The following is a 111,817-nucleotide window of genomic DNA, read 5'->3' on the forward strand; positions in this document are numbered from 1 at the left end:
ACGCTCGTGCCGGGGATCCCGTCGGGGCCCGAGCCGGTCGCCGTCCCGGACGAGGTCCGCCCGGAGCTCGTGCACACGTGGGAGGTCGCGGTCCAGGAGGGCCCGCAGCCGGCGCCGTCCTACTTCACGCCGGCCGACATGGAGATGTTCTACGCCGCGACCTGGCAGGTACAGACGCACGCCAACCGCACCGGGATCCGGCTGACCGGGCCCAAGCCGCAGTGGGCGCGCCCGGACGGGGGCGAGGCGGGGCTGCACCCGTCGAACCTGCACGACAACCCGTACTCCGTCGGTGCGCTCAACGTCTCCGGGGACACCCCGATCCTGCTCGGGCCGGACGGCCCGAGCCTCGGCGGGTTCGCCTGCCCGCTGACCGTGGTGGTGGGCCACCGCTGGAAGATGGGTCAGATCCGCCCCGGGGACACGGTCCGGCTGGTCCCCGTGCCGGAGGCGACCGCGGACGCGCTGCGCACCGACGACGTCCTGCGTGCCTCCGCGCACCTGGGGCCGGACGTGCTCACGGGCCCGGACGGCGACGACGGCGTGCTCGCCCGGGTGGTCGGCGGCACGGGCTCGCCCGACGTCGTCTACCTGCGCGGCGGCGACGACAACGTGCTCGTCGAGTACGGCCCGATGGTCCTGGACCTCGGCCTGCGCATGCGCGTGCACGCGCTGAGCGAGGCGCTCCGAGCCTCCGGCGCCCCCGGGGTCGTCGACATCACGCCCGGCGTCCGCAGCCTGCACGTGCATGTCGACCCGTCGCGGATCTCCGTGCGGGCGCTGGTCGAGGTGCTGGTCGGTCTGGAGGCGTCGCTGCCCGCGACGGAGGACCTGGTGGTACCCAGCCGGCGCATCCACCTGCCGCTGTCCTTCGACGACCCCGTGATCGCGGAGGCGGTCGCGCGGTACCAGGCCGGTGTCCGGCCGGAGGCGCCGTGGCTGCCGTCGAACATCGAGTTCATCCGCCGGATCAACGGCCTGCCGTCGGTCGACGACGTGTTCGACACGATGATGGCCGCCGAGTACCTGGTGCTCGGCCTGGGCGACGTCTACCTCGGTGCCCCGCTGGCCGTCCCGCTGGACCCCCGGCACCGCCTCATGACCACCAAGTACAACCCGGCCCGCACGTGGACCGCGTCCGACACGGTCGGCCTGGGCGGTCAGTACCTGTGCGTCTACGGGATGGACTCACCCGGCGGCTACCAGCTGGTGGGCCGCACGGTGCCGATCTGGTCCGGACACCGGCAGCGGGGGGTGTTCGAGCCCGGCAAGCCCTGGCTGCTGCGGTTCTTCGACCGCGTGGTGTGGCACCCGGTGAGCGCCGACGAGCTGCTCACCCAGCGTGAGGCGTTCGCCGCCGGGCGGCTGGACGTCGAGGTCGAGCACGGCACGTTCTCCTACCGCGAGCACCTGGCGCTGCTCGCCGAGCACGCCGACGACATCGCCGAGTTCCAGGCCCGGCAGGCCGCCGCGTTCGCCGAGGAGCGGACCGCGTGGGCCCTCGCGGGCGAGCTGGACGCGACGGAGGACCCCGAACCGCCCGCGCTCGAGGTCGCCGCCGGGCCGGGGCAGATCGAGCTGCTGGACGGGTGCGTGCTGGTGGAGGCGCCGATGGTGGGCAGCGTCTGGCGGGTCGAGGTCCGGGCCGGTGAGCAGGTCACGGAGGGGGACCTGCTGGTCGCCCTCGAAGCCATGAAGCTCGAGCTCGGGGTCGTCGCCCCCGCGGGCGGGACCGTGCTCGAGATCCTCGTCGAGCCGGGGCAGCACGTCGCACCCGGGACCCCCCTGGCGATCCTGGCGGTGGGTGCGTGACCGGCACCACGACCGACGGACGCACGAGCCCGACCAGCGCAACGGGCCCGACCAACGCGACGGCCACGATCCCCGCGACGGGCCCAGCCCCGGCCACCGGCGCGACAGGCCCGACGAGCCCGGCCGTCGGCGTTGCCGAGGCGCGCGTCCGCGCCGCCTACGCCCGCATCGAGGAGGTCGACCGCCCCGAGGTCTGGATCGCGCTCGTCCCCTCGGCGGTGGCGCTCGCGGACGCCCGCGCGGTCGACGCCCGGCTCGACGCCGGCGAGGTGCTCCCGCTGGCCGGCCGCACGGTGGCCGTCAAGGACAACATCGACGTCGCGGGCCTCCCGACGACGGCGGCGTGCCCGTCCTACGCGACCGCACCCGGGGGCCGCCCCGGACCGGCCGCGGCGAGCGCACCCGCGATCCAGGCACTGGTCGACGCCGGTGCCGTGGTGCTCGGCAAGACCAACCTCGACCAGTTCGCCACCGGGCTCGTCGGCGTGCGCAGCCCGTACGGGGCGGTGCGGCACGCCACGCTCCCGGACCGGGTCTCGGGCGGTTCCAGCTCCGGGTCCGCGGTCGCGGTGGCGCTCGGCATCGCCGACATCGGGATCGGGACGGACACCGCCGGCTCCGGCCGGGTGCCGGCCGCGTTCGGTGGACTGGTGGGCATCAAGACGACGCTCGGCCTGGTGCCGACCACGGGCGTGGTCCCCGCCTGCCGCACCTACGACGTGGTCACGACGTTCACCCGCGACCTCGCGCTCGGCGTGCGTGCCACCCGGACCATGACCGGCGCCGACCCGCTGGACCCCGGCCGACGTCCGTGGCCCGTCGACGTGCGCCTCGCCCTGCGGTCCGCGCCCGTGGTGGCGGTCCCGCGCGACGAGGACCTCGCGCCGCTGTCACCGGGGTGGCGTGCCGCGTTCACCGCCGCCGTCGCCGCCGTACGGGGGGTCGGTGCACAGGTCAGGACGGTCGACATCTCCGCGATGCTGGCGGCGGCGCGGCTGCTGTACGACGGTGCGATCGTCGCGGAGCGGTACGAGGCCGTCGGGGCGTTCCTGGCCGACGCGCCCGACGCGGACCCGACCGTGCGTGCGATCATCCTGGCCGGCCGGGACACCCCCGCGCACGCGTACATCGACGACCGTGCGCGCCTGGCGGTCGCCAAGCTCGAGGCCGCGGCGGTCCTGGACGGGTGCGACCTGCTGCTGCTGCCGACGACCACGGAGCACCCCACGATCGCCGCGGTGCGAGCCGATCCCGTGGGCATCAACCGGCGCCTCGGCACGTACACCAACTTCGTCAACCTGCTCGACCTGGCGGCCGTCGCGATCCCGGCGGGTGAGGCGGACGGTGGACCGTTCGGCGTCACGCTCGTCTCCCGGGCGTTCGAGGACCAGCTCGGCCTGGACCTGGCCGCGCGGCTGCTCGGTGCCGAGGCCCCGCCGGTGGTCGACGGTGGTGTCGACGTCCTCGTGGTCGGCGCCCACCTGCGCGGCCAGCCGCTGAGCTCCGAGCTCGAGGAGCTGGGCGCCCGGTTCGGTCGCACGGCCCGCACGTCCGACGCGTACCGCCTCGTCGCGCTCGACACGCAGCCGCGCAAGCCCGGGCTGCTGCGCGTGGGACCGGGTGGCGGTGCGCCGATCGTGGGCGAGGTCTGGCGGCTGTCGCCCGGGGCGCTGGGCACGCTGCTGGCCGGGCTGCCCGCGCCCATGATGCTCGGCCGGGTCGAGCTCGAGGACGGGTCCTGGGTGGTCGGCTTCGGGTGCACGGTCGAGTCGGGCGCCGCCGGGAGCGACATCACCGCGACGGGCGGCTGGGTCGAGGCGCTGCGCCGGGGGCTGTGACCGGGACGGCGAGCCCTCCGCTGACCCACGACCCCCGCTGACCGACGACCCCGCTGACCCACGACCCCCGCTGACCCACGACCCCCGCTGACCCACCACTCCGCAACGTCCGAGGATGTGGCTGCTCCGGCGACCACATCCGCGGACGTTGCTGTCGTCGGAGGCGTTGCTGCTTTGAGGGCCCGGGCGCCGGTCGGGCTAGCGGTCGCGTGCCGGTACCCGGAGGCCGGAGGCCCGCAGCCGGCGGATCAGCTCCTTGGCGCCGACCAGCTCCGCGCCGAGCGCGACCAGCTCCTCGATCCGGTGGTCCGGCACGTCGTAGTGGTCGTGGTCGAAGCCGCGCGCAGGGATGCCCGCCCGGGCGGCGAACGCGTGCAGCTCCTCCAGCGAGGTGTCGCTGACCAGATGGCCCCACAGCATGCCGTGGTTGGGCCACATCGGAGGATCCACCAGCACGGTCACCGCCCGAGCCTAGGCACGGCGCCCGCACGGTCACACGCTGAACAGCCGTGACGCCTGCGACTCGGCCTCGGCGTAGGTGCGGGCCGCCGCCTGCATCGCCGCGACGATCTGCTCGAGCGAGGCGTCGAGCCGGGCCTCGGTGGCCGACCAGTCCGCCAGCACCCCGGTGAACGCCGTGGCCGCGGCACCGCGCCACGACGCCTGCAGGTCGGCGAGCTGGCGGTGCATGGCCGCGACCTCGCTGCGGATCGTGCCGGCGCGCGCCTGCACGCTCGCCGCCGCCGTCGCGACCTGTGCGCTGTCGACCTCGTACCTGGTCATGTGACCTCCGTGGATCGGGGGCCGGGCGGTCCCGGCTCATGGCGCAGGACGCTAGGACGCCCGCCACGTCGGCGAGCGTCGGCACGGCTCCGACGGGGGAGAAGGAGTGCGCGGGCGCGGGCTGTGGGCGGCTCGACGCGGTCAGGTGCGGCTGGTGCTCGATCCCTCGGCGGTGCCACGGTCGGTCTTCGCCGCGGACGCCTCGGCGGCGGCGGTCGCCGCCGCGGCGTCGATTCCCCGTAGCTCCTTCTCCAGCCGCTGCAGCTCGCCGGAGAGGTTCTGCCGGGCAGCCTCCTCCCAGGCGGACCCGAGCGGGCTGACGAACAGCGACGGCCGGGCGAGGAGCTTGTGGATGATCCGCAGACGCGCGCGCACGTAGTCCTCGACGGGCAGGTGCGAGTACTCGGTCCGGATGTCCTGCACGTACGCCTTGTACTTCTGGGGCTCCGTCGCGAGCATCGCGAGGTCGGCGTCGCACAGGACCGCGCAGTCGAAGTCGGCGGGGTCGGGGGCGTGCCGGACCAGGGCGACGACCAGGTCGTGCACGCGCTGCGCGCGCGCCTCGGGGACGCCGAGCGTCAGCAGCTCGTCGTAGGCGAGCCGCGCGCTGGCGATCTCGTCCTCGCCGCCGCGGTTGGCGTACGCCTTGCGGTCGGCGGCGTCGAAGATGGCGCCGTGGTACCAGGCGGCGAGGCGCACGACGTCGGGCTGGTGGGTCTCCTCCACCAGCTCGTCGACGTGCACGAGCACGTCGACCAGGTGCTTCAGGTTGTGGAACGACCGTCCCGGCGAGCCCCACCGGTCCACCAGGGCCTGACCGGTGTCCCGGATCTGCTCGGTCGGGGCGGTGGCCCCGGCTGCGACGGCGCTCCGCACGAATGCGGACAACAACCACTGCGGTGCGTCATGGACGCCCATGGATCAGCCTTACTCCGACGGCAGGAACCCGCCATGGTAGCCCTCGGAACGGGCGTCGGCGGCCGGTCCGGGGAGGGTGACTCGGACCGTCGTCCCGCCTCCCGGGGTCTCGCTCAGCCGCACCGAACCGTGGTGCGCGTCGACGATCGCGGCGACGATCGCCATGCCCAGCCCTGCGCCGCCCGAGTCGCGTCCGCGGCTGGCATCCACGCGGTAGAAGCGCTCGAACACCCGCGCGGCGTGCTCGGGATCGATGCCGGGGCCGTGGTCGCGGACCTCGAAGGCGCCCTCGCCCGTCGGCAGGACACCGACGGCGATCTCCACGGGCGTCCCGGGCGGGGTGTGCTGGGCGGCATTGCCGACGAGGTTCGCCAGCACCTGCCGGAGCCGTGCCTCCTCCCCGACGACGACGCACGGGCTGACGTCCGCACCGTCCACGAGGGGCAGCAGCCGGCTCGTCCGGGTGGGGTCGAGGGCGTGCAGGTCGCTGACGGCGTCGGCGGCCAGCACGGTGAGGTCGACGGGACCGGTGTGCAGGGGGCGGCCCTCGTCGAGGCGGGCCAGCGCCAGCAGGTCCTCGACGAGCGTGCCCATCCGGGTTGCCGACTCCTCGATGCGCCGCATGGTGTCGTCGACCTGGTCCGTGGTGGTCAGGGCGCCCATCCGGTACAGCTCGCCGTACCCCCGGATCGTGGCCAGCGGGGTGCGCAGCTCGTGCGAGGCGTCGGCGACGAACCTGCGCATCCGTGCCTCGGACGCGGTGCGCGCGCCGAACGCCTGCTCGATCTGGGCGAGCATCCCGTTCAGGGCCGCGCCGAGGCGGCCGACCTCGGTGCGCTCGGACGCCGCGGGTACGCGCTGGGTCAGGTCACCTGCGGCGATCGAGGCGGCGGTGGTCTCGATCTCGCGCAGCGGCCGCAGCGACCGGCGGACCGCCCACGTGCCGGCCGCAGCCCCCAGCAGCACGATGCCGAGCCCGCTGAGCAGCAGCACCACGGCCATGTGCCGGACGGTCCGCGCGATGTCCCCCAGCGGGAGCGCGACGACTGCGGTCCCGCGGGCGCCGTCGTTCATGGTGAAGCTGTACGCCACGGCGCGCCAGTGCGAGCCCGGCTGGGTCGAGGCGACCGTGAACGGGTCCCCCCGCCGCGCGGTGGCCTCGGCGACGCTGATCGTCGGCACCCGGGGTGTGCCGTACTGCTCGCGCGTCGTCTCCGACAGGATCGGCAGCTCCTCGTCGCCGACCGAGTAGCGCAGGTAGTAGTCGCTGGGCGTGTAGAACGGGCTGCCGGACAGGTCGAGCTGGCTGAGCCGCTGCTGCGCGACCTGCGTGCCCTCCGTCCGCAGCTTCGTGTCGACCTGGCGCACCAGCGTGCCCTCGAGCAGGGTCGCGGCGGTCGCTCCCGCCAGGATGAGGCCGACCGCGAGCAGCACCGTGACGATGGCGACGAGGCGCGACGCGAGCGTGGTGCCGTCCCACCAGTCGCGCACGCGGACGAACGAGCGCCCGCCGTCCGGGTCCGCGGTCGCGCCAGGGGCGTCCTCGGCGCGGTCGGCGGCCGGGCGGTCGAGCCGGTCGTCGGGGCGCTCGTCGGTCCGGTCGTCGGGCGCGGCAGTCACGACGACGAGCGCAGCAGATAGCCCACGCCGCGCTTGGTGTGGATGAGCGGCGGCAACCGCCTGCCGTCGGCGTCGTCGAGGTGGTCGATCTTGCGCCGCAGGTAGGAGATGTAGGACTCGACGATGTTGGCGTCGCCGCCCCAGTCGTACTGCCAGACGTGGTCGAGGATCTGCGTCTTGGACAGCACCCGCCCGGCGTTGAGCATAAGGTAGCGCAGGAGCTTGAACTCGGTGGGGGACAGGTCGACCGGGTGGCCGGCACGCATGACCTCGTGGGTGTCCTCGTCGAGCTCGAGGTCGGCGTAGCGCAGGACGTTGCTGTCGTCGTCGCGGTCGGGTCGCGTCCGCCGCAGCACCGCGCGGATGCGGGCGACGACCTCCTCGAGGCTGAACGGCTTGGTGACGTAGTCGTCGCCACCGACCGTCAGGCCCTGGACCTTGTCGGCGGTGTCGTCGCGCGCCGTCAGGAACAGGACCGGGACGTGCTGGCCCTTCTCCCGCAGGCGCCGGGTCACGGTGAAGCCGTCCATGTCGGGGAGCATGACGTCCAGCACCACGAGGTCCGGCTCGACCTCGCGGGCGAGGCGGAGCGCGGAGCCGCCGTCGGCCGCCGCGTAGACCTCGAACCCCGCGAAGCGCAGCGAGGTCGCCAGCAGCTCGCGGATGTTCGGCTCGTCGTCGACGACGAGCAGACGCGCCTCGGGCGTCCCCGACGGCGGCGAGAGGGGTGTCGACATAACCCGATTCTGGACCCGATCCCTGGGAGCGCGCTGGACGTACCCGGGGAGGACGTGCGCGCCGATGCGCGCCGGCCGGACCGCGGTGAGTCGCCGACGAGCTCGGGAGGGGGGGCGAGGAGCGCTGGACGGCTGACCTGCGACGGGACAGATCCGGCTGTCGGGGGCTCCCGGATCCCGGGCGGACGGGGGTAACGTCTGCGCGTGACTTCCCCCCAGCACGGCGGCCCTCGCCCGGTCGTCACCGTCATCCAGAGCTCTCCCGACGTCCCCCTGGACCGCTTCGAACCCGCGCTCGGTGACGTCGAGCTGCGGATCGTCGCGGCCTTCGCAGGTGGGAGCGTGCCCACAGCCGACGAGGTCGGGGACGGCCTGATCGTCCTCGGTGGCCAGATGTCCGCCTACGACGACGCCACGGCCGGGTGGCTGCCCGAGCTGCGCGCGCTGCTCGCCGAGGCCAGCACCCGGGGCGTGCCCACGCTCGGCATCTGCCTCGGCGCCCAGCTCCTCGCCGTCGCGCGCGGCGGCCGGGTGCAGGTCGCGGCCCCTCCCGGTCGCGAGGCCGGGATCGTCGACGTGCACTGGCGGCCCGAGGCGGCCGGTGACCCGGTCGTCGGTGGCGTCGCGGCGCTCGCCGACGCCCGCAGCGACACCCCGCTGCCGAGCATGCACGCGGACGCGGTCGTCGACCTGCCGCGTGGCGCCGTGTGGCTCGCGTCGTCGCCCATGTACCCGTACCAGGCGTTCCGCATCGGGTCGGCGTGGGGCGTGCAGTTCCACCCGGAGGCGGGCGCGGACACCCTGGGCCACTGGGCCGACGGTCACGACGACGTCGACACCGGTGCGGTCCGGGCCGCTTACGACGCCCGCGGGGCCGGGATCGCGGCCGCCGGGCGCGCGCTCGCCGAGTCGTTCGTCGCGCACGTGCGGGCGACCGCCGAGACGCCCGAGGCAGTCACCGTCTGAGCATGCGACGAGCGCCCGACCCCTGCGCGGGGTCGGGCGCTCGTCGGCGTGTCAGGACTCGATCTCGGGGGTGACCCGGGTGCTGCCCAGCTGCGCCGGCGCGTTGCCCGCCTTGAGAGCCGCGAGGCGCGCCTCGACCTCGATCTGCTCCGCGGAGTACTCGAGCTCGGCGAACTGCGAGTCGAGGGAGGATGCCGCGACCTCCGCCTGACCGAGCGCCAGGGCCTCCTGGCGGCGCACCTTGTCCTCGAACCGCGCGATCTCGCTGGTCGGGTCGAGCACGTTGATGGAGCTGATGGCGGTCTGCACCGTCTGCTGCGCCTCGGCGGACTTCTGGCGGGCGACCAGCGTGTCCCGGCGCGACTTGAGCTGACCCAGCTTGTCCTTCATCAGGGCGAGGCCGGACTTGAGCTTCTCGACGGTGTCCCGCTGCGAGGCGATGATCGGCTCGGCCTCGCGCACCTCGCTCTCGGCCGTGAGCTGCTTGCCGAGCGCGATCTTGGCCAGGTTGTCGAACCGGTCGGCGTTGGCCGTGTCGCCGCCCTGGCGGTACTGGTCGGCGCGGCTGGAGGCGGCGAGCGCCTTGCTGCCCCACTCGCGCGCCGCGGCGACGTCCTCGTTGTAGTCCTGCTCGGCCAGGCGCAGGTTGCCGATCGTCTGGGCGATCGCCTTCTCGGCGTCGGCGATCGAGCTGGTGTAGTCGCGCACCAGCTGGTCCAGCATCTTCTGCGGGTCCTCGGCCTGGTCGATGAGCGCGTTGATGTTGGCGCGCGCCAGCTGGGTGATCCGCCCGAACACGCTCTGCTTCTCGGTCATCGCTCGTGCCTCTCGTCGTCCGTGTCGACCGGACCGTCCCGGTCGTCGTGCCTGTACATCTGCCTGTCGGGGCGCCGGCCTCAGAAGCCCCCGCCGAAGCCGCCGTCGCCGAACCCGCCGCCGTCACCGCCACCGCCGCCGCCCCAGCCGCCCCCGCCGCCGAACCCGCCGCCCCCGCGCAGGATGCTGTCCAGCAGGATGCCGCCGAGCACCATGCCGCCGACGTTGTTCAGCCCGCCGCCGCGACCGCCGACGGGCCCGCCGACGCCCATGGGGCCGCCCTGGAAGCCCTGCGCCCGCTCGACGTCCTCCTGCGCCAGCTCCGCCGCCTGGCGCGCCAGCAGCTCGGCGCGCTGCGCGGTCGCCAGCGCCGCCGTGGCGTCGACGGGGCGCTGGTCGAGGGCCACGAGGCGCAGTCGCTGGGCCTCCGCCAGGCGGGTCCGTGCCTCCGGGCCGACCGCGCCGCGTCGGGTGCTGAGGAAGTCGGCGGTCGCGCGCAGCGTGGACTCGAGCCGGCCGAGCAGGTCGTCGAGCTGGTGCTGCGCACGGCGGTCCCGCTCGGCCTTGTCCCGCATCGGGGCGAGCGCCGCGTCGAGGGCGGTCTCGGCGTCGGTGATCTGGCGCAGGGCCGCCAGCGGGTCACCGGTGCCGCCGCGCGCGGCGCGGGCCGTCTCGATGGCGTCGCGGGCGGCCTGCGCGGGGCCGGCCACTCGGGCGTCGCCGCGGGCGAGCCGGTCGACGTCGGCGAGGTCGGCGGAGATCGACGCGACCGCCGCGTCCAGCTTGCCGCCCGCCTCGGCCAGCTCGGCGCCGGCCCGGTCGACCGCGTCGAGCAGCGTGGTCACCTGGCTCAGCGCCTCCTCGGCGGCGCGCGCGTAGCCGACCGCGATGCCGCGTTCTCCGCGCTCGACGGCCTCCTGGCCGCGGGCCACGGTGGTGTCGACCTCGCCGAGGAGCAGCGCGGCCTGGTCGGGGTTGGGCGCGACCGAGGTGAGCGACGCCGGCGGGTAGGTCGCGGCGAGGGTGGCGACCATGGCGCGTGCGGGGTCGATCCTCCCGCGCAGCGTGGCCGCGGTGCGGGCGTGGGCCGCCAGGGCCTGGTCGACCCGGGACTCCAGGTCGCGCAGGTGGTCGAACCCGGCCTTCTGTGCGTCGAGCATCGCGGCGACCGCCCCGCAGGTGCGCAGGATGCGGGTGGCCGTCTCGCGGATCTGGGGCTCGGTGTCGGGGATCTCGTCGTCGAGCGTCTGGCGAAGCCGGAACGCTTCGGTGACCTGGGCCTTCGCATCGGCGAGCACGGCCTCGAACTCACCCGTGGCGTCGGCGCCGAACTGCGCCTGGGCGAAGCCGAGCTCCTCGTCGGACGCCTTGACCGCGTCGTCGATCGCCACCAGGGCGGAGGCCGACCGGCGGTCGAGCTCGGCGGTCGGCACCCCGGCCAGCTCGTCGGCCGGCGCGCCCGGCGCCGGGAGCGCGTTCGCGCGGCGGCGGCGGGACAGGAACCAGGAGAGGCCGAACACGCCGGCGATGACCAGGAGGCCGATCACGAGCACGGTGCCGAAGCCGCCACCGCCCGAGGACGCGCCGGCGCCGGTGGCCTCCTCGCGCAGGGTGTCGGCGGTCGCGATGGCGGCGCCGGCCCAGTCGTCGGCGCGCAGCCGGTCCTCGGCGGCCACGCTGGCGGCCTCGACCTGGTCACGGGACAGGCCCTCGATGCTCTCCGGGGCGAGCGCGAACCGGCGGGCGTCGGTGGCGACAGCCAGGACGAGGTCGTCCGGGCCGAGGCCCGACGCCGCGGCGGTCTGCTGCGCCCAGTCGACCGGCTGGGCGCCGGAGAAGTCAGGCACGTAGACCACGTACAGCTGGTACTGCGTCTCCTGCGCGAGCTGGTCGAGCGCCTGCTGGACCTCGGCCTCGTCCCCGTCGAGCGCGCCGACCTCGTCGGTGATCTCACCGGTCAGCGACTGCGGTCCCACCGCCGGCAGCGCAGCCGCGCCGAGCAGGAGCGGGACTCCGAGCAGCAGCGGGACGAGCGGGGACACGCGACGCAGCAGGGGCACTCGTCGATCCTTCCGGTGGGGTCTACCTGCCGCAACGGCTCGCGCCCGCCGGTCGTTCCCGTCAGTCGCGGCCGGCCTCCGTGGCGGCGTCCAGGTCCTCGGCGTCGACGATCGAGTACGCGTACCCCTGCTCGGCCAGGAATCGCTGCCGGTGGGCGGCGAAGTCCTGGTCGACGGTGTCGCGCGCGACGACCGTGTAGAAGTGCGCGGTCCGGCCGTCGCCCTTGGGGCGCATGATCCGGCCGAGCCGCTGCGCCTCCTCCTGGCGGGAGCCGAACGAGCCCGACACCTGGATGGCCACGGACGCCTCGGGCAGGTCGATCGAGAAGTTGGCGACCTTGCTCACGACGAGCTTGGTGATCTCCCCGGACCGGAAGGCGTCGAACAGGCGCTGCCGCTCGTGCACCGTGGTCTCTCCGGTGATGAGGTCGGCGTTCAGGTGCTCCGCGAGCTCGTGCAGCTGGTCGAGGTACTGGCCGATGACGAGGGTCGGGTCGCCCTCGTGCCGGGCGACGAGCTGCTCGACCACGCGATTCTTGCCGCGGGCCGTCGCCGCGAGGCGGTACCGCTCCTCGGGCTCCGCGATCGCGTAGGCCATGCGGTCGGCGTCGGCGAGCGTCAGGCGCACCTCGACGCAGTCGGCGGGGGCGATGTAGCCCTGGGCCTCGATGTCCTTCCAGGGGGCGTCGAACCGCTTGGGGCCGATGAGGCTGAACACCTCGTCCTCGCGGCCGTCCTCGCGCACCAGCGTGGCGGTCAGGCCCAGCCGGCGGCGCGCCTGCAGGTCTGCCGTCATGCGGAAGATCGGTGCGGGCAGCAGGTGGACCTCGTCGTAGACCACGAGGCCCCAGTCGCGCGCGTCGAGCAGCTCGAGGTGCGTGTAGACGCCCTTCCGCTTGGTGGTGAGCACCTGGTACGTCGCGATGGTGACCGGGCGGATCTCCTTGCGGGCGCCGGAGTACTCGCCGATCTCGTCCTCCGTCAGCGAGGTGCGCTTGACCAGCTCGTCGCGCCACTGCCGGGCGCTCACGGTGTTGGTCACCAGGATCAGCGTGGTGGTCTTCGACCGGGCCATGGCGCCCGCGCCGACCAGCGTCTTGCCGGCACCGCAGGGGAGCACGACCACGCCGGAGCCGCCGTGGAAGAAGCCGTCGACGGCCTGCTGCTGGTACGGCCGCAGCGACCACCCGTCCTCGCGGAGGTCGATCTGGTGCGCCTCGCCGTTGACGTACCCGGCCAGGTCCTCGGCCGGCCAGCCGAGCTTGAGCAGCACCTGCTTCAGGTGCCCGCGCTCGGAGGGGTGGACGATGACGTCGGTCGCGTCCAGGCGCTCGCCCAGGAGGCCCGCGGTCCGCTTGGACCGGACCACCTCGGCCAGCACGGCCGGGTCGAGGGAGTGCAGGACCAGGCCGTGCACCGGGTCCTGGACCAGCTGCAGGCGCCCGTAGCGGGACATCGTGTCCGCGACGTCGACCAGCAGGGCGTGCGGGACCGGGTAGCGCGAGTACTCGAGGAGGACGTCGACCACCTGCTCGGCGTCGTGCCCCGCGGCGCGGGCGTTCCACAGGCCCAGCGGGGTCAGCCGGTAGGTGTGCACGTGCTCCGGGGCGCGCTCCAGCTCCGCGAACGGGGCGATCGCCCGACGGCAGGCCTCGGCCTGGTCGTGGTCGACCTCGAGCAGCAGCGTCTTGTCGCTCTGCACGATGAGGGGGCCGTTGGTCACGAAGTCTCCTGATGCTGGTCCGACGAGGGTGCTGGCGCCGCGCGCGTGACGGTGGCGATGCGGTGCACCGCGACCGTGAGCTCGGACTCCCGGGCGGGGTCGATGGCGCGCAGCCGGCCGCCCTCGACCCGCAGGGGTCGCAGCAGCCGTCGTTGCGGGACGCCGTGCGAGCCGATCATCTCGACCCACACCTCGGCCTTCTCGGCCGCTGCCTCACGCAGGAGCACCAACGCGTCGACCGGGTCGGCTGTTCCCACGTCCGGCGTCGTGGCCGTCGGCACCGCCGCCGCCGGGGCCGGTGCGCGGCGCACGGGCGGCAGGACCGTGCCCGGCACGCGCTCGACCTCGTCGGCCGCGCGCTCCGCCTCGGCCCGGCGCAGCTGGGGCACGAGCGCGAGCAGGCGCTCGTCGCTGACGCTCTCTCGCGTCGAGGCCGGCGCGGCGTCGGAGGCCCGCCGTCGGGCACCGGCGGCGGCGCGCCGCCCGACGCGGCGGATGCTCGACGAGACGTGGACCACCTGGCCGTCGGGACCCTCGGCGACCGGGGCCAGACCGTGCGCGCGCAGGGCCTCGACCAGCTCCCGCAGCGGTGCGTGGGCCGCCAGGACGGTCGGCGCCAGCCGGACCAGGCCGAGCGAGGAGAGCCGCTGGTCCTCGACCAGCCCGGCGAGCAGCGCGGGGTCGTCCGTGCGGATGTAGGCGGAGGCCGACCCGACACGAAGCTGGCCGTGGCGCCGCGCGGCGTCCCGGACGAGGTACTGCAGCGGCTGCGGCACCCCGCCGCGGCTGTGGGCCTCCAGCTCGGCGAGGAGTGCGTCGGCGGTCGCGCCGGCGTCGAGGGCGCGCCGCACGGTCTCCGGAGTGAACCGCACCGTCAGGGCTCCGCCGCGGGACTCGATGTGGGCGGTCCGGTCCAGCAGGTCCTCGAGCGGCCCGCTCGGCCGGCCCGGCACGACGCCGGTGAGGTCCCCCTGGAGCAGGACCTCGTCGACCGCCGGGGGCAGCGCTGCCGCGAGCGCGGCGGCCGGGTCGGCCGGTGCGGCGGCCGGGTCCGTCTCCTGGAGGAGCGCGCGACCCGCCTCGGACAGGGCACCCGCCCCGAGGACGCCCAGCCGGCCGGCCTCGACCAGCACCGCCTGCACAGCCGAGGCCGGCGGCACCGACCGGGGGGAACGCCAGCGCAGGGCAGCCACCACGTGCGCGGCGTCCAGCACGGTGCCGGGCGGCGCCTCGGCGAGCACGTCGAGCACCGACCTGCGCAGGCGCGGGGCCCACGTGCGCTGCAGCTCGGGGTCGAGCGCGGCACGCACGCCGCCGCGCTCGTCGCGCCCGCCGACCAGCCACGGGGTGCGCTGCGTGGACCGCCACGCTCGCGCGAGCGTCACCCAGCGGTCGGGTACGTCGCGGGCGGCCCACTCGTCGACCGCCACGGTCGGTGCGAACGACGGGCTGTCCTCCCCGTCGTCGGCGATGAAGGCCGCGGCGTTCGCGAGCTCGATGACGAACGCCGCCTCGCGCTCGTCGACGTCCAGGGCGGCCGCAGCGCGCCGCAGCTCACGCACACCGAGGCCGCCGCCGCGCAGGACACCGGGCGGGCTCTGCTCCCAGAGCCGGACCAGGCGGGCGACGAGGAGCACGATCCGCTCGCCGGCGGCGGCCGACTCGGCCGCGACCAGCGAGGCGGGTCGGTGCGGGACGTCGTCGGGCAGCGACGGAGGGAACGCGGGGGCGGGGTGCGTGCGTCCGCCCCGCAGCGCCAGCGCGACGGCGCGGGGCAGCACGACGTGGCGCGACTCGCCGGCCAGGAGCAGGTGCCGGCGGATCAGCCAGTCGACGGCCGCCGCCGCGGCGGTGTGGTTGGACGGCGCGAGCCCGACGGGCGAGCCCCACAGGAGGGCGTCGAGCACGGGCCGGGCGCCGGTCGGTGCCGCCTCGAGCAGCGCGGGCAGGTCGTCGAGGTCGACCGGTGCCGGCGACGTCCCGCGGCGGTTCACCGCGTCGGCGGGCGCCAGTCCGGCCGGGTACGGGCCCAGGAGCTCGGCGAGCCCGGGCGACGCCACGAGCGGGGCGTCCGGGTCCGCGGACTCGGGGTAGACCAGGGCGGCGGCGATCGCGAGCCGCAGCGCCCGCTCGACGAGCGCCGCACCGGCCTCGTCGGTCGCGCCGACGGCCGCGGGCAGGTCGGCCGCGACCACGGGGCCGGGCACCGAGAGCGCCACGACCGCCTCGACCACCTGGAGCACGCTGGCGTCGACCGCGGCGAGCGCACGCTCCAGGCTCGACCGGCTGGTCGCGCGCACGGCCAGCGACGACAGGGTCGCGGGCGACGGCGACGCCAGGTCCGGTCGGCTGCGCAGCAGCGCGACGAGCTCGTCGTCGCTGCGCTCGCGCAGGTATCCGGTGAAGGTGGGCATCCGCACAACCCTACGTGGCGCGGTGCGCCGGCGGGCGGCTCGTTACGTATCGGTAACCACCGTCCCGCTGCGCGCGCCGGGCGGGTCTGTGGGTCGGCCGCGGGGGTGGTCTGCCAGTCTCGTCGGATCGCGCGCTCGCCGGGCTGCCGCGACCCGGACGGCGGGGCCCACCCGCACGCTAAGCAGTGGAGGTCGACGCATGACCGTCTCGGACACCCTCGCGAGCCTGCGGGCCGATGCAGCTGCCCAGCTGCCGTCGCTCGTCGAGCTGCGTCGCGCCCTGCACCGCACGCCGGAGATCGGCCTGGAGCTGCCGGCCACCCAGCGGCTCGTGCTCGACGCCCTCGCGCCGCTGGAGCTCGAGGTGCGCACGGGCACGGGGCTCAGCTCGGTCGTCGCGGTCCTGCGCGGGGGCCGGCCCGGTCCGGCCGTGCTGCTCCGCGGGGACATGGACGCCCTGCCGGTCACCGAGGACACCGGCGAGGCGTTCGCGTCGCAGCGCCCGGGGGTCATGCACGCGTGCGGGCACGACCTGCACGTCGCGGGCCTCGTGGGGGCCGCGCGGCTGCTGCACGCCCGCCGCGACCAGATGGCGGGTGACGTCGTCCTGATGTTCCAGCCGGGCGAGGAGGGCGATCACGGTGCGCGACTGATGATCGAGGAGGGGGTCCTCGACGCCGCCGGATCTCGGGTGGTCGCGGCGTACGCCCTGCACGTGGTGTCGTCCATGCTGCCCGCCGGCATCGTCTCGACGAAGGCGGGCACGATGCTCGCCGCGGCGGACTCCGTCGTCGTCACCGTGCACGGCCGTGGGGGTCACGGGTCGATGCCGCACCTCGCCGCCGATCCCGTGCCCGTCGCCGCGGAGATCGTGCTGGCGCTCCAGGCCATGGTCACGCGGCAGTTCGACGTGTTCGACCCCGTGGTCGTCACAGTCGGCCGGATTGCGGCGGGGACCACGAACAACGTCATCGCATCGACCGCCGTCCTCGAGGCGACGATCCGTACCTTCTCCGACGCCGCGCACGCGGTGGTCGCGGAGCGGATCGAGCGGGTCGTGCACGGCATCACGCAGGCGCACGGCCTGACCGCGACGGTGGACTACGAGCGCGGATACCCCGTCACCTCGAACACCGCGTCCGAGGTCGACCGGGCGGAAGGCCTGGTGCGCGGACTCTTCGGTGAGCAGGCGTTCGTGACCGCGGCTCAGCCGCTGTCCGGTGCGGAGGACTTCTCGTACGTCCTGCAGCAGGTGCCGGGCGCGTACCTCGGGCTGGGGGCGACGCCGGTCGGCGAGGACCCGGCGACCGCGGCGTACAACCACTCCGCGCAGGCCCGGTTCGCCGAGGAGTCGCTGGCGGTCGGTCCGGCGATCCTCGCCGCGCTGGTGCTCGACCGACTGGCGCAGGGCGCGTAACGCGTGATGCCCGGGACCGAGCCGACCGCGAGGATCAGCCGGTGCCCGCCGATGGTCGCCCTGGACGTTCTCGGTCTCGCGCCAGTTCGCCGGGTGACCGCTCCGCGTCCTCGGTGACCGCATACGTGCCGGCTCGGGCCCGGTTGCGTGCGGAACCCCCGCTCGGGGGCAGATCGGTGGCCGTCCTGCTGCGCCGTGCTGGTGATGCGCTGGGTGATGTGCCTCAGGTGCGTAGCGGGTGGCCGTGGCGGTCGGTGAAGGTCCAGTGGCCGTGGGGGTGGCGGGTGATCTCGATGCTGCGGTCGTGGACGGTGGTGTGGTGGTGCCAGCACAGCAGGATGCCGGTGTGGGTGTCGGTGGTGCCGTGGTCGCGGTGCCAGTGGTGGGTGTGGTGGATCTCGGACAGGGCGGGTGGGGCGTCGCAGGTCGGGTATTGGCAGTGCTGGTCGCGGGCGATGATCGCGGTGCGTTTGGGTCCGGTGTAGGTGCGTTCGGTGCGGCCGACGTTCAGGATCTGGGAGGCCGCTCCGAACACGACGCGGGTGATCGCCGAGTCGCAGGCCAGTCGGGCCAGGACGGTGTCGGGGATGGGTCCGGTGCCGACCAGGTCGGCGACCGCGAACCGGTCGGGCTGCACGACCGGTCCCGGGGCTCGGTCCCGGGTCGGCGCCGGCCGGGGCGTGGGCAGGGCTGCGCCGTTCGCCCCGCTGGCTGACTGGTCGTCCGCCGGATGAGGTAGCCCTGCATCCGCGGGGATCGCGTCCCCGACCGTCGCCTCTGGTGCCGTCGCGTCCCGGGCGGCCGTCCCTCCTTCCTCCGCCGGCGGGATCGGCGTTGCCGGGGCGCCGGGGGCGCGGTCCAGGGCGCGGTGCAAGGTGGGGTAGTCGACCACGGCGGTGAGGTGCGGGCGGTGGGTGCCGGTGGCGCCGGTCAGGTCCCGGTCCAGGACCAGGCGGGTCAGGTTCACCAACGCCCCGGCCCGGCGCCGCGACGCGGGTTGACCGGCCTGGTCCGCCGACCGGCCGCCCAGCGCGTGCAACGCCGCGGCCAGGGCGTGCCCGTGCTCGCTGGTCAAGAACCCGGCCAGGTGACACCCCTCGACAGTCTGGGACAGCTCCAGGAACTCCCGGTCCACCGCCTGGGCATACCCACGTTCGTCCGCGGCCGGGTCCGCCGCCGCGGCCCACCGACGCGCCAGCACCCGGAACTGGGCCACCGGCAGCGACCGGGCCTGCGCCACCAGGAACTCCTCCCCGCACTGCGGGGCCGATGCGCCCAACGCGGCCCGGCGCACCGGGGTGTTCGCGGCGGCCGCGATCGCGTGCGCGGCCTCCAGCGCCACCACCCCGGCGACCACGTCCCGCGCGGTCACCGGCAGATCATCACGAAACGCCCGCCCCAGCGCCACCACCCGACCCGCCTGCCCATGGCTCAAACGCCCCTGCGCCGCGACCCACGTCGTGATCGACCGGGCACCGTCCACCGCCCACCACCCATCAGCCTCCACCACCGGCACCACCCACGCCGCAATCGCGGACAACCGACCCGCCAACGCCAACGCCTCACCCACCACCCGCACCGCCACGCCACCCTCCAACCGGGCACCCGGCACGGTCGGATCCGACACGGCCGCCAGCGCATCGACCGCCGCCGTCAACGCCGCCAGTGCCGCCACCGCGGCGCCAGCCCCGGTCTTACTGCCCTGAACACCACCGTGACCACGGTCGCCGTGACCGAGGGCCGGCTCGTCACGCGTCGGGGTGCTCGGCACGGTGCCGCGGACGGGCTCGGTGCCGCAGGAGACCTCATCGATCGACACCGTTCACCTCCACCACTGGACCGGGCGCGGCGGCCAGATTGGGTCCGCAATGCGCGATACCGAGAAGTGTTCCAGCCACCACTGACATTCCCCGGGCCACATGCTCAAATGCTGAGACCGTCACCGATAAGCACATCAGTGCAGGTGGGGACGCTCATACACATTCACCGAGCCGCCCACAGCCCTATTAATTCTGCCTTTGTCCACAGGCGCCCTGCACGCGACTGAAAGGCGACCGTGCCCATTCATCGCGACGCACACGACGTGGTGGCTCGTCGACACGGGTGCCTCGCCCGGGAGGAGCAGGCAGGGTGCACGAACGCGGCTGCCGGACTTCGGCCGGTCGGACTGCGCATGGTCGGGCTCCGCCGCCGAGCTCCGCCCCGCCGGGCTCCGCCGCCGGGCTCCGCCCTGCCGACTGCGCGTGGTCGGACTGCGCCCAGCAGGAGGTCGCCCGCAGGGCTCAGACCGCGCAGGCCACGCAGGTGGTCGCGGTCGGCCGCACCTCGAGGCGGCCCGCGGGGATCGGGTCGCCGCACTGCGCGCAGATCCCGTACGTGCCGTCGTCGATCCGCGTCAGGGCGTCCTCGATCGACTCCAGGCGAGCCAGCGCGTCCCTGGCCAACGCGTCGACCTGCGCGCGCTCGAACGCGATCGTCGCGCCCTCCGGGTCGTGCTCGTCGTCGGCGTTGCTGTCGCGTGACGCCTCGACCACAGCGAGGTGCTCGCCGCGCAGGGCGGAGAGGCGTTGAGCCGTCGTCGCGCGCAGCTCCTCGAGCCGGGCGCGGGCGGTGGGGAGGGTGGTCATCCTCAGCGACAACGCGACACCGGCGGCAACCCTTCCCGGCACCGGGGACGTCGTCGCCCCGCCGTCGTCGATCGGCCGCACCGGGCGGTTCGCCCACGGCGCGATCCCCGTGGGCCCTCGCGGGGATAATCCTGGGCCGCGGCCGGTAGCCTGGGGGCCGGTACGTCTTCATCTCACGAACGGGGTTCACCGTGCCTACCGGCAAGGTCAAGTGGTTCGACACGGAGCGAGGCTTCGGATTCATCGCCGGCGACGACGGCGGCGAGGTCTTCCTGCACGCCTCGGCACTGCCCGAGGGCGTCACCGCGCCGAAGCCGGGTGCCAAGGTCGACTTCGGCGTCGCCGACGGCCGCCGCGGCCCCCAGGCCCTCTCGGTCAAGCTGCTGGACCCCGTGCCCTCTGTCGCGAAGGCGGCGCGCAAGCCCGCCGACGACATGGCCGTCATCATCGAGGACCTCATCAAGGTGCTCGACCGCGTCGGCAACGACCTGCGTCGTGGCCGCTACCCCGAGAAGGCCCGCGGGGCTCAGTACGCCGCCCTGCTGCGAGCCGTCGCGGACGACATCGAGGCCTGAGCATGCCTGCAGCAACCAAGGACGCCGTCCTCGGATCCGCGGTCGACCTGGCCCGTGAGGTCGCGATCGAGCTCGCCGAGGACCCCGCCGACGTCGGCGAGTACCTCGGTCTCGTGGTCGAGGGCGAGCGGCTCGTGTCGCACCGGTTCGCGTCGACCGCCCGCGGCTACCGCGGCTGGGAGTGGACGGTCACGGTGGCCCGGGTGCCCCGCGGCCGCACCGCCACGGTCTGCGAGGCGGAGCTCCTGCCCGGCCCCGACGCGATCCTCGGCCGGCCGTGGCTGCCGTGGTCGGAGCGCATCCGTCCCGGTGACATCGGGCCCGGGGACGTCGTGCCGTTCAGGGCCGACGACCCCCGCCTCGAGCCGGGCTGGACCCCGACCGGGGACCCCGAGCTCGACGACGTCGCGATCGACGAGCTCGCGCTCGCCCGCGCCCGGGTGCTCTCGCCGCAGGGTCGCGACGAGGCCGCCGAGCGCTGGTACCGCGGGCCGCACGGTCCGACGAGCGCCGGTTCGCTCGCCTCGGCCGCCGCGTGCCACAGCTGCGGGTTCCTGGTCCCGCTGCAGGGCTCGCTGGGCACCGTCTTCGGGGTCTGCGCCAACCAGTGGTCGCCCGACGACGGCACCGTCGTCAGCCTCGACCACGGCTGCGGAGCGCACTCCGAGACCGACGCCGAGGCGACGTCCACCGACTGGCCCGCGGCCGACCCGCTCATCGACGAGCTCAGCCTGGAGCTGGTGCAGCTGTCGACGCCCGCGCCGGGCAGGGCCACGGGCACGGTCACGGACGAGCGGGCATCCGCCGACGCAGCGACCGCCGAAGACCCGACGGCCGACGAGTCGACGGCCGACGCAGTGACCGACGCAGCGACCGCCGACGCCCCGACCGACGACGAGCCCACCGCCGACGCGGCAACCGACCGTGACGCGGCACCCAGCGCCGACGCCGCAACCAGCCCCGACGACGTCACGGCTGCCGACGACGTCACGCCCGGCGACGCCACCCCCGACGAGGCACCGACCTCCGCCGACGAGCAGCCCGCGCGCCCCGACCCGGAGCCGTGACCGCCGACGCCTTCGGGACGGCTGCCCTGCGCGCGGCCGTCCTGGGGGCGTGGCGGGCCTCGCCGGCCAGGCTCCGGGAGGACGCCAACACCGAGGAGGACCACGCTCGCGGCTACTACCGCGACCGGGTTTTGGTCGAGCTGGCCCAGAACGCCGCCGACGCCGCCACGCGGGCCGGGGTGCCCGGCCGGCTGCTGCTGCGGCTGGCGCACGCCGACGACGGCACGATCGCGCTGGTGGCGGCGAACACGGGCGCTCCGCTGGACGCGGACGGCGTGGCGTCGCTGTCGTCGATGCGGGCCTCCGCCAAGCGCGGCGGGGGGCGTGTGGTGGGGCGGTTCGGCGTCGGCTTCGCCGCCGTCCGGGCCGTGTCCGACGAGGTGTCGCTGCTGTCGACCACGGGAGGCGTGCGCTTCTCGCTGCGGGACACCGCGGAGCTGCTGAGCGAGGCGGCCGCGGACGTCCCGGCGCTGGCCGAGGAGGTGCGCCGGCGCGACGGGTCCCTGCCCGCGCTGCGCCTGCCGCTGCCCGCTGACGGACGCCCGCCCACGGGGTACGACACCGCGGTGGTCCTCCAGCTGCGCGACGAGGTGGCCGCCGACGAGGTCCGGTCCCTCCTGCGCGAGATCGGCGACCCGCTGCTGCTCGCCCTGCCCGGCCTGGTCGAGATCCTGGTGGAGGACCACACCTCCGACGACGCGCCGCGGCGCCTGGCCGACGTCGAGGAGCGCTGGGTCGTCGAGTCCGCCGAGGGTGAGCTGTCCGTCGGGGTCGTCGCCGACCGACCGGTGGAGGAGCGGGCCGCGCGGACGTGGCGGGTCACCTGGGCGATCCCGCGTGACCCCGGCGCGTCGTGGCCCCGGGTCGTGCACGCGCCGACGCCCACGGACGAGCCGTGCACCGTGCCCGCGCTGCTCGTCGCGACGCTCCCGCTCGACCCGACCCGCAGGCACGTCGCGGCGGGCCGGCTCGCGGACGTCGTGCTCGGGCACGCCGCCGACGCGTACGCCCGCCTCGGGCACGCGCGGGCGGTCGCGGTCGCGGACCCGCTGGCGCTGGTGCCGACCGGCCTGGCGGCGGGGGCCCTCGACGGCGCGCTGCGGGACCTGGTCGTGGAGCGGCTCGCCCGGACGCCCCTCCTGCGCCGGGCCGCGCCGCCCGACGACGGTGACCCGCTCGTCGCGCCGGACCGTGCCGTGATGCTGTCCGGGGCCGCGGGGACCCACCCGGGCGCGGTCGCGGCGCTCGGCCGGTGGATCGCGGGGCTGGCCCTCGTCCCCGTCGGCCGCGAGGCCCAGGCCAGGACCCTCGGCGTGGAGGTGCGCAGCCTCGCGGACGTGGTCGAGGAGCTGCCCGCGGTGGACGACGCCGACTGGTCGCACCTGTACGACGCGCTCGAGCCCCTGGCGGACGACGCGTCGGCACGCGAGGCGCTCGGCGCGCTGCCGGTGCCGCTCGCCGACGGACGGGTGGTGCGCGGCGCCCGCGGTCTGGTGGTGCTCGACCCGTCGGATGCCGCCGCCGTGGGGACGGACGCGCTGCGGGTGCTGGGCCGCTGGGGGCTGCGGGTGGTCGACCCGGCCGCCGCCCACCCGCTGCTGGCCCGGCTCGGTGCGGACGCGCCCGACGCGCGCGGCCTGCTGGCCCACCCCGCGCTGCGCGGAGCGGTGCTGGACCAGGCCGACGACGACGACCTCGCCCTGGCCGACGAGGTCACCGACGCGGTGCTCGCGGTGGTGCGCGCGGCGGTCGGTGGCGCGCGCGCCGGCGCTGGGCACCAGCCGTGGCTCGGCCTGCTGACGCTCCCCGCCGCCGACGGCGAGCCGACGCCCGCGCACGGGCTCGTCCTGCCCGGTGGGCCCGCCGCTGACCTCCTCGACCCGCGGGTGCTGGCGCCCGTCACGCTGGCGACGGTCGAGCGGTGGGGTGCCGACACGCTCGTCGCGGTGGGCGTGCGGGACGACCTCGCACTCGTGCGGGTGGCCGGCGTCGTCGCCGAGCCGGCGGCCCTCGACCCCGACGGCACGGACGACGCCAGCCTCGCGGCGCAGTCCCTGGACTCGTGGTCCGACTACGTCGCGCACCTGGCCGCCACCCTGGGCCCGGGGGAGTACGTGGGCGACCTCGACGCCGTGGCGGACCTCGACGCGGTCGACCCGCAGCGCTGGCCGGGCGTCCTCGCGCGGCTGGCGACCGTGCCCGAGCTGCGGCGCGCGCTGGTCGAGCCGGTCCGGGGCGAGCGGGGGTCGACGGCCGAGTCCTACACGGCCTGGTGGCTGCGCGAGCGTGGCCCCGAGCTCGGCGGCATCTTCGCGGTCGACGGCGACGGCGCCCTGGGCGTGCTGGTCGAGCCTGCGCTCCGTGACGTGCTGCCCGCGGCGCCGGCGCTCGTGCGCGGGCTCGACGCGGGGGTCCAGCGCGCGCTCGGCGGTGTGGCCTCGTTCGCGGAGCTGGGCGCCGAGGCGTGGGTGCAGGTCCTCGACTCGCTCGGTCCGGCGGGCAGCCCGGTCGACGCACGGACGGCCGTGGCGCTCTGGCGGGGGATCGCGGCCGTGGCCGCTCGGTCGGACGCGTCGGCGGCCCGGCCCGCCGCGCGGGTCCCCGCCCTCGTCGCACCCGCCCGGGCGGCGGTGGTGCACGCCGACGACGCCGCCGTGGCCGAGCAGCCGATGTGGTGGCAGCGCACCGACGTGGCGGCGATGGTGCCGGCCCCCGACGTGGTCGCCGACGCCGTCGCCACGCTGCTCGAGCTGCCGCTGGCGACCGAGCTGGCGGACGGGCGCGTCGACGAGGGCGGCGCCGTCCCGCACCCGGTGCCGGCCGAGGTGGCGAGCCTGGTCCCCGACGCACCTACCACCTGGTGGGAGCACGACGAGCTCACGGTCGACGACGCACCCGTCGACTGGTGGGTCACGGGCGTGGGTGCCCAGGCGGTGGTCCGGGCGGTGCACGCGGCGGGGCTGGCGGCCGGCCTGGCGCAGGCGGCCGGACGGTGGCCGGCGCGGCACGCGATCGAGACCGTGCTGGTGGCGCCGGACCGGGCCGCGGAGCTGGTGCTCGGCACGGTGCTCGACGAGCCCGCCGCCGACGCACCGCCCGCTCCTCCCCGCTAGACCTTCGGGGTCGGGGTCGGGGTCGAGGCCGGGGCCTGGGCCGCCGGGTCGGGGTGCTTCCGCGCCCAGCGCAGGCCCAGCAGGCCCAGCACGGCACCCGTCGCGCACACCCAGGCCGCATCCCAGGGGACCTCACCCATGGCGGCGAGCGCGGCGGTCACCACGAGCGCCAGCCCCCACACAGCGGTCCCCGCGACCAGGACGCGGGCCAGGTCGATGGCGACCGGGGGCGGCGCGGAACGCGTGGGCTTCCACAGGGACGAGAGCGAGGACGGCACGGCAGCCAGGGTAGTCGCGGGCGGCGCCCCGACGGCCGGCGTCCGTCAGCTGCGCGCGGCGACCGCGAGCTCGGAGGCGGTGGTGAACGCCTGGGGCACGGCCGCCAGGTACGCGTGCGCGACGTCCCACGGCTCCAGGCCGGTGGCGGCGACGGCCTCGTGGTCGTTCTCCTCGTGCGCCAGCACCGCGGCGAGCACCGGCCCGTACGGACCGGTCTGGTCGCGCAGGGCGGCGGCGATGTCGTCGGAGACCCCCGCCCGCTGCACCAGCGCCTCGACCGACACGTGCAGCTGGGCCGCGACGGCCGACAGCATGCCGACGGTGTAGCCGGCGCCGGTCCCCGAGAGCATCCCGCAGGTCAGGGCGCGGGCCAGGACCGACCAGAGCGTGCCGACGGTCGCCGGGCGGGCGTTGACCAGCGACGCCATGGCGAGTGCCGTGAGCTGGCGGGGGCCGAGCAGCACGACGGCCTGGCGCACGGAGTCGACGTGGCGCCGCACGCCCGACGCGCTCGCGTTGACCACGTGCAGCACGCGCATGCACAGCTCGGGGTCGGACTCGACCGTGTGGACGACCGCCTCGTGGTCCGGCGTCTCCTGCGACAGCAGCCGCACGAGGTTGAGGCACTGGAGCTCACCGGCGAGGAACTCGCGTCCCGTGCCGACGGGCCGGCGCTCGAACATCGGGCCCTGCAGCAGGTCGATCCCGAGGTCGAGCGCGACGGCGATCGACTCGGACGTCGCGACGCGCTCGCCCACCACCCGCACGCCCGCGCCGTGCGCCTGGGCGATCAGGCCGCTCAGCTTCTCCGGAGCCCGTCCCGTGTGGACCTTGACCAGGTCGACCAGGGGGAGCAGCACGTCCTGCGCGGGGGTCCCGCTGTAGTCGCCGAGCGCGAGCCCGTAGCCGAGGCTGCGCAGCTCGACCAGGCGCTGGGCGGTGTCCGGCAGCGAGGCGAGCCGCAGCGGGAGCTCCAGGGCGATGCCGGCGGCGGCGACCGGCGTGGGGACGAGGCCCAGCAGCAGGTCGGTGGTCGCGCGGACCATCAGGGGCCGGTCGCCCGCGATGGTCGCGGGGTCCAGCGTGGCGTACGCCTTGTCGAGGCGCTCCTCCACCATGTCCTCGGGCGCGAGCCCGCCGTGCGCGTCCCGGACCTCCGCGCGGACCGCGTACCCGAAGACCGAGCGGTCGGGGTGCACGATCGGCTGCCGGTGCAGGATCGCGCCTTGCGTGCGTGGGTCGTGGTGGCTGAGCACGGTCATGTCTTTCCCCCGGAGTCGATCGTCCCTCGACCCATCGGCAGACAGGGCGTCGACCTGAGGCATCGGGCCCAGACGGGGTTCAGCCGACGCGGGCCCGCAGGGGCCAGTCCCCGTCCAGGACGATCTGCGCGGCCCTTCCGCTGCGGGTGTCGATCACGAGCGGGGCCAGCAGGTTCACGGTCGGGCCGTCGTCCGCGCCGTGGCCGGGGTGCACCACGGCGAGCACGGCCGTGTGGTCGCCGTCCGCGTCCCACGGCAGCGCGTCGGCGTCGAGGGTGGGCGTGTAGTCGGGGTAGTGCGCCACCGGGCTGACGACGAACAGCCGGACCGGGGCGTCGGTCTCGTCCTGCGGGACGCTGCGCAGCGCGAACAGCACGCCGGTGTCGTCGAGGGGCTCGAGCGCGTAGTGCAGGTGCCCCGGCAGCCCGAGCAGCGGGGAGGTGAGCTCGAGCATCGCGGGGACGTCCATGGCATCGGCGCCCGCGCCCGCCACGCGCACGCCGGCCGATGCGGTCGCGGCGCTCATCGCAGGAAGTCCATCAGCGAAGGCTGCAGGACCTTGCTGGCGGCGCCGAGGGCACCGTTGTACGCGACCTCCTGCATCTGCAGCTCGAGGATGACCTCGGCCAGGTCGATGTCCTCGATGCCGGAGAGCTGCGACTTCACGGTGAGCTCCTGGCTCTTCAGGTCGCTCGTCGCGGCGATCACCTGGGCGTGGCGCGCGCCGACCGAGGACACCTCCGTGAGCATCGCCTCCATGCGCGAGTCGATCGCGGCGAGGTGCGCGGCGGGGTCACCGCCCGAGCGCAGCGTGGCCGCGACCTCGTCGAGGAGCGCGAACACCGACGCGTCGCCGGTGCCGAAGACCTTGGCGCCGTCGGAGTCGACGCGCACGGTGGTGCTCGCGCCGATCCGGCGCTCGACGGGCGACGGGGTCGTGCTGCCCGTGAACGCGTAGCCGGGCCCGAAGGCCTGCCCCGCGTTCGACGTGCCGGCGAAGACCGACCGGCCCACGTAGGTGGAGTTCGCCTGGTCCAGGAGCGTGTCCCGCACACCCTCGAGCTCGGTGGCGAGCGCGTCGCGGGACACGGTGCCGAGCGCGCCGTTGCCGCCCTGGACCGTGAGGTCCCGGGCCCGGCGCAGGGCCGCGAGCGACGAGGCGAGCGCGGAGTCGACGGTGGTGAGCCACGAGTCGCCGTCGGAGGCGTTGCGCGCCTGCTGCGTGATCGACCGCTGCTCGCTGCGCAGCCGGAGCATGTCCGAGGCCCCGGCCGGGTCGTCGGACGGCACGACGATCTTCTTGCCGCTGGACATCTGTGCCTGCAGGTCGCCCATGGCGGCGAGGTTGCCCTGAAGGTTGGCCAGCGTCTGGCGCTGAACCGTCTGATGGGTCACTCGAGCGATCACGGTGCCTACCTCCCCACGAGGCCGGTGCGGTTGATGAGGGTGTCGAGCATCTCGTCGATGGCGGTCAGCACGCGGGCCGCACCTTCGTACGCACGCTGGGACGCGAGCATGTTCACGGTCTCCTCGTCGGTGTCGACGCTGGCCTGGGCGAGCTGCTGGCCGACGGCGGTGGAGCGCGCCGACTCCGCCACCTTGGCGCGCGACGCGGCCGAGGCCGTGCGCACGCCGAGCTCGACGACGGTGGTGCTCCACGCGGCGTCCGGTCCGTCCGCGGCCGTGCCGAGCCGCGAGATGGCGTCGCCGATCGAGCCGTCCAGCGCGCCGCGGCCGGGCGCGCCGACCGCCACGCCGGACGGGTCCGTGACCGCGACCGTCAGGCCGAGCGCGGCGGGCCGTCCCGCCGTGAACGCGAAGAAGTCGCCGCCGGGTGCGCCGCTGACGGTCACGGCGCCCGAGTGCAGGGTGTTGACCTTCTCGGCGATGGTCGTGGCGAGCGCGTCGTACCGTGCCGCCGCCTCGGTGAGGATGCCGCCGGTGCCCTTCGCGTCGGTGGGAGCCAGGACCGAGAGCAGACCGGCCACGCGTCCGCCGTCGAGCCCCGCGGCACGCGTCGGGTGGTCGGCCCAGACCACGGTCACCGGCTGGCCGGGGGCGCCGGCGTCGCCGGTCGCCTGCGCGAAGCTGGCCGCACCGGTGACGGCGAGCGCGCTCGGCCGGTTGCCGGAGACCAGGTAGTTGCCGCCGACCAGCACGTCGACCTGGCCGTCGGGACGCACGGAGACGGAGGCGCCGACGAGTCCCGACATCGACGTGACCAGCAGGTCCCGCTGATCGGCGAGCTCGTGGGCGGTCCCGCCGCTGTTCGTGATCTGCTGGATGCGGCCGTTGAGGTCCGCGATGCTCGCTGCGGCCGTGTTCACCTGGTCCACCAGCGCGACCGTGGTGGTGCGCGCGTGCGTCCACTGGGTCTGCGCCGCCGTGTAGAGCGTCCCGATGCGGTCGACGACCGCCGCGGCTCCCTCCAGCAGCACGGCCTTGGCCGCACCCTTGTCGGCCGTCTTGGCGACGTCGTCCCACGCGCCCCAGAACGAGGAGAGCTGGTTGGCGAGGCCCGTGGTCGCCGGCTCGCCGACGTTCGTCTCCAGGGTGGTGTACGCCTCAGCCCGGGCCGCCAGGTACGACGCGCCCGAGGTCTGCGTCCGCACGCTCGCGTCCAGGAACGCGTCGGCGAGCCGGTCGATGCTGGACACCCGCGTGCCCTGGCCGGAGCCGTCGTAGGTGGAGAACATCGACGGCACGGTGGCCGAGGGCAGGGCGGCGAGCGTCGCACGCTGGCGCGTGTAGCCCACGGTGTTCGCGTTGGCGATGTTCTGGCCGGCGACGTCGAGCGCCTGCCGTTGCGCGATGAGCGAGCTCAGCGCGGTGCCGAGTCCGGAGAAGGTGCTCACAGGTCCCCCTACAACGATCGGTCGACGAGCTGGGCGGTGGGTGCGGCACTCGCCGCCTGGCCGGAGCCGTCGTAGGTGTGCACCTCCTGGAGGGACAGGAGCGTCTCCTGCGTGGCGCGGTGCGACATGGCGAGCAGCTCGCGGTTGCCGTCGGCCAGCTGGGCGATCTCCGTGGTGAGGGAGGCGAACGCGTCGCGGTGCGCCCGCAGCAGCTCGTCCCACGGTGCCGGGGCGTGCTCCGCGAGCTGGGCGAGGCTGGCGCCCGGCTGCAGACCCAGCATGGCGGCGACCGCGTCGGCCTCCGCGGACCGGCCGATCTCTGCTGAGCGGATCTCGTCCAGGACGCTCTCGACCTCGCGCGTGGCGTGCCCGAGCCAGCGGCTGCGGCCGCTCGTGAGGATCATCTGCTCCTCCTCGAGCTTGAACAGGAGCAGGTCCAGCAGCGTGCGCTCGCGCCAGAGCACGTCGGACAGCCGGGTCAGTGCCATCGGCTCGTCATCCTTCCGTCGTGCGTGTGGGGTCATGGTGCTTCTGCTGCCCCTATCGACCGGTGCCGCTCGGCTCGTAACTGTTCCACGGCACGATCTGAGTCATGGGGACGCGTCATCATGACGGTCACGCCCGGCAGATCGGGACAGAAGTGCGTGATCACCTGCGGAATCGTCCGAATGCGACGTATGACCCGACGCCGTCCCGGCGGTGACATGTGACGTGCATCACACTGCCGAAGGCTCTTTTGTGACCGTGCCGCCGACATCCGCGTGATCACGCGGCCCGCCGGGAAAACGATTCAGACGCGTGCATCGGCCGCGACGGAGCGGATGTGAGCGTTCGCTCAAGCGCGAGGCCCGGGCAACCGACCGATCAGAGGTGACCAGCACCGCGCCCTCCGTCGACGAACTCGTCCTGGCGAACCTCCCCCTCGTCGGGTACGCCGTCAGCGAGCTCCTGCACCGCGTGCCGCCGAGCGTCTCGCGCGACGAGCTCGCCTCGGCGGGGAGCCTCGCGCTCGTGCTGGCCGCCCGGGCGTACGACCCGACGACGGGGGTCCCGTTCGCCCGGTACGCGTCGCTGCGGATCCGCGGCGCGCTGGTCGACGAGCTGCGCTCCATGGACTGGGCCTCCCGCGGGGCCCGGCACCGCGTCCGCGAGCTCGCCGGCACGGCCGAGCGCCTCACGGCGACCCTCGGCCGCACCCCGACCCGGGTGGAACTGGCCGACGCGATGGGGACGGACGTCGCTGCGGTGGACCGCGCCGCGCAGGAGACCGCCCGCCGGGTGCTCAGCCTCGACGCCGTCGACGCGTCCGTGGGCGACCTGGTCCGCGACGACGCGCCGAACCCGGAGGAGGTCCTGCTCACCGCGGAGCGCCTGCACTGGCTGCGCGCCGCCGTGCACACGCTGCCCGACCGGCTGCGCGTCGTGGTCGAGGGCGTCTTCCTGCAGGACCGCTCGGTCGCCGAGCTGGCCGACGAGCTCGGAGTCACGCAGTCGCGGGTCAGCCAGCTGCGCACCGAGGCCCTGGCTCTCCTGCGCGACGGCCTGAACTCCCACCTCGAACCCGACCTCGTCGCGCCGGTGGAGCGCCCGGACGGCGTCGCCGAGCGCCGCCGCCAGACCTACTTCGCCGCCGTCGCCGCCCGGGCGGCGATGAACGCGACCGCGGGGATCGTGCCCACGCAGCGGGCCCAGACGGACTCCGCGCCGTCGGTCTCGGCCTGACGAAAACTCGTCCCACCGAATTCCTCAGGCCGGGGCCGAGCAGCCCGATCGGAGGGGTAAGCCCACGGATGGGCTGTCCGGACCCGATTCAAGGAGGATGTTCACGATGGGTCTCTCGATCAACCAGAACATTGCGGCCGTCAACTCGTACCGCAACCTGTCCAACACGCAGAACGACCTGAGCAAGTCGCTCGAGAAGCTCTCGTCCGGCTTCCGCATCAACCGCGCTGCGGACGACGCGGCCGGCCTGGCGATCTCCGAGGGTCTTCGCTCGCAGGTCGGTGGCCTCAAGGTCGCCGCTCGCAACGCCCAGGACGGCATCTCGGTCGTGCAGACCGCTGAGGGCGCCATGACCGAGGTCCACGCCATCCTGCAGCGCGTGCGTGACCTGGGTGTGCAGGCGGGTAACGACTCGAACAACGCCGACGCCCGCACGAACATCAAGACCGAGGTCGACAGCCTCGCCGACGAGCTCACCCGCATCGGTGCCTCGACGAACTTCAACGGCACCGACCTGCTCAAGGGCGACACGATGACCTTCCAGGTCGGCGCGGGCAGCGACGCGGGCACGAACCAGATCGCGGTCACGCTGGCCGACGTCGAGGGCCTCGGCGCCACGATCAAGGCGCTGAGCTTCGACGGCGCGGACACCGCCCTGACGTCGATCGCAGCGATCGACACGGAGATCAAGGCCGTCTCGACCGCTCGTGCCGAGCTCGGTGCGGTGCAGAACCGGTTCGAGCACACCATCAAGAACATCAACGTCGCGGTGGAGAACCTGTCCGCGTCGGAGAGCCGGATCCGCGACACCGACATGGCGTCCGAGATGGTCTCGTTCACGCGGGCCCAGATCCTCTCGCAGGCCGGCACGGCGATGCTCGCGCAGGCCAACCAGATCCCCCAGGGCGTCCTGTCGCTCCTGCGGTGATCCTGACCCGGGCCGCGGATGACCTCCGCGGCCCGGGGTTCGACCAACCGGTGGCGGGCCGGCGCACAGCCGCCCGCCACCGGTGCACCACCCGGAAACCCTCAGCTCTCGGACGGACTCCCCATGGCTTCGCTCGGCATCGACGGACTGGTCAGCGGGTTGGACACGACCGCGCTGATCAACAGCCTGATGGCCGCCGAGGCCGCGCCGCAGACGCTGCTCAAGTCCAAGCAGACCTCGACCACCACGCTGGCGACCGCGCTCCAGGCGCTGAACGCCAGGGTCGCCTCGCTCGCCGAGTCCGCGACGAAGGCCGCCAAGGTCGACTCCTGGAACGCCACGGCGGCCACGGCGTCGGCCACATCCGTCACGGCGACGACGACCACCGGTGCCCAGCCGACCGCGCTGACCTTCACGGTCGACGCCGTCGCGCAGAGCCAGGTGTCGCTGACCCAACCGTTCAAGGACCTGGTGGACCTCACGGGCGGAGCGTCCACCCTGACGATCCGGAAGCAGGACGGCACCCTCACCGAGATCGCCGTCGGGACGGACGCCGCCGCAACAGCGCGCGCGATCTCGTCGTCCAGCGCGGGTGTGTCCGCAGTCGCGGTGACCGTCAACGGTGAGACCCGGCTCCAGCTGACCGGTACGTCCACGGGGGCGAGCGGAGGGTTCACTGTCCTCGCCGGCACCAAGGCGCAGGTCGAGGCGGGGACCGCCACCCCGATCGGCCTGACGGGTACTCGCACCGCGCAGGACGCGAAGATCACGCTCTGGCCCGGCAGCGGTGCCGCGCAGCAGGTCTCCTCCGCCACAAATGCCTTCACCGACGTGCTGGCGGGCACGAGCATCACGGTCTCCAAGCTGGAGACCGACCCGGTCACCCTGACGGTCGCCACCGACACCGCGGCGCTCACCAAGCTTGCGTCGGACCTCGTCGGCTCGCTCGGCGTCGTGCTGTCCGAGATCTCGTCGCGCTCCGCCGCGACGACCACGACCACCGCGGACGGCAGAACGGCCGTCACCGGCGGGCTGTTCTCCGGCGACAGCGCCGTGCGGGGGATCCAGCAGCAGCTGGCCACCGCCGCGTCCTACGGCGTGGACGGCGTCTCCCCGTCGAGCGTCGGGATCACCGTCGACCGCTACGGGGCCTTCACGTTCGACGACAAGGTGTTCGCGGCAGCGCTCGCGGCCGACCCCGAGAAGGTCCAGAAGGTCGTCGCCGGCCTCGCGCAGCGCGTCGCGGACGTCGCCACGGGTACGAGCGACAAGATCGACGGGACGCTGACGCTCAAGATCAAGGGCCAGCAGGGCATGGTCACCGACCTCGGCAAGCAGATCGAGGAGTGGGACCGCCGGCTGGCGATGCGCCGCGAGGCGCTCGCGGCCACGTACTCCGCCCTGGAGGTCACCCTCTCGGGCCTGAACTCCCAGTCGTCCTGGCTCTCCAGCCAGCTCGCCTCCCTGTCCACCTCGAGCTGACCCGACCGACCGAAAGGCACGTCCCATGCACAGCGTCCGCTCCCGGTACGTGACCTCCGCCGTCGAGACCGTCGGCCCGGCCCGCCTGCTGACCATGCTCTACGACCGGATGCTGCTCGACGTGGACCGCGGGATCGAGGCGCTGCAGGCCGGCGACCGCGTTCAGGCGAGCAGTCACCTGCAGCACGCCCAGGAGATCGTCGCCGAGCTCATGGTGAGCCTGCAGCCGGACGGCTGGGACGGCGGCGAGAAGCTCATGGCGATCTACCGCTACCTGCTGACCGAGCTGATCGGCGCCGCGGTCCAGGGCGACGCGGGCCGCGCGCAGGTGTGCCGGGACCTCGTGCTCCCGCTGGCCGACGCGTGGCACACCGCCGCGGACGAGCTCACGCGGGCGGCCGCCGCACCGACGGTCCCCGCCGTGACGACCGACGCGGTGATGGGCGCCAGGCTCCTCGGCGTCGGCTGACATGCCCACCGCCGACCTCGACGTCGCCGACCCCTGGGTCGTCGCCTGGTCGCTCGCGCTCGACGAGCTCGAGCTGGACGTGCAGACCGCCGAGGCGCTCCTGCGCGACGCCCACCTCACGAGCGTCGAGGTCGTCGCGCGCACCGTCGCGTGGCAGCCCCGCCGCGACCTGGGCCCGCTGCCCGCACCGCTGCAGGTCCGCGCGCGCGCCATCCTCGACCGGCAGCTCGAGACGTCCCGCCGCACGGCCGAGGCCATCACGCGCAGCCGGCGCCAGATCGCCGCCACCCGCGCGCTGCAGGGCCGCCCGCCCGAGGCCGCCGCGGTGTACGTCGACGCCGAGGCCTGACGAGCCCGACCCTCTGACCGGGTCTGACCGGTTCTGACCGGCTGGCCCGCGGTGCATCCGAGTGAACGGGCACCGTCCGCCGGGAGAACCCCTACACACCCGGACCGGCGCGTCGATGGGTGGATCGAGCACGGATCGCTCGCACAGCAGGCCACGGATCGGCCGACCTCGTTCTTGTCGTCGGTGAGGTGGACCCGCCATGGGCATGCTCGACTCCGTGAGCGCCGTAGCGCTGAACAGCGCGCTCGACGGCCTCGCCCTCCGCCAGCGCGTCATCGCCGACAACATCGCGAACATCCAGACGCCCGGGTACCAGGCGCAGCGCGTCTCCTTCGAGGAGGAGCTGTCGCAGGCGGTCAGCAAGGGTGACGGCGCGGTGACCGCGAAGGTCGCCCGGTCGCTCGAGCCGACGCGCGAGGACGGCAACAACGTCAACCTCGACACCGAGACGCTGCTCAACGTCGACACCAACCTGCGCTACCAGCTGGCGACCCAGGCGATCTCCGGCCAGTTCTCGTCGGTGCGCGCCGCGATGCGGACCAGCTGATGACGATCTTCGGCGCGATCGGCATCGCGAGCACCGGCCTGACCGTGCACCGCAAGTGGCTCGACGCCGTGAGCGACAACCTGGCCAACATCAGCACCGTCCGCGCCACGAGCGAGGACGCGTTCCAGCAGAAGTACGTCGTCGCGCAGGCCATGCAGGACGGCGGCGTGCAGGTGGCCGGCGTCCTCGAGGGCTCCGCGGAGGGACGGCTCGTGCACGAGCCCACCAACCCGCTGGCGGACGAGCAGGGCTACGTGCGTTACCCCGACATCGACATGTCGAGCCAGATGACCCAGCTGATCATGGCCCAGCGCGGCTACCAGGCGAACGCCGCCGTGGTGGACCGCGCCAAGGAGACCTACGCAGCGGCCCTCCAGATCGGACGATGACATGAGCCTCCCCCTCACCGCGGTCTCCGCGGTCACCCCCACCGCCTTCCTGGCCCCGACGACCGCGCCCACGGCGAGCGACCCCACCGCCGGTGCGGGCTTCGCCTCGGTGCTCGGGTCGATCGACCAGCTGCAGAACCTCCAGTCGACGTCGAGCAGCCTGGCTGTGCAGGCGGTCACGGGTGACCTCGACGACGTGCACGACTACACGATCGCCGCGGCCGAGGCCTCGACCGCGATCGAGCTGACCGCCGCGATCCGCAACAAGGCCGTCGAGGCCTTCTCCGAGATCATGCGGATGCAGGCCTGATGCCCGCGCAGATGCAGTCGGCGATGAACCGCCTGACGGCGGCCGTCAAGGCCTTCTCGCTGGCCCAGCGGACGCTCGCGATCATCGGCGTGGCCGTGCTCGTCCTCGGTGCCGTGGCGCTGAGCACCTGGCTGTCGAAGCCCACCATGAGCCCCCTGTTCACCAGCCTCTCCGGCGCGGACGCCAGCGCGATCGTCGACGAGCTCGAGACGGCGGGCGTCTCCTACCAGCTGGCCGACGGCGGCTCGACGGTGCTCGTCCCCGCCGACCAGCTCTACGGCCAGCGGATCAAGCTCGCGGCGGCCGGCCTGCCGTCCAACGCGGACGGCGGCGGGTACTCGCTGCTGGACGAGATGCCGATGACGTCCTCGGAGTTCCAGCAGCAGAAGACCTACCAGCGGGCGCTCGAGGGCGAGCTGGCCAAGACCATCGGAGCGATCGACGGCGTCGACGTCGCCACCGTGCGCCTGGCGATGCCCGAGGACACCGTCTTCGTGTCCGAGAAGGCCGACCCGACCGCGTCGGTGTTCGTGCGCACCACCACCGGCGTCCACCTGGGTGCCGACCAGGTGCAGTCGATCGTGCACCTGGTGTCCGCCGGCATCGAGGGCATGCAGCCCACCGACGTCGCCGTCATCGACTCCACCGGCCAGGTGCTGTCCGCGGTGGGCTCGGGGACCACGGGCGGTGGGCTCGCCGGCCGCCAGACCAACGAGTACGAGGAGCGGGTCCGCGGCGCGGTCCAGGCGCTGCTCGACCAGGTGGTCGGCGTGGGTCACTCCGCGGTGACCGTGACGGCCGAGCTGGACTACGACGAGACCCAGCGCACGGTCGAGCAGTTCTCCGCCAGCGAGGGCACGCCCCCGCTCGCGTCGTCGAAGACCACCGAGGACTACACGGGCTCCGGTGGCGCGGCCACCGGCGTGCTCGGGCCGGACAACATCGCCGTCCCGGAGGACGGGTCGGGGTCCGGCACGTACACGTCGACCACCGAGGACGTCCAGAACGCCGTGAACAAGAGCACCGAGGTGACCAAGGCGGCGCCGGGTGCCGTCGAGCGCCAGTCCGTCGCCGTCGCGGTCGACACCAACGCCGCCGCCGGGATCGACATGGCCGGCCTCTCGACGATGGTCGCCGCCGCGGCGGGCATCGACCCCGAGCGCGGCGACACGATCGCCGTGGAGAGCATGGTGTTCGACACCTCCCAGGCCGAGGCGGCCCAGGAGGCCCTGGCGGCGGCGGACGCCGAGGCCGAGGCCGCCGCGGGCAAGTCCTTCATCCGGCAGGCCGCGATCGGCGGAGCGGCCCTGCTGCTGGCGATCATCGTGGTCATCGTGTTCGCCCGCCGCTCCGGAAAGTCGCGGCGCACCACGCTCGACCTGGGCGAGATCACGCTTGCCCCCGGACCGGGCGACCCGCTCGGGATCGAGGGCGTCGCGGACGCGCTGCCCGTCCTGCCGGCCGCACCGTTGCCCGCCGCGCCCGACCCCGTGGCCGTCAAGCGGGCCGAGATCAGCGCGCTGGCCGACGAGCAGCCCGAGGAGGTCGCGGACCTGCTGCGCGGCTGGCTCGTCGGCGCCGGCCCCGCCAAGGGGCGCGGACGATGAGCACGTTGACCGGGTCGCAGAAGGCCGCGATGCTCCTGCTGCAGCTGGGCCGCGACCGCGCCGCACGCGTCATGGCGCAGCTCGACGTCGCCGAGATCGAGGAGCTGACCGGGGAGATCCTGCGGCTCGAACGGGTCGACCAGGGCCAGGCGGACGAGGTGCTCGAGGAGTTCTACGCCGCCTCCGTCATCGGTCCCGGCGTCGGCGGGGGGCTGGGCCTGGCCCAGCACCTGCTCGAGGCATCGCTGGGGGCCGACCAGGCCGCGGGCGTCCTGGAGCGCCTGCAGACCAGCATGGCCGGCAAGCCGTTCGAGTTCCTGCAGCAGGCCGACGCCCGCCAGGTGGTGTCGCTGCTGTCCGGTGAGCACCCCCAGGCGATCGCGCTCGTGCTCGCGCACCTGCGCCCCGAGCACGCGTCGGCCATCCTCGCCGGGCTCGAGCCGGACCTGCAGGGCGAGGTCGCGCACCGCATCGCGGTCATGGAGCGCGCGTCGCCCGACGTCGTCACCGTCGTCGCCGAGTCGCTGCAGCGCAAGGCCTCCGCGGTGCTCCAGCCGCGCGAGCTGGCCCCGGTGGGCGGCGTGCAGCCGCTGGTGGAGATCATCAACCGCGCCGACCCGACCACCGAGAAGCTGATCCTCGAGGGCCTGTCCAGCCGCGACGAGGCGCTGGCCGAGGAGGTCCGCAGCCGGATGTTCGTCTTCGGCGACATCGTGCTGCTCGAGGACCGGGCCATGCAGCTGGTCCTGCGCCAGGTGGAGACGGCCGCGCTGTGCGTGGCGCTCAAGGGTGTGACGACCGAGGTGCGCGAGACCGTGCTGCGCAACCTGTCCGAGCGCGCCCGGGAGAACCTGGTCGAGGAGATCGAGCTGCTCGGGCCGGTGCGCCTGTCGCAGGTCGAGGACGCCCGTGCGGAGATCGTCCAGAGCATCCGCCGGCTCGAGGAGAGCGGGCAGATCGTCATCCGCCGCGACGGGGAGGACGAGTACGTTGCGTGAGCTGCGCGAGGGGTTCGTGCCGCTCACGGTCGCGAGCACGGGGTCCGGACCCGCGGCGTTCGCGCCCGCCGGCTTCGCCGCCGCCGGGTCCGCGTCGTCCGCGGGCCAGGCCGTCGCCTTCCGGCCGGCCGTGCTGGGCGTCCCGGAGGTCGACGTCGCGGTGCACGCCGCCGCTCGCGCCGCCGGGTTCGCCGCTGGCTTCGCCGCCGGGGCCCGCCAGGCCGCGGCCGCGGCCGAGCTCGAGGCCGAGCTGGTCGCCACCCGCCGCGCCGCCGACGACGAGGCCGCCGCCCGCGCGCTCGCGGCCGCCCTCGGCGTGCTGGCGTCCGCCGCGGCCGCCGCGCAGGCCCGCACGGCGCCCGTGCTCGCGCAGGCCGAGTCCCTCCTGCACGCGGGTGCCCTCGAGCTGGCCCGCGCGGTGCTCGGAGTCGAGCTGTGCGATGCCGAGCGGTCCGCGACCGCGGCGCTCGGTCGGGTCCTGCGTCAGCCGCGCGTCCCCGAGGTCGTGACCGTCCACCTGCACCCCCGGGACCTCGACGTGCTGCGCGCGGTCGGTGCCGACGCGGCGCCGGACGGCGTGGTGCTCGTGGCTGACGCGTCGCTGGCCCCCGGCGACGCGCTCGCCCGGCACGACGACGGCTACCTGGACGCCCGGATCGGTAGCGCGCTCGAGCGCGCCGCCGCGGCGCTGGTCGACGACGCACCGAGCGGTGACGTCCTGGGCGACGCCCGCCAGACGGGGGACCTGCGATGACCACGATGCTGCACAGCCGGTGGGACGACGCGCTCGACGCGGTCGCCCCCGAGGTCGTCGGGACCGTCCGTGGTGTGGTCGGCCTGTCGATCGACGTGGCCGGCACCGGTGCGGCGGTCGGTGAGCTGCTGCGGCTCGGGGAGGGGTCGTCCGCCGTCCTGGCCGAGGTCGTCGCCACGTCCGGCGGCACCGTGCGCTGCATGCCGCTGGGCGCGACGGGGGGCATGCGCGCCGGGATGCCCGCCCGACCGCTGGGCACCGCGCTGCGCGTGCCGGTCGGCGCCGGTCTGCTGGGCCGCGTGCTCGACGGGCTCGGCCGGCCCATCGACGGCTTGGGCCCCCTGCGGGCCGACGCGTGGGTGCCCGTCGAGGGTCACGCCCCGCACCCGCTGGATCGGGCACGCGTGGACACGCCCCTCGACCTGGGCGTCCGCGTGCTCGACACGCTCGTCACCGTCGGGCGCGGGCAGCGCCTGGGCCTGTTCGCCGGCTCCGGCGTGGGCAAGTCGAGCCTGCTGTCGATGATCGCGCGCGGCACGGACGCCGAGGTGTCCGTCATCGCGCTCGTCGGGGAGCGCGGCCGCGAGGTGCGCGAGTTCCTCGAGGACGACCTGGGGCCGGAAGGGCTGGCCCGCAGCGTCGTCGTCGTCGCCACGTCCGACGAGCCGCCGCTGGTGCGACTGCGCTCCGCGTTCGTCGCCACCCGGATCGCCGAGCACCTGCGCGACGGCGGGGCGCACGCGGTGCTGATGATGGACTCCCTCACGCGCGTCGCCATGGCGCAGCGCGAGATCGGGCTCTCCGTGGGGGAGCCGCCCGCCACGCGCGGGTACCCGCCGAGCACGTTCGCGCTGCTGGCCCAGCTGCTGGAGCGCGCGGGCACGGGTGCGACGGGCTCGGTCACCGGTCTGTACACGGTGCTGGTGGACGGTGACGACCACAACGAGCCGATCGCCGACGCCGCCCGCTCGATCCTCGACGGCCACGTCGTGCTGGACCGGCGGCTGGCCGTCGCGGGGCACTTCCCGAGCGTCGACGCGCTCGCCTCCATCAGCCGCGTCGCGTCGCGGGTCACGTCCCCGGACCGCCAGCTGCTCGCCCGCCGCCTGCGCGCCGTGATGGCGGCCCGCCGGCAGGCGCAGGACCTGCTGGACGTGGGCGCGTACGTCGCGGGCTCCAACCCGCTGGTCGACGCGGCCGTCACGCACGGTCGCGCGATCGACGCGTTCCTGCAGCAGCCGATGGACCAGGCGGCGCCGGCCGAGCAGTCGTGGACGCACCTCGCGGCGCTCGTCGGCGCGCTGGGGGACCCGTCGTGACGCGCATCTTCCCGCTCGCCGGACTCCTGCGCCTGCGTGCGCTCGCCGAGGACCAGGCCGCCGCCGAGCTCGCTCTCGCCCGCCGCGAGCAGGCCGCCGCCGAGCGGCGTGCCCGGGAGACCGCCGACCGCCTGGCGGGCTCCTCGATGCCCGTGGTCGGGGACCGCCTTGCCTGGCACGCCGCCGTCGCGGGGCGCGCGGCGCTCGGTGCGCTGCTGACGGAGCGCCGGGTCGAGGTGGGCGGTGCCGAGGCGCTGACCGTCGACCGATCCGTGGCGTGGACGGACGCCCGCCAGCAGGTGCGCGCGCTGGAACGCCTCGGGGAGCGGCACGACGAGGCGGAGCGCGCCGAGGAGGCGCGCGCGGAGCAGCGGGTGCTCGACGAGATCGCCGGCAGGCGCCCCCCGACGACGCCGGAGCAGGACGCATGAGCGCCGGGATCGCGGCCGTGCAGGCACGCATCGGTGAGCTGCGGGCGCTGGTCGAAGGTCCGTCGGCCACGGTGTCGACGGGTTCTGCGTCGACCGGGTCCGCGTCGGTGTCCACCGTGGCCAGCGCGTCGTTCGGCAGCGCCCTGGCCGCCGCCTCCGTGCCCGCCACGACCGCCGCACCCGCGTCCGCCACCGGGCAGGGGCTCGTCGCTGCGGCGACGAAGTACCTCGGCGTCCCGTACGTGTGGGGCGGGGAGTCGCTCGACGAGGGCGGGCTCGACTGCTCCGGGCTGGTGCAGCGCTCGCTCGCGGACATCGGCGTGACCCCGGTGCCCCGCACCGCCCGCGAGCAGATGACCCTCGGCACCGCGGTGCCGTCGCTCGACCAGGCGCTGCCCGGGGACCTCGTGGTCTTCGGCGGCGGAAACCACATCGGCATCTACGTAGGAGAAGGCCGGATGATCGACGCCCCGAAGCCTGGCAAGGCCGTGACCGTGCGCGAGGTCTACACGGAGCCGACGGCGATCCGCCGGATCCTTCCGCAGGCGGGCGCCGTGCCCGTCGCCATGTCCGTCGCGACGGACGCCGCCGTGCCCGTCGCGACGGACGCCGCCGTGCCCGTCGCGACGGACGCCGCCTCGGCGGTCGCCTCGGCGCAGCGAGCCGCGCTCCAGGCCCTCGTGGGTCTGGGCGCGTCCGGTTCGGGGGTGGCGGCATGACCGCCACCGTGACGGCGCTGCTGCCGGGCGGGCCGCGGAACGCGCGGCCGGGCGCCGGAGCGCCGCAGGGCGACTTCGCGCAGGTGCTCGAGCGGATGGCGGCATCCCAGGGTCGCGACGCCCCGGGCATCCGGCCGCGGGACCGCGTCGACGGCCCCGGGGTCCGCTCACGGGAGAGCGCGCCGACCACCGGCCCGTCGTCGGACCGGAGCCGGGAGGCATCGCCGGGGACGGCGTCGACCGACCCGGCGGACGGCACGGACGCGCCCGGGGGACCGGTCGGCACCGACGCTCCCGCGACCAGCGCGGCGTCCACCGACGCGGCCCCGGTCGCCGAGCAGTCCGCGGCGCTCGTCGCGATGCTCGCCGCCGCACCGGCCGCACCCGCACCGGGCGCGGTCCCCGTGACCGACGCTGCGCCGACCGACGCGTCGATGACGGACGCTGCGACGACCGACGCACCCGCCGTCGGGGCTGCACCTGTCGCCCCCGCTCCGCCCGCCGGTACGACCGGCGTCACGGGTGCGGCCACCACCGCCCCCGTCGGCCCGCAGGCCGCCTCGACCGCCACGGCCGCACCGGTTCCGTCGGCGTTTCGCGGGGTGACGCCCGCGGTGACGGAAGGACCCTCGCTCGTCGCCGCGGAGCCGACGACGGTCGCCGACGCGGATCCCTCGTCGAGCCCGTCCACCCTTGCCCCCGCGACGCCGACGGACCGTGCCGTCGTCGCACCCACGGCCCCTGCGGCGGCTCCCGCGGCCGGTGTCGGGACCGCACCCGCACCCGCGGCACCGGCGCCCGCACCCGCCCCGCCGACGCAGGCCGCGCCGACGCAGGCCCCGCCGCTCGCCGAGCAGCTCGGTGCGCGCCTGACCGCCCTGACCGGCCCCGGCGGGCTGAGCCATGGCCGGCACGTCCTGACCGTCCCGATCGACCCGGAGAACCTCGGACCGGTGCGGATCGTCGCCCACATCGGGCCCGAGTCGGTCCGCGTCGAGCTGGTGGGCGTGACCGACGCCTCGCGCGAGGCCCTGCGCGGGGTGCTGTCCGAGCTGCGGCGGGACCTCGCCGCGAGCGGGATGACCGTCGACGTCGGCCCGGGCGGCGACCGGTCCCAGGGCCACGAGCCCGACGGCCGCGACGCGGTGCCCTGGCAGCAGGCACGCGGACCCGCGGCGCCGGTCGCCGCCGTGCCCGTCGCCCCGGACCGACCACCGTCCCGAGGACTCGACCTCCTCGCCTGAGCACCCGCCCCCACGAACCCCGGAGACAGCATGTCCATCGACGTCTCGTACACCGCGGCCACCGCCGCCACCGGCACCACCCCCCAGACCACCGCCAGCAACGGCGACCTGGACAAGCAGGCGTTCCTCGACCTGCTGGTCGCGCAGCTGCGCAACCAGGACCCGAGCAGCCCCATGGACTCGTCGCAGCTCATGGCGCAGACCACCCAGCTCACCACCATGGAGAAGCTCGTCGAGCTCTCCGACACCTCGCGCGAGTCGTTCGCGCTGCAGATGCGCATGGCCGCTGCCGCCCTCGTGGGGCAGCAGGTCAACTGGACCGACGCCGACGGCGCCAGTCACAACGGCACGGTCTCCGGCGTCTCCTACGCCGGCTCCGTACCCACCGTGACGGTGGGGGACAAGACGATCGCGCTCGACGCCGTCGCAGCTGTCACCGCACCCACCACCCCCACCGCCTGACCTCCTCGAAGGGAACCGACATGCTCCGCTCGCTCTTCTCCGGCATCAGTGGCCTCCGCAGCCACCAGACCATGCTCGACGTCACCGGCAACAACATCGCCAACGTCAACACCACCGGCTTCAAGTCGTCGCAGACCCAGTTCCAGGACACGCTCAGCCAGGTCCTGCAGAACGCGGGCGGCGCCCAGGCGGGCACCGGTGGCACCAACCCGGCGCAGGTCGGCCTCGGCGTGCGCGTCGCGGGGATCACCACCAACTTCACGCAGGGTGCGTCGCAGATCACCGGGCGCAGCACCGACATGATGATCCAGGGCGACGGGTTCTTCATCGTGCGCAAGGGCGCCGAGTCGTACTACACGCGGGCGGGCTCGTTCGACTTCGACTCGACCGGCCAGATGGTCCTGCCGGGCGAGGGCGCCCTGGTCCAGGGCTGGACCGCGACCAACGGTGTCGTCGACACCAACGGTCCGCTCACGGACCTGCGGCTCCCTGCCGGCTCGGTCATGCCGGCGGTCGCCACGACGTCCGCCGTCTACGAGGGCAACCTCGACGCGACGGCCGCCGCCGGGACCGTCCTGGAGCGCACGGTGAAGGTGTTCGACTCGACCGGCGTCGAGCGCGAGCTGGCCCTCACGTTCACCAAGTCGGCCACCGGGTGGTCGGTGTCCGCCTCGGACGGCACCGGGCCCGCCTCGGAGGCGGACCTCGTGTTCGACGGCAACGGCACCCTGACCAGCCCGACCGGTCTGACCGTCGGCGCCGTGGCGGTCGACATCTCGGCGCTCAAGGGGTTCGCGGGGCTCGACACGGTCAAGGCCAAGTCCCAGGACGGGCAGGCCGCCGGGACGCTGCAGAGCTTCGCGCTCGGCGCCGACGGCACCATCACGGGCGCGTTCAGCAACGGGCTCAAGCAGACCGTCGGCCGCCTGGCCCTCGGCTCGTTCACCAACCCGTCGGGCCTGGAGAAGGCGGGCGGCTCGCTGTTCCGCACCTCGGTGAACTCCGGCGAGCCGCAGGTCGGCGCGGCCGGTACGGGCGGGCGCGGGTCGCTGGCGGGTGGCGCGCTCGAGATGTCGAACGTCGACCTGTCCAGCGAGTTCACGTCGCTGATCGTGGCGCAGCGCGGGTTCCAGGCGAACTCCCGCGTGATCACGACCTCGGACGAGGTGCTCCAGGAGCTGGTGAACCTCAAGCGCTGACAGCTGTGGAAGGGCCCGGCCGTCGTGCGGCCGGGCCCTTCTGCGTCGTCGAGACGGACCATCGCGGGCCTGTGCGCTGGCCGGTGGTCCCGCGCGTGGGCGTGGCGGTGGCACCCTGCGGGCTCGTCCCGCCGTCAGGACGTGGCCCAGTGCCCGGGCGGTCGGGCGAGCACGACCACGGATCGACAACCTCCCCGGGCTGTGGGCGGCTCGGTGAGGTGGCCTGTGTATATGTTTGTGCAGGTCAGGGCATTGATCCGGATGTCCGGTTCGAATAGAATCGCACGTATGTTCGATACGATGGTGCGGGTCGGTGACGTGGCGGCGCGGGTGCGCGACGCCGCCGCCGACCTGGCTGCCGTGTCCCGGGCCAGCTCGGGCTGGAGCGCTGCGGAGCGGGCCTCAGCGTTGGCCGCGGTCGCGTCGGGGCAGGCTGCGTTGGCCGAGGCGCGGGCGCACCTGCTGGTCGCCGACCGTGACGCCGGGGACACCGTGCGCCCCGGGGACCGCTCGTTCGAGGCCGCGCACGCCCGGGCCTCCCGGGCGGGGATCGGTGAGGCGACGCGCAGGTGCGTCAGGCCGACGCGTTGGTCTCGATGCCGGTGGTGGCTGCGGGGGTGCGGCAGGGGTCGGTGCCGTTGCCGCACCTGGACGCGTTGGCGAGGGTCGCCGCGACCGCGTCCCCCCAGGTGGCCTCGGTGTTGCGTACTCCGGACACCCAGCAGGCGGTGCTGGCGATGGCCCGGACGCGGTCGGCGCCGGACTTCGCTCGGGCGTTGGCCCGGTTCGTGGCCACCCAGGACCCGGCCGGGGTGCAGGGCGAGCACGACCGGCAGTACCGGGAACGGTTCTTGTCGTTGTCGGCCCAGCCTGACGGGGTGTTCCTCAAGGGCCGCCTGGACCGGGTCGCCGGGGAGAGCCTGCGGGTGGCGTTGGACGCGATGGGCCAGTTCGGCGACCAGACCCGCTCCCCAGGCCAGGCCAGCGCCGACGCGTTGACCATGCTCGCGGAGAAGGTCTGCGCCCGAACCGGCCCACGTGCGGGTGTGGGCGGCAGTGCCGAGGGTGATGCGACGGAGCCGGGGACGGGCGGTGCTGCTGGTGCGGTGGGGTCCGGGACGGTCAGTCGTGCGCATGTGTCGTTGCTGGTGGCGGCCGAGACGGTCGCGGAGCTGATCGCCCATGAGAGGGCCGGGGCGGATGTGGTGGCTCCGCCGGTCCGGCTGCCGTGGGGGACGGTGGCGCCGGCGACGTTGGAGGACGGCACCCCGGTGGCGATGTCCGAGCTGGCCCGGGTGCTGTGCCAGGCCGACCTCACCCGGATCGTCATGTCCGCCGAAGGCCTGCCCCTGGACGTGGGCCGCACCCGACGGTTGTTCAGCACCGCCCAACGCCGGGCGGTGGTCGTCCGGGACGGGCAGTGCGTGTGGAACGGGGGCGAACAGCACGCCTCCCGCTGCGAGGTCCACCACGTGCGCTGGTGGGGCCGCGATGCCGGCCCGACGTCGGTGGCCAACGCTGCACTGCTGTGCCGGTTCCACCACTCCGAGGTCCACCGCCTGCACCTGTCCATCGAACGACTCGCGAAACCACCGGGCTGGGTGCTGCGACAACAAGGCATAGCCGCCGCGGGCGGGGCGGGGCGAGGCGGCCTCGGTGACGTCCTCAACGGCGGCGTTGGTGGCGATGGTGGCGAGCCCGGCGGGCTGCAGCCCATGCGGTACGTCTTCCGCGACACCCGCGGCCTCACCGTCAACGCACCCGACGGATACCAACCTGGCCGGTGACGGGAGGGCGGCTGGATGGCTGGACGCTCCCGCTCCCGCGGGCACGCCGGCGAGGTCGACCCCGCCGATCCCTCCAGTTCGGAGTGCTCGTGCCGATTGCACGGGAGACGCCAGTGCGCGATGTCCGTTCGGACACCGCTGGTCCGCACGAAGCACGCTGGTCGATCGGGGGAGGGCGGCTCATGGAAGGCATCACGGCGATCGCGCAGCGCATGGCGCAGATCCAGTCGATCGTGGCGCCACGGCCGCCCGCCGCGAGCGCGGGGGCTGCCGGCACCGCGGTGAGCGCCTCAGGGACGGCCTTCTCCGACCTGCTGGCCCAGGAGGTCGCCCGCACCGCGGCAACCGCGTCGACCGCCGCCACGGCGGCCGCCGGGACCTCGACCGCCGGAACCCCGACCGCCGGGCAGTCGGCGGCCACGCGGCTGGGTGGCGACGGCGTGCCGACGGAGCTCGCGGCGTACGGCAACGGGAAGATCCCGCCGGCCGCGCTGCAGGAGGTGGGCACCACGGGCCACCGGCTCTGGGCGCCCGCCGCGCAGGCGCTGACGGGGCTGATCACCGCGGCGGCCGCAGACGGCGTCAAGGTCGGCATCACGGACTCGTACCGCTCCTACGCGGGCCAGGTCGACGTGGCGCAGCGCAAGGGTCTGTACAGCCAGGGCGGGCTCGCGGCCGCGCCGGGGACCAGCGACCACGGCTGGGGACTGGCGGTCGACCTGGACCTCGACGCGACGGCGCAGGCCTGGATGCGGGCGCACGGAGCGGAGCACGGCTTCGTCGAGGACACCCCCCGCGAGCCGTGGCACTGGGCCTACACGCCCTGATCGCCCGGTCGTCGTCGGGAACAACTCCTCAGATCCGCATGGTCGTCACCGATCGGAGAGGTATGCGGGCCCACGGATGGGCCCGGCAGCGGCGACAGCCGCAGCAGGACCAGGTGACCAGGGACGGGTATCGCCGTGATTGTCGTGACGCGACTTGCCGGGGGGCAGTTCGGGGTGAACCCCGACCTCATCCAGCGCATCGACAGTGCGCCCGACACCATCCTGACCCTCATCGACGGCACGAAGTACATCGTCGCCGAGTCGATGACGGAGGTCATCGGCCGCATCCACGAGCACCGCTCGCAGATCCTCGCCCGCGCGCAGGCCATCCAGGTCCAGCCGCGCATGGAGCTGGTGCCCGACCTGCCGGAGTCCGACGACCCCGTCGACCCTGACGCCCCCGACGGGTACGCCCACGGCGGCTCCGTGCCGCCTGCCGTCCCCCTGCGACCGAGGAGCGTGTGATGGATCCCGCTGGCCTGATCGGCATTGGCGTCGCGTTTGCCGCGATCTTCGGGGCGCTGCTCCTCGAGGGCGCCGACCCGATGTCGATCTTCCTTCCCGCACCCCTGCTGCTCGTCTGGGTGGGCACCATCGGCGTCGGCATCGCCGGCCACACCATCAAGGACGTGATCGCGTCGTTCAAGGCGGTCCCGCGCGCCCTGCGCAGCAAGGCCCCGGACCCCGCCGCGACCGTCGACATCGTCGTCGGGCTGGCCGACCGCGCCCGCCGCGAGGGCCTCCTCGCGCTCGAGGACGAGACGCGCACGATCGACGACCCGTTCCTGCGCGGCGGGCTGCAGGCCGCCATCGACGGCACGGACCCGGACGACCTGCGCACGATCCTCGAGGACAAGATCTCCACCAAGCGCACGCGGGACCGGGTGCACTCCAAGTACTTCGTGGACATGGGCGGCTACGCACCGACCATCGGCATCATCGGCACGGTCATCTCGCTGGTGCACGTGCTGGAGAACCTGTCGGAGCCCGCCGCGCTGGGCCACTCGATCGCGGCGGCGTTCGTCGCGACGCTCTGGGGCATCCTGTCCGCGAACGTCGTCTGGCTTCCGCTGGGCGCCCGCATCCGGCGCATCTCGGACCTGGAGTGCAACCAGATGGAGGTGACGCTCGAGGGCCTGCTCGCGGTCCAGGCGGGCGCCAACCCGCGCCTGGTCGGGGAACGCCTGCGCAGCCTGCTGCCCGAGGCGCCGCCCACGAAGACCGACAAGGCAGCCGCATGAGCACCGCCACCGCGCACCGTGGTCGCCGCCGGGGCGGTGACCACGAGGAGGAGCACGTCAACCACGAGCGCTGGCTGGTCAGCTACTCGGACATGATCACCGTGCTGATGGCGCTGTTCATCGTGCTGTTCGCCATCAGCCAGGTGGACCAGGAGAAGTACGTCGCGCTGCGCGACAGCCTCTCCGCGGGCTTCCAGGACGGCACCATGAAACCGTCGGTGCTGGACGGGAGCGCGGGCACGCTGGACGGTGCGAGCATCGTGCCGGAGACCACCCCGGCGACGGGGACCGCCGGCATGGTCAGCGCCGACAGCGGCCTGGGCATGCAGGGGGCACAGCCCGTGACCCAGACGGCGGAGCCGACGAGCGCGACCGCGGTGGACCCCGAGGTGCTCGCGGCAGCCGAGAAGGAGGCCGCGCGGCTCGAGCAGATGCGCGCCCAGATCGCGGCCAGCCTCGCGGCCAACGGCCTGGACGGCACCGTCCGCTTCCGGATCGACGAGCGCGGGCTGGTGCTCGGGCTGGTGGCCGACGACGTCTTCTTCGCCGCGGCGAGCGCCGAGATGACCCCGACCGCGCGCCGCGTGCTGGACGTCGCCGGCCCGACCCTGGTGGGCATCGGCGAGCAGATCTCGGTGGAGGGGCACGCCAACGTCATCCCCGTGGCAGGCCGGTACCCGACCAACTGGGAGCTCTCCACCGACCGTGCGACCCAGGTGCTGCGCCACCTGGTCGAGACCGACGGGATGCCGGGCGGCCGGATCATGGCCGTCGGCTTCGGCGACACCCGTCCGCTCGTGCCCGGCGACTCGGCCGACGCCCTCGTGCAGAACCGCCGCGTCGACCTCGTCATCCTCAGCGCCGCACCCGAGCAGGTGCGCGCCCTCGTCCCGGCCCTGACTGCGAAGGGATAGCACCGTGCCCATCGAGCAACGCGTCGTCGCCGGAGGCAAGATCGGCGGCGCCAACAAGATCGGCGGCAGCGCCTCGTCCACGGCCACGGCCGGGCAGGACGACGACGCCCCGAAGTCGAAGAAGAAGAAGCTGCTCCTGCTGGCCGTCGTGGCCGTGGTGCTGCTGGGGGGTGGAGCCGCGGCGTACCTGCTGCTCGGCAAGGGTCCCGCCGAGCCGGAGCCCGAGCCCGCACCCGTGGCCGGCGCCGTCGTCGAGGTCGAGCCCGTGAGCCTCAACCTCGCGGACGGCCACTACCTGCGCCTCGGCATGGCCCTGCAGCTCACGGAGGACGTGGGGGAGGAGGCCCCCGACACCGCGCGGGCCCTCGACCTGGCCATCGCCCTGTTCTCGGGCCGCACGATCGCCGAGGTCTCCGACCCGGCCAACCGTGAGGCCCTGACCGCGGAGCTGGCGCACCAGCTCCAGGAGACCTACGAGGGGGAGGTGATGGACGTCTACCTGACCAACTACGTCACGCAGTAGGCGCGGCCGCGGCAGGCCGCAGCCCACACAGTCGGGGCGCCACGGAGGGCGCCACACCGCTCCGCACGCAGGATCATCGACCCAGGACGGGTCGGCGCGGAGAAGAAGCGCACGCGCCAACCGCTCAGAACCCGCGCGCGCGCGCCGATGGGCAGCACGTGACGGTCCAGGACACGATGCCCACGCGCACGGCCACGCCCGTGGCGCGCCGCGGACGCACCGCTGAGCCCGAGCCCTACGACTTCCGGCGGCCGCTCACGCTCCCGCGCGACCACGCGCGCCACCTCGAGATGGCGTTCGAGCGGTTCGGTCGGCAGTTCGGCAACCAGCTCACCGCCCGGCTGCGGACCCTGACCCACCTCACGCTCGACGAGCTGTCCCTGAGCACGTACGACGAGTACGTCAACATGCTCCCCACACCGACCGCGATGGTGCTCTGCACCGTGACGCACACGCGTCAGACGGCGATGCTCCAGCTCCCCGTCGCGGCGACGCTCGTGTGGATCGACTACCTGTTCGGTGGCGACGGGCGTGGCGACGACCGCGAGGGCCGCGAGCTCACCGAGATCGAGCTCACCCTGGTGACCGACCTCCTGCAGCACTCGCTGAGCGACCTCGAGTACGCGTTCGCCGGCCTCGCGCCGCTCGCCGTGACCGTGCGCGGCGTGCAGTACAACCCCCAGTTCGTGCAGGCCGCAGGTGTCTCCGACGCCGTGCTCGTCGCGTCGTTCACCCTCCGGGTGGGCGAGCGTGAGGACGTCGTCACCCTGATGCTGCCCGCCGACACGATGCTCGCCACGCTGCGCGCCGCGGAGGGTCCGGTCGCGCGGTCCGACGACGAGCGCGCCGCCGCCGCGCTCGCCTACGCGGACCTGGAGCGCGCCGTGCAGGACGTGCCCGTCGAGGTCGCCGTCCGCTTCGCCCCCGTCGTCATCCACCCCCGCGACATCGTGCACCTCGCCGTCGGCGACGTGCTGCCGCTGTCCCACCCGTCGACCGAGCCGCTGGACGTGGTCGTCGACGGGGTCGTGCTCGCCCGTGCCGCCGCCGGCAGCCACGGGTCCCGGCTCGCCTGCCGCGTCGTCACCGTCGAGGAGAACCCCGCATGAACATCGCCGAAGTCCCGACGGCCCGCACCGCCGCCGACGTGGACGCCGCCGCCGGCGTGCGGGAGGTCGCCCTGGCCGCGGCCGCCGCCGCCGCCGAGCTGGTCCCGTCCGCGATGGCACTCACCGCCGTGCCGACCGATCACACGGACGTGCCGCGGGACGCGACGGCCCTGGTCGCCTCGTTCGTCGGCTCGCCCAGCGCCGAGATCGCCCTCGTGGCAGCCGACGTCGTCCAGGAGGCGCTGCTGTCCGCCGCGGCCGCCGGCACGCCCCTGGGGCTGGCCGACGCGCTGCGCCCCGCGCTCGAGGCCGCCGCGGCCGTCCTGGGCGCGGGCGTCCTGGAGCCGGGCCGCTCCGAGCCGGTGGCCGGCGTGCTCGGACCCGACACGCAGGTGGTCGCCCTCCAGCAGGGCGGTGTGACCACGGCGTGGTTCGCTCTCCGCCTGCGCGGGCCCCGGGTCACCGCGCCGGCCGCACCGGCGGCCCCGCGGGCCAGCCTGCGCATGCTCTACGACGTCGAGATGACGCTCACCGCGGAGATCGGCCGCACGCGGCTGCCGGTGCGTCAGGTCCTCGAGCTGGCCCCCGGGGCCGTGCTGGAGCTGGACCGCACCGCGGGCAGCCCCGCGGACGTCATGGTCAACGGGCGGCTCGTCGCGCGCGGCGAGGTCGTCGTCGTCGACGAGGCCTACGGCATCCGCGTCACGGAGATCGTGCCGGGCACGGAGCCAGGCCTCTGATGGACTCCGCGATGCTCGTGCTCCGGGTCCTGCTGGCCCTGACCTGCGTGGTCGGGCTCATCTGGTACCTGGGCCGTCGGCTCGGCGGCGGACGACCGCAGCGGTCGTCGCGCGAGCACACGGTCACGCTCGTCGGCCGGCAGGCCGTCGGGCGGCACACGGGCGTCGCCGTCGTCGCGGTGGGCAACCGTCGGCTGCTGCTCGGGTACGGCGACCAGCAGGTGACGCTGCTCACCGAGCTCGGCCCCGTCGTGGACCTGCCGGCCGACCCGAGCGTCGCGCAGCCCGGCCCGGCCCGGGACTGGGTGTCCTCGGCGCTCGCCAGGACCCGCGGCGTCCCCGCTCCGCACGCCGCTCCCGACGCCACGTTCGTCACGGACGCTGCGCCCGGCGAGCCCGTCGCGAACGACGACCTCGCCGCCGACGGCCGCTCGGCGCTGCAGGGCTCGATCCTCGCGCCGGACACGTGGCGCCAGGCCGTGCGCACCCTGCAGGACCGCACGGTGCGTCGATGACCTTCGCGTCGATGATCTTCGCCCCCGTGCCGCCGTCCCCGCCGACGTCGCCGGCTGCCCCCGCGCTGGGCGACACCGTCACGGTCGCCGTCAACGGCGTGAACGGCGCCCCGAGCAGCTCGATCGTCGTCCTGCTCGCCATCACCGTGCTGTCCGTCGCCCCCGCGCTGCTGCTGATGACGACGAGCTTCACCAAGATCTTCGTCGTCCTGTCCTTCACGCGGAACGCGCTGGGGCTCCAGGGCGTACCGCCCAACCAGGTGCTCGCCGGCCTCGCGCTGTTCCTCAGCCTCTTCATCATGGCGCCCGTGCTCGGGAACGTGAACGAGCTCGGGATCCAGCCCTACCTCGCGGGCGACGCGACCTTCGCGCAGGCGGTCGAGGCGGGCAAGGCCCCGCTGCAGACCTTCATGCTCGAGCACACCCGCGAGCAGGACCTCGCCCTGCTCACCCGCGCGGCGGACCTGCCCAACCCCGAGGACCCGTCGGCGGTGCCCTTCACCACGCTCGTCCCGGCGTTCCTGCTGTCGGAGCTGCGGTCGGCGTTCATCATGGGGTTCGTCATCTTCGTGCCGTTCCTGGTGATCGACCTCGTGGTCTCGGCGTCGCTGATGTCGATGGGCATGATGATGCTGCCCCCGGTGATGATCTCCCTGCCGTTCAAGCTGCTGCTCTTCGTGCTCGTCGACGGCTGGGGCCTGGTGGTGACCGCGCTGGTCGGCTCGTACACCGGGGCGGGGTAGCCGTGGACACCAACGCCGTCCTCGACATCGGCATCGACGCCCTCGTGCTCGCCGCGAAGCTGTCCGCACCGGTCCTGGTCACCTCGCTCGTCGTGGGGTTCGTCGTGTCGCTGGTGCAGTCCGTGACGCAGATCCAGGAGGTCACGCTCAGCTTCGTGCCCAAGGCGATCGCGGCCGCGATCGCGCTCGTGGTCTCCGGGCACTGGATGATCTCCGAGCTCGTGGCCTTCACGCACGACCTCTTCGGGCGCATCCCCTCGCTCGTCGGGGGCTGACGTGGAGCCGATGACCGTCGCGCTGCCGCTCGCCGCGGTGCAGACCACGATGCTCGCCGGGGTGCGCATCGCCGCGTTCCTCGTCATCGCGCCGCCGTTCTCGCACCGCGTGGTGCCGAGCATGGTCAAGATCATGCTGGCGCTCGGTCTGGCCCTGGCGGTCGCGCCCGGGCTCGAGCCCGTGGACGCGGACGGCACCGGCGCGTTCGTCGGGGCCGTCGTGCTGGAGGCGGTCGTCGGGGCGGCGTTCGGCTTCCTGGTGATGCTGCTCTTCTCGGCGGTGCAGTCTGCGGGCACGCTCATCGACCTGTTCGGCGGCTTCCAGATGGCGGCCGCGTTCGACCCGATGAGCATGACCAGCGGGGCGCAGTTCCAGCGGCTCTACCAGATGACCGCCGTCGTGCTCCTGTTCGTCAGCGACGGCTACCAGGTGGTCCTCGCGGGACTGGTGCGTACCTTCGACGCCCTCCCGCTCGGCGCGGTCATGGACCTGTCCACGCTCGCGGAGTCCGTCACCACCGGGCTGTCGCAGATGTTCGTCGGCGCCCTGCAGATCGCCGGCCCGCTGCTGGTGGTCCTGTTCCTCGCGGACGTCGGCCTGGGGCTGCTCACGCGGGTGGCCCCCGCGCTCAACGCGTTCGCGCTCGGCTTCCCCCTGAAGATCTTGCTGACCCTGACGTTCGGCGCGTACGCCTTCCTGGCCCTGCCCGCGGTCGTGGAGGGCCTCACGGGGCGTTCCGTCGAGGCGATGCTGGGGGTGGCCCAGTGAGCGAGAGCGGCGAGCGCAGCCAGAAGGCCACCGCCCAGCGGATGAAGGACGTGCACGGCAAGGGCAAGCTCGGCCGGTCCCAGGACCTGTCGGCCTGGCTCGGGCTCGGTGCCGCGGCGTTCAGCCTGCCGATGGTGATCGAGCGTGCCCAGGGTGCCGCGCTCGACCAGCTCGCCGGGGTCCGGGACGTTGCCCAGCACCCCACCACCGCGGGTGCGGTGCAGGTGCTCGACGACGCCCTGGGGTCGGTGCTGACCACGCTCGCGCCGCTGTTCATCGCCGTCGTGCTGGTCACGGTGGCCGTGGCGGTCGCCCAGGGCGGGATCCACCGGCGCAAGTTCAAGCTCCACGTGGAGCACTTCTCGCCCGTGAACGCGGCCAAGCGGCTGGCCGGTCCCCAGGCCTGGTGGCAGGGCGTGCAGACCCTGCTCAAGACGGCCGCCGTCGCGCTCGTGCTCGTCGTCGGCCTCCAGGCGCTGGTGCCCACCCTCGTGTCGTCGGGCCAGCTGCCGCTGTCGCACCTGCTGTCCGTGGCCGGCGACGGCACCACGTCGCTGCTGCGGGCCGGCATCGCCGCCGGCATCCTCCTGGCGGTCGCCGACGTGTTCGTCGTGATGCGGCGCAACCGCAAGCAGACGCGGATGACCCTCCAGGAGGTCAAGGAGGAGAACAAGCGCACCGAGGGCGACCCCATGCTCAAGGGCGCCATCCGTTCCAAGCAGCTGGCCATGAGCCGCAACCGCATGATGTCGGAGGTCGCCACCGCCGACGTGGTCCTGGTCAACCCGACGCACGTCGCGGTCGCGCTGCGCTACGAGCCCGGATCGGGTGCGCCGAAGGTCGTCGCCAAGGGGGCCGGCGCCGTCGCGGCCCGCATCCGGGCCGAGGCCACCGAGCGTCGCGTCCCGATGGTCGAGGACGTGCCGCTGGCCCGTGCGCTGCACGCCGCGTGCGAGCTCGGCCAGGAGGTCCCGGCCCACCTGTTCACGGCCGTCGCCCGCGTCCTCGCCTTCGTCATGGCCCTGCGCCGGCGGGGAGCGGGGACCGGGCAGCACCGCGTCCCCGGTGGCTCGACGCTGCCGGCCGACGACACCACCGACCACCGGTCCGCGGCACGTGCCGCACGCCGGCCGGCCCGGGCGCCCCGCCCGCCGGCCACGGCGACCGGCCTGTCCGACCCGTCCGCCTCGTCGTCCGAGAAGCAGGGATCCCGATGAAGAACCGTTCCGTCGCACAGATGGCCGTGCCCGTCGGCGTCGTCGGCATCGTGCTCATGCTCGTGGTCCCGCTGCCCGCAGCGCTGCTCGACGTGCTCATCGCCGTCAACATCACGGCGTCGCTCGTCATCCTGCTCACCAGCATGTACGTGAAGCGGCCGCTGGACTTCTCGGTGTTCCCGTCGCTGATCCTCGTGTTCACGCTGTTCCGGCTGGGGCTCAACGTGGCCTCGACGCGGCTGGTCCTGCGGGACGGGTACGCCGGTCAGGTGATCGACGCGTTCGGCCACATCGTCGTCGGCGGGTCCCTGGTCATCGGCCTGGTGATCTTCCTGATCCTCGTGGTGATCCAGTTCGTCGTCATCACCAACGGCGCCGGCCGCGTGGCAGAGGTCGGGGCGCGGTTCACCCTCGACGCGATGCCCGGCAAGCAGATGGCGATCGACGCGGACCTGAACTCCGGCCTGATCGACGAGGACACCGCGCGCCAGCGGCGGGCCGACGTCGCCGCCGAGGCCGACTTCTACGGCGCGATGGACGGCGGGTCCAAGTTCGTCAAGGGCGACGCGATCGCCGGCATCATCATCACCGTCATCAACCTGGTCGGCGGCTTCGCCATCGGGATGCTGCAGATGGGGATGGCGCCGGCCGAGGCGCTGCAGCGGTTCAGCCTGCTGACCATCGGCGACGGCCTGGTCACCCAGATCCCCGCGCTGCTGCTCTCGGTCTCCACCGGCATCGTCGTCACGCGGGCGACCGCCGAGGGCGACATGGGCACCGCGGCCGCCAAGCAGCTCGGCCAGTCGCGGACCGCCCTGGTCATCGCGGGGGTCGGCGCCATCGCGCTCGCGCTGCTGCCGGGCATGCCGAAGCCGCCGTTCCTCATCGTGGGTGCCGGGCTCCTGCTGCTCGCGCAGCGGTCCCGCGCGAGCGAGGCCAAGGAGACCGCCGCGCAGGAGGCAGGGGCGGCGACGGCGTCCGTGGCACCGAGCAGCGACACGCCCGAGCAGCTCATCGAGCAGATGCGCGTGCACACCCTGGAGATCCTGCTCGCACCGGACCTCGTCGACCTCGTCGGAACCGGGCCGGACCAGGACCTGCTCGCTCGCGTGCGCGGGCTGCGGCGCAAGACCGCCCTCGAGCTCGGGATCGTCGTGCCGCCGGTGCGCACCCGGGACAGCGTCGACCTGCCGCGGTCCACCTACGTGGTGCGCATCGCGGGCGTCGAGGTGGGCCGCGGGGAGGCGCCGAGCGGCCGGATGCTCGCCCTCGGCGACGACCTGGGCGGGCTGCCGGGCACCCTCGTGCACGAGCCCGTCTTCGGCCTGCCGGGCAAGTGGATCCCGTCCGAGCTGCGGCACGCCGCGGAGATGTCCGGCGCCACGGTGGTCGACCGGGTCTCCGTGCTCATCACGCACCTGGGCGCCCTGATCAGCCAGCACGCCGCCCGCCTGCTCGGTCGCGAGGACGTGCGGGTCCTCACCGAGGGCGTCAAGCGCGTCAACCCGTCGGTGGTCGAGGAGCTCGTGCCCGGCCTGCTCAGCCTCGGCGAGGTGCAGCGGGTGCTGCAGGGCCTGCTGGCCGAGGAGGTGCCGATCCGCGACCTGGGCCGGATCTACGAGGCACTGACCCTGCGCGCCCGCGTCAGCACCGAGGCCGAGGGGCTGGTCGAGGCCGCGCGCGGCGCGCTCGGTCCCGCGCTCGGGGCGCTGTACGTGCAGGACGGGACGCTGCGCGCGGTCACGCTCGACGCGCTGCTCGAGCAGCAGCTCGTCGAGTCGCTGCGGCCGTCCGAGCACGGCACCCACCTGCTGGTGGACCCGGCACGGCTCGAGTCGGTGCTGGCGCAGCTGCGCGACGTCGTGGCCACGGCCGAGCAGGACGGCCGGACCGTGGTGCTCGCCTGCGCACCCGCCATCCGGCCCGCCCTGCGGCGACTGGTCGCCATGGGCCTGCCGCGGCTGCCCGTGCTGTCCTACGCCGAGGTCACGGGTGCGGGGGTCGTCGTGGAGACGGTGGGGGCGGTGAGCGGTGGTCACGCGATTGCTGCTTGAGGGCTCCGACCTCGCCGAGCTGATGGCCCAGGTGCGTGAGGAGCTCGGGCCGGGTGCCCGGGTGGTCAGCGCCGAGCGCGTCCGCAGCGGGGGCCTGGCGGGGTTCTTCGCCCGGGAGAGGTTCGAGCTGACCGTCGACGTCCCCGAGCCGGCCCCGTCGCGGCCGCGGGGCCTGCGGGGTCCGGCGCCCGTGCGCCCCGCCGCCGGGATCGAGGCGCTCCTGGCGGCGGCCGACGCGTCCGACGCGCTGCCCGACGGCTCGCTGCCCGAGCCGTTCGAGCCCGCACCGCCCGGGCTGGGCCGCCCGTGGCCCACCGCCGTGTCCACGGGCGGGCCGTCGTTCGCCGCTGTCCTGGACCAGGTGCGGTCGATGGCCGGGGCGCCGGAGCCTGCCGACATCGAGGTGCCCGCACCGCCGCCCGAGGACCCCCTGCGGGTCGCGCTGCGTGGGCTGGGCGTTCCCGACGAGCTGCTCGGCGTCGGCACGCTGACCCTGCCCGCGGTGCTCGCCCGCATCCCGGCTCCGCCCCCGACCCCCCGCGGGCCCGGGCAGGTGATCGCGGTCGTCGGCGCCGAGCAGGACGTCGACGCCGTCGCGTGGCTGCTGGCCGAGCGGCTGCGGGTCGACCGGTCGGCCGTCATGGTCGCCGGTGCGCCCGGCGCCAGGACGGCCGCGCGCACGGACCTGTCACGCGCGACGCGCGCCGCCGAGGTCGCCGGCTGGCGCGACCACGCGGCCCGCGCGACGCACCCCGGCGTCCTGTCGCTGGCCGTCGGACCGGACCCCGCCGACCGTGCCGAGGCGGCGACGCTCCTGCGGGCCGCGCGCGCCGACCAGGCCTGGGCCGTCGTCGACGCGCGCACCAAGACGGCGGACGCCGCCACCTGGATCGCCCAGGTGGGCGACGGCGGCATCGGCGCGGTCGCCGTGCGGGGCCTGTTCGACACGGCCCAGCCCGGCACGGTCCTGGACCTCGGGGTCCCGGTGGTCTGGGTCGACGGTGTGCCCGCGACGACGGTGGCCTGGGCCGCGGCGCTCGGTCAGGCCCTCGGGCCGCGCCCGCGCTGGGACACCGACGCACCCGGCGCACCCGGCGAGGCCGGTCGCGGCGGACCCGGGATCGCGGGGTAGGGTCACCGCATGCTGGTGCTCAGCCGTCGCGTGGGGGAACGGCTCGTGATCGGTGACGACATCGTCGTCACCATCATCGAGGTCCGCAGCGACGGCGTGCGCATCGGCATCGACGCCCCGCGCGACGTGCGCGTGCACCGCGCCGAGGTGCTCGACGCGCTCATGGCGGCCAACGTCGAGGCGGTCGCCGCCGACGACCGGACGGCCGCACAGCTGCGCCGGCTGGTCTCGCCCGCCGCCGGCACCAGCCCCGACGAACCCTCAGGAACGCCCCCCACCGACCGATGAGGACGGACGCCGGCACGCGAGGTCCGCGGCGGGCGGGAGGGCACCGTGGAGGACGTCGACGAGATCGTCCGTGAGTTCTTGGTCGAGAGCTACGAGAACCTGGACCAGCTGGACCGCGACCTCGTGGCGCTCGAGGAGTCGCCCGGCTCCCGCCCCCTGCTGAGCAGCGTCTTCCGCACGATCCACACGATCAAGGGCACCAGCGGGTTCCTCGCGTTCGGGCGCCTGGAGCGCGTCACGCACGTGGGCGAGAACCTGCTGGTGGAGCTGCGCGACGGTCGCCGCTCGATGGACCAGCCGACCACCGACGTGCTCCTGCGGCTGACGGACGTCGTGCGCGAGATCCTCGCCGCGATCGAGGCGGACGGCACGGAGGGTGACGTCGAGATCGACGCCGTGATCGCCGCGGTGGACGCGGTCCGCGACGGACGCGTGCCCGCCGTCGAGCCCGCCCCGCCCGCGCCCACGCCCGGGCCGGCGACCGCGGAGCCCGCCGCGGTCGCACCCGTCGCCGTCGCGCCCGCCGCAGCCGTCCCGGCCCAGGCCGTTCCAGCCGTCCCGGCCCAGCCCGCCGCGCCCGCCGCCGAGCACCTCCCCGAGGAGGGCGGCACGCTGCGCAGCGCCGTCGACACCTCGATCCGCGTGGACGTCGACCTGCTCGACGCGCTGATGCGCCAGGTGGGCGAGCTGGTGCTCGCCCGCAACGCGATCAGCCGGCTCGCGTCCAGGACCGACGACGTCGACCTGGCGCGCTCGGCGCAGCGCCTCAACCTCATCGCCGGCGAGCTGCAGGAGGGCGTCATGAAGACGCGCATGCAGCCCATCGAGCACGTCTGGTCCAAGATGCCGCGCATCGTGCGGGACCTGGCCGCCGCGTGCGGGCGTGAGGTCCAGCTCGAGATGGTCGGTGGCGACACCGAGCTCGACCGCGGGCTGCTCGAGGCCGTCAAGGACCCGCTGACCCACCTCGTGCGCAACGCCGTCGACCACGGGCTCGAGCCGGCCGACGTGCGGCTCGCCGCGGGCAAGGCCGCCAAGGGCGTGCTGACGCTGCGGGCCTACCACTCGGGCGGCCAGGTGGTGGTCGAGGTCGCCGACGACGGCCGCGGCATCGACCCCGAGCAGATCGCGGCGAAGGCGGTCGAGAAGGGTCTGCGCACGCCCGACCAGCTGGCCGCCGTCAGTCACGCCGAGCTGCTTCAGCTGCTGTTCCTGCCCGGCTTCTCCACCGCGGAGGCCGTGACCAACGTGTCCGGCCGCGGGGTGGGCATGGACGTGGTGCGGACCAAGGTCGAGGCCATCGGCGGGACCGTCGACGTGGACTCCACCGTGGGATCGGGCACGGTCTGGCGCCTGCGCATCCCGCTGACGCTGGCGATCATGCCCGCGCTGACCGTGGAGTGCGCGGGCGACCTGTACGCCGTGCCCCAGGTCAACCTGCTCGAGCTCGTCGCGCTCGACGGGCAGCGGTCGGGATCGGGCATCGAGTACGTGCACGCCGTGCCGGTCTACCGGCTGCGCGGCGAGCTGCTGCCGCTGGTCTCGCTCGCTGCGGTGCTGGGCGTCCAGGACGGCCCGACGGCGGGATCGAGCGTCATCGCCGTGGTCCAGGCGGACCACCAGCGCTTCGGGCTGCTGGTCGACCGCGTGCTCAACACCGAGGAGATCGTGGTCAAGCCGCTGTCGAGCCGGCTGAAGTCCATCGGCGGGTACGCGGGGGCGACCGTCCTCGGCGACGGCCGGGTGGCGCTCATCCTCGACGTGCAGGCCATCGCGCGCCGCGCGCTGGTAGGCGCGCTGGAGCAGGTCAGCGAGGCCGCACGGCGCGCCGCCGAGGTAACCGTGGACGCCCCGCAGCTCGAGCCGGTGCTCGTCGTCGGCATCGGCGGCGGCCGTCGGGTCGCCATGCCGCTGGCGTCGGTCGCGCGGCTGGAGCACCTCCGGGCCGCCCAGGTCGAGCTGGTGGGCGGGCGCGAGGTCGTGCAGTACCGCGGCACCATCCTGCCGCTGACCCGCCTCGACCGGCTGCTGGGCGCGTACGGGGAGCCGGTCGACGAGCGCAGCGACGAGCTGCTCGTCGTCGTCTACTCCCGCGCGGGCCGCAGCGTCGGCCTCGTCGTGCAGGAGATCGTGGACATCGTCGACGACGACGTCGCGCAGCACTCCGACATCGACGACAGGGGCCTGGTCGGCTCGACGGTGGTGGGGGAGCGCGTCACCGAGCTGCTCGACGTGCGGAGCGCCGTCCTCGCCGCGGACAGCGCGTTCTACGACGAGCCCGTGCGCGCACCCGAACCGGACCCGCTCGCCGGGCACGCCGACCTGGTGGGAGCCGGCCGATGAGCCAGTACGTCACGTTCACGCTCGACGGCAGCCTCTACGGCATCGACGTGCTGCGGGTGCAGGAGGCGCTGCGCTCGCACGCCCGGACCCGGGTGCCGCTCGCCCCGCCGACCGTCGCCGGCCTGGTGAACCTCCGTGGGCAGGTGGTCCTCGCGATCGACCTGCGCACCCGCCTCGGGCTGCCGCGCCGCACGGATCTGGCCGAGCCGATGATGGTCGTGGTGCAGGTGGACGGCGAGGCGGTGAGCCTGCTCGTCGACGAGATCGGCGACGTGGTCGAGGTCGGCCCCGGCTCGTTCGAGACGCCGCCCGACACGCTCGACCCGGCGCTGCGTGCGCTGATCCTGGGCGCGCACAAGCTCGAGGGTGCGCTGCTCCTGGTGCTCGACGTGGACCAGGCCGCCGCCGCCTGACGCGTGCCCGACTCCGGGCGGGGCAACCACTCATCCCCGGTCGGTGGCGGCCGATCGAGGGAGCGGGCCCATCAGGGGTCTCGCAGAAGGGAGCCCCATGTCGACGACCCCGCACGTGGCCCGTGACCGCAGGGTGAACCGTGGCTCATGGTTCGCGGACCGTTCCGTGCGGACCAAGATCCTGGGGCTGACCGCGATCCTCGCGCTCACGGCAGCAGGGTCCGGTGTCTACGCCCTCGTCATGCTCCGGGTGGTGGCGGAGGAGACGCGCCAGCTGTCCTCGGTGATGACCACGATCATGGCGCCGCTGCGCACCGTCCACCAGGACCAGCTGGATGCACGGTTGATCGTCGCCCAGCTCGGTGCGACGAGCAGCCCGCGGGCCCAGCAGCACTGGCTCGAGGAGCTGGCCGCGAACGACCAGGAGACGGACCAGGCGATCGCGGACGTCGAGGCCGCCGGCGGTGGCCAGTTCGCCACCTGGCCCCGGTTCCGCACCGCGTTCGCCGAGTGGCGCACCGCGCGCGACGAGCAGCTGGTGCCGGCCGCGACGAGCGGGGACGGCGCCGAGTACGAGCGCGTGATGGACGAGGTCACCGAGCCTCTCAGGTCCACCTTCGTGGACGCCCTCGACGCGGCGGCCCGCGCGGGGGACGCGTACGGGCAGGACATCGCCGACCAGGCCGACGCCCAGGCGTCGCGCGTCTCGGCCATCCTGATCACGACCCTGGTGCTCGCGGTCATCGGCGTCACGGCGCTCGGCGCCGTCGTCGCCCGCTCCATCCGCAGGTCGGCGCTGCGTGTCCAGCGTGCGCTCGAGGCGATGTCGCACGGAGACCTGACCGTGCGCGCCGACGTGCGCGGCCGTGACGAGCTGGGCCGGATGGCCGCCGCGCTGGCCTCCGCCCAGGCTGCGCTGCGGCAGACCCTGGGTGGGGTGGTGGAGACGGCTGAGACGGTCACTGCGGCGGCGCACGAGCTGTCGGCGTCGTCGGGTCAGGTGGCGGCGGGGTCGGATGAGACCAGTGCGCAGGCGGGGGTGGTGGCGGCTGCGGCGGAGCAGGTGTCGCGCAACGTGCAGGCGGTGGCGGCGGGTGCTGAGCAGATGGGTGCCTCGATCCGGGAGATCGCGCAGAACGCGAACCAGGCGGCGAAGGTGGCGGGTCAGGCGACGGTGGTGGCGTCGTCGGCCAATGAGCAGGTGGCGCGGTTGGGGGAGTCGTCCCAGCAGATCGGCAACGTGGTCAAGACGATCACGAGCATCGCGGAGCAGACGAACCTGTTGGCGTTGAACGCCACGATCGAGGCGGCGCGTGCGGGGGAGGCGGGCAAGGGGTTTGCGGTGGTGGCCGGTGAGGTCAAGGAGCTGGCTTCGGAGACGGCGCGGGCTACCGAGGACATCGCGCGTCGGGTGGAGGCGATCCAGGCGGACACCTCCGGTGCGGTGGCGGCGATCGGGCAGATCGCGGCGATCATCGCCTCGATCAACGACTACCAGCTGACGATCGCCAGTGCGGTCGAGGAGCAGACGGCCACGACGAACGAGATGTCGCGGGGGGTGGCGGAGGCGGCGACCGGGTCGGGGGAGATCGCGGTCAACATCAGCGGTGTGGCGTCCTCGGCGGCGATGTCCTCGCAGGTGCTGGGGCAGATGGGTCAGGCCGTCGACGAGCTGGCGCGGTTGTCCACCGACCTGCGCACCCGCGCCTCCGCCTTCCAGTTCTGACCCGGCCCGAGTCGCGGCCGGACGAGTACGGGCGAACCGGGACGGACCGGCACCCCGCCGCACGCCGCGGCGGGGTGCCGGCCCGGGAGCGCTCATTTCCGCGGGTGCGCAGCCGATCGGTGGGCCGACGCGACCGCGCACTCCGAGGAGCTCCACATGAGCACGACCCGCCCGTCGAGCACTGCCCCCGACCAGCGGCGTGCGGGGTCGTGGCTGCGCAACCGCTCGGTGCGCACCAAGATCCTCGGCGTGATCCTGCTGCTCGCCACGATCACCGCCGGGTCAGGCGCCTACGCCGTGCTCTCGCTGCGTGGAGCAGCCGCGGACAGCCAGGAGCTGGCGATGATCACGTCGCAGATCGTCGGCACCCGGGTCGAGATCCAGGAGCGACAGGCCCAGGCGCGGCTGGTCGTCGCGCAGCTCGCTGCGCTGGACGACCCCGCCGACGAGGCGCCGTGGCTGGCCGAGCAGGCCACGAACGACGCGGCGATGGCCGCCGCGATGGAGGCGTACGACGCCTCGGAGGCGGCGGCGGACGAGAGCTGGCAGGGCTTCCGGGGGCACTACGAGGCATGGCTCCAGGCCCGCGACGAGCAGCTGGTCCCCGCCGCTACCGGCGACGACCCCGCCGCGTACGCCGCGGTGCTCAGCGACGTCAGCGAGCCGCTCGTGGCGGACTTCCTGGCGGACCTGGACGGCGTCGTCTCGGCGACGGTCGCGTACTCGGATGACCTCGCGGACACGTCCTCGGCCCAGGCCGAGCGCGCGGCCGTCACCCTCGCGGTGAGCCTGGCGGTCGCCCTCGTGGCGTCGCTGGTGCTCGGGTTCGCGCTCGCCAACCAGGTGGTCGGTGGGGTGGTGCGGGTCCGGCGCTCGCTCAACGCCATGGCCACCGGCGACTTCACCGTCCGTGTCCCGGTGACGTCGGACGACGAGCTCGGCCGGATGGCCCACGCGCTGAACAAGGCGCAGAACGCGGTGCGGTCCGCGCTGGGTGGGGTGGTGGAGACGGCTGAGACGGTCACTGCGGCGGCGCACGAGCTGTCGGCGTCGTCGGGTCAGGTGGCGGCGGGGTCGGATGAGACCAGTGCGCAGGCGGGGGTGGTGGCGGCTGCGGCGGAGCAGGTGTCGCGCAACGTGCAGGCGGTGGCGGCGGGTGCTGAGCAGATGGGTGCCTCGATCCGGGAGATCGCGCAGAACGCGAACCAGGCGGCGAAGGTGGCGGGTCAGGCGACGGTGGTGGCGTCGTCGGCCAATGAGCAGGTGGCGCGGTTGGGGGAGTCGTCCCAGCAGATCGGCAACGTGGTCAAGACGATCACGAGCATCGCGGAGCAGACGAACCTGTTGGCGTTGAACGCCACGATCGAGGCGGCGCGTGCGGGGGAGGCGGGCAAGGGGTTCGCGGTGGTGGCCGGTGAGGTCAAGGAGCTGGCTTCGGAGACGGCGCGGGCTACCGAGGACATCGCGCGTCGGGTGGAGGCGATCCAGGCGGACACCTCCGGTGCGGTGGCGGCGATCGGGCAGATCGCGGCGATCATCGCCTCGATCAACGACTACCAGCTGACGATCGCCAGTGCGGTCGAGGAGCAGACGGCCACGACGAACGAGATGTCGCGGGGGGTGGCGGAGGCGGCGACCGGGTCGGGGGAGATCGCGGTCAACATCAGCGGTGTGGCGTCCTCGGCGGCGATGTCCTCGCAGGTGCTGGGGCAGATGGGTCAGGCCGTCGACGAGCTGGCGCGGTTGTCCACCGACCTGCGCACCCGCGCCTCCGCCTTCCAGTTCTGACGGGCGCCCGATCGTGACGCCCGAGCACCGCCGCTCCCGCCGCGGCGGCCACCACGAGTCGGGCACCTCGCCCGATGGAGGATCGACATGAGCAGGACGCGCACCCCGGCCCGCTGGTTCTGGGACCGGACGATCGGGCTCAAGTTCGCCACGGCGCTGGTGGTGCTCGGGACGACCTTCGGGCTCGTCGGCGGCGCCGGCGCGGTCGCGCTCTACCGGGCCGGGCAGAACCTCGAGGAGATGTCCGTGCTGACCGGCCGGCTGCAGGCGGCGATGGCCGAGCTGCGGACGGGGCAGACCCGCAGCCACCTGCTGGTACACCAGGCGGCGGCGGACGCGGAGGACCGCGATCGGCTGCTGGCGGCCTCCGCGTCGGTCGACAAGGACATGGCCCGGCAGATCGCCGTCGTCGAGGAGTTCGCCCAGGCCCGAGGTCCGCAGTGGGCGGACTTCGTCGACCGGTGGGGCGCCTGGCAGTCCTACCGTGACGCGACCCTGCTGCCGTTCGTGCAGGCGGGTGACGTTCCTGGTCTCGCCGGGGCGACCCACGCGAACGACGCCGCCGACCCCGACGCGGCCAGCCGGCCCCTCGCGCTGGCTCAGGGCCAGGTGGACGAGCAGGTGGTGTCGATCCTCGCCGCCGGCCAGGCCGAGGTGGACCGGACGATCCTGGCCCTCGCCATCGCCTTCGTGGTCGGTGCCGTCGGGTCGGCGGCGCTCGCCATGGCGGTGACCCGCCGGATCACGCGAGCGGTCCGCGGCGTCAAGGGGTCGCTGGACGCCATGGCCGCCGGTGACCTCACGGTCGTGTCGCCGGTGGAGTCCCGGGACGAGACCGGTCGCATGGCCGAGTCGCTCAACCGGGCGCAGACGTCGTTGCGCGCGACGCTCGCGGGCGTGGTGGAGACCGCCGCGGGCGTGGCCGCGTCGGCGGAGCAGCTCTCGGAGTCCAACGGGCGCGTGGCGGGTGCCGCTCAGGAGACGAGCGGGCGGGCCGGCATCGCGGCGGCCGCCGCCGAGCAGGTGTCCCGCAACGTGCAGTCGGTGGCGGCGGGCGCCGAGCAGATGGGCGCCTCGATCCGGGAGATCGCGCAGAACGCGACGCAGGCCGCCAAGGTCGCGCACCAGGCCACCGGCGTCGCGCAGGCGACCAACCAGCAGGTGGCCCGGCTGGGGGAGTCCAGCCAGCAGATCGGCAACGTCGTCAAGACGATCACGAGCATCGCCGCCCAGACCAACCTGCTGGCCCTCAACGCCACCATCGAGGCCGCGCGCGCCGGACAGGCGGGCAAGGGCTTCGCCGTCGTTGCGGGTGAGGTCAAGGAGCTGGCGTCGGAGACGGCCCGTGCCACGGAGGACATCGCCCGACGGGTCGAGGCCATCCAGGTGGAGACGGCCGGCGCGATGTCGGCGATCGCCGAGATCAGCGCGATCGTGACGTCGATCAACGACTTCCAGCTCACGATCGCCTCGGCGGTCGAGGAGCAGACGGCGACCACGAACGAGATGTCGCGCGGAGTCGCCGAGGCGGCGGCGGGCTCGGGGGAGATCGCGGCGAACATCACGGGCGTGGCGGCCGCGGCGCGCAGCAGCACCGACGAGCTGGACGGTGTCGGCGTGCAGGTCGACGAGCTCACGGTCCTCTCGCACCGGCTGCGCGAGCGTGTGGCCGCGTTCACGTTCTGACCCGCTCACAAGGAACGCGCCCGCGCCGATAGGCACCATGACACCGGACTCCCGGTGGTTACCCCGGAGGAACCGTGTCGAGGATCCGCGTGCTGGTGGTGGACGACTCGGTCGTCATCCGCCGGCTGGTGTCCGACGCGCTGTCGGTGGACCCCGAGATCGAGGTCGTCGGCGTCGCGGCCAACGGACGCCTGGCGCTGGCCAGGATCGCCCAGCTGGTGCCGGACCTGGTCACCATGGACATCGAGATGCCGGAGATGGACGGCATCGAGGCGGTCCGCGAGCTGCGTCGCGCCGGCAACCGGGTACCGGTCGTCATGTTCTCGACCCTCACCGAGCGCGGCGCGTCGGCCACCCTGGACGCGCTGGCGGCCGGGGCGCAGGACTACGTGACCAAGCCGGCGAACGTCGGCAGCGTGCAGGAGTCCCTCGCGCAGGTCGCCGAGAACCTGATCCCCAAGATCAAGGCGCTCGTCGGACCGGCCCGCGGCCGCGTGCCGCTCGGCACGGCCCCGGGCCGTACCGTCCCCGTCGGCACCGGCGGCACCGCCCCCGTGGCTGACGCGCTGCTCCGTCCGCTCGCCCACCGCGCGGCCCGGCCCGCGGTCACGCTGCGCGCCGCACCGGCGCCGCACGCGGTCCGGGCGGTGGTGCTCGGCTCGTCGACCGGCGGCCCCGAGGCGCTGTCCCGGCTGCTCGGGGCGCTGACCGTCCCGCCGCCCGTCCCCGTGCTCGTGGTCCAGCACATGCCCCCGGTCTTCACGCGCCAGCTCGCCGCCCGCCTGGACCGGCTCGGCCCGGCGCGCGTCGTCGAGGCCGAGGACGGGACGGAGCTGCTGCCCGGCACGGTCCACGTCGCGCCGGGCGACCGGCACCTGGAGGTCCGGCGTCGGGGGACCGTGCTGCGGACGGCGCTCGTCGACGGGCCGCCCGTCAACTTCTGCCGGCCGTCGGTCGACGTGCTGTTCCGCTCCGCGGTCCACGCCTACGGCGGCGACCTGCTCGCCGTGGTGCTCACGGGCATGGGGGCCGACGGCCGCACCGGGTGCGAGGACGTCGTCACCGCCGGCGGCACGGTCGTGGTGCAGGACGAGCCGACCAGCGTGGTGTGGGGGATGCCGGGCGCCGTCGCGACCGCCGGTCTCGCGCACCGGATGGTGCCGCTGCTCGACGTCGCCCCGACCGTCGAGCGCCTGCTCGCGGACGCTCCGGACGGGGGCGCCCGGTGGGCCTGAGCCCGGAGTCGTTCTCGTTCGTCGCCGACATGGTCCGCCGCCGCAGTGCCATCCAGCTGCTCGCCGGCAAGGAGTACCTGGTCGAGAGCCGCCTGCTGCCGCTCGCCCGCGAGCAGGGGCTGGCCGACGTCGACGCCTACGTCGTCCGGGTCCGAGCGGGCGGCGGACGCGAGGCCGACCTGGTCCGCATCGTGGAGGCGCTCGCCACCAACGAGACCTCGTGGTTCCGGGACGCCTCGCCGTTCCTGGCGCTCGCCTCGACGGTGGCGCCGGCGATCGTCGCGGACCGGGGTGCCGCCACCCGCCTGCGAGTGTGGTCCGCCGCCTGCTCGACCGGCCAGGAGCCGTACTCGATCGCGATGACGCTCGCCGACTGCCTGCCGCCGACCGTCTCGTTCGAGATCCTGGCCACGGACCTGTCCGAGCAGGTGCTCACCCGCGCCCGGGCAGGCCGGTACACCCAGCTCGAGGTCAACCGCGGGATGCCGGCCCCCATGCTGGTGCGGCACCTCGTGCGCTCCGGTCCGGAGTGGGAGGTCGTGCCCGAGCTGCGCGCGCAGGTCACGTTCCAGCAGCACAACCTGCTGGACGCACCCCCGGCGGGCGGCCCGTTCGACGTCGTCTTCCTGCGCAACGTGCTCATCTACTTCGACCTCGCCACCAAGCGCGCGATCCTGCGCCGCGTGCGCCGGGTGCTGCGCCCGGGCGGCGCGCTCCTGCTCGGCGGCGCGGAGACCACGATCGGCGTCGACGACGACTGGGTCCGCACGCCCGTGGGCGCGGGCTCCGTCTACCACCCCGTGCGTGCGGCGCCCCGGGCGAGCCCTCCGCCGCTGGACACGGTGCCCCCCAGGCAGGCATCCGCCGCGCGGTCCGTCCCGCAACCGTTCGTCCCCCCGTCCGTGCTGACCCGAGGAGCCCCACGATGAGAGCGCTCGTGATCGACGACTCCCGCACGATGCGCCGCATCGTGTCCGGCTCCCTGCAACCGCTCGGCTTCGAGACCCACGAGGCCGAGCACGGCCGCGCGGCCCTCGACCTGCTCGAGGGCGGCCTGGACGTCGACCTGGCGTGCATCGACTGGAACATGCCCGTGATGGACGGGCTGACCTTCGTCACCGAGGTCCGCGCCCGCCCGGCGTGGCGGAACGTCACCCTGATGATGGTGACCACCGAGAGCGAGCACGGGCAGATCGTGCGGGCGCTCGCGGCGGGCGCCCACGAGTACCTCATCAAGCCCTTCACCCCGGACGCGGTCCGGGCCAAGCTCGACCTGCTCGGGCTCCTGCCGCTCGAGGAGCAGGGATGAGCACCGTCGTGGAGCGCGACCAGGTCCTCGCCATCGCGCAGGAGGTGTTCGCCGCGATGGTCGACGGCGACACCGGCCTGCTGCAGCCCTGGTCCGGCGACGAGCCGGCGCTGCACGGCGCGGTCGTCGCGTGGGTGGACCTGCACGGCCCGTGGACCGGTCGCGCGGAGCTGACCACCGAGCTGGCGACCGCGCAGGCCCTCGCCCGCGTGCTGCTGGAGATGCGCGACGACGAGGCCGTCTCGCAGGTCGACCTCGTCGACGCGTTCGGCGAGGTGGCCAACGTCGTCGGTGGCAACGTGAAGTCGCTCCTGCCGCTGCGGGGCAGTCTCGGCCTGCCGCAGGTCGCGCCCGCCGCGCCGGTCGTGCGGGGCGCCGTGCTCGTCCAGAACCTCTCGCTCTCGTGGCGCGGCCGACCCCTGGTCGTCTCCGTGTGGGCCTACGACCAGCCTGCTCTCCCGGAAGGAACCTCCCTCGCATGATCCGCGTCCTCGTGACCGACGACAGCCGCGTGATGCGCCAGATCGTCATTCGCACGCTCCGCCAGGCCGGCTACGACTGGGAGGTCCGCGAGGCCGCCGACGGCCTGGAGGCCCTCGAGGCGATCCGGGCCGACGAGCCGGACGTCGTGCTGTCGGACTGGAACATGCCGAACCTGGACGGGATCGACCTGCTGCGCCGCCTCCGCGCGGAGGGGTTCGCCACGCCGTTCGGCTTCGTCACCTCGGAGGGCTCACCCGAGATGCGGGCCCAGGCGGAGGCGGCCGGTGCGCTGTTCCTCATCGCCAAGCCCTTCACGCCGGAGGCGTTCCGCGAGGTCATCGACCCGGTGCTCGCATGAGCCCGCAGACGCCCCTGCCGTCCGCGAAGGCGGTCCGCGAGCTCGTCGAGGGACTCGTCGGCCGCGACGTGCAGGTGACGACCGGCGGCGCGATGCTCGATCCGGCCGAGGGCGACGGGACCCTGGTCGGCGCGTACGTCGACGACCGGCTCGCGCTGACGGCGATCGTCCTGCTCGACCTGCCGCTGGCGGCGTACGTGGGTGCGGCGCTCGGGCTCGTGCCCGCCCGCACCGCGGAGTCCGCCGTGGCGGAGGGCGTGCTCCCGAGCGGGCTGCAGGAGAACGCGGGCGAGGTGCTCAACGTCCTGGCGTCGCTGTTCAACGCCGAGGGTGCACCGCACGTCCGCCTCGACACGATCTACCCGCCGGGGGGCCCGCTGCCGGCGGACGTCGCCACCTGGGTGCCGGCGTTCGTGCGACGCACCGACCTCGACATGGAGGTCTCCGGGTACGGTCCGGGGCGGTTCTCGCTGCTGGTGCTCTGACGCGACCGTTCACCCGTCCGGCTGTCTGCGCGGTGCCTGAGGCGCTAGCGTCCCGGGGGTGCACCCGTTCACGCCCGTCCCACGCAGCCCGGTCCGCCGCCGCGACGTGCGGACCGGTCGGGGGGCCGGTCGGATGCGCTGGGTCCGGACCGCCGTGCTGTCGGCGGTGTGCACGCTCGTGCTCGTGGGTGCACCGGTCGCCCTCGCCCCCACCGGGCCCGCGGTGACGCCGTCCGGGGACACCGTCGCCGAGCGGTCCCCCCAGCGCGACGACCCGGCCGGCCGGTCGGGCCAGCGGGAGCCCACCGGCACCGCGCCCACGCAGGGCGCGCCCACTCAGACCGCCCCCACGGAGACCGCCCCCACGGACACGGCGCCCACGGACACCGGCCCGACCGAGCCCGCCCCGACCTCGGACCAGCCCGGCCCAGCGCCGGCGGTGCCGGTCCCGGCGGCTCCGGTCCCGTCAGCCCCCCAGCCCGCCGCCCTGCCGCCCTCGCTGACGGACCAGATCGTCACCCGTACCAACGCCGAGCGCGCCGCCGCCGGCCTGGCCGCGCTGACCGTGTCGCCGTGCGCGACGGAGCAGGCGGTGGCGCGGACGGCGCTGCTGGTGGCCGAGAACAGGTTCGAGCACGACCCGCTGGAGCCCATCCTCGCGGCGTGCGGTGCACGTGCGGTGGGGGAGAACCTCGCGCTCGGCTACCCGACGGCGCCCGCCGTGGTGGCCGGGTGGATGGGCTCCGAGGGACACCGCGCCAACATCCTGAACAGCAGGTACACGCAGATCGGCGTGGGCTGCACGGCGGGGCCCCGAGGGCAGCTGTGCGCGCAGGTATTCATGGGCTGAACCGCGCAACCTGCTCGATACACAGTTCTGCCACACTGCGCGCATGTCCACGACCTCCCCCGCACAGACGGAGCGTCCCGCGCCCCCGACGAACGCCGTCGACCGCTACTTCAAGATCACCGAACGCGGCTCGACCATCGGTACCGAGATCCGTGGTGGTCTCGTCACCTTCTTCACGATGAGCTACATCATCGTGCTCAACCCGCTCATCATCGGCACGGTCCGCTCCGGGGACGGGCAGTTCCTGGGTGGCGGCGACGCCCCGAACCTCGCCGCCGTCGCAGCGACCACCGCGCTCGTCGCGGGGGTCCTGACGATCCTCATGGGCGTCGTGGCCAACTTCCCGCTGGCGCTCGCCGCGGGGCTCGGCCTCAACGCCGTCGTGGCGTACTCGATCGCGTCGCTGCCGAACATGTCCTGGCAGGACGCCATGGGCATCGTCGTGCTCGAGGGCCTGATCATCCTGGTCCTGGTGCTCACCGGCTTCCGCGCGGCGGTCTTCCGCGCGGTCCCCGTGGAGCTCAAGACGGCGATCAGCGTCGGCATCGGCCTGTTCATCGCGTTCATCGGCCTGGTGGACGCCGGCTTCGTGCGCATCCCCGCCAGCATGGCCACGCCCGTGGAGCTCGGCATCAGCGGGTCGCTGGGCAGCTGGCCCCTGCTCGTCTTCGTGTTCGGCCTGCTGCTCGCGATCATTCTCATGGTCCGCAAGGTCCACGGCGCGATCCTCATCGCGATCGTCTCCGCCACGGTCCTCGCGTTCATCGTCGAGCTCGTCGGCAACATCGGCAGCAAGACCGACGAGACCGGTGCCGTGGTGAACCCGGCCGGCTGGGCGCTGGACGTGCCCCGCTGGCCCGAGGGCGGCATCATCGCGACGCCGGACTTCTCGCTCGTCGGCCAGTTCTCGCTGTTCGGCTCGATCGAGTCCATCGGCATCGTCGCGGTCCTCCTGCTGGTGTTCTCCCTCCTGCTCGCCGACTTCTTCGACACGATGGGCACGATGGTCGCCGTCGGGAGCGAGGCGAAGCTGCTGGACAAGGAGGGCACCCCGGTCGGCACGCAGCGGATCCTCGTCGTCGACTCGATCGCGGCGGCCGCCGGTGGTGCGGGCAGCGTCTCGTCCAACACGAGCTACGTCGAGTCCACGGCGGGCGTCGGCGACGGCGCCCGGACCGGTCTGGCGTCCGTCGTCACGGGCATCGCGTTCCTGCTGGCGACGTTCCTGTCCCCGCTGGTCGCGATGGTCCCGTTCGAGGCGGCCACGCCGGCGCTGGTGGTCGTGGGCTTCCTGATGGTCGCGCAGATCTCCGGGATCGACTGGAAGAACCTCGAGCTCGCCGTCCCGGCGTTCCTGACGATCATCCTGATGCCGTTCACGTACTCGATCACGGCGGGCATCGGCGCGGGCATCATCGCGTTCGTCGTCATCAAGCTGGCCGTCGGCAAGATCCGGGAGATCCACGCGTTCATGTGGGTGGCCTCGGTGATGTTCCTCGTGTACTTCCTGATCGGGCCGATCAAGGGCCTGCTCGGTCTGTAGACCGCACGCAGCAGAGGCCGGGTCCCGTCGTCGGGGACCCGGCCTCCGCCGTTTGCGCGGCCCCTCAGCGGCGGGCAACCGTCACGATCGTCTCGACCGCGGGGAGCAGCTGCCCGAACGACTTCCGGTACAGGGCGGCGTCGCCGTGGTACGGGTCGACGACGTCGTCGTCGGCCGGTCGGTGCGCCGTGAGCCCGCGCGCCGCGGCGGCCAGCGGCACCAGGGCCCGCAGCCGGTCGGCCGTGGTCGCGTTCGCGCCCGGCAGCGTGGCCGGGTCGATGTCGTCGACGAGCCGGGCCAGCTCACGCAGCGTGAAGGTGCGGCGCACCGCGGCAGGGAGCAGCTCGACGATCCTCGACCGGTGCTGCCGGGTCATCGCCAGGACCAGACCGGCCTGCCTGATCTGCCCCGGGGCCAGCTGCCGCGCCTGGAAGCCGTCCGCGCTGGCGCCCTGCGCGGTCACCAGCGCGGCCATCTGGTCCGTCATCGGCTGACCGACCATGGCCCCGGTCCCGGCCGAGCCGACCTCGATCGCGGGGGCGAGGCCACCCGCGGTGTCGCGTCCGCGGTAGGCCGCGCCCAGGCCTGCGGCAAGCAACCGCTCCACCGCCGGCGACCGGCAGATGTTCCCGGTGCACACGACGAGGACACGGAAGGGCTCGTCGGGGGGAAGAGGGCGCACGGGCACCATCTTGGGGCCCAGTGCGGGAGGTGCGCGCCCTGGATGACCCGATCGGCACACCTTCTCACCCCGTCTCTCACCCGCCCCAGGCGGTTCGTCTCACATGTCGTCGTCCCCGGTCGGCGTCGTCCGGATCGGGCCCGCGCCCGGTTCGGGCGGGCCGCGGTGGTGTGGGCGGTGCGTCTGGGTTGCATCGCCAGGAGGGGCGACGGCGGGGCCAACGTGACACGAGGCGCACCGGCCCCGACGAGGATCTGCACCGCAGGCACCGGCGGGCCGTCCGGCGCCGCGCTGTGGCCGCGGCGGCGCAGCAGGTGGACCGGCTGCCCGACGAGGTGGAGACCCTGGCCCCCGGCCGGGATGAGCCGTCACCCGCGCGCCCGATCTACGAGGGACGGCGTGCGGTGATTCGGGGGGCACCGTCACCCGATCGGCCCTGCCATCAGCAGGATCACCCGCGGGCAGCGCCCCGCCGCCCGGTAGATTCGGAGAAATCGGTCCAAAAAGGAGGCACGACGTGCAGATCTCGGTCATCGGCTGCGGGTATCTCGGCGCGGTCCACGCGGCGTGCATGGCCAAGCTCGGTCACGACGTCGTCGGGATCGACGTCGACTCGCGCAAGGTGGCCCAGCTCGACGCCGGCGAGGCCCCGTTCTACGAGCCGGGGCTCCCCGAGCTGCTCGCGGAGGTCCGCGCGACGGGCCGCCTGCGGTTCAGCACCGACCTCGCCGACGCGGCCGGCTCGGCCGTGCACTTCCTGTGCGTCGGGACGCCGCAGAAGCACGGCGAGTTCCGCGCCGACCTGACGTACGTGGAGACGGCGTTCGCCCAGCTGCGACCGCACCTGCGGCCGGGCGACGTGGTCGCGGGCAAGTCGACCGTGCCCGTCGGCACGGCGGAGAGCCTCGCGGCCCAGCTCGAGGGCACCGGGACGACGTTGGTGTGGAACCCCGAGTTCCTGCGCGAGGGGTTCGCCGTGCAGGACACGCTGCACCCCGACCGGCTGGTCTACGGCCTGCCGACGGACGAGGACGGCGAGCCCACGGACGCCGGGATCAAGGCGCGCGGCGTGCTCGACGAGGTCTACGCCCGCACCCTGACGGACGGCACTCCGCTGGTCGCCACCGACTACGCGACGTCCCAGCTGGTGAAGGTCGCGGCCAACTCGTTCCTGGCCACGAAGATCTCCTTCATCAACGCCATGGCGGAGCTGTGCGAGGCCACCGGGGCCGACGTCACGAGCCTGGCGGACGCCATCGGCTACGACGCCCGCATCGGGCGACGCTTCCTGAACGCCGGGCTCGGCTTCGGCGGCGGGTGCCTGCCCAAGGACATCCGCGCGTTCATGGCCCGGGCCGGCGAGCTCGGCGTGAGCGACGCGCTGTCGTTCCTGCGTGAGGTGGACTCCATCAACATGCGCCGCCGGGTGCGGATGGTCGACCTGGCCCGGGAGGTCTCGCACGGGTCGATCGTCGGCAAGCGCGTGGCGGTGCTGGGCGCGGCGTTCAAGCCCGACTCCGACGACGTGCGCGACTCGCCGGCGCTGTCCGTCGCCGCGCAGATGCAGCTGCAGGGTGCCCACGTCACGGTCACCGACCCGCAGGCGGTGGAGAACGCGCGCGCGAAGTGGCCCGACCTGAGCTTCGCCGCCACGGCGCTGGAGGCCGCGCAGGACGCGGACGTGGTGCTGCTGGCCACCGAGTGGAGGGAGTACCGCGAGATCGACCCGGACGCGCTCGGCGCGGTGGTCGCGCACAAGCGGATCCTGGACGGCCGCAACGTCCTCGAGCCGGCGACGTGGCGTGCGGCGGGGTGGACCTATCGCGCGCTGGGCCGTCCCTGACGTGTACCGCGCGACCCCGCACGACGTCGTGGCGGCCTGGCTCGACTCGCCGGGCCGCCGGGCGAACCTGCTCGACCCCGCGCTGCGCGAGGTCGGCGTCGGCTGCCTGCTGGACGGCGACCAGATGCTCTGCGCGCAGGTCTTCCTCGGGTCGTAGTCAGCCGGTCGCGGCCGGGGCGGGCCGGCGGGCGCCCGACCGGCGACCCGCCACGTGCCGCAGCGCGACCCCGACCGCCGCGCCCAGCGTGTTGGCGACCAGGTCGCGCACGTCGGCCACCCGGTCGGGCAGGAACACCAGCTGCGTGAGCTCGATGACGGTCGACGTCGCCAGGCCCAGGCCGATCACCGTCCAGGCCGGTCGCCGGGGGAGCAGCAGGGCGACCAGGATGCCGAACGGCACGAACAGCACGATGTTCGCGACGAGCTCGGTGACCTCGTACGTGAGCGGGACCGAGTGCGCGTTGAGCCAGGCGAGAGTGGTGCGGACCACGCCGAAGGGGTCCTCGGTGCCGAGCCGGGGCCAGAGGGTCACGCGGGTGAGGCCGACGAGGTAGGCGACCAGGAGCGCGAGGGTGACGGTTCGCGCCCGCGCGCTCGGCGTCCTGTCCCCGTCCATGTGAGCCAGCGTACGGGCTTCGGGTCTTTCGTTACGCAGGGTAATGAGTTACGCTAAGGATCATGCCCTCCGCCTCCATCTCCGCCCTCGCCGGCGACCTGCGCATCGCGGTCGGTCGCGCCTCCAGGCGGATCCGGGCGGAGCGTGGCGCCGCGGGGCTCACCGACCCGCAGTTCACGGTCCTGGCCTGGCTGACCAAGGAGGGGCCGCTGACCCCCGGCCAGCTGGCCGAGCGCGAGCGCATCCAGCCGCCGTCGATGACCCGCACCGTCAACGGCCTGGTCGAGCTCGGCCTCGTCGCCAAGACGGAGCACCCGTCGGACGGCCGGCAGGTCGTGGTGAGCCTCACGGACGCCGGTGTCGCGGAGGTCCGCGAGACCCGTCGACGCCGCGACGCCTGGCTGGCCGGGCGCCTGGCCACCCTCACCCCGGACGAGCGTGCGCTGCTCGTCGACGCCGCCGAGCTGCTGCGGAGGATCGCCGCTTCATGAGTCCCACGTTCTCCTCGCTGAAGTTCCGCAACTACCGGCTCTGGTTCGCCGGCGCGCTCGTGGCGAACGTCGGCACCTGGATGCAGCGGGTGGCCCAGGACTGGCTGGTGCTCACCGAGCTCACGAACGAGTCGGGCGTCGCCGTCGGCATCACCACCGCCCTGCAGTTCGCCCCCGTCCTGCTGCTCTCGCCGTACGCGGGGCTGCTGGCCGACCGCGTGGACCGGCGCAAGCTGCTGATCGCGACGCAGGTCGGGCAGGGGGTGCTCGCCGCGGGGCTCGGTGCCCTCGTGATGAGCGGGCGCGCCGAGCTGTGGCACGTGTACCTGTTCGCCCTGGCGCTCGGGTGCGTCACCGCGATCGACGGGCCGGTGCGCCAGACGTTCGTCGCCGAGCTCGTGCCGGCCACGAAGCTGGCCAACGCGGTCGGCCTGAACAGCGCGAGCTTCAACGCGGCCCGGCTGATCGGCCCCGGCGTGGCCGGCCTGCTCATCGCGGCGGTCGGCACCGGCTGGGTGTTCCTCATCAACGCCGTCACCTTCGCCGCGACGATCCTGTCGCTGACCCGCATGAACAAGGCCGAGCTGAGCCCGATGCCCACGGCGTCGCGCGCCAAGGGCCAGCTGCGCGAGGGGATCGCCTACGTGCGGGGGCGCAGCGACATCCTCGTGATCATGGTGGTCGTCGGCGTGGTCTCCACGTTCGGCCTCAACTTCCAGCTGACCAGCGCCATGATGGCGCGCAGCGAGTTCGGCCGTGGCGCGGCGGACTACGGCATCCTCGGGTCGGTGCTGGCCATCGGCTCGCTGACCGGGGCGCTGCTGGCGGCCCGGCGGGAGCGGCCTCGCGTCCGGCTGGTCATCGGGTCGGCCTTCGCGTTCGGCATCACGACGGGTGTCATGGCCCTGATGCCCACGTTCCTCACCTACGCGATCGCCTGCATCCCGGTCGGCCTGGCGTCCCTGACGATGATGACGGCGGCCAACGCCACGATCCAGATGAGCACCGACCCCGCCGTGCGCGGCCGGGTCATGGCGCTCTACATGATGGTGTTCCTGGGCGCGACGCCCGTCGGTTCGCCCGTGGTCGGCTGGATCGGGGAGACGTTCGGCGCCCGCTGGGCCGTCGGCATCGGGTCGATCACCGCCCTGCTCGTCGCCACCGGCGCCGCGCTGTGGGCGTGGAAGAAGTGGGACGTCACGGTCCGCTACCACGTGCGCAGCCGCCCCCACCTGGAGGTGCTCCACCCGACGCTGCCCGACCGTCGTGCGGAGACCGCCGCCCGGCTCGCTGCCCAGGAGGCCGCGGACCGGCAGAGCGCGGCGTGACGGCGCGCGGGTGAAGACCGGCCCCAGGCGTGTCGGGTGCGATGTCCGACATGTCACGATCGCCCGGTGAGCACAGCCGTCGACGGACCCGTGACCCCGCACGCGCGTCCCGACGAGGCGCTCGACGCGCCCACGCCCCGCGGCCACCGCCGGGTCGCGCGGCGGGTCGTCGGCGGCGTCCTGGTCGTGCTCGCCGTGCTCGTGGTCGCCGCCGGCTGGCTGGTCTACCGCGGTCTGCAGGCGTCGGAGGCGCTGCTGTCCGCGCGGACCGTCCTGTCCGACCTGCAGACCGAGCTGGAGCAGGGCAGGACCGATCAGCTCGAGAGCCGCCTGCCGCAGGTGCAGGAGGACCTGGCCACCGCGCGTCGGGCCAGCAGCGACCCCGTCTGGCGGGCCGCCGAGGTGCTGCCCCTGCTCGGGCCCAACCTCACGGCCGTCCGGGTGGTCTCGGCCTCCCTCGACGACGTGACCCGCGACGCGCTGCCCGCCGTCGTGATGCTCAACGACGCGCTCGCCGCGCCCGAGGCCCGGTCGGCCGACGGCCGGCTCGACCTGGCCCCGTTCGTGGCGGCCGGACCCCGGATCGTCGTCGCGGCGGACACCGCCCGCACCGCCCAGGCCGCCGTGGCCCGGATCGAGACCGACCGGCTCGTCGGAGCCGTCGCGGGACCGGTCGGCCAGCTCACGGACGGCCTCGACCGGGTGAGCGGCGCGCTCGACGCCGGTGCGCAGGTGGCCACGCTGCTGCCGCCGATGCTCGGCGCCGACGGTCCCCGCACGTACCTGCTGGTCTCGCTCAACTCCGCCGAGCTGCGCAGCGCGGGCGGGATCGTCGGCGCGTTCGCGGTCCTGCGTGCCGAGGACGGCGCCGTGACGCTGACCGACCAGCGCTCGACCATGGACCTGGGCGGCATCGACGCGTCGATCCTGCCCCTCACGGACGAGGAGCTGGTGGTCGACACCGACCGGATCGGCCGGTGGGTGCAGGACGCCGTGATCACCCCGGACTTCCCGCGCAGCGCCGAGCTGCTCGCGGCCCGGTGGGAGCGGGACATGGGGCAGCACGTCGACGGCGTCATCGCGGCCGACCCCGTCGCCGTCCGGTACCTGCTCGAGGCGACGGGTCCGGTCACCGAGCCGGGTGGCTCCACCATCGGCTCCGAGGACGTGCTGCGGGTCCTGCTGAGCGACTCCTACCTGCAGATCCCCGACCCCGCGGCCGTGGACGCCTTCTACGCGGGCGTGGCCGCGACGATCTTCCGGGCCGTCGGCTCGGGTCAGGGGGACCCGCACGCGCTGGTCACCGCGCTCGCCCGCGCCGGCTCCGAGGGCCGCCTCCGGCTCTGGTCGGCGCATCCGCAGGAGCAGGACACGCTGGTCTCGACCACCCTCGGCGCCGCCTTCCTCACCGGGGACTTCCCCGACGCGACGGGCGTGTTCCTCAACGACGGCACCGCGGGCAAGCTCGACTACTACCTGACGACGACCGTGACCGTCGAGGACCTGCGGTGCACCGGCGAGGACCCGTCCGCGACCGTCCGCCTGGACCTGGACTACCGCCCGCCCGCGGACGTCGCGTCGCTGCCGGCCTACGTGACCGGGCCGGCGCGCGCCGGGGTGCCCGTCGGCACGCTGTCCACCAACGTCACCGTCTACGCGCCGGTGGGCGCGCCGCTGCAGTCCCTGGGCCGCGGCGAGGGCTTCGTCTCCGGGACGACGGCCACTGCGGCCGGCCGCAGGGTCCAGGTGGTCACGTCGAGGCTGGCGCCCGGTGCCACGGAGACCTACCGCGTCACGGTCCCCGTGCGCGACGGCGCCGTCTCCGTCTGGACGACCCCCACGCTGACCAGCCCGGGGTTCGTCACCGCCTCCTGCCCGAACGGGTGAATCGGACCGGATCGGTCCAAATCACCCGATGAGCGGTGCGCGGCGCCCGCGGCGCCGGGGGACACTGAGCCCGAAATGTCCGATTCTCAGACAAGGGCGATCCCCCTCATGGCCAGACTTCTCCGCGGCGCGCTCGTCGCGCTCATCGCGGCACTCGTGGGCCTCGGCGGTGCGCTGCCGTCGACCGCTGCCGTCAGCCCGCCGCCGGACCAGGCCACAGCCGTCGACTGCGACAACCCGCCCGCCGGGTACGCCGTCCCCGCCCGGTGCGAGGTCGACGTGCAGGTCCTGCAGCCGGTGTGCGAGAGCGGCATCCCCAAGCTGCACTACCGCGTGGCCGCCACCGGTTCGACGAGCCCGACCGTGACCGTCACCTGGGTCAACCCCACGGGCGCGGACGTGGTCCAGGCCGACCTGCCCCTCGAGGGCACGCTCACCTGGCCGGGCGCCGCGGTGGGCGGCGACGGGCTGGGCTCCGACTGGCCGGGCTGGACCGAGCTGGCCTCCGGTGACTGGGTCGAGGGCGACGCGTTCGACTGGGCCCGCCCGGCCGTGGACGTGGTGTTCCACGTCGACTCCGACGCGGTCGTGTCGGCGTCGTACCCGACCGCGAGTGCGGCGTGCGTCGCCGGCCCGCCCGACGACGAGGTGCTCTCCGACGACGAGGTGCTCTCCGCCGACGTGCTGTCCGACAGCCCGGCCGGGCGCGGCGGCGGTGGCGTGATCTCCGAGGTCCTGTCCGACACGGGCTCGGAGGCCGGCCCGCTGCTCGTGGCCGGCACGGCGTTCGTCGTCCTCGGCGGCCTGGCCGTCGCCGGGGTGACCGTGGCCCGTCGACGCCGCGCGGCGCTCTGACGGTACCGAGCACCGGCACGACGACCGACGCCCGCCCCCCGCGCTGACCGCGGGGGGCGGGCGTCTGCCGTACCGGGGCGGTGCCGCCGTCCGCACCGGCGGACCGGCTCAGAGCAGCTGGTCCACCACGTGGTCGATGCACGCGGTGAGCGCGAGCACGTCGTCCGGCTCCACGGCGGGGTACATCGCGACCCGCAGCTGGTTGCGGCCGAGCTTGCGGTAGGGCTCGACGTCGACCACGCCGTGCGCGCGCAGGACGCGCGCGACCGTCGGCGCCTCGATGTGGGCGGCGAGGTCGATGGTGCCCACCACGTTCGAGCGCAGCCCCGGGTCCGCGACGAACGGCGTGGCCCAGTCGCGCGCCAGCGCCCAGCCGTAGAGGTGGCCCGCCGAGGTCGCGGTGCGCTGCGCCGCCCACGCCATGCCGCCGTTGCCGAGGATCCAGTCGAGCTGCTCGGCCAGCAGCACGAGGGTCGCGATGGCCGGCGTGTTCAGCGTCTGGTCGAGGCGCGAGCTGGTCACGGCCGTGGTGAGCGACAGCGACTCGGGGACCCAGCGCCCGCTCGACTCGATGCGTGCCGCACGCTCGACCGCGCCGGGGGAGACGGCGGCGAGCCACAGACCGCCGTCCGAGGCGAACGACTTCTGGGGCGCGAAGTAGTAGACGTCCGTCTGCGCGACGTCGACCATCAGACCGCCGGCGCCCGAGGTGCCGTCGACCAGCACCAGCGCGTCCTGCTCTCGCGAGCCGGCCACCCGGCGCACGGGGGCGACCACGCCGGTCGAAGTCTCGTTGTGCGGCCAGGCGTAGACGTCGACGCCGTCGACCCGGGTGGGGACGGCGACCTCACCCGGGGGCGCGGCGGTGACGAGGGGCTCACCGAGGAAGGGCGCACGGGACGCCGCGGCGGCGAACTTGGCGCCGAACTCGCCGAACGTGCCGAAGGCGCCGCGATCCCGGACCAGGCAGAGGGTGGCCACGTCCCAGAAGAGCGTGGACCCGCCGTTGCCGAGCACGATCTCGTAGCCGTCCGGCAGGTCGAGGAGGGTGGCCAGGCCGGCGCGCACCCGCCCGACGAGCGCCCGCACCGGCGCCTGCCGGTGCGACGTGCCCATGAGCCGGGTGCCCGAGGCGGCGAGCGCGTCCAGCTGCTGCGGCCGGACCTTGGAGGGGCCGGAACCGAACCGCCCGTCCACGGGGAGCAGGTGCGCGGGGATGGTGATCTCGTGGGCGTCGGGCACGCGTCCGAGGATAGGCGCTGGTGGCTCCGTGCCCGCGGTCGTCGGCCCGACCAACTAATCTGTCCACAGCGCGACGGCCCGCCACGGTCCAGCACCGGACGGGGCGTGCACGCAACGATGACGCGACGCGGGAGGCCAGGGCAGTGAGCGACCTGATCGATACGACGGAGATGTACCTCAAGACGGTCTACGAGCTCACCGAGGAAGGCATCAACCCCCTGCGCGCCCGGATCGCCGAGCGGCTCGGCCACTCCGGCCCGACGGTGTCGCAGACCGTGGCGCGGATGGAGCGCGACGGCCTCCTGGTGGTGTCCGGTGACCGCCACCTCGAGCTGACCGAGCTCGGGATGAGCAGGGCCGTCCGCGTCATGCGCAAGCACCGGCTGGCCGAGCGTCTCCTCACCGACGTGATCGGCCTCGAGTGGCCGTACGTCCACGAGGAGGCCTGCCGCTGGGAGCACGTCATGAGCGAGCGCGTCGAGAAGCGCCTCGCCTCGCTGCTCGACCACCCGCACTTCGACCCGTACGGCAACCCGATCCCCGGGCTGGGGGAGATCGGCGAGGAGACCACCGGCGAGCGGTTCCTCGACGGCGTCGCGTCGCTGATCGCCTACCGCGGGCCCGAGAGCGCCGACGGGTCCGAGCGTGCCGTCGTCGCACGCATCGGTGAGCCGCTGCAGGTGGACGTCGAGCTGCTCACCCGGCTCTCGGAGGCCGGGGTGCTGCCGCACCGCGAGATCGTGATCGAGCGCAGCATCGGGACGGTCACCGTCTCCGCACCCGGTTCCGACGTCCTGCTGGACCTGCCCGTCGAGGTCGCTCGGCACATCTTCGTCGGCATCAGCTGACGTCGTCCCGGCCGCTCCGACCGCGCTCTGCGCGAGTCCGCTGCGCGAGGGCTGCGCGAGGGCTGCGCGCCCGCTGGGAGGCTCCTGTGGACCGCCAGGTGGTCGGTACCGTGCACTCGTTCGAGTGGTCCATGCTCGCGCTCCCACGCCCCTGATCGGCGTCTTTGCAGGTCACAGCGGGGGTCCGTGCCTCGCTGCAGGTCGGCTGTCCAAGTCGGCCGAAATTGGTCGTGACCAGAACGTGACAATCGCGGGAACCGTCCTGTACGTTCGACCTGCTTCCCAGGAACCCTCCTCCCAGGAAGCCCTCGAGCGGAACGCCTAACCCTGCCGCCGCCGCGAGGTCCGTACCAACCGCCGGCAGGGGCGGGGGACCCAATTGCGGGCACCGGAAGTTCGGTGTCCTTGGGGTGAAGCCGGAGACCTGATCTCGATCGGGAACACGGCCGGGTGTTCTCCCACCCGAACCCGACAGCTGACCTCGTAGGCGTCAGGAGAGGCAACACGTGACCGTGAGCACCACTCGCGCCCGCCACCGCGCGGCGCGCCGTCCATCGACACCCTTGACCGAGCTGGCTGCGTCCGCCTCGGATCAGATGGGGACCGTTGGGCGTCGTACGGCAGTCGTCGCCGCCTCGTCGGGACTCCTCGTCTCGATGCTCGGCACCACTGCCTCCGCCGCCCCGAGCGGCGATGTCGGCGCCCTGCCTGCCGTCGACACGGCAGCACTGACCGCCTCCGCGCGAGCCGTGCTCAACACCGCGCCGGTCGTCACGGCCCCCGTCGAGGCAGCCTGGACGTTCGACGTCCCGGTCGTCACGGCCGAGAAGCCGCCGCCCCCGCCGCCGGTCAAGGTCAAGCCCGTCGCTGCCTCGCGCAGCGCCGCCCGTGCCGCGACCACCACGAGCACCACGGCCGCAGCGCCGGCCGCGGCCAACTCTGCAGTGCCGCAGTCGGTCTCCGGCAACGCGGTCCTCGAGATCGCCGCCCGCTACGTGGGCGTCCCGTACGTCTCCGGTGGCGCGTCGCCCGCGGGCATGGACTGCTCGGGCTTCGTGTCCTACGTCTACGCGCAGCTCGGCATCTCGCTGCCGCGGACGTCGTCTGCGATCAAGGCCGCGGGCACCGTCATCTCGCGGGCCGAAGCGCAGCCGGGCGACCTCATCTGGAGCCCCGGCCACATCTCGATCTACGCCGGCGGCAACGAGCAGATCGACGCGCCCCGCCCGGGCAAGACGATCCAGTTCCGCGCCATCTGGCAGAGCTCTCCCCAGTTCATCCGGATCGGCTGACACCAGCCCCCCAGACGCCGAAGGCCCCGACGACAACCCCCCTTGTCGTCGGGGCCTTCGGCGTCTGCGGTGTCTTCGGCCTGGTCCCGGACGGTGCCGCGGAGCACGCGGCGCGTACTCTTGCCGTGCACCACGTGAGTTGCTTCGCTTCGCCGGGCCGGCAGCCAGCCGGTCCGACCCCCGAGGTCGGGAGAACGCCGTGCTCATGAATGCGTCGAAGCTGTCCACCGAGGCCGTCGGTGGGACGGTGTCCGAGATCGGCTCCCCCGGGCTGGTCGCGTCCGGAGCACGCACCCTGCTGCTCAACGCCAGCATGGAACCGCTGTGCATCGTCAGCCTGCGGCGTGCCGTGGCCCTCGTGATGACCGGCAAGGCGACCGTGGTGGAGACCGACGGGCGTCTGCTGCACTCCGAGCACGTGGCGGTGCCACTGCCCGTGGTGCTGTGCCTGACCCGGTACGTGCACGTCCCCGTGCGGCGACCCGTGCCGCCGACGCGTCGGACGGTCCTGCAGCGGGACGATCACCGCTGCGCCTACTGCGGCGGGGGAGCGGACACCGTCGACCACGTCCACCCGCGCTCGCGTGGCGGCCGGCACGAGTGGACGAACGTCGTCGCCGCCTGCGTGCGGTGCAACCACCGCAAGGCCGACCGCCTGCTGCACGAGCTCGGGTGGGAGCTGCCGTTCGTCCCGCGCGCGCCCCGGTGGTCGGTGGCGTTCGGCACCGCCTCGGTCCGCGCGGAGCCGCTCTGGTCGCAGTACGTCCGGTCGTGACGGCCGTTCGTCAACGATGAGCCAACATATGGCAACATTCCGGTAACTCGGGGTCGCAGAGCGTCGCCGAGGGGCACACTGGAACGAGCGCACGGCGGGCTCGGTGACGTACGGAGGCTCCGGATGACGCGTGACGATGTGGTCCTCGTCGGAGTGGACGGCTCTGCGGCGAGCCTGCACGCGCTGGACTGGTCGGCCGCGCAGGCCCGGGCCCACGGCTGGGGGATCCGGCTCGTCTGCAGCTACTCGCTGCCCTCGTTCACGGCGGCGTCCCTCGACGGCGGGTACGCGGCGCTGGACGACACGGCCATCCAGGAGGGCGCCAAGGCGGTCCTGGCGGAGGCGACGCAGCGGGTGTCCTCGAGGGGCGTCCCCGTCACCGCCAAGGTGATCACCGGGGACGCCGCGGGCGTGCTGGTGGACCTGTCGCACTCCGTGCGGCTCGCCGTCGTGGGCACGCGGGGTCGCGGCGGGTTCGCCGACCGGCTGCTGGGCACGGTCTCGTCGGCCCTCCCGGCGCACGCGTACTGCCCGACCGTGGTCGTCCCGTTGCGCGAGGCGGGCAGGACGCTGCCCGACGACCTGCCGATCCCGCCGCCGCGACCGGTCAAGCGGATCGTGGTCGGCGTCGACGGCTCCCCGCAGGCCGAGCGCGCCCTGCGGTACGCGATCGGGGAGGCGAAGGCCTGGGGCGCGGAGCTGACGGCGGTCGCCGGCGTCCCGGTGGGCTCGATGTCCGGGGTCCTGGCGTGGCTGCCGGCGGCCGTCGACCACGAGCAGGTGCTGCGCGACGTCGAGGAGGGCCTGAACGTCGTGGTCGACCGGGCCCTGGTGGAGCACCCCGACCTGACCGTGCGGCGCATCGCGCTCGACGGCACCGGCGCGGAGCTGCTCACGGAGTTCTCGGCGGCCACCGACCTGATCGTCGTCGGCTCACGCGGTCGTGGCGGGTTCGCGGGGCTGCTGCTGGGCTCCACCAGCCAGGCCGTCCTGCACCACTCCGACTGCCCCGTCATGGTCGTCACCAACCGCTGCGCGACCGCGGAGGACCCCGCCGCCTAGGACCGCCGCCGAGGACCTCGGGGGCGCGTCGCTCAGGGTTCCGGTGCCGGCGGCAGGTCCGGCCGACGGACCAGGGCCGAGAGCACGACGGTCGAGCGTGTGCGCGCCACGAACGGCTCCGCTGCCAGCCGCTCGACCACCCGTTCCAGGTGGCGCATGTCCCGCGCGCGGACCTGGACCATCAGGTCGACGTCGCCCGTCACCGTGCTCGCGGCGACGACCTCCGGGTAGTGCTCCACGGCCGCGCGCATCGTCGCCGGGCTCGTGGACCCGTTGCAGAACAGCTCGACGAACGCCTCGGTCTGCCAGCCCATCGCCGCGGGGTCCAGCCGGACCGTGAAGCCACGGATGACCCCCCGTTCGCGCAGCCGGTCCACCCGGCGCTTGACCGCCGGCGCCGACAGCGACACCTGCTCGCCCACCTGCGCGAACGTGGCACGGGCGTCGAGAGCGAGCACGCGCAGGATCGCGGTGTCGAGGGCGTCGAGGCCCGAGGCGTCGGTCATGGCCCCATCATCGCCGAGTCTCGCGCGGGTGCGGTCGGCTGGTGTGCCCGCGCGATGGGTGCCACTGTGGCTCACATTGCCCCGAAAGGGTGAACACCAAATGCGGCATCTGCGCTCAAGGCGGTCGCGCGACGTGCCGAGAACACAGAAGTTCTCGCGATGACGTGCATCGGGGGGCTTCCGCGAGGGGGGCGACATGGTCAAGGACACCAAGAAGCGTCTGGATGCAGTGCCGAGCCAGCGGCCGTCGGTGATCAGCGCGCCGACGCCGGTCATCGCCGAGCCGACGCCGGCACCGCTGCTCACCGGTCCCGCCGCACCGGCCGAGGCGCCGGTGATCCGCGACGTCCCGTCGCCGCGCCCCGCGTCCTCCCCGCTCGTCGAGACGCAGCCCGCTCCCGCGACGCCCCGCCCGACGCTCCGCCCGACGCCCGTCCGTCGGGCCGTCTGGGTCGGCATCGCCGCCGGGGTCGCGCTGGCCGTCGCGGTCGGTGGGGGTCTGTACGCGGCCGACAAGCGCGCCCTGGCCACGCAGGCCGAGGCCCTCGAGGCCGGCCTGCGCGTGGACCGGTCCGTCCTCGCCGCGACGCGTGACGTCGCCGTGCAGCGGGGCACCGACGCGGTGCTCGCCCACGCCACCTACCAGGGCAGCCGTACCGCGGCGGCCACGGCGGCGCAGGCCACCGTCGACCACGCGAACGCGACCCTTGCCGCCGTGCCCAACGCGGGCGACGGACCCCGGACCGCCCTCGCCACGGCGAGCGGCTCGGTCGGTGCCGCGCTGACCGCCCCCGGAGTCAGCCTGCTGTCCCTGCGCTCGCTCGTCGCGGGAGTCGCCGCGCCCGAGCAGGCGGCGGTGGATGCGCAGGGCGCCTGGCAGGCCGCCGAGAACGCCCGGATCGCCGCCGAGCAGGCAGCGGCTGCGGCAGCGGCGCAGGCGGCGGCCGCGGCTCGCTCCGCCCGCTCGACCGTCAAGGCCCCGGGCCGGGCGACGACGCGCTCGACGGCCCCCAGGTCGTCCGGCGGGCAGTCCTCCGCCGGGCAGGCGGCGCCCGCGCCGACGGGTGGGGTGCCCGCGGGGGGCAAGGTCTGCAACGGGTCGGGCGGCTCCGGTGCCGGTGAGTCGAGCGTCTCCGCGATCGGCTCCGCCATCAACGCCTACCGCGCCTCGCTCGGGCTCTCGGAGCTGTCGGTGTCCCGCAGCGGCAGCCTGGTCTCGCACGCGGTGAACATGGCGAACACCGGCGGCATCTGGCACTCCGGCGGAGACAACATCGTGGCCTGCGTCAGCAACGGCTCGGCGTCCGGGATGGTCTCGGCCTGGTCGAGGTCGGCCGGCCACGACGCGCAGATGCGCCGCACCGACGTCTCCAGCATGTCCGTCGGCGGCGCCGGCCTGAACGGCTGGCTGTTCGGCGCAGTCCGCTTCAGCTGACCCGCAACCACCCCGCACCAACCGCAACGTCCGAGCAGATGGGGCCTCTGGCCTCCATCTCCTCGGACGTTGCGCTGCCACAGACGCGGACGTCCGAGCGGAGGGGGCCTCTGGCCTCCATCTCCTCGGACGTTGGCGTCAGCGGAGGGCGGTGGTGAGGCGGTCGGTCGCCAGGTCCAGGTCCTGCGGCGTGATCGTGAGCGGGGGAGCCAGGCGGATGGTGCTGCCGTGGGTGTCCTTCGCCAGCACGCCGCGGGCCAGGAGGCGCTCGCAGAGCTGGCGGCCGGTGCCGCGGCCCTCGGCCACGTCCAGCCCGGCCCACAGACCCACGCGTCGCGACGAGGCGAGCAGCCCCTCGGCGACGAGCGCGTCCAGGCGTTCGCCCCAGTGCCGGCCGAGCGTCGTGGCACGGGCCTGGAGCTCACCGGTCTCCAGCAGCGCGACGACCGCGAGGCCGACCGCGCACGCCAGCGGGTTGCCGCCGAACGTCGACCCGTGCGTGCCGGCGGTCAGCACGCCGAGCACGTCCGCGCGTCCGACGACGGCCGAGACCGGCATGATCCCGCCGCCCAGTGCCTTGCCCAGGGTCACCAGGTCGGGCCGGACCCCCCACAGCTCGGACGCGAGCGTGGTGCCCGTGCGGCCGAGCCCGGACTGGATCTCGTCGGCGACCAGCAGCACGTCCTGGTCCGTGCACAGGGCGCGCAGCCCGGGCAGGTAGTCGTGCGGCGGGACGACGACGCCCTGTTCACCCTGGATGGGCTCCACCAGGACGGCCACGGTGGTCTCGTCGATGGCGTCGCGCACGGCGTCGACCGAGCCGAACGGCACCACCCGGAACCCGGGGGTGTACGGCCCGAAGCCGCCGCGTGCGTCGGGGTCGGTGGAGAACGACACGATCGTCGTCGTGCGGCCGTGGAAGTTGCCGTCGGCCACGACGATCGTCGCGCGGTCGGCGGGCACGCCCTTGACGTCGTACCCCCACTTGCGGGCGGCCTTGATCGCCGTCTCGACCGCCTCCGCGCCGGTGTTCATCGGCAGCACCATCGGCGGGCCCGCCACCAGCGGCCCGACCAGCGCGGCCAGCCGCGCGGCGAACGGTTCCAGCAGCTCGTGGTCGAACGCGCGGGACGTGAGGGTCAGCCGGTCGAGCTGCGCGTGCGCCGCCGCCACGAGCGCCGGGTGCCGGTGCCCGAAGTTCAGCGCCGAGTACCCCGACAGCAGGTCGAGGTAGCGCCGACCCTCGTCGTCGGTCACCCACGACCCGAGCCCGTCGACCAGCGTGACGGGCAGCGGGTGGTAGTTCGGCGCCAGCACCGACCCCGCGGCGTCCACGGCGGTCATGTCAGCTGCTCGGGCCTGAGGCGGGCCGGATCTCGAGCGTGCAGCACTTGGCGCCGCCACCGCCCTTGAGCAGCTCGCTGGTGTCCACGGGGATGGGGTTGTAGCCGCGCTCGGCGATCGCCGCGGCGAGGTCGACCGCGCCGGGGGCGACGACGACGTTCAGCCCGTCGGAGACGGCGTTCAGTCCCAGCGCGGCGGCGTCGCGCTCGGTCGCCTCGATCGCATCGGGGAAGAGCTGGCGCAGCACCGCACGCGATCCGGCCGAGAACGCCGGCGGGTAGTACGCGATCTGCGGGTCGGCGGGCTCGCTCGACAGCACGGCCAGCGCGGTGTCCAGGTGGTAGTAGTGCGGGTCGACCAGCTCGAGGCTGATCACGGGTCGGCCCACCAGCTCCTGCAGCTCGGCGTGCGCGGCGCGGTCGGTGCGGAAGCCGGTGCCGGCCAGCACCAGGTTCCCGACGGCCAGCAGGTCGCCCTCGCCCTCGTTGGTCTGCGCGGCGGTGTGCGTGACGTAGCCGCGGTCGGCGAACCACTTCTGGTACGCGGGGCCCTCGGCGCCGCGCTCGGGGTAGCGGAACCGGGCGGAGTAGACGATGCCGTCCAGGACGGTCGCGCCGTTGGCGGCGTAGACCATGTCCGGCAGGGCGGGGATCGGGTCGATGGTCTCGACGGTGTGGCCCAGGTCGAGGTACACGTCGCGCAGGGTGCGCCACTGGCGGACGGCCAGGTCCGCGTCGGTGTGCCGCGTCTTGTCCATCCACGGGTTGATCTCGTAGGACACCGTGTAGTGCACGGGCTCGCACATCAGGTAGCGGCGATCGGTACGTCCGGGGGCGGTCGTGGGCATGAGGGCTCCTCGTGGCGTGTCGTTCCTCCGAGCCTACGAGCCGGTACCGGTCACATCGTGCATCTCGGATTGCGGGCCAGGGCGCGATCCGTTGCGCACTGTCCGCTACCCGTGGCGATGTGTTGCGCGAGCCTCGTTTTGTGCGCGCATCAGCGCATACCGCGTCATGGCGCCGAGGAACGGCCGCAGCACCGCCCCGGTGAGGCGTCGCGGCAGCGGCCCGGCGAGGTAGACGTCCTCGGTCCACAGGACCCGGCTGGACGACGGCCCCGCCGGCACGACGACGATGCTCGCCGTGCCCCTCAGCACGCGGCCCACCTTGGTGAACGCCGCGACGCCCGGCTCGGTGCCCACCGGGGGGTCGAAGCGGTCGATCGTCATGACGTCCTTGAGGCCCGGAGCGCCCCGGCGGGCGAGCAGACCCGAGACGGCCGTCACCCTGCCGCCGTCCACGCTGATCCGGGTCAGCGGGATCCAGCGCTCGTGATTGCGCAGGTCCGCGACCAGAGTCCAGGCCGTCGGCGCATCGACGGGGAAAGCCCGGACCACGGCGTCGATGGGCAGACTCGTCACGCAGCCCATCGTCCGCGCGGGTAGCCTCGCTGTCCATGGAGAGCAGGCAGCTGGGTCGTACGGGTCGGTCGGTCGGAGTCGTCGGGCTGGGGTGCTGGCAGCTCGGGGGCGACTGGGGCTCGGTGTCCGACGAGACCGCGCTGGAGGTGCTCGGCGCCGCGGTCGACTCCGGCGTCACGTTCCTGGACACCGCCGACGTCTACGGCGACGGCCGCTCCGAGAAGCTCATCGGCTCGTTCCTGGCCGCGCGCGGGCCGAACCACGGCCTGACGGTCGCGACGAAGATGGGCCGCCGCGCCGACCCGCACGACGCCGACGCCTACACGCTGTCGTGGTTCCGCGCATGGACCGACCGGTCGCGCGAGAACCTCGGCGTCGACACCCTCGACCTGGTCCAGCTGCACTGCCCGCCGGCCGAGGTCCTCACCCGCGAGTCCACCTACGACGCCCTCGACGTGCTCGTCGACGAGGGCCGGGTCGCCGCGTACGGGGTGTCCGTCGAGACCGTCGACGAGGCCCTCGAAGCCATCGTCCGGCCGAACGTGGCCACCGTGCAGATCATCCTCAACGTGTTCCGCCGCAAGCCGCTCGAGCAGGTGCTGCCGCTGGCCGTGGAGCAGGGCGTCGGCATCATCGCGCGCGTGCCGCTGGCGTCGGGCCTGCTGTCCGGCAAGTACGACGAGCACACCCAGTTCGCCGCCGACGACCACCGCAGCTTCAACCGCGGCGGCGAGGCGTTCGACGTGGGGGAGACGTTCGCGGGGGTGCCGTTCGAGGTCGGGGTGGCGGCCGCGCGCGAGGTCGCCGCGCTCACGCCCGTCGGGTACACGACAGCCCAGCTCGCGCTGCGCTGGGTCATCGACCAGCCCGGGGTGTCCGTGGTCATCCCCGGTGCGCGCTCGGCCGCGCAGGCCGTCGCGAACGCCGAGGCCGCGTCCCTGCCCCGGATCGACGAGGAGACCCTCGACGGGCTCCGCGGCGTCTACGACGGGCGCATCCGCCAGCACGTGCACGCGCGCTGGTAGGACCGCCGCCCTACGGGGTCTTCCGGCCGAGCCGCTTCAGGCGGCCGGTCGGCCGGGGCGGCGCGGCCGGCACGAGCATCGGCGCGCCGCCGGGGCCCGCGACCTCGAGGACCTTCGGGAACGCGAGCGGCGCCGGGCCGAACGCCTTGCGGGCACCCTCGATGACGTCCTTGCCGAGCGCCCGCGCCCCGGTGACGCCCACGATCAGGCCCACGCCGAACGGGATGAGGCGCCCGACGGCCAGCCCCGCCTGCTTGGTCAGCTGCGTGCGGACGAACCGTCGGGTCATCGAGGTGTTCACCTTGCGCACGGTCGCCAGCGGCATCCGGGTCAGCAGGGCACGCGCCACGCTGACGCTGGTCAGCTCCGCACCGCCCGTGACGATCTTGCCGCCCGAGTCCCCGAGGATCGTGGTCAGCAGGAGCCCGCGGCGCCGCTCGGTGTCCTCGACCTCGATGCCGTGCACGCTGGCCACCGCGAGCGCGAACGCGGCCGACGCCCCGAAGAACGTCGCGACGTCGCTCGCGGTGAGCATGAACGCGACGCCGGTGCCGACCGCCGGGGCCGCCGCCGTGGCGCCGACCGCACCGCCGGTGGCCTGAACCACCCGCAGGTACTCCTTCTCCAGGATCCGCACGATCTGCTCGGGCGTGGCCTCCGGGTTCCTGCTGCGCACCGAGTCGACGTGCGCGTGGATGGTCGACGACGGGATGGTGACGGCCTTGGCGAGCGCCGCCTCGACGAGGGACGGCATCAGCGCTCCCCGGTGACGGTGAGCTCGACCGTCGCGCCCGCGGCGATCGTCCGGCCCACGGTGCAGTGCGAGTCGACGGCGCGGTGCAGGACGCTGATCAGGCGCTCGCGCGTCGGTGCGTCCAGCCCGCTGAGGTCGACCACGAGCTCCTCGGCGATCGCGGGATAGCGGTCCTCGTCCGGGTCCGCCATGCCGGTGGCCTTGATGGTCACGTCGACGTCGTCGCCCAGGTAGTGGGTCAGCTTGGCGTCCGCCGACAGCCCGCTGCAGCCGACCAGCGCGATCTTCAGCAGCTCACCGGGGGTGAACGCGCCGTCGACCTCCACGCCGCCGAGGCTGACCTCGGCACCGCGCGAGTTGCGGCCCGTGTACAGGCGCTTGCCCGTGCGCTCCACCCACAGCTCGGTGTCACCGGAGTTCCTGGTGATGTCGGGTGCTGGCTTGTGCTCCGTCGTCATCTGGCGATCCTGCCACGCGGCGCGCGCCGAGGCGGCTCGACCGGTCACGCTGGTCCGGCCAGCGGGATGTTCTGGTTGAGCCGAAAGACGTGTGTCTCAGGTCAGGGCGCCCATCCCGGCGAGCTGGCCGACGCCGTCGGGCCTTGGCCGCAGTCCGTCGGGGCTGGCATGGGCCCGAGCGCGGGCCGTCGCGCGATCCGCGGGGGAGACTGCAGGCGGACCGACGCGCCCCCGGCGCCGCCGGCCGCGACGATCGGGGCTCATGTGACCGGCAGGACCATTGTCATCACCGGCGCCAGCGACGGCATCGGTGCCGCCGCGGCGCGCGACCTCGCCGCGCGGGGCGAGCGGGTCATCGTCATCGGCCGCTCACCGGACAAGACGGTGGAGGTCGCGCGGGGGATCGGCGCGGAGCACCTGGTCGCCGACTTCGCGCGGCTCGACGAGGTCCGCGCACTCGCGGCCGCGCTCATCGAGCGCACCGACCACATCGACGTGCTCGCCAACAACGCGGGCGGCGTCTTCGGCAAGCGCACGCTCACGGTCGACGGCCACGAGATGACGTTCCAGGTCAATCACCTCGCGCCGTTCCTGCTGACCCGCCTGCTGATGGACCGGCTGCGCGCCGCCGGGACCGCGAAGGTCGTGGTGACCTCGAGTGCGGCGAACCGCTACGGGCGCATCGACCTGGTCGACCTCGAGAGCGCGCGCCGCTACACGCCCACCCGGGCGTACGGCTCCAGCAAGCTCGCGAACATCCTGTTCGCACGCGGCTTGCACGCGCGCCACGCTGCCGACGGCGTCGCGGCCGTCGCCTTCCACCCGGGCACCGTCGCCACCGGCTTCGCGGCCGGCAGCACGAGCGTCTTCCGGTGGGTGTACCGCACGCCGCTGGCCCGGTTCATGCTGACGAGCGCCGAGCAGGGCGGCGGGCACCTGGTGCACTTCGTCGACGGGACGCCAGGCGTCGACTGGCAGCCGGGCGCGTACTACGACCTGCGCCGGCGCGCGGCGCCGAACCCGCAGGCTCTCGACGACCGCCTGGTCGACGCGCTGTGGCAGCGCAGCGAGGCGATGGTCGGGTAGTGCCGATGCCGGCCCGACGGTCCCGCCCCTCGGCTCAGGCCGGGACCGGTTCGCTCTCCCGCGCGACGCAGTAGCGCAGCGTCGCCGCGAGCGCCGCGGGGATGTCGTCGTCGGCGTAGCCGAGCTCGGGCTGGGAGTCCGCCGGGTCGCTGACCGCGCGGCGCTCCTGGAACAGCCCAGAGTCGACCAGGTGGATGCCGTGCTCGACGCCGGCAGCCGCCGCCTGCGCGTCGATCCGCTCGAGCGTCGCGCGCGTTGCCTCGTACGGGACGACGGCGACCTGCTCGGGGTCGCGCCCGATCGCCTCGCACACCGCCCGGTACAGCTCGACGTAGGTCAGCTCGTACCCGTTGATGGCGTAGCGGCCGCCGTGCCGCCCGCGCTCCATCGCCCCGACCGCCGCCTGCGCCACCTGCGTGACCGTCACGGCCGACGTCGACCCCGCCGAGGCCGCGATGAACCCCGCCGAGCCCCGGACGATGTCGATGAACATCTGCCACAGCGGCGTGCGGCCCGGCATGGTGCCGAAGATGTACGGGAGGCGCAGGGTCATGACGTCCATCGCGCCGTCGCCCTCCAGGTACGCCAGCTCCTCCTGCGCGAGCCGCGTGCGCGGGTAGCCGTTGCGCGTGCGGTAGCCCAGGTCCGGCCACCGCTCGGCGAACTCGGCGGTGTAGGAGCCGTAGAGCACGAACTTGGCGACGCCGACCTGGCGGGCCAGGCGCGCGAGGCGCTGGGTGGGCAGGACGTTGGCCTCGTGGAAGTAGCGCGCGGCGGGGATGGGCGGCGTGACGCGCTCGTCGGCTCCCGCCGCGTAGAACACCGAGTGCTTGCCGTCGAGCAGGGCCAGCAGCTCGGCGTCGGTCAGCTCCGTGACGTCGGCGAGCACGTTCTCGACGCCTGCGGGGAACAGGTCCTCGACCGGCATCGGCGGCAGCGACAGCGACGTCACCTGGTACCCGCGTGAGACCAGCTCGAGGGTCGTGTGGTAGCCGAGGAGGCCGGTGCCTCCGATGACGAGGACCGCGCTCATGGTCCGCCTCCTTGTGGTTCGGGGTGCGTCCATCCCATCCCGGCCGGGCGGCGACCTGGTGGGACTTCGGGTGCTCGTCCGGGCGGGTGCGGCCGGTAGGCTTGCCGCGCGTGATGCCCGGTGGGTGTCCTCGCGCCTGTAGCTCAGGGGATAGAGCACCGCTCTCCTAAAGCGGGTGTCGGCAGTTCGAATCTGCCCAGGCGCACAGTGATTGACCAGGTCACAGCCCCCTCGGGCGTTCGGGCCACGGATAGAGGCCAGCCGGGACCACCCAGGGACCACCTAGGCAGGTGTTGGCAGCTCGCGGCAGGACGATGCATCGAGCACGTCGTTACCCCTCTGGCCTGCTCACGTGCGCGCCCAGACTGGGCCGCAAGTTCTGTGTGCTGGTGGGAGCCCTGCGCGAGAGCGAGCGGGGGTACCCGAGGAGCACGAGATGGACGTCGGAACGCTGGGCACCATCGTCATGAGCGACGCGCAGGCGAAGCTCGTCTACGCCAAGTGGCTCATCACCGGACCGGGCACCGGCACGAACCCGAAGGCGGGAGACGTGCTGCCGGTGGTGGTCGTCAAGAACAACGGCAGCACGGTCAACGTCAAGGTCTTCCTCGACGGTCAGGCCGACGTCTGGCTCCCGGGCGTCAACCCGGCTGACGTCACCGTCGTCTGACCGTGGGCGTAGTGACGCGGCTCGTCCATTCGGAGGGCACCGACTGGCAGCTTCCCGCGGACTGCCGCGACGAGGACATGGCCGGGAGCTGGGACATCGACCCGGACGGTTCACCCTCCGACGCCCACCGGGCAGCTCTCGCCGCGTGTGAGAGCTGCCCGGTGCGGCAGGCACGTCTCGACTTCGCCTTGGCTGTCGAAGGCGCGTGGCCCCGATGGGGCATCTACGGCGGCACGTTGCCCAGGACCGGCAGCGCATCACCCGAGCACGTCAGCGCAGAGCCGACTAAGACCGCCGTACAGGCCGACCGGGCAGCCCGGTCGGTGGCCGGCGAATCTGAGCGAGCAGGCCGCCTAGCGACTCGGGTGCCGTTCGCCACGAACAGCGGCCAACGGAGCCGAGCAAAGATCTCTGGGGGGGTGCTGTCTACGCGACGAGCGTGCGGCGGAGGCGCCCAAGACGACGCTGCAGTCTCTCCAGGTCACTATCCGCGACCGCGATGTCGAGCGTGAGCGATACGTCGATGGTCTCCCGCTCCGGATCGGCAGCGTGGGCGGGAATCTGGTCCACCTGCGTCGCATACTCGGCCACGAACTGGCGAATTTGATGGAGCGGGCCATCGACCATACGAGCCGCGGCGTCGAAAGTTCTTCGCTCCAGAGTCGACGAGCCACTCTCTCGAACACTCGCGGCCCAGTCGAGAAGATCGGCGTATACGCCCAGCAGGCGAGCCGCCAAGATTCGAATCGCGTCGGGGTCGCCAGGTTCACCCGGTGCGCCAAAGGCCCGCTCCTGGCTCTCGAAGCTGAGAATCTCGGGCAGACTCACAGCGAGCGCGGCAGCGCCATCGAGCCGCTTCCCGAGCCGCGCGATCGAGTCGGTTGCGCGGCTTGGCTGCGTCGGTCCCCCTCGAGCCCCGGGCCCACGTCCATGCTTGATGTACTGCGCCTCGCGTTCCGCGATTCCGATCCATAGAACGGCGCCAAACAGCATGTACTCCCAGCCTGGTGGTCGGATCGCCACCATTTGCTCCGCATGCCGCTCGCTACGCGGCATCCTTCGACCATCCCACGGAGCCCTCTCGGTGCTCCGGCGCCAAAGCGCCAGGCGCCGATCACCAAACTTCGGCGACCTAGTTCGACGGTAGTTCGCCAGCACCTGATTGCGGGTCTTGCGGTCGCTCGCGCGACCGTATCTCCGGCCCCACGCCCAATCGAAGTGCGCCGCCCAATCTGTTCGGAGTCGAAACGCAGCGAGTAAGCGGGCAATGAGGGGCCACTTTCGATAAGCTCGCGGATCCTGTGCACGCACGTTCGCGGTTGCTGTCTCGACGCCGCTGTAGTACGTCACTAGATATAGGAAGGGGAGGAGAGCGAATGGAAACCAGAAACTGAGGGCCGTCTCCTGCAGCAGCGCCAGCCACTCGTCCCTGGGCATGCCTCGTACGAGGCTGAAAGTCGTCCAGATCGTCAGCGTCACGCCAATGACCACAATCGCCGCCTCGCAGATGCGCCCGAGGCTCGCGTTGCCTTGGTGGGCGGCTCCGACGGCAACAATCGCGACGAGCGCTGCGATTGCCTGCAAGACCAGTTCCCATAGCAACGGCAGGCTCACGAGGTTCGCGTAGAGCGCGAAGAACACGGCTGCTCCCGTGGTCGCGGCCAGAGCAGATCGCCACACGCGTAGACTGCTTCTAGCTTGAATGGCTTTCACGATGAGTGCACCGCCAAGCCCGACCACTACCAACAACGTGGGCCACCACAGGGCGGCGCTCCAAATGCCGGCGGTCGAGGCGCCCCACAGCAGCAATGCGCAGTACGCGACGTAGACACCGACCAGCCAAACGAAGGGTCTCGCGAGTCGCGCGAGGCTTGGAATCTCCTGCCGCACGGCCCGAACGGAGAGTGCAACGACAAGCACGGCAGCTACCAGGATCGCGCTCGCCAACTCGCGGTTGTCCGGCATGGCCGCCTTCCTTTCGCGCGCGGTCGGCTAGCCCTGGCTAGGGTCTCTCGATACACGGTGAAGGTCGCCTCGGACAGCAACGACGAGCGGCGGGGGCGGGGGCACTCTGGTGAAACGCTGGTTTCGGCACCGCCCACCCTGCTCGGTCTAGCGATCCTCGTCGGCAGAAAGTGACGGCAAGGGTTCCGCGTCCTCGATTTCCTCCTCGCCGTCCTTCTGGGCTCGCAGAATGTCCGATTCGAGGACCTTCCAGCGGTCGACAGCCGTCTTTATTTCGTCAATTTCGGCAGCGTCGAGAATTCGCGCACCGTTCTCGTCGCACGTGGCGATCTGAACGGGAAATCCGACGTGGGCGTTAGACACCTCGATTGTCGTCGCGATGGTCCCATAGGCCAGGAGCTTGCCGTCTTCCAGGGTGAGATCATCGTCGATGTAGTGCCCCATCAGGGCCTTCGCGACGGCCGCAAAGGGGCCACCGCTCCCGATCGAGTAGAACTTCTGGGCAGTGTGCCAATTCGCTTGCCCGTCGCCAGCCAACTCCAGAAACCACGGCGTTCCATTCGTGTAGCCCAGGAGTAAGAAATCGGTCTGAAACGGGATCGCGCCCGGCTGGAAAGGGACGCTCCCCAGCGCCTTTTGATAGGCCTTCCCCATAACCGGATTGATCGAGCTGTGAAGCTTTTCTCTAATCGCCTTCAGATCCGGAGTCGTGAAGCTCGCCAGGGGCGCCGTCGGGCTACCGCTAGTATCGATCGTCTCCAACGTGTTCGTGACTTCCTCCATCACAAACACCGAACCCGACGCAGTCCAAATTGCGGGCGTCCGCCCGAAGGTCCGGACCTTCTGCGCCGTCATCGCTGTGAATGCGTCGCTGCTCATGCTGTCAGCAGCTACTAGGACCCCGTCCTTGCAGACGAGTCCGATCGCGACAGTCACGGTGGGCGATCAGCCGTTGAACTGCGACTTGGTCGCGTACTCAGGGTAGGCAGCGTAGACATCGCGAAGAAGTTTGTTGAAGGACCGCGTCGTGACGAACCGTCGCACGTCCCGAACGAACTTCTGCTCACCCTCGCTCAGCGTCGTCCACACGTTGTCCGCGACCTTCTCGCCGGCTTCTGTCGTTGCGTACTGTCCGTACCGCGAGTGCGGGAACTCTTCGACCTTCATCTCGCCGCTCATAATCCACGTGTCAACATCGTGAACGAGCGTGCCCGAGTACGGCCCCCAGTTGTACGGGCGGTACTCGTAGAAGTCGGACCACTCCTTCGAGCCGCGCATCGACAGCATGAAGACCGCCTTCTGCATGCGGATGCGGTCGAGCGGGAAGGTTTCGCCATCCGTCCGCGCGTGGCTGGAAGCGAGCAGGAGCGGCAGGTCTGGACGCCTCAACTCGAGCCTCCGGGGCGGGTGGGTAGCGCGTACGCGCTCTGACGAAGGCTATCCAGCCTAGCGCTGCACGCGAAGTAGGCGGACCGGGTGAGTTCGAATCGCACGATCGGGGCGGTTCGCTGACGCGCGCCGGGTTCGGGTGACGGGTCAGCGGCTCTTCTCGGGGTCAAGGAGCTTCTCGATGCGCTCCAACGCCGCGGACACCTGTGCCGGGGGGGTGTAGCGCGAGAACCAGACCTCGGTATCCGGCGACACGTCGAGTACACCGGCGTCGCCATCTACCCCATCGAGCCATAGCTTCACCTCGCGCGGCCCAATGTGGAACCCAGCGAGTCGTCCGTACGTCACGGTCCCGCCCGAGCCGTTTACGCCGAACGCTATGCCGACGAAGGTCTGGTTCAGACCGCCAGCTTCAACCTTGTACTCGTCCGTACCGCCGCCAGCCCATGCCATCGGAATGCCTCTCGTCAGGGTGTGTTCCTGCAGTTCGGAGCATACGGAGGCCCTCTGACACTCGGCTTGTCGGTGCCTCGTGGGAGGGTGCGCGGATGAATGGTGCGGACTGGTTCGACTTCGGGATGGGGGCGCTACCGCGCAAGGTAGCCAAGCTGGTTATCGCTGCTTTGGTACTGATCCCGGGCGGTGGCTTCGCGGCGTGGTACGTGAACGAGAAGGCGGCTGGGATCGAGGAGATGGTGCAGGACTATCTGGACCATCTCGTTGCGACCCTGTCGATGCCGTCCGTGGCTCCGGTGTCTCCCGCAGCAACGCCCTAGGCGTGATCGGCGTCGGGCCTCAGAAGGGCTCGATCGGCAGACCGGCGTCGCGTAGAGCCGCCCCGACGCGCTGATGTAGGTCGTCCTGCGCCGACGCGGGGGCACCGAGCGCGTCGATGCCCTCCGTGTACTGCGACGGTCCGTCGTGCGCGTAGGCGAGGTCTGGGGCGGTCCTCTGCTCGGCAGCCCACTCCGCGTAGACACGTTGGATCACCCGTAGGCGCTCGTTCGTCGTCACCTCGCCACCCGCATCGGCACGACGTTCGACGCCTGCGCCGCCTTGCCTGCGGCCACGGACGCGTCGAACATTTCGGCCAGCTCCTCAGGTTGCTGATCCCACGCGTGCGCATAGAGCTTGAGGACGAGCGTCGCGTCGGCGTGTCCCAGACGCTTCGCCACCTGGATCGGCGTCATCCCTCGCTCGATGCAGAGCGACGCGTGAAAGTGCCGCAGGTCGTGAAAACCGAAGCCGCCCTTGTTGCGGTGCGCCGGTAGGCCGACAGCTTCAAGCGCGGGGTCGAACACTCGTCGCAGGAAGTTCGCTCGGTTATAGGGGTGCGACACACCGTCGCCGTCCATCCAACCGAAAAGACGTAGTCGCTCGGCCGCAGCGTAGCCACCAGAGTCGCGAGGTCGGCGACCAGCTCGCGCGGCAGGCCAGCCAGGGTGCGGATGCCCGCCCGAGACTTCGGTGTGCCAACATGCCAACCGCCGCCCACGTACTGTGCGCTTCGCTCGATGCGTGCGGTTCGTGCCAGGAGATTGAGGTCGCTCACTCGAAGCCCCGCGACCTCGCCGGCTCTAGCCCCGGTGTACGCGGCGAAGAATACGAGCGCTGCCCACTTGGCTCGCTCGGGCATCGGCACTGTCGTCGAGTTGGCTGCGGTAGCCCGTTGGCCGCGCGGGGAGGCCGTGACAGTCGCGGTGCGCAGCCAGGCGATGACCTGTGCGACCTGGCCCTCGGTGAGCCAGTGACGGGGCGCATCGTCGGGCTTCGCCAGGTCGATCTCGCGCATTGGATTGATAGCGATGAGCTTTCCCTTCACCGCCTCGTTCAACACCCGGCTCAGAACGCCTGCGGTCTTTTGAACGGTGCGAGCGGCGCGCGGGCGCCCCTTCTCATCTGTCGAGTAGTTCCCGAGGAAGGTGCTGAGCCTGCGGTAGTCGAGTCGGTTCACTGCGACGCCGTGCAGGGGCTTGAGGCTGCCGTGCACGATCTGTCGATACGCGGCCATCGTCGAAGGCTTCGCCTTCTGCAGCTTCGGCGTCTGCAGCCAGCCCTCGGCGACTTCGAGGAACGTCGTACGACCAGCGCTTGGGGCAACGAATGCGCCTCGCTGCACGTCGGCCTTGGACGTGGTCTGAGCGGCCCGGGCTGCGCTCAGTGAGGCGAACTGGCCGAGGCTCGTGAGCCGCCGCCGTTCGTCCTTGACCCGGGCCTCGTACGTCGACACCTGCCGACCATCGGCGTGTGTGCGCGTCACCTTGCGGATGCCGGGGTGATTCTTGACGGCAGTCTTCTTGACGGTCGGGCGGGTCATCGTTCCTCCTCCTTGGGGAGCCAGGTGGCGAGGATGTTGTCGGGGTCGGTGAGCGCGGTGAGCGCTCGGGCGGTGCCGTGCAACGGGCACTCGGCCTCGTAGCTCGACGGGTAGGCGTCGACCATGTCGCCGCAGGTGGCCGGGAACCACTCGGCGTCAGTCACGCGAACCGTCCCCTTCGCACGACACGGACGCCGCATAGGTATCCAGTTCGACGCCTCGCAAGAGCCGGCGAACACTCGACGCCGACCAGCAGGCCGCGCCACGAGTCGTAGGAACGGCCTCGGCCGTGAGTTGGCGTGCGACCCGCGAGGCGCTCAGATCGGCGCTCAGTGCCACCACGCGGGCGACCACATCGTCGGGCGTGGCGCGTGGGCGACCGAGCCGCTGCCCGCGGGCCTTCGCCGCAGCGAGGGCGTCACGGGTCCGGGAGCCGAAGGGATCGGGCTGCACTCTCCGGCACGGGCGGAGCGGCCGCCAGGCCGGGATCTTGAGCGAGGTACAGGTGAGACGTCAGCGGCCCTCGGACGGGTCCGGGATCAGAGCGCCCGCCGCGGTCAGCGCCCCGAGCACCAGACCCGTGCGGGTGTGCGCCAACCGCACCCCCGCGGCGGCATGCGCCTCACCGCGGCGGAACACCCACCGCTCGAACGCGACCGTGACGGCTACCGAGCCGGCGAGCGCCACGGCGAACGCCACGACGACGGCGGTGCCGCGCGCGACCGTGCGCGCGTCCGCTGAGGGCGCGGGGCCGTCCCCGGCGTTGTCGAGGACGCTCTGCGCGAGGTTCTCGGTCGCGACGGGGATGCCGTCGAGGGCTGTGCCGTCGAAGCGCCTGCCGTCGAAGTTCGTGGCCTCGCCGGCCGTGCGGCGCCGCCGTGCCTGCAGCTCGGTCCATGCCTGACGCGCGTCCGGCACGGCGACCGCCGCACCGGCGGCGACGCAGGCGGCCTTGAGCCATCCTCGCGTGGCGCGGGTGCGGGCCACGTCCGGCACGGCGTAGTACGCGACCGTCGTCAGGCCGGTCAGCAGGGCGGTGGTCGTGCGCGCACGGGCAGTCGTCACAGGTGGCCTCCAGGTCGTCGGGTGGCCACCCTAACCAGGCGTCGGGCAGGGGTATCGGCCCCGCGGATGACCGGCCGTCGTTCGCGCTAGGTGTACTGACCAGACCGTTGTTGATGTAGCGAGCCCATGGCGGCCAGCGAGCGCGATCAGCCCGCCCGTTGAAACCACGCCAGCGCCAGCGCGGTGACCTCGCTGGGCGCGTCGTCGGTGATGAAGTGTGCGGCGTCGTCGACGAAAGCGAGCTCGTAGCGGTCGGCGTAGCGCGTGAGATCCCCGCAGAGGCGGCGGATCAATGCCTCGTCCCACGGGTGGTCGAGCCGCCCGAACACGGCGAGAGTCGGCGGCTGGAGTCGTTGCCGAGCGAAGGTGCCGCGTGCGAGCTGCAGGGACACCGGAAGCGCGACGCCCCGGAAGATCCGCCGTACCGCCCCGTCGATCTCGGCGCGGGACATCGGCGCGAGGTAGGCGTCGAGCGTCTCGGTCGGCAGCGGGTGGGCGATGTATCTGGGGTCGAACAAGCCCGCGAGCGAGCGGCCGCGGCGGTGCGAGACCAGGGCCGGCATGTGTCGGAACCCGCTGAGGAGCTTGAGGCTGAGGGGCATGAACATGGGCGGCACCGAGAGCTGCACCAGCGACCGCACCCGTTCGGGATGCGAGTACGCGAGCTGGTTCGCGCTGATCACCCCCAGGTCGTGCGCGACGACGTGCGCACGCTCGATGCCGAGCGCGTCGAGCAACGCGAGCAGGTCGTGATGGTGGCTCTCGCGGCCGATGCGTGGGTCGCCGGCCGTGGTCCATCCGCTGCCACGCAGGTCGGGGCAGATGACGCGGTGGCCGGCGCCGGCGATGGCGGGGGCGATCTCATGCCACTGCCACCAGTGCGCCGGGAACCCGTGCAGCAGCATCACCGGATCGCCGTCGCCGATCGTCGCGACATGGGTGCGCAGTCCGGGCGTCTCGACGACGAGGTGGTCGACGCCAGACATCGCGGGCAGGGGCGGGTGCCAGGTGGACGATTCGGCAGAGACCTGGCGGACCTCGGGCGTGGACATGACGGCTCCCCGATCATGGGCAACTACTATGTTCCTAGTGCCACTAGGTTCATAGTAGAACTCCGCAGGGAAGGTGCAAGTGCCTACGACGAAGGAACGTGCGCTCGACGCCGCCGTGGAGCTGCTCGGCGCCGAGGGCGTGCGGGCGCTGAGCCACGCACGCATCGACACCCGGGCGGGGCTGCCGGCCGGCTCCACGTCGAACTGGTTCCGCACCCGCCGGGCGCTGCTCGCCGGCATCGTCGACTGGATAGCCGAGCGCGAGCGCGCCGACTTCGGTCCTGCGGGCGTACCCGCGGCACCCGATGAGAAGGCGTTGATCGACGGCCTGTGCGCCATGGTCGAGCTGCAGACCGGCCCGTTCGCCGCGCGCACCAGGGCGCGCTATGCCCTCTTCCTCGAGCTCGCCTCGGACCGCGAGCTCGGGGCGCCCCTGCGGCAGCAGCGGCACGAGTTCGAACGATGGACCGAGCAGCTCGTGGCCGCGGCCGGCATCCCCGACCCCGTTCTAGCCACCCGCGCTCTCATGGCGCTGAGCGACGGACTGATGCTGCATCGGCTCACCGTCGACCCCGCACTCGACATGCGGCCGGCGGTCGAGCGAGCCGTGCGCGGACTCATGACGAGGTCATAGCCCGGCCCACCACCTCGTCACCCGGGCGAAGTCGCCCGCGCAAACGGGTGACGGGCTCACATCACCACTCCGCACGCCGATAGGCGGATCGATCCACAACGACGGGGACATCCACCTTGAGCGCAGCGCACGACTCCACGGCCGCGGCGGTCGCGCACCCGGACGACCCCCGTGCCCGGGAGACGTCCGGGGTGACGACCGCGCTCCTGCTCAACCACGTGCGGGCGCGCGGGGGCGACGACGCCGTGCGCCGCGTGGTCGAGCGGGCCGGGCTGCCGTTCTCCGCGGCGGAGCTCGAGGACACCGCGCTCTGGATCGGCTACCACGCGCGGATCAGGCTGTTCGAGGCGGCCGTCGAGGTGCTCGACGACGAGCGCGTCGCGTTCGAGACCGGCGCGCAGGCGTTGACCGGGGGGATGAACGCCTCGCTGGTCCTCATCCTCAAGGCGCTGGGCTCACCGACGCAGGTCTACCGGCAGCTGCCGCGGTCGGTGCCCAAGTTCTCCAGCACCTCCACGATGCAGGTGCTCGACGTCGGCCCCAGGCGTGCCCTGCTGCGCTACACGCTGCACGACGGGTACCCCCACTCGCGTCTGGACTGCGCGTACGCCCGCGGCCTGATCTCCGTGGTGCCCGAGGTGTTCGGCCTGCCGCGCGCGGTGGTCCTGCATCCCGAGTGCCAGTCGGACGGGCACCCGGCCTGCGTGTACCAGGTGACGTGGGGGCAGCGGCGGCGCTGGTGGCGTGCGCCGTCGGAGCGCGCCGCGGGGTCCGAGGCCGAGCTGCTCGCCCTGCGACGCCAGCTCGAGGACCTGCAGTCCGCGGCCGCCGAGCTGGTGGGCGCCGAGGACCTGGCCGACCTGGCCGACCGCATCACCGAGCGCGCCGCGGCCGCGGTGCTGGCCCCGGCCTACCTGCTGGTCCTCACCGACCCCGCAGGCGGCGGCCCCCGGGTGCACAGCCACGGGCTGGAGGCGCGCCGTCGCGACCGGCTCGTCGGCGCACTGCTGCGTGGTGAGGACCTGGGGCCGGGCGCCGTCGTCGTCGAGGTCGCCTCCCGCGGCACGGTGCACGGCCACATCGCGGCGCTGTACGACGACGCCCACCCGGGGCCCGCGCACGAGCGCTCGCTGCTGCGCGCGTACGCCACCCACGCGGCCGCCGCGCTCGACCTGCTGCGTGCGCTCGCGGCCAGCCGCCGGGGTGAGCAGCGCTCGGCCAACCTGCTCGAGCTCGCCCACCACCTGCGCTCGGCCACCGACCCCGCCACCGTCGCCCGCGCCGCGGCCGCGGTGCTGCCGGAGATCGTCGGCGCCGACAGCGCGACCTTCTTCACCTACGACGCGCACGAGGGCGCGCTCCAGGCGGTCGGGTTCGCCGGGCAGGACCCCGGCGAGGTCGAGGTTCTGACGCAGGGGAACATCACCACGCAGAACTCCCGGGAGCTCAGCATCCTCCTTGCGCGGCAGGTGCCGACGCTGATCACGCCCGACAACGCCACGCCCGTCATCGGGGAGCTCCTCGGGGTGCTGGGGCTGTCGACCGTCCTGGCCGCGCCCGTGGTGGCGGACGGCGAGGTGCTGGGCGTCGCGACGGCGGGGTGGCGAGTCGGCCACGCGCCCAGCGACGCGGGGGAGGCGACCGAGCGGCTCCAGGCCGTCGCGGAGTACGCAGCGACCGCGCTGGAGAACGTGTACCTGCTGGGTCGGCTGCAGGAGCAGTCGCTGCACGACGCGCTGACCCGGCTGCCCAACCGGGTGCGCTTCCGGCAGGAGATCGACACCGCCCTGCAGGCAGCGGGCGGCGCCGCGGACGGCCCCGTCGGCGGGTCGGACACGGGCAGCGACGGGGCGCGGCTCGCCGTCCTGTTCTGCGACCTCGACCGGTTCAAGCACGTCAACGACGTGCTGGGCCACGCGGCCGGCGACGAGGTGCTCCGGCAGGCCGCGGACCGGCTGCGCGCCACCGCCCGGCCGCAGGACCTGATCGCCAGGCTGAGCGGCGACGAGTTCGCCCTGCTCCTGCGCGGCCCTGACGTGGACGCCGCCGCCCAGGACGTCGCGTCGGACATCGTCGCCGCGTTCGCCGCCCCGTTCCGGGTGGAGGGCCTCGACCTGCGCGTCACCGCGAGCGTCGGTGTCGCGCTCCACGACGGCACGGAGTCGGACCCCGACGTGCTGCTCCGGTCCGCGGACAGCGCGATGTACTCGGCCAAGCTCCGTGGCCGCAACCAGGTCGCGCAGTCCAGGGGCCGACGCGCCCAGGACGGGAGCCGACGCGGCCTGGACCGGGAGCTCTCGGCCGACCTGCGCAACGCCGCCCGTGAGGGGCAGCTGCGCCTGCACGTCCAGCCGATCGTCGTGCTCGGCGACCTGGCGGACGCGGTGGCGCTCGCGGTCGACGGCCCCACCGACAGCTCCGCGGTTCCCGTCCTCGCCGGGGAGTACGAGGCGCTGCTGCGGTGGGAGCACCCGCGGCTGGGACTGCTCGCGCCCGGGGCGTTCCTGCCCCTCGCCGAGGAGACCGGCTCGATCGTCGAGCTCGACCTGTGGGTCGTCCGTGCGGCGTGCGCGCTCCTGGGCGCGCACCCGTCGCTGGTCGGGCTGTCGCTCAACACGTCGGCCCACACCCTGTGCGACCCGCGGTGGGTGGGGGCCGTGCGCGAGGCCCTCGCCGAGGAGCAGGTGGAGCCCAGCAGGCTGTGGATCGAGGTGGTCGAGAGCCGGTCGCTGGCGGACCTGCCGGGCGTCGCGCAGCGGCTGCAGGCCCTGCGCCGGATGGGCGTGCGCATCGCGCTCGACGACTTCGGCACCGGCTTCTCCACCCTGAGCTGGCTGCAGCGTCTGCCCGTGGACCGGCTCAAGCTCGACCGCTCCGTGACCGTCGACATCACCAGCGACGCCAAGGCGCTCGCCGTCGCCCAGGGGGTGCTCGACCTGGCCGAGCGCCTGGGCGTCGACGTCGTCGCGGAGGGCGTGGAGACCTCCGCCCAGCGCAGTGCGCTGCGGGCCGCCGGCTTCCGGTTGGCGCAGGGCTACCTGTGGGGCAGGCCGGCGCCGCTGGCGGGCACGGACGAGGGGGCGCACCGTCCCTCGGTCCCGGAGCCTCCTCGCCCCGAGGACGGGTGGGTCTGGTGACATCCCGACCCTCGCCGCAATACTGACTCCCGCGCAGAGGCGTGCACCGCGGTCCACAGGGAGGTCGTCCGCTATGGGCTCGACAGGGACAGGCACGGACTGGCGGGCGGTTGACGGCGTCGCGACGGCCTGGTTCGACGCGGCGTCCCTGAGCGAGGGCGCCGCCTTGGCCGGGCGCGTCGGGGAGCTGGCGGGCGGGAGCGTGGTGGACCTGCGCGCGACGGGGGTGCGCGTGCGGCTGGACTCCGGCGAGCACGCCGAGGCCGTGTCCGAGGCCGCGCGCGAGCTCGGGCTGCTCGCGAACCCGGCCGTGCTGCAGCAGGTCGGCGTGCTGTTCGACTCCGCGGACCCGTCTGCGCTGATGCCGTTCTGGCAGCGCGCGTTCGACTACGCGCCCGGCGACGGCGGGCTGGCGGACCCGCTGCGGCGCGACGTCCCGGTCCGGCTCCGGCAGTCGACCGACCCGCGGCCGCTGCGCAACCGCATCCACCTCGACGTGGTGCGACCCGCCGCGGCTGTCGAGCGGGCCGGCCTCGGTGACGCCTACGGACCGTACGGGGTCTGTCACGCCGATCCCGACGGCAACGAGGTCGACCTGGTGCCGGGCTCCGCGCTCGACGAGGGGACCGGGACCGCCGACTGGCAGGCGGTGTTCAGCGCGATGGCCTGCTACCGCACCACCTCGCCGACGCAGCAGCGCGACCTGGCGGCCGCCGCCGCGGCGCTGGCCGACGAGGCGGGCTTCCCGCTGCTGATCGACCTGCGGCCGGGGCTCGTGATCCTCGACAGCGGCAAGGACCAGTGGGAGGCCGACGCCCACGGCCTGGACCTCGACTTCGTCGGGCTCGCCGAGAGGCTCCAGACCGCTGCCCGCGGGCTCGGGGCCACGGCGGATCCGGGGCTGCCGCGCTTCGCTCAGCTGTTCCTCGACGCCGCCGACGTCCAGGCGGTCCGCGCGTTCTGGGTCGCCGCCCTCGGCTATCTCCCCGACCGGCGATCCGGCGCCAGCGACATCGCCGACCCGCGGCGGCTGAACCCCGTGCTGGTGTTCCAGGAGATCGACGCGTCGGAGACGGAGCGCCGCCAGCAGCGCAACCGCATCCACGTCGAGCTGGCCGTGCCGTCGGACCTCGCGCAGGCGCGCGTCGAGACGGCCGTCGCCGCCGGCGGCCGGCTCCTCGACGGGTCGCAGGGCCGCTGGCGCGTCGCCGACCCGGAGGGCAACGAGCTGGTGGTCGTCAGCGAGGCGTGAGGCGGCGTACCTCGGCGGACGCGATTGCGGTGACGCGCGTCGCGCCCAAGGTCTGCCTTCGTCGGGGTGCCCGGCGGTAGACTCCACCTGCCCCCGCGGTCTCTGCGGGGCCACGACAGTGCCCAGCGGTGTTCACCTGCAAGCCCGGCGGCGTGTCATGACCGGCATCGACGCGCGGGCGGGAACGCTGCGCGTGGCCCGCCCCGAGCCCCCGGCTCTGGCACGGGTCGATGCCCCACGCGCGACCGGTCCGGGTGTGCCGGTCGCACGGTTCGCGGTGCACGCGCGCTGCGCCGCAGCCGCGGCGCTCGCACGTTCTAGAAGGAGGAGCAGTGGCACGAGCAGGTCAGCGCGGGTCCGGACGCGCGCGCACTGACCCCGGCGCTCAGCGCCGCCGTGCCCCGCGCCCCACCGAGCAGGGCATCGTCCCCGTGCTCGCCGAGGTCGCCCGCGAGGTCGACCGGGCCGTCCAGCGCCCCCCGACGCGTCCGGCCATCCGCACGAAGTTCCAGGTCGTGGCACTGCTGGTGCGCGAGGAGCGGGCCCGCGTGATGTCCGACGCAGCCCTGTCCTCGGCGCGACGCACCGAGCAGCTCAAGCGGCTCGACGGCGTCGCGACGATGCTCGCACGGACCGCCGCCCGGGACACCTCGCTGCTGGAGCTGCTCGCCGAGGACGCCAAGGTCTCCGACGCGGCACGCGCCTACAAGGCGACCGTCATGCGCGCCGGCGGCCTCGAGCCGCCCGAGGAGCCCGCGCCCGCGGCGCAGGCCACGCCGATGTTCTCCGCGGCGTCCAGCCAGGTGGTGCCCCGGTCGGTGATCTCGCGCCAGCTGGCCAACCCGTTCCTCGCGCCCGACTACGAGGCCGCGGCCAAGCAGACCGCCGCGCGGACCCGTCGGCTGGAGGGCTGGGAGCTGCTCGAGCCGCTCTTCCGGTCGTTCGAGCGGGCGGCCACCGGAGCACCCGCCTGCATGGACCTGCCCGAGCCCCGGCCGGTGTCGACCCCCGTCGGCCGCGAGCTGATGCCGCACCAGGCGCAGGTGGTGACGGCCACGGCCGACGGCCACCGCACGTTCCTGCTCGCCGACGAGCCCGGGCTCGGCAAGACCGCCCAGGCGCTGCTCGCCGCGCAGGCGGCGGACGCCTACCCGCTCCTGGTCGTGGTGCCCAACGTGGTCAAGACCAACTGGGCGCACGAGGTCGGGCTGTGGACACCGTCGCGACGGTCCACGGTCGTCCACGGCGACGGCGAGCAGGTCGACGGGTTCGCCGACGTCGTGATCGTGAACTACGAGCTCCTGGACCGGCACGTCGGCTGGCTCGGCAGCCTCGGCTTCCGCGGGATGGTCGTCGACGAGGCGCACTTCATCAAGAACAAGACGTCGCAGCGCTCGCAGCACGTCCTGGCGCTGTCCGAGCGCGTCCGCGCCCGCACGTTCCGGCCGCTCCTCATGGCGCTGACCGGCACCCCGCTGATCAACGACATCGAGGACTTCCGCGCGATCTGGCAGTTCCTCGGCTGGATCGACGACAAGAAGCCGCTCGGCGCACTGCAGGCCGCCCTCGAGGAGACCGGCCTGACCCCGGCCGACCCCGGGTTCTACGCGGCCGCGCGCACCAGCGTGATCAACATGGGCATCGTGCGTCGTCGCAAGGTCGACGTGGTCGCGGACATCCCCGCCCGCCGGGTCGCGGACCTGCCGGTCGAGCTGGACGGAGCGGTCGGCCGCTCGATCCGCGCCGCCGAGGCCGCGCTCGCCGCCCGGATGGTCCAGCGCTACCGGTCCGCCGTGCAGGTGCGCGACGGTGACGCCGTGGTCGACGGGGCGGACCTCGACCTCGACCTCGCCCGCCGGGTGGCGGCCGCGGAGCTCAAGGACTCGAGCTCGAAGACCGGCGGCGAGAACGTCTTCACGATGGTCCGTCGCATCGGCCAGGCCAAGGCCGGGCTGGCCGCAGACTACGCCGCGCAGCTGGCCCGCAACGTCGGCAAGGTCGTCTTCTTCGCCAAGCACGTCGACGTGATGGACCAGGCCGAGCAGACGTTCGCCGACCGCGGGATCCGCTACGCCTCGATCCGCGGCGACCAGACGCCCCGCGTGCGGGCGAAGAACATCGCCGCGTTCGTCGACGACCCCGAGGTGTCGGTGGTCGTCTGCTCCCTGACCGCCGCCGGCGTGGGGCTGAACCTGCAGGTGGCGTCCAACCTGGTGCTGGCCGAGCTGTCCTGGACCTACGCCGAGCAGACCCAGGCCATCGACCGGGTCCACCGGATCGGCCAGGCCGAGCCCGTCACCGCGTGGCGGATCATTGCCGCGCAGACCATCGACTCCAAGATCGCCGAGCTCATCGACAGCAAGTCGGGCCTGGCGGCGCGGGCACTCGACGGAGCAGGTGACGAGGACGACACGTCGTCCACCGACGTGCAGCTCGAGGCCCTGGTCGGACTGCTCACGGACGCGCTCGCCGCGGAGGGCGTGGACTGACGCCGGCGCGTCAGTCGGTCGTCGCGGCCAACGCCTGCTCGAACCAGCCGCCGGGCGGCACGTCGGGCGGCCGCGGCTCGATGCCGGGGTGTGCCTGGTCCGGCTCGCGGGGCCACAGGATCTCGGTCCTGTCGGCCGCGGCCCGGAGCGCCTCGGCCGCCACGACGACGCGCGACTCGTCGACGCCGAGGCTCGGGCAGGCGACGACGACCACCAGGTCGCCGGGCGGCGGTGCGGGGGTCAGCCACAGGGTGCTCGACCACTCGCGGCCCCCGCCGCCACCCCCGCGGTACACGAGGACCGGCCCGTCGGCGGGGGGCCAGGGCGGGTGCCCGGCGACCACGGTCCGACCGTCGGCGAGCTCGACCCCGACCAGCAACCCGGCGCCGAGCGTGGAGTGCATCGGGTCGGTCGGGTCCGGGTCGAGGCGGCGGCGGATCGCCAGGTCGATCTGCAGCCCCACCGTGTAGCGGGACAGGCCGGCGAGCAGGACCGCGGCGTCGGCGGACCGCCCGATGACGCCGCTCACGCCGACGGCGGCGGGCGCCTCGTTGTCGGGAGCGGTGAACCGGAACCTCTGGTCGAGGTCATCGTCGTCGCCGAACGCCATGGCGGGCTGCATGGACCCGACCCTGGGTGAGTGCGGTCGTCCGCGTCAACGGAATCAGGTCACCGGCGTCACGCCGCCAGGTGGAACGTGCTCGCGAACCGGTCCAGGAGATCGCCGCGCCCGTGCAGCACCTCGACCGCGCCCGTCGCGATCGCCCGCTCCGGGGCGAGCTCGCCGGAGATGAGCCGCAGGATGACCGGGCCTGCGGCGAAGGCGAGGTCCACGGGTGCGTCCCCGCGGGTGACGCCGAGGGTGGCGCCGTCGACCTGGATGACCAGTCCGTCGCCCCCGACGTGCGCCGCGTAGGACGTCGGGGGCAGGTCGGCCGCCACCTCCGGCCGGAAGGCGGTGCGCAGGGTCATGGTCATCGCGGCGGGGGTGATGATCTGCTCGTCGCGCGGCTCGCCCAGCGCCTTGAACCCCCAGGCCCCGAGCGCCAGCACGACGGGCTCGAGCTCGCGGCCGTAGGGGGTGAGCTCGTAGACGATGACGCGCGAGCGTGGTGCCCGGCGGATGACGCCGGCCTCCTGCAGCTCCTTGAGCCGCGCCGCGAGGATGTTGCTCGGGATGCGGGGGAGCCCCGCGGCGAGCTCTCCATAGCGGCGCGGCCCGACGAGCAGGTCACGGACGATCAGCAGGGACCAGCGCTCGCCGACGAGCTCCAGGGCCTGCGTGATGCCGCAGTACTGCCCGTAGTCGCGTGCGGCCACGTCAGGCCTGCTGGCCGGCGAAGGCCTCGGGTCCGGACTCTGCGGCGGAGGGCTCGAAGTAGCCGAAGTCGACGACGTGGCCGTCGGGGTCGGTCAGCTGACGCTGGTACATGAAGCCGTAGTCCGAGGCGGGCTGGTCCTCCGTGCCGCCCGCAGCCAGTCCCTTCGCCACGGTCGCGTCGACCGCCTCCCGGCTGTCGAGGAAGATCGCGATCGACGAGGTCACGCTCGCCGCCGGGTCGCCGACCGGCCGGTCGGAGAAGGTCTGGAAGAAGTCGCGCACCAGGAGCATGAGCGCGCTGTGGTCCTCCTCGACGACGACGCAGGCCGCGTTGTGGTCGGTGAAGAGCGGGTTGATCGTGAAGCCGAGGGCTGTGTAGA

Annotated in this window: 113 protein-coding genes, 1 tRNA gene and 1 riboswitch (2 of these 115 running past the window's edge); of the genes, 74 read left to right on the forward strand and 40 right to left on the reverse strand. The window is 73.6% G+C overall.

Annotated features, from left to right (window positions below; genetic code table 11):
• Nucleotides 1-1,812, forward strand: the 3' portion of a protein-coding gene (uca, locus tag KG102_RS02135) for an urea carboxylase (RefSeq protein WP_208289547.1). It extends 1,806 nt beyond the left edge of the window; the window shows 1,812 of its 3,618 coding nt (coding positions 1,807-3,618); the start codon falls outside the window, past its left edge; its stop codon occupies nucleotides 1,810-1,812.
• A complete protein-coding gene (atzF, locus tag KG102_RS02140; RefSeq protein WP_249667434.1) occupies nucleotides 1,809-3,650 on the forward strand; it encodes an allophanate hydrolase in 1,842 nt (613 codons plus the stop codon). Before uca ends, atzF begins: the two co-directional genes overlap by 4 nt.
• Before the next feature lie 198 nt (nucleotides 3,651-3,848).
• Here the strand turns inward: atzF and KG102_RS02145 are convergent, their stop codons facing one another.
• The 5 genes from KG102_RS02145 to KG102_RS02165 all read right to left on the reverse strand — a co-directional run bounded on the left by KG102_RS02145 (nucleotide 3,849) and on the right by KG102_RS02165 (nucleotide 7,708).
• Nucleotides 3,849-4,112: a DUF4031 domain-containing protein gene (locus KG102_RS02145; RefSeq protein ID WP_208210101.1), complete on the reverse strand. Its 264-nt coding sequence runs from the start codon at nucleotides 4,110-4,112 to the stop codon at nucleotides 3,849-3,851.
• A 30-nt stretch (nucleotides 4,113-4,142) separates the two neighbouring features.
• Nucleotides 4,143-4,433, reverse strand: a complete 291-nt coding sequence (locus KG102_RS02150) for a WXG100 family type VII secretion target (protein ID WP_208289546.1) — start codon at nucleotides 4,431-4,433, stop codon at nucleotides 4,143-4,145.
• Between the two features lie 141 nt (nucleotides 4,434-4,574).
• Complete coding sequence (locus tag KG102_RS02155) at nucleotides 4,575-5,351, reverse strand: HD domain-containing protein (RefSeq protein WP_208210099.1); 777 nt, start codon at nucleotides 5,349-5,351, stop codon at nucleotides 4,575-4,577.
• 9 nt (nucleotides 5,352-5,360) lie between these two features.
• Entirely contained in the window at nucleotides 5,361-6,971 is a 1,611-nt protein-coding gene (locus KG102_RS02160; RefSeq protein WP_249667435.1) for a sensor histidine kinase, read from the reverse strand.
• A complete protein-coding gene (locus tag KG102_RS02165; RefSeq protein ID WP_208210098.1) occupies nucleotides 6,968-7,708 on the reverse strand; it encodes a response regulator transcription factor in 741 nt (246 codons plus the stop codon). Before KG102_RS02165 ends, KG102_RS02160 begins: the two co-directional genes overlap by 4 nt.
• 204 nt (nucleotides 7,709-7,912) lie before the next feature.
• Between KG102_RS02165 and KG102_RS02170 the strand changes: the two genes are divergently transcribed.
• Nucleotides 7,913-8,674: a type 1 glutamine amidotransferase gene (locus KG102_RS02170; protein WP_208289545.1), complete on the forward strand. Its 762-nt coding sequence runs from the start codon at nucleotides 7,913-7,915 to the stop codon at nucleotides 8,672-8,674.
• A gap of 51 nt (nucleotides 8,675-8,725) precedes the next feature.
• On the opposite strand, the gene KG102_RS02175 is transcribed toward KG102_RS02170, so the two are convergent.
• The 4 genes from KG102_RS02175 to KG102_RS02190 form a co-directional block, all read right to left on the reverse strand.
• Complete coding sequence (locus KG102_RS02175) at nucleotides 8,726-9,490, reverse strand: PspA/IM30 family protein (protein ID WP_208210096.1); 765 nt, start codon at nucleotides 9,488-9,490, stop codon at nucleotides 8,726-8,728.
• A gap of 80 nt (nucleotides 9,491-9,570) precedes the next feature.
• Complete coding sequence (locus KG102_RS02180; RefSeq protein ID WP_208289544.1) at nucleotides 9,571-11,550, reverse strand: TPM domain-containing protein; 1,980 nt, start codon at nucleotides 11,548-11,550, stop codon at nucleotides 9,571-9,573.
• Between the two features lie 61 nt (nucleotides 11,551-11,611).
• On the reverse strand, nucleotides 11,612-13,273 hold the full coding sequence (locus KG102_RS02185; RefSeq protein ID WP_208210094.1) for a DNA repair helicase XPB: 1,662 nt from the start codon (nucleotides 13,271-13,273) through the stop codon (nucleotides 11,612-11,614).
• Nucleotides 13,270-15,687 carry a helicase-associated domain-containing protein gene (locus tag KG102_RS02190; protein ID WP_208289543.1) on the reverse strand — a complete coding sequence of 806 codons (2,418 nt, stop codon included), beginning with the start codon at nucleotides 15,685-15,687 and terminating at the stop codon, nucleotides 13,270-13,272. The genes KG102_RS02185 and KG102_RS02190 overlap by 4 nt, the downstream gene beginning before the upstream one ends.
• Nucleotides 15,688-15,886: 199 nt before the next feature.
• Between KG102_RS02190 and KG102_RS02195 the strand changes: the two genes are divergently transcribed.
• The gene (locus KG102_RS02195) at nucleotides 15,887-17,104 is read left to right on the forward strand and encodes a M20 metallopeptidase family protein (RefSeq protein WP_208289542.1); all 1,218 of its coding nucleotides are present in this window, start codon (nucleotides 15,887-15,889) and stop codon (nucleotides 17,102-17,104) included.
• 223 nt (nucleotides 17,105-17,327) lie between these two features.
• Here the strand turns inward: KG102_RS02195 and KG102_RS02200 are convergent, their stop codons facing one another.
• The gene (locus tag KG102_RS02200; RefSeq protein ID WP_213363024.1) at nucleotides 17,328-18,923 is read right to left on the reverse strand and encodes a DUF222 domain-containing protein; all 1,596 of its coding nucleotides are present in this window, start codon (nucleotides 18,921-18,923) and stop codon (nucleotides 17,328-17,330) included.
• 463 nt (nucleotides 18,924-19,386) lie between these two features.
• Nucleotides 19,387-19,731, reverse strand: coding sequence for a TraR/DksA family transcriptional regulator (locus KG102_RS02205; protein WP_208289540.1), 345 nt, complete (start codon nucleotides 19,729-19,731; stop codon nucleotides 19,387-19,389).
• 191 nt (nucleotides 19,732-19,922) lie between these two features.
• On the opposite strand from KG102_RS02205, the gene KG102_RS02210 reads away from it, so the two are divergent.
• The 3 genes from KG102_RS02210 to KG102_RS02220 are packed head-to-tail and all read left to right on the forward strand — an operon-like array spanning nucleotide 19,923 to nucleotide 24,486.
• Nucleotides 19,923-20,306: a cold-shock protein gene (locus tag KG102_RS02210; RefSeq protein ID WP_208210090.1), complete on the forward strand. Its 384-nt coding sequence runs from the start codon at nucleotides 19,923-19,925 to the stop codon at nucleotides 20,304-20,306.
• A gap of 2 nt (nucleotides 20,307-20,308) precedes the next feature.
• Complete coding sequence (locus tag KG102_RS02215) at nucleotides 20,309-21,373, forward strand: DUF3027 domain-containing protein (protein ID WP_208289539.1); 1,065 nt, start codon at nucleotides 20,309-20,311, stop codon at nucleotides 21,371-21,373.
• On the forward strand, nucleotides 21,370-24,486 hold the full coding sequence (locus tag KG102_RS02220; RefSeq protein ID WP_208289538.1) for a sacsin N-terminal ATP-binding-like domain-containing protein: 3,117 nt from the start codon (nucleotides 21,370-21,372) through the stop codon (nucleotides 24,484-24,486). Before KG102_RS02215 ends, KG102_RS02220 begins: the two co-directional genes overlap by 4 nt.
• Here the strand turns inward: KG102_RS02220 and KG102_RS02225 are convergent.
• The 6 genes from KG102_RS02225 to flgN all read right to left on the reverse strand — a co-directional run bounded on the left by KG102_RS02225 (nucleotide 24,483) and on the right by flgN (nucleotide 29,370).
• A complete protein-coding gene (locus tag KG102_RS02225) occupies nucleotides 24,483-24,764 on the reverse strand; it encodes a DUF2530 domain-containing protein (protein ID WP_208289537.1) in 282 nt (93 codons plus the stop codon). The genes KG102_RS02220 and KG102_RS02225 overlap by 4 nt on opposite strands.
• Nucleotides 24,765-24,809: 45 nt before the next feature.
• Nucleotides 24,810-26,027, reverse strand: a complete 1,218-nt coding sequence (locus tag KG102_RS02230; RefSeq protein WP_208289536.1) for an EAL and HDOD domain-containing protein — start codon at nucleotides 26,025-26,027, stop codon at nucleotides 24,810-24,812.
• A 79-nt stretch (nucleotides 26,028-26,106) separates the two neighbouring features.
• Nucleotides 26,107-26,553: a flagellar assembly protein FliW gene (locus tag KG102_RS02235; protein ID WP_243884594.1), complete on the reverse strand. Its 447-nt coding sequence runs from the start codon at nucleotides 26,551-26,553 to the stop codon at nucleotides 26,107-26,109.
• Nucleotides 26,550-27,422, reverse strand: a complete 873-nt coding sequence (gene flgL / locus KG102_RS02240) for a flagellar hook-associated protein FlgL (protein ID WP_249667436.1) — start codon at nucleotides 27,420-27,422, stop codon at nucleotides 26,550-26,552. Before flgL ends, KG102_RS02235 begins: the two co-directional genes overlap by 4 nt.
• A 17-nt stretch (nucleotides 27,423-27,439) precedes the next feature.
• Nucleotides 27,440-28,882 carry a flagellar hook-associated protein FlgK gene (flgK, locus tag KG102_RS02245; RefSeq protein WP_208210084.1) on the reverse strand — a complete coding sequence of 481 codons (1,443 nt, stop codon included), beginning with the start codon at nucleotides 28,880-28,882 and terminating at the stop codon, nucleotides 27,440-27,442.
• Nucleotides 28,883-28,890: 8 nt separating this feature from the next.
• On the reverse strand, nucleotides 28,891-29,370 hold the full coding sequence (gene flgN, locus KG102_RS02250) for a flagellar export chaperone FlgN (protein ID WP_208210083.1): 480 nt from the start codon (nucleotides 29,368-29,370) through the stop codon (nucleotides 28,891-28,893).
• Nucleotides 29,371-29,752: 382 nt separating this feature from the next.
• On the opposite strand from flgN, the gene KG102_RS02255 reads away from it, so the two are divergent.
• The 46 genes from KG102_RS02255 to KG102_RS02480 all read left to right on the forward strand — a co-directional run bounded on the left by KG102_RS02255 (nucleotide 29,753) and on the right by KG102_RS02480 (nucleotide 72,164).
• Nucleotides 29,753-30,604, forward strand: a complete 852-nt coding sequence (locus KG102_RS02255; protein WP_208289535.1) for a sigma-70 family RNA polymerase sigma factor — start codon at nucleotides 29,753-29,755, stop codon at nucleotides 30,602-30,604.
• 106 nt (nucleotides 30,605-30,710) lie between these two features.
• Nucleotides 30,711-31,532, forward strand: a complete 822-nt coding sequence (locus tag KG102_RS02260; RefSeq protein ID WP_208210081.1) for a flagellin N-terminal helical domain-containing protein — start codon at nucleotides 30,711-30,713, stop codon at nucleotides 31,530-31,532.
• 123 nt (nucleotides 31,533-31,655) lie between these two features.
• Nucleotides 31,656-33,014 (forward strand): flagellar filament capping protein FliD, encoded by a 1,359-nt coding sequence (gene fliD / locus KG102_RS02265; protein WP_208289534.1) that lies wholly within the window; start codon nucleotides 31,656-31,658, stop codon nucleotides 33,012-33,014.
• Nucleotides 33,015-33,039: 25 nt separating this feature from the next.
• Complete coding sequence (locus tag KG102_RS02270; protein ID WP_208210079.1) at nucleotides 33,040-33,483, forward strand: flagellar export chaperone FliS; 444 nt, start codon at nucleotides 33,040-33,042, stop codon at nucleotides 33,481-33,483.
• Nucleotide 33,484: 1 nt separating this feature from the next.
• The gene (locus KG102_RS02275) at nucleotides 33,485-33,832 is read left to right on the forward strand and encodes a hypothetical protein (protein ID WP_208210078.1); all 348 of its coding nucleotides are present in this window, start codon (nucleotides 33,485-33,487) and stop codon (nucleotides 33,830-33,832) included.
• Nucleotides 33,833-34,037: 205 nt separating this feature from the next.
• Nucleotides 34,038-34,379, forward strand: coding sequence for a flagellar basal body rod protein FlgB (flgB, locus tag KG102_RS02280; RefSeq protein WP_208211006.1), 342 nt, complete (start codon nucleotides 34,038-34,040; stop codon nucleotides 34,377-34,379).
• Nucleotides 34,379-34,768, forward strand: a complete 390-nt coding sequence (locus KG102_RS02285; RefSeq protein ID WP_208210077.1) for a flagellar basal body rod protein FlgC — start codon at nucleotides 34,379-34,381, stop codon at nucleotides 34,766-34,768. The genes flgB and KG102_RS02285 overlap by 1 nt, the downstream gene beginning before the upstream one ends.
• A 1-nt stretch (nucleotide 34,769) precedes the next feature.
• Nucleotides 34,770-35,078, forward strand: a complete 309-nt coding sequence (gene fliE, locus KG102_RS02290; RefSeq protein ID WP_208210076.1) for a flagellar hook-basal body complex protein FliE — start codon at nucleotides 34,770-34,772, stop codon at nucleotides 35,076-35,078.
• The gene (gene fliF, locus KG102_RS02295) at nucleotides 35,078-36,685 is read left to right on the forward strand and encodes a flagellar basal-body MS-ring/collar protein FliF (protein WP_208289533.1); all 1,608 of its coding nucleotides are present in this window, start codon (nucleotides 35,078-35,080) and stop codon (nucleotides 36,683-36,685) included. The genes fliE and fliF overlap by 1 nt, the downstream gene beginning before the upstream one ends.
• Nucleotides 36,682-37,683, forward strand: coding sequence for a flagellar motor switch protein FliG (fliG, locus tag KG102_RS02300; RefSeq protein ID WP_208210074.1), 1,002 nt, complete (start codon nucleotides 36,682-36,684; stop codon nucleotides 37,681-37,683). The genes fliF and fliG overlap by 4 nt, the downstream gene beginning before the upstream one ends.
• Complete coding sequence (locus tag KG102_RS02305; protein ID WP_208289532.1) at nucleotides 37,676-38,437, forward strand: FliH/SctL family protein; 762 nt, start codon at nucleotides 37,676-37,678, stop codon at nucleotides 38,435-38,437. The genes fliG and KG102_RS02305 overlap by 8 nt, the downstream gene beginning before the upstream one ends.
• Nucleotides 38,434-39,756 (forward strand): FliI/YscN family ATPase, encoded by a 1,323-nt coding sequence (locus tag KG102_RS02310; RefSeq protein WP_208289531.1) that lies wholly within the window; start codon nucleotides 38,434-38,436, stop codon nucleotides 39,754-39,756. The genes KG102_RS02305 and KG102_RS02310 overlap by 4 nt, the downstream gene beginning before the upstream one ends.
• Entirely contained in the window at nucleotides 39,753-40,187 is a 435-nt protein-coding gene (locus tag KG102_RS02315; protein WP_208289530.1) for a flagellar FliJ family protein, read from the forward strand. The genes KG102_RS02310 and KG102_RS02315 overlap by 4 nt, the downstream gene beginning before the upstream one ends.
• Nucleotides 40,184-40,906, forward strand: a complete 723-nt coding sequence (locus KG102_RS02320; RefSeq protein ID WP_208289529.1) for a C40 family peptidase — start codon at nucleotides 40,184-40,186, stop codon at nucleotides 40,904-40,906. The genes KG102_RS02315 and KG102_RS02320 overlap by 4 nt, the downstream gene beginning before the upstream one ends.
• Nucleotides 40,903-42,150, forward strand: coding sequence for a flagellar hook-length control protein FliK (locus KG102_RS02325; protein WP_208289528.1), 1,248 nt, complete (start codon nucleotides 40,903-40,905; stop codon nucleotides 42,148-42,150). Before KG102_RS02320 ends, KG102_RS02325 begins: the two co-directional genes overlap by 4 nt.
• A 30-nt stretch (nucleotides 42,151-42,180) precedes the next feature.
• Entirely contained in the window at nucleotides 42,181-42,612 is a 432-nt protein-coding gene (locus KG102_RS02330; RefSeq protein WP_208210068.1) for a flagellar hook assembly protein FlgD, read from the forward strand.
• Between the two features lie 20 nt (nucleotides 42,613-42,632).
• Nucleotides 42,633-43,811 carry a flagellar hook protein FlgE gene (locus tag KG102_RS02335; RefSeq protein ID WP_208210067.1) on the forward strand — a complete coding sequence of 393 codons (1,179 nt, stop codon included), beginning with the start codon at nucleotides 42,633-42,635 and terminating at the stop codon, nucleotides 43,809-43,811.
• 569 nt (nucleotides 43,812-44,380) lie between these two features.
• Nucleotides 44,381-45,598 (forward strand): HNH endonuclease, encoded by a 1,218-nt coding sequence (locus tag KG102_RS02340; RefSeq protein ID WP_208289527.1) that lies wholly within the window; start codon nucleotides 44,381-44,383, stop codon nucleotides 45,596-45,598.
• A gap of 182 nt (nucleotides 45,599-45,780) precedes the next feature.
• A complete protein-coding gene (locus KG102_RS02345; protein ID WP_208289526.1) occupies nucleotides 45,781-46,425 on the forward strand; it encodes a M15 family metallopeptidase in 645 nt (214 codons plus the stop codon).
• Between the two features lie 144 nt (nucleotides 46,426-46,569).
• A complete protein-coding gene (locus KG102_RS02350) occupies nucleotides 46,570-46,890 on the forward strand; it encodes a flagellar FlbD family protein (RefSeq protein WP_249667437.1) in 321 nt (106 codons plus the stop codon).
• Complete coding sequence (locus KG102_RS02355; protein ID WP_208210063.1) at nucleotides 46,890-47,666, forward strand: motility protein A; 777 nt, start codon at nucleotides 46,890-46,892, stop codon at nucleotides 47,664-47,666. Before KG102_RS02350 ends, KG102_RS02355 begins: the two co-directional genes overlap by 1 nt.
• Nucleotides 47,663-48,580 carry an OmpA/MotB family protein gene (locus KG102_RS02360; RefSeq protein WP_208289525.1) on the forward strand — a complete coding sequence of 306 codons (918 nt, stop codon included), beginning with the start codon at nucleotides 47,663-47,665 and terminating at the stop codon, nucleotides 48,578-48,580. The genes KG102_RS02355 and KG102_RS02360 overlap by 4 nt, the downstream gene beginning before the upstream one ends.
• Nucleotides 48,581-48,584: 4 nt before the next feature.
• The gene (locus tag KG102_RS02365; RefSeq protein WP_208210061.1) at nucleotides 48,585-49,103 is read left to right on the forward strand and encodes a flagellar basal body-associated FliL family protein; all 519 of its coding nucleotides are present in this window, start codon (nucleotides 48,585-48,587) and stop codon (nucleotides 49,101-49,103) included.
• Nucleotides 49,104-49,279: 176 nt separating this feature from the next.
• Nucleotides 49,280-50,212 carry a flagellar motor switch protein FliM gene (locus KG102_RS02370; protein WP_208210060.1) on the forward strand — a complete coding sequence of 311 codons (933 nt, stop codon included), beginning with the start codon at nucleotides 49,280-49,282 and terminating at the stop codon, nucleotides 50,210-50,212.
• Nucleotides 50,209-50,952 (forward strand): flagellar motor switch protein FliN, encoded by a 744-nt coding sequence (gene fliN / locus KG102_RS02375; protein WP_208210059.1) that lies wholly within the window; start codon nucleotides 50,209-50,211, stop codon nucleotides 50,950-50,952. Before KG102_RS02370 ends, fliN begins: the two co-directional genes overlap by 4 nt.
• Nucleotides 50,952-51,467: a FliO/MopB family protein gene (locus KG102_RS02380; RefSeq protein ID WP_208289524.1), complete on the forward strand. Its 516-nt coding sequence runs from the start codon at nucleotides 50,952-50,954 to the stop codon at nucleotides 51,465-51,467. The genes fliN and KG102_RS02380 overlap by 1 nt, the downstream gene beginning before the upstream one ends.
• Nucleotides 51,464-52,210, forward strand: a complete 747-nt coding sequence (gene fliP, locus KG102_RS02385) for a flagellar type III secretion system pore protein FliP (protein WP_243884593.1) — start codon at nucleotides 51,464-51,466, stop codon at nucleotides 52,208-52,210. Before KG102_RS02380 ends, fliP begins: the two co-directional genes overlap by 4 nt.
• Before the next feature lie 2 nt (nucleotides 52,211-52,212).
• Nucleotides 52,213-52,485, forward strand: a complete 273-nt coding sequence (gene fliQ / locus KG102_RS02390) for a flagellar biosynthesis protein FliQ (protein ID WP_208210057.1) — start codon at nucleotides 52,213-52,215, stop codon at nucleotides 52,483-52,485.
• A 10-nt stretch (nucleotides 52,486-52,495) separates the two neighbouring features.
• Nucleotides 52,496-53,254, forward strand: coding sequence for a flagellar biosynthetic protein FliR (locus tag KG102_RS02395; protein WP_208289523.1), 759 nt, complete (start codon nucleotides 52,496-52,498; stop codon nucleotides 53,252-53,254).
• Nucleotides 53,251-54,471 (forward strand): EscU/YscU/HrcU family type III secretion system export apparatus switch protein, encoded by a 1,221-nt coding sequence (locus KG102_RS02400; RefSeq protein WP_208210055.1) that lies wholly within the window; start codon nucleotides 53,251-53,253, stop codon nucleotides 54,469-54,471. The genes KG102_RS02395 and KG102_RS02400 overlap by 4 nt, the downstream gene beginning before the upstream one ends.
• The gene (locus KG102_RS02405) at nucleotides 54,468-56,525 is read left to right on the forward strand and encodes a flagellar biosynthesis protein FlhA (protein ID WP_208289522.1); all 2,058 of its coding nucleotides are present in this window, start codon (nucleotides 54,468-54,470) and stop codon (nucleotides 56,523-56,525) included. Before KG102_RS02400 ends, KG102_RS02405 begins: the two co-directional genes overlap by 4 nt.
• On the forward strand, nucleotides 56,503-57,657 hold the full coding sequence (locus tag KG102_RS02410) for a hypothetical protein (protein WP_208210053.1): 1,155 nt from the start codon (nucleotides 56,503-56,505) through the stop codon (nucleotides 57,655-57,657). The genes KG102_RS02405 and KG102_RS02410 overlap by 23 nt, the downstream gene beginning before the upstream one ends.
• A 9-nt stretch (nucleotides 57,658-57,666) precedes the next feature.
• Nucleotides 57,667-57,945 (forward strand): carbon storage regulator CsrA, encoded by a 279-nt coding sequence (csrA, locus tag KG102_RS18890; protein ID WP_208210052.1) that lies wholly within the window; start codon nucleotides 57,667-57,669, stop codon nucleotides 57,943-57,945.
• 45 nt (nucleotides 57,946-57,990) lie between these two features.
• On the forward strand, nucleotides 57,991-60,288 hold the full coding sequence (locus KG102_RS02420; RefSeq protein WP_208289521.1) for a chemotaxis protein CheA: 2,298 nt from the start codon (nucleotides 57,991-57,993) through the stop codon (nucleotides 60,286-60,288).
• Nucleotides 60,285-60,701, forward strand: coding sequence for a chemotaxis protein CheW (locus tag KG102_RS02425; protein WP_208210050.1), 417 nt, complete (start codon nucleotides 60,285-60,287; stop codon nucleotides 60,699-60,701). Before KG102_RS02420 ends, KG102_RS02425 begins: the two co-directional genes overlap by 4 nt.
• A gap of 97 nt (nucleotides 60,702-60,798) precedes the next feature.
• Nucleotides 60,799-62,427, forward strand: a complete 1,629-nt coding sequence (locus tag KG102_RS02430; RefSeq protein ID WP_213363025.1) for a methyl-accepting chemotaxis protein — start codon at nucleotides 60,799-60,801, stop codon at nucleotides 62,425-62,427.
• A gap of 156 nt (nucleotides 62,428-62,583) precedes the next feature.
• Complete coding sequence (locus tag KG102_RS02435; protein WP_208290595.1) at nucleotides 62,584-64,215, forward strand: methyl-accepting chemotaxis protein; 1,632 nt, start codon at nucleotides 62,584-62,586, stop codon at nucleotides 64,213-64,215.
• A gap of 87 nt (nucleotides 64,216-64,302) precedes the next feature.
• Nucleotides 64,303-65,901, forward strand: coding sequence for a methyl-accepting chemotaxis protein (locus KG102_RS02440; RefSeq protein ID WP_208290594.1), 1,599 nt, complete (start codon nucleotides 64,303-64,305; stop codon nucleotides 65,899-65,901).
• Nucleotides 65,902-65,975: 74 nt separating this feature from the next.
• Entirely contained in the window at nucleotides 65,976-67,136 is a 1,161-nt protein-coding gene (locus KG102_RS02445) for a protein-glutamate methylesterase/protein-glutamine glutaminase (protein ID WP_208210046.1), read from the forward strand.
• The gene (locus KG102_RS02450) at nucleotides 67,127-68,065 is read left to right on the forward strand and encodes a CheR family methyltransferase (protein WP_208290593.1); all 939 of its coding nucleotides are present in this window, start codon (nucleotides 67,127-67,129) and stop codon (nucleotides 68,063-68,065) included. The genes KG102_RS02445 and KG102_RS02450 overlap by 10 nt, the downstream gene beginning before the upstream one ends.
• On the forward strand, nucleotides 68,062-68,445 hold the full coding sequence (locus KG102_RS02455) for a response regulator (protein ID WP_208210044.1): 384 nt from the start codon (nucleotides 68,062-68,064) through the stop codon (nucleotides 68,443-68,445). The genes KG102_RS02450 and KG102_RS02455 overlap by 4 nt, the downstream gene beginning before the upstream one ends.
• A complete protein-coding gene (locus tag KG102_RS02460; RefSeq protein WP_208290592.1) occupies nucleotides 68,442-68,927 on the forward strand; it encodes a chemotaxis protein CheX in 486 nt (161 codons plus the stop codon). The genes KG102_RS02455 and KG102_RS02460 overlap by 4 nt, the downstream gene beginning before the upstream one ends.
• The gene (locus tag KG102_RS02465) at nucleotides 68,924-69,286 is read left to right on the forward strand and encodes a response regulator (RefSeq protein ID WP_208210042.1); all 363 of its coding nucleotides are present in this window, start codon (nucleotides 68,924-68,926) and stop codon (nucleotides 69,284-69,286) included. The genes KG102_RS02460 and KG102_RS02465 overlap by 4 nt, the downstream gene beginning before the upstream one ends.
• Nucleotides 69,283-69,771 (forward strand): hypothetical protein, encoded by a 489-nt coding sequence (locus KG102_RS02470; protein WP_208210041.1) that lies wholly within the window; start codon nucleotides 69,283-69,285, stop codon nucleotides 69,769-69,771. The genes KG102_RS02465 and KG102_RS02470 overlap by 4 nt, the downstream gene beginning before the upstream one ends.
• A gap of 58 nt (nucleotides 69,772-69,829) precedes the next feature.
• Nucleotides 69,830-70,621 (forward strand): CAP domain-containing protein, encoded by a 792-nt coding sequence (locus KG102_RS02475; RefSeq protein ID WP_208290591.1) that lies wholly within the window; start codon nucleotides 69,830-69,832, stop codon nucleotides 70,619-70,621.
• Between the two features lie 43 nt (nucleotides 70,622-70,664).
• Nucleotides 70,665-72,164 (forward strand): NCS2 family permease, encoded by a 1,500-nt coding sequence (locus tag KG102_RS02480; RefSeq protein ID WP_208210039.1) that lies wholly within the window; start codon nucleotides 70,665-70,667, stop codon nucleotides 72,162-72,164.
• A 64-nt stretch (nucleotides 72,165-72,228) separates the two neighbouring features.
• Here KG102_RS02480 and KG102_RS02485 read toward each other — a convergent pair whose 3' ends face one another.
• Nucleotides 72,229-72,855 (reverse strand): arsenate reductase/protein-tyrosine-phosphatase family protein, encoded by a 627-nt coding sequence (locus tag KG102_RS02485; protein WP_208210038.1) that lies wholly within the window; start codon nucleotides 72,853-72,855, stop codon nucleotides 72,229-72,231.
• 508 nt (nucleotides 72,856-73,363) lie between these two features.
• On the opposite strand from KG102_RS02485, the gene KG102_RS02490 reads away from it, so the two are divergent.
• Together KG102_RS02490 and KG102_RS02495 are read left to right on the forward strand one after the other, a co-directional pair.
• Nucleotides 73,364-74,689 carry a UDP-glucose dehydrogenase family protein gene (locus KG102_RS02490; RefSeq protein ID WP_208210037.1) on the forward strand — a complete coding sequence of 442 codons (1,326 nt, stop codon included), beginning with the start codon at nucleotides 73,364-73,366 and terminating at the stop codon, nucleotides 74,687-74,689.
• A gap of 1 nt (nucleotide 74,690) precedes the next feature.
• Nucleotides 74,691-74,846: a CAP domain-containing protein gene (locus KG102_RS02495; protein ID WP_208290590.1), complete on the forward strand. Its 156-nt coding sequence runs from the start codon at nucleotides 74,691-74,693 to the stop codon at nucleotides 74,844-74,846.
• Here the strand turns inward: KG102_RS02495 and KG102_RS02500 are convergent, their stop codons facing one another.
• On the reverse strand, nucleotides 74,847-75,305 hold the full coding sequence (locus KG102_RS02500) for a VanZ family protein (protein ID WP_208290589.1): 459 nt from the start codon (nucleotides 75,303-75,305) through the stop codon (nucleotides 74,847-74,849).
• Nucleotides 75,306-75,367: 62 nt separating this feature from the next.
• Here KG102_RS02500 and KG102_RS02505 point away from each other — a divergent pair, with 62 nt between their 5' ends.
• The 4 genes from KG102_RS02505 (at nucleotide 75,368) to KG102_RS02520 (ending at nucleotide 79,866) form a co-directional block, all read left to right on the forward strand.
• Nucleotides 75,368-75,796: a MarR family winged helix-turn-helix transcriptional regulator gene (locus KG102_RS02505; protein ID WP_208210034.1), complete on the forward strand. Its 429-nt coding sequence runs from the start codon at nucleotides 75,368-75,370 to the stop codon at nucleotides 75,794-75,796.
• Nucleotides 75,793-77,124, forward strand: a complete 1,332-nt coding sequence (locus tag KG102_RS02510) for an MFS transporter (protein WP_208290588.1) — start codon at nucleotides 75,793-75,795, stop codon at nucleotides 77,122-77,124. The genes KG102_RS02505 and KG102_RS02510 overlap by 4 nt, the downstream gene beginning before the upstream one ends.
• A gap of 66 nt (nucleotides 77,125-77,190) precedes the next feature.
• On the forward strand, nucleotides 77,191-79,011 hold the full coding sequence (locus KG102_RS02515) for a DUF4012 domain-containing protein (protein WP_208290587.1): 1,821 nt from the start codon (nucleotides 77,191-77,193) through the stop codon (nucleotides 79,009-79,011).
• Nucleotides 79,012-79,119: 108 nt separating this feature from the next.
• Entirely contained in the window at nucleotides 79,120-79,866 is a 747-nt protein-coding gene (locus tag KG102_RS02520; RefSeq protein ID WP_208290586.1) for a peptidase, read from the forward strand.
• Between the two features lie 108 nt (nucleotides 79,867-79,974).
• On the opposite strand, the gene serC is transcribed toward KG102_RS02520, so the two are convergent.
• Nucleotides 79,975-81,108, reverse strand: coding sequence for a phosphoserine transaminase (gene serC / locus KG102_RS02525; protein WP_249667439.1), 1,134 nt, complete (start codon nucleotides 81,106-81,108; stop codon nucleotides 79,975-79,977).
• Nucleotides 81,109-81,251: 143 nt separating this feature from the next.
• Here serC and KG102_RS02530 point away from each other — a divergent pair, with 143 nt between their 5' ends.
• The 4 genes from KG102_RS02530 (at nucleotide 81,252) to KG102_RS02545 (ending at nucleotide 85,085) form a co-directional block, all read left to right on the forward strand.
• Nucleotides 81,252-81,956 carry a metal-dependent transcriptional regulator gene (locus KG102_RS02530; protein ID WP_208210030.1) on the forward strand — a complete coding sequence of 235 codons (705 nt, stop codon included), beginning with the start codon at nucleotides 81,252-81,254 and terminating at the stop codon, nucleotides 81,954-81,956.
• Nucleotides 81,957-82,301: 345 nt separating this feature from the next.
• Nucleotides 82,302-82,460, forward strand: a riboswitch (cyclic di-AMP (ydaO/yuaA leader).
• 2 nt (nucleotides 82,461-82,462) lie between these two features.
• On the forward strand, nucleotides 82,463-83,248 hold the full coding sequence (locus tag KG102_RS02535; RefSeq protein ID WP_249667440.1) for a C40 family peptidase: 786 nt from the start codon (nucleotides 82,463-82,465) through the stop codon (nucleotides 83,246-83,248).
• Between the two features lie 313 nt (nucleotides 83,249-83,561).
• Nucleotides 83,562-84,023, forward strand: coding sequence for an HNH endonuclease (locus KG102_RS02540; protein WP_243885259.1), 462 nt, complete (start codon nucleotides 83,562-83,564; stop codon nucleotides 84,021-84,023).
• A 123-nt stretch (nucleotides 84,024-84,146) separates the two neighbouring features.
• Complete coding sequence (locus KG102_RS02545) at nucleotides 84,147-85,085, forward strand: universal stress protein (RefSeq protein ID WP_208290585.1); 939 nt, start codon at nucleotides 84,147-84,149, stop codon at nucleotides 85,083-85,085.
• 32 nt (nucleotides 85,086-85,117) lie between these two features.
• Here KG102_RS02545 and KG102_RS02550 read toward each other — a convergent pair whose 3' ends face one another.
• Complete coding sequence (locus tag KG102_RS02550) at nucleotides 85,118-85,591, reverse strand: Lrp/AsnC family transcriptional regulator (RefSeq protein ID WP_208210026.1); 474 nt, start codon at nucleotides 85,589-85,591, stop codon at nucleotides 85,118-85,120.
• A gap of 196 nt (nucleotides 85,592-85,787) precedes the next feature.
• On the opposite strand from KG102_RS02550, the gene KG102_RS02555 reads away from it, so the two are divergent.
• A complete protein-coding gene (locus KG102_RS02555; protein WP_208290584.1) occupies nucleotides 85,788-87,026 on the forward strand; it encodes a CAP domain-containing protein in 1,239 nt (412 codons plus the stop codon).
• Nucleotides 87,027-87,164: 138 nt separating this feature from the next.
• On the opposite strand, the gene rocD is transcribed toward KG102_RS02555, so the two are convergent.
• The 3 genes from rocD to KG102_RS02570 all read right to left on the reverse strand — a co-directional run bounded on the left by rocD (nucleotide 87,165) and on the right by KG102_RS02570 (nucleotide 89,790).
• Nucleotides 87,165-88,370 (reverse strand): ornithine--oxo-acid transaminase, encoded by a 1,206-nt coding sequence (gene rocD / locus KG102_RS02560; protein ID WP_208290583.1) that lies wholly within the window; start codon nucleotides 88,368-88,370, stop codon nucleotides 87,165-87,167.
• A gap of 1 nt (nucleotide 88,371) precedes the next feature.
• A complete protein-coding gene (gene ddaH, locus KG102_RS02565) occupies nucleotides 88,372-89,217 on the reverse strand; it encodes a dimethylargininase (protein ID WP_208290582.1) in 846 nt (281 codons plus the stop codon).
• A gap of 105 nt (nucleotides 89,218-89,322) precedes the next feature.
• On the reverse strand, nucleotides 89,323-89,790 hold the full coding sequence (locus KG102_RS02570; protein WP_208210022.1) for an SRPBCC family protein: 468 nt from the start codon (nucleotides 89,788-89,790) through the stop codon (nucleotides 89,323-89,325).
• Between the two features lie 35 nt (nucleotides 89,791-89,825).
• On the opposite strand from KG102_RS02570, the gene KG102_RS02575 reads away from it, so the two are divergent.
• Nucleotides 89,826-90,815 carry an aldo/keto reductase gene (locus KG102_RS02575; RefSeq protein WP_208210021.1) on the forward strand — a complete coding sequence of 330 codons (990 nt, stop codon included), beginning with the start codon at nucleotides 89,826-89,828 and terminating at the stop codon, nucleotides 90,813-90,815.
• A 10-nt stretch (nucleotides 90,816-90,825) separates the two neighbouring features.
• On the opposite strand, the gene KG102_RS02580 is transcribed toward KG102_RS02575, so the two are convergent.
• Nucleotides 90,826-91,569 carry a hypothetical protein gene (locus tag KG102_RS02580; RefSeq protein WP_208290581.1) on the reverse strand — a complete coding sequence of 248 codons (744 nt, stop codon included), beginning with the start codon at nucleotides 91,567-91,569 and terminating at the stop codon, nucleotides 90,826-90,828.
• Nucleotides 91,569-92,027, reverse strand: a complete 459-nt coding sequence (locus tag KG102_RS02585; RefSeq protein WP_208210019.1) for an OsmC family protein — start codon at nucleotides 92,025-92,027, stop codon at nucleotides 91,569-91,571. Before KG102_RS02585 ends, KG102_RS02580 begins: the two co-directional genes overlap by 1 nt.
• A 264-nt stretch (nucleotides 92,028-92,291) precedes the next feature.
• On the opposite strand from KG102_RS02585, the gene KG102_RS02590 reads away from it, so the two are divergent.
• Nucleotides 92,292-93,113, forward strand: coding sequence for an SDR family NAD(P)-dependent oxidoreductase (locus KG102_RS02590; RefSeq protein ID WP_208290580.1), 822 nt, complete (start codon nucleotides 92,292-92,294; stop codon nucleotides 93,111-93,113).
• A 34-nt stretch (nucleotides 93,114-93,147) separates the two neighbouring features.
• Here the strand turns inward: KG102_RS02590 and KG102_RS02595 are convergent, their stop codons facing one another.
• Nucleotides 93,148-94,146 (reverse strand): NAD-dependent epimerase/dehydratase family protein, encoded by a 999-nt coding sequence (locus KG102_RS02595; protein WP_208290579.1) that lies wholly within the window; start codon nucleotides 94,144-94,146, stop codon nucleotides 93,148-93,150.
• A 132-nt stretch (nucleotides 94,147-94,278) separates the two neighbouring features.
• Here KG102_RS02595 and KG102_RS02600 point away from each other — a divergent pair.
• The 3 genes from KG102_RS02600 (at nucleotide 94,279) to KG102_RS19010 (ending at nucleotide 95,328) form a co-directional block, all read left to right on the forward strand.
• Nucleotides 94,279-94,351 (forward strand) — tRNA-Arg (locus tag KG102_RS02600).
• Between the two features lie 231 nt (nucleotides 94,352-94,582).
• Complete coding sequence (locus KG102_RS02605; protein ID WP_208290578.1) at nucleotides 94,583-94,816, forward strand: hypothetical protein; 234 nt, start codon at nucleotides 94,583-94,585, stop codon at nucleotides 94,814-94,816.
• Between the two features lie 11 nt (nucleotides 94,817-94,827).
• Nucleotides 94,828-95,328 carry a WhiB family transcriptional regulator gene (locus KG102_RS19010; protein WP_208290577.1) on the forward strand — a complete coding sequence of 167 codons (501 nt, stop codon included), beginning with the start codon at nucleotides 94,828-94,830 and terminating at the stop codon, nucleotides 95,326-95,328.
• On the opposite strand, the gene KG102_RS02615 is transcribed toward KG102_RS19010, so the two are convergent.
• The 4 genes from KG102_RS02615 to KG102_RS02630 all read right to left on the reverse strand — a co-directional run bounded on the left by KG102_RS02615 (nucleotide 95,243) and on the right by KG102_RS02630 (nucleotide 98,623).
• On the reverse strand, nucleotides 95,243-96,781 hold the full coding sequence (locus KG102_RS02615) for a hypothetical protein (RefSeq protein WP_208290576.1): 1,539 nt from the start codon (nucleotides 96,779-96,781) through the stop codon (nucleotides 95,243-95,245). The genes KG102_RS19010 and KG102_RS02615 overlap by 86 nt on opposite strands.
• 147 nt (nucleotides 96,782-96,928) lie before the next feature.
• Nucleotides 96,929-97,660, reverse strand: coding sequence for an Ntn hydrolase family protein (locus KG102_RS02620; RefSeq protein ID WP_208290575.1), 732 nt, complete (start codon nucleotides 97,658-97,660; stop codon nucleotides 96,929-96,931).
• A 66-nt stretch (nucleotides 97,661-97,726) separates the two neighbouring features.
• The gene (locus KG102_RS02625) at nucleotides 97,727-98,086 is read right to left on the reverse strand and encodes a hypothetical protein (protein WP_208290574.1); all 360 of its coding nucleotides are present in this window, start codon (nucleotides 98,084-98,086) and stop codon (nucleotides 97,727-97,729) included.
• Between the two features lie 231 nt (nucleotides 98,087-98,317).
• On the reverse strand, nucleotides 98,318-98,623 hold the full coding sequence (locus tag KG102_RS02630; protein ID WP_208290573.1) for a hypothetical protein: 306 nt from the start codon (nucleotides 98,621-98,623) through the stop codon (nucleotides 98,318-98,320).
• 95 nt (nucleotides 98,624-98,718) lie between these two features.
• On the opposite strand from KG102_RS02630, the gene KG102_RS02635 reads away from it, so the two are divergent.
• The gene (locus KG102_RS02635) at nucleotides 98,719-98,946 is read left to right on the forward strand and encodes a hypothetical protein (protein ID WP_208290572.1); all 228 of its coding nucleotides are present in this window, start codon (nucleotides 98,719-98,721) and stop codon (nucleotides 98,944-98,946) included.
• A 19-nt stretch (nucleotides 98,947-98,965) separates the two neighbouring features.
• Here KG102_RS02635 and KG102_RS02640 read toward each other — a convergent pair whose 3' ends face one another.
• The 6 genes from KG102_RS02640 to KG102_RS02670 all read right to left on the reverse strand — a co-directional run bounded on the left by KG102_RS02640 (nucleotide 98,966) and on the right by KG102_RS02670 (nucleotide 102,604).
• Nucleotides 98,966-99,184 carry a hypothetical protein gene (locus KG102_RS02640; protein ID WP_208290571.1) on the reverse strand — a complete coding sequence of 73 codons (219 nt, stop codon included), beginning with the start codon at nucleotides 99,182-99,184 and terminating at the stop codon, nucleotides 98,966-98,968.
• Nucleotides 99,181-99,471, reverse strand: a complete 291-nt coding sequence (locus tag KG102_RS19015) for a tyrosine-type recombinase/integrase (RefSeq protein ID WP_372438464.1) — start codon at nucleotides 99,469-99,471, stop codon at nucleotides 99,181-99,183. The genes KG102_RS02640 and KG102_RS19015 overlap by 4 nt, the downstream gene beginning before the upstream one ends.
• Entirely contained in the window at nucleotides 99,357-100,487 is a 1,131-nt protein-coding gene (locus tag KG102_RS02650) for a tyrosine-type recombinase/integrase (RefSeq protein ID WP_208290569.1), read from the reverse strand. Before KG102_RS02650 ends, KG102_RS19015 begins: the two co-directional genes overlap by 115 nt.
• A complete protein-coding gene (locus tag KG102_RS02655) occupies nucleotides 100,484-100,651 on the reverse strand; it encodes a hypothetical protein (protein ID WP_208290568.1) in 168 nt (55 codons plus the stop codon). The genes KG102_RS02650 and KG102_RS02655 overlap by 4 nt, the downstream gene beginning before the upstream one ends.
• A 349-nt stretch (nucleotides 100,652-101,000) precedes the next feature.
• Nucleotides 101,001-101,552: a hypothetical protein gene (locus KG102_RS02665; protein WP_208290567.1), complete on the reverse strand. Its 552-nt coding sequence runs from the start codon at nucleotides 101,550-101,552 to the stop codon at nucleotides 101,001-101,003.
• 146 nt (nucleotides 101,553-101,698) lie between these two features.
• Nucleotides 101,699-102,604: an alpha/beta fold hydrolase gene (locus KG102_RS02670; protein ID WP_208290566.1), complete on the reverse strand. Its 906-nt coding sequence runs from the start codon at nucleotides 102,602-102,604 to the stop codon at nucleotides 101,699-101,701.
• A 79-nt stretch (nucleotides 102,605-102,683) separates the two neighbouring features.
• Between KG102_RS02670 and KG102_RS02675 the strand changes: the two genes are divergently transcribed.
• From KG102_RS02675 to KG102_RS02690, 4 genes are all read left to right on the forward strand, one after another.
• Nucleotides 102,684-103,238, forward strand: coding sequence for a TetR/AcrR family transcriptional regulator (locus KG102_RS02675; protein ID WP_208290565.1), 555 nt, complete (start codon nucleotides 102,684-102,686; stop codon nucleotides 103,236-103,238).
• A 116-nt stretch (nucleotides 103,239-103,354) separates the two neighbouring features.
• Nucleotides 103,355-106,375, forward strand: coding sequence for a putative bifunctional diguanylate cyclase/phosphodiesterase (locus tag KG102_RS02680; protein WP_208210005.1), 3,021 nt, complete (start codon nucleotides 103,355-103,357; stop codon nucleotides 106,373-106,375).
• A gap of 73 nt (nucleotides 106,376-106,448) precedes the next feature.
• On the forward strand, nucleotides 106,449-107,627 hold the full coding sequence (locus KG102_RS02685; protein WP_208290564.1) for a VOC family protein: 1,179 nt from the start codon (nucleotides 106,449-106,451) through the stop codon (nucleotides 107,625-107,627).
• Nucleotides 107,628-107,959: 332 nt separating this feature from the next.
• Nucleotides 107,960-110,116, forward strand: coding sequence for a DEAD/DEAH box helicase (locus tag KG102_RS02690; RefSeq protein ID WP_208290563.1), 2,157 nt, complete (start codon nucleotides 107,960-107,962; stop codon nucleotides 110,114-110,116).
• A gap of 10 nt (nucleotides 110,117-110,126) precedes the next feature.
• Here KG102_RS02690 and KG102_RS02695 read toward each other — a convergent pair whose 3' ends face one another.
• The 3 genes in view from KG102_RS02695 to KG102_RS02705 are tightly spaced (at most 56 nt apart) and all read right to left on the reverse strand, a layout consistent with a single transcriptional unit that may run on beyond the window.
• A complete protein-coding gene (locus tag KG102_RS02695; RefSeq protein WP_208290562.1) occupies nucleotides 110,127-110,738 on the reverse strand; it encodes a hypothetical protein in 612 nt (203 codons plus the stop codon).
• A 56-nt stretch (nucleotides 110,739-110,794) separates the two neighbouring features.
• Complete coding sequence (locus KG102_RS02700; protein ID WP_208290561.1) at nucleotides 110,795-111,436, reverse strand: winged helix-turn-helix transcriptional regulator; 642 nt, start codon at nucleotides 111,434-111,436, stop codon at nucleotides 110,795-110,797.
• 1 nt (nucleotide 111,437) lies between these two features.
• Nucleotides 111,438-111,817: the 3' portion of a VOC family protein gene (locus tag KG102_RS02705; protein WP_208210000.1), read on the reverse strand. It continues 55 nt past the right edge of the window; only the last 380 of its 435 coding nucleotides appear in the window; the start codon falls outside the window, past its right edge — the gene reads right to left on this strand; the stop codon is at nucleotides 111,438-111,440.

Origin of the sequence: Cellulomonas fengjieae (assembly GCF_018388465.1) — a bacterium.
Taxonomy (GTDB): Bacteria; Actinomycetota; Actinomycetes; order Actinomycetales; family Cellulomonadaceae; genus Cellulomonas; species Cellulomonas fengjieae.

Coding starts and splice junctions, on each gene's coding strand:
- fliF (WP_208289533.1), top strand. CDS start 35,078: ATGCCCGCGCAGATGCAGTCGGCGATGAACCGCCTGACGGCGGCCGTC.
- KG102_RS02465 (WP_208210042.1), top strand. CDS start 68,924: ATGATCCGCGTCCTCGTGACCGACGACAGCCGCGTGATGCGCCAGATC.
- KG102_RS02205 (WP_208289540.1), bottom strand. CDS start 19,731: ATGACCACCCTCCCCACCGCCCGCGCCCGGCTCGAGGAGCTGCGCGCG.
- flgB (WP_208211006.1), top strand. CDS start 34,038: ATGCTCGACTCCGTGAGCGCCGTAGCGCTGAACAGCGCGCTCGACGGC.
- ddaH (WP_208290582.1), bottom strand. CDS start 89,217: ATGCCCACGACCGCCCCCGGACGTACCGATCGCCGCTACCTGATGTGC.
- KG102_RS02550 (WP_208210026.1), bottom strand. CDS start 85,591: ATGACCGACGCCTCGGGCCTCGACGCCCTCGACACCGCGATCCTGCGC.
- KG102_RS02500 (WP_208290589.1), bottom strand. CDS start 75,305: ATGGACGGGGACAGGACGCCGAGCGCGCGGGCGCGAACCGTCACCCTC.
- fliE (WP_208210076.1), top strand. CDS start 34,770: ATGAGCCTCCCCCTCACCGCGGTCTCCGCGGTCACCCCCACCGCCTTC.
- KG102_RS02485 (WP_208210038.1), bottom strand. CDS start 72,855: ATGGTGCCCGTGCGCCCTCTTCCCCCCGACGAGCCCTTCCGTGTCCTC.
- fliN (WP_208210059.1), top strand. CDS start 50,209: ATGAACATCGCCGAAGTCCCGACGGCCCGCACCGCCGCCGACGTGGAC.
- KG102_RS02360 (WP_208289525.1), top strand. CDS start 47,663: ATGAGCACCGCCACCGCGCACCGTGGTCGCCGCCGGGGCGGTGACCAC.
- csrA (WP_208210052.1), top strand. CDS start 57,667: ATGCTGGTGCTCAGCCGTCGCGTGGGGGAACGGCTCGTGATCGGTGAC.
- KG102_RS02470 (WP_208210041.1), top strand. CDS start 69,283: ATGAGCCCGCAGACGCCCCTGCCGTCCGCGAAGGCGGTCCGCGAGCTC.
- KG102_RS02155 (WP_208210099.1), bottom strand. CDS start 5,351: ATGGGCGTCCATGACGCACCGCAGTGGTTGTTGTCCGCATTCGTGCGG.
- KG102_RS02395 (WP_208289523.1), top strand. CDS start 52,496: ATGACCGTCGCGCTGCCGCTCGCCGCGGTGCAGACCACGATGCTCGCC.
- KG102_RS02685 (WP_208290564.1), top strand. CDS start 106,449: ATGGGCTCGACAGGGACAGGCACGGACTGGCGGGCGGTTGACGGCGTC.
- KG102_RS02310 (WP_208289531.1), top strand. CDS start 38,434: ATGACCACGATGCTGCACAGCCGGTGGGACGACGCGCTCGACGCGGTC.
- KG102_RS02380 (WP_208289524.1), top strand. CDS start 50,952: ATGGACTCCGCGATGCTCGTGCTCCGGGTCCTGCTGGCCCTGACCTGC.
- KG102_RS02355 (WP_208210063.1), top strand. CDS start 46,890: ATGGATCCCGCTGGCCTGATCGGCATTGGCGTCGCGTTTGCCGCGATC.
- KG102_RS02430 (WP_213363025.1), top strand. CDS start 60,799: ATGTCGACGACCCCGCACGTGGCCCGTGACCGCAGGGTGAACCGTGGC.
- KG102_RS02575 (WP_208210021.1), top strand. CDS start 89,826: ATGGAGAGCAGGCAGCTGGGTCGTACGGGTCGGTCGGTCGGAGTCGTC.
- KG102_RS02285 (WP_208210077.1), top strand. CDS start 34,379: ATGACGATCTTCGGCGCGATCGGCATCGCGAGCACCGGCCTGACCGTG.
- KG102_RS02215 (WP_208289539.1), top strand. CDS start 20,309: ATGCCTGCAGCAACCAAGGACGCCGTCCTCGGATCCGCGGTCGACCTG.
- KG102_RS02370 (WP_208210060.1), top strand. CDS start 49,280: ATGCCCACGCGCACGGCCACGCCCGTGGCGCGCCGCGGACGCACCGCT.
- KG102_RS02695 (WP_208290562.1), bottom strand. CDS start 110,738: ATGCAGCCCGCCATGGCGTTCGGCGACGACGATGACCTCGACCAGAGG.
- KG102_RS02595 (WP_208290579.1), bottom strand. CDS start 94,146: ATGAGCGCGGTCCTCGTCATCGGAGGCACCGGCCTCCTCGGCTACCAC.
- KG102_RS02275 (WP_208210078.1), top strand. CDS start 33,485: ATGCCCACCGCCGACCTCGACGTCGCCGACCCCTGGGTCGTCGCCTGG.
- rocD (WP_208290583.1), bottom strand. CDS start 88,370: ATGACCGCCGTGGACGCCGCGGGGTCGGTGCTGGCGCCGAACTACCAC.
- KG102_RS02520 (WP_208290586.1), top strand. CDS start 79,120: ATGGCCAGACTTCTCCGCGGCGCGCTCGTCGCGCTCATCGCGGCACTC.
- KG102_RS02165 (WP_208210098.1), bottom strand. CDS start 7,708: ATGTCGACACCCCTCTCGCCGCCGTCGGGGACGCCCGAGGCGCGTCTG.
- KG102_RS02195 (WP_208289542.1), top strand. CDS start 15,887: ATGACCGTCTCGGACACCCTCGCGAGCCTGCGGGCCGATGCAGCTGCC.
- KG102_RS02325 (WP_208289528.1), top strand. CDS start 40,903: ATGACCGCCACCGTGACGGCGCTGCTGCCGGGCGGGCCGCGGAACGCG.
- KG102_RS02635 (WP_208290572.1), top strand. CDS start 98,719: ATGAATGGTGCGGACTGGTTCGACTTCGGGATGGGGGCGCTACCGCGC.
- KG102_RS02435 (WP_208290595.1), top strand. CDS start 62,584: ATGAGCACGACCCGCCCGTCGAGCACTGCCCCCGACCAGCGGCGTGCG.
- KG102_RS02615 (WP_208290576.1), bottom strand. CDS start 96,781: ATGCCGGACAACCGCGAGTTGGCGAGCGCGATCCTGGTAGCTGCCGTG.
- KG102_RS02190 (WP_208289543.1), bottom strand. CDS start 15,687: ATGCCCACCTTCACCGGATACCTGCGCGAGCGCAGCGACGACGAGCTC.
- KG102_RS02320 (WP_208289529.1), top strand. CDS start 40,184: ATGAGCGCCGGGATCGCGGCCGTGCAGGCACGCATCGGTGAGCTGCGG.
- KG102_RS02585 (WP_208210019.1), bottom strand. CDS start 92,027: ATGACGACGGAGCACAAGCCAGCACCCGACATCACCAGGAACTCCGGT.
- KG102_RS02650 (WP_208290569.1), bottom strand. CDS start 100,487: ATGACCCGCCCGACCGTCAAGAAGACTGCCGTCAAGAATCACCCCGGC.
- KG102_RS02670 (WP_208290566.1), bottom strand. CDS start 102,604: ATGTCCACGCCCGAGGTCCGCCAGGTCTCTGCCGAATCGTCCACCTGG.
- KG102_RS02345 (WP_208289526.1), top strand. CDS start 45,781: ATGGAAGGCATCACGGCGATCGCGCAGCGCATGGCGCAGATCCAGTCG.
- KG102_RS02540 (WP_243885259.1), top strand. CDS start 83,562: ATGGAACCGCTGTGCATCGTCAGCCTGCGGCGTGCCGTGGCCCTCGTG.
- KG102_RS02270 (WP_208210079.1), top strand. CDS start 33,040: ATGCACAGCGTCCGCTCCCGGTACGTGACCTCCGCCGTCGAGACCGTC.
- KG102_RS02150 (WP_208289546.1), bottom strand. CDS start 4,433: ATGACCAGGTACGAGGTCGACAGCGCACAGGTCGCGACGGCGGCGGCG.
- KG102_RS02405 (WP_208289522.1), top strand. CDS start 54,468: ATGAAGAACCGTTCCGTCGCACAGATGGCCGTGCCCGTCGGCGTCGTC.
- KG102_RS02175 (WP_208210096.1), bottom strand. CDS start 9,490: ATGACCGAGAAGCAGAGCGTGTTCGGGCGGATCACCCAGCTGGCGCGC.
- KG102_RS02510 (WP_208290588.1), top strand. CDS start 75,793: ATGAGTCCCACGTTCTCCTCGCTGAAGTTCCGCAACTACCGGCTCTGG.
- KG102_RS02630 (WP_208290573.1), bottom strand. CDS start 98,623: ATGGCATGGGCTGGCGGCGGTACGGACGAGTACAAGGTTGAAGCTGGC.
- KG102_RS02455 (WP_208210044.1), top strand. CDS start 68,062: ATGAGAGCGCTCGTGATCGACGACTCCCGCACGATGCGCCGCATCGTG.
- KG102_RS02505 (WP_208210034.1), top strand. CDS start 75,368: ATGCCCTCCGCCTCCATCTCCGCCCTCGCCGGCGACCTGCGCATCGCG.
- KG102_RS02620 (WP_208290575.1), bottom strand. CDS start 97,660: ATGAGCAGCGACGCATTCACAGCGATGACGGCGCAGAAGGTCCGGACC.
- KG102_RS02580 (WP_208290581.1), bottom strand. CDS start 91,569: ATGCCGTCCCTCGTCGAGGCGGCGCTCGCCAAGGCCGTCACCATCCCG.
- KG102_RS02555 (WP_208290584.1), top strand. CDS start 85,788: ATGGTCAAGGACACCAAGAAGCGTCTGGATGCAGTGCCGAGCCAGCGG.
- flgN (WP_208210083.1), bottom strand. CDS start 29,370: ATGGCACTGACCCGGCTGTCCGACGTGCTCTGGCGCGAGCGCACGCTG.
- KG102_RS02335 (WP_208210067.1), top strand. CDS start 42,633: ATGCTCCGCTCGCTCTTCTCCGGCATCAGTGGCCTCCGCAGCCACCAG.
- fliG (WP_208210074.1), top strand. CDS start 36,682: ATGAGCACGTTGACCGGGTCGCAGAAGGCCGCGATGCTCCTGCTGCAG.
- KG102_RS02230 (WP_208289536.1), bottom strand. CDS start 26,027: ATGACCGTGCTCAGCCACCACGACCCACGCACGCAAGGCGCGATCCTG.
- KG102_RS02625 (WP_208290574.1), bottom strand. CDS start 98,086: ATGCAGAAGGCGGTCTTCATGCTGTCGATGCGCGGCTCGAAGGAGTGG.
- KG102_RS02460 (WP_208290592.1), top strand. CDS start 68,442: ATGAGCACCGTCGTGGAGCGCGACCAGGTCCTCGCCATCGCGCAGGAG.
- KG102_RS02440 (WP_208290594.1), top strand. CDS start 64,303: ATGAGCAGGACGCGCACCCCGGCCCGCTGGTTCTGGGACCGGACGATC.
- KG102_RS02260 (WP_208210081.1), top strand. CDS start 30,711: ATGGGTCTCTCGATCAACCAGAACATTGCGGCCGTCAACTCGTACCGC.
- fliD (WP_208289534.1), top strand. CDS start 31,656: ATGGCTTCGCTCGGCATCGACGGACTGGTCAGCGGGTTGGACACGACC.
- KG102_RS02330 (WP_208210068.1), top strand. CDS start 42,181: ATGTCCATCGACGTCTCGTACACCGCGGCCACCGCCGCCACCGGCACC.
- KG102_RS02545 (WP_208290585.1), top strand. CDS start 84,147: ATGACGCGTGACGATGTGGTCCTCGTCGGAGTGGACGGCTCTGCGGCG.
- fliP (WP_243884593.1), top strand. CDS start 51,464: ATGACCTTCGCGTCGATGATCTTCGCCCCCGTGCCGCCGTCCCCGCCG.
- KG102_RS02605 (WP_208290578.1), top strand. CDS start 94,583: ATGGACGTCGGAACGCTGGGCACCATCGTCATGAGCGACGCGCAGGCG.
- KG102_RS02425 (WP_208210050.1), top strand. CDS start 60,285: ATGAGCCAGTACGTCACGTTCACGCTCGACGGCAGCCTCTACGGCATC.
- KG102_RS02480 (WP_208210039.1), top strand. CDS start 70,665: ATGTCCACGACCTCCCCCGCACAGACGGAGCGTCCCGCGCCCCCGACG.
- KG102_RS02235 (WP_243884594.1), bottom strand. CDS start 26,553: ATGAGCGCCGCGACCGCATCGGCCGGCGTGCGCGTGGCGGGCGCGGGC.